General features: G+C 69.4%; 104 protein-coding genes, 3 rRNA genes and 1 pseudogene (2 of these 108 running past the window's edge). 57 read left to right on the forward strand and 51 right to left on the reverse strand.

The features are described from left to right. From K9S39_RS19635 to K9S39_RS19645, 3 genes are all read left to right on the forward strand, one after another. A protein-coding gene (locus K9S39_RS19635; protein ID WP_248864674.1) for an ABC transporter ATP-binding protein crosses the window boundary here: on the forward strand, positions 1–650 show its 3' portion. The gene continues 487 nt to the left of window position 1, outside the view; the window shows 650 of its 1137 coding nt (coding positions 488–1137); the start codon falls outside the window, past its left edge; the stop codon is at positions 648–650. Between the two features lie 470 nt (positions 651–1120). Then, entirely contained in the window at positions 1121–1576 is a 456-nt protein-coding gene (locus tag K9S39_RS19640; protein ID WP_248864675.1) for a hypothetical protein, read from the forward strand. Between the two features lie 30 nt (positions 1577–1606). Further along, positions 1607–2335, forward strand: coding sequence for a nucleotidyltransferase family protein (locus tag K9S39_RS19645; RefSeq protein ID WP_248864676.1), 729 nt, complete (start codon positions 1607–1609; stop codon positions 2333–2335). A 654-nt stretch (positions 2336–2989) separates the two neighbouring features. On the opposite strand, the gene K9S39_RS19650 is transcribed toward K9S39_RS19645, so the two are convergent. The 7 genes from K9S39_RS19650 to K9S39_RS19680 form a co-directional block, all read right to left on the reverse strand. Next, on the reverse strand, positions 2990–4648 hold the full coding sequence (locus tag K9S39_RS19650) for a DoxX family protein (RefSeq protein ID WP_248864677.1): 1659 nt from the start codon (positions 4646–4648) through the stop codon (positions 2990–2992). Positions 4649–5036: 388 nt separating this feature from the next. After that, a complete protein-coding gene (gene rlmB / locus K9S39_RS19655) occupies positions 5037–5996 on the reverse strand; it encodes a 23S rRNA (guanosine(2251)-2'-O)-methyltransferase RlmB (RefSeq protein ID WP_248864678.1) in 960 nt (319 codons plus the stop codon). Positions 5997–6155: 159 nt separating this feature from the next. Further along, complete coding sequence (gene cysS, locus K9S39_RS19660; protein ID WP_248864679.1) at positions 6156–7550, reverse strand: cysteine--tRNA ligase; 1395 nt, start codon at positions 7548–7550, stop codon at positions 6156–6158. Positions 7551–7663: 113 nt separating this feature from the next. Beyond that, positions 7664–8068 (reverse strand): PPOX class F420-dependent oxidoreductase, encoded by a 405-nt coding sequence (locus K9S39_RS19665; protein WP_248864680.1) that lies wholly within the window; start codon positions 8066–8068, stop codon positions 7664–7666. Between the two features lie 134 nt (positions 8069–8202). Continuing rightward, positions 8203–8718 (reverse strand): 2-C-methyl-D-erythritol 2,4-cyclodiphosphate synthase, encoded by a 516-nt coding sequence (ispF, locus tag K9S39_RS19670; RefSeq protein ID WP_248868862.1) that lies wholly within the window; start codon positions 8716–8718, stop codon positions 8203–8205. Next, on the reverse strand, positions 8711–9457 hold the full coding sequence (ispD, locus tag K9S39_RS19675; RefSeq protein WP_248864681.1) for a 2-C-methyl-D-erythritol 4-phosphate cytidylyltransferase: 747 nt from the start codon (positions 9455–9457) through the stop codon (positions 8711–8713). Before ispD ends, ispF begins: the two co-directional genes overlap by 8 nt. Before the next feature lie 389 nt (positions 9458–9846). Beyond that, a complete protein-coding gene (locus tag K9S39_RS19680) occupies positions 9847–10329 on the reverse strand; it encodes a CarD family transcriptional regulator (protein ID WP_003953493.1) in 483 nt (160 codons plus the stop codon). 882 nt (positions 10330–11211) lie between these two features. Between K9S39_RS19680 and K9S39_RS19685 the strand changes: the two genes are divergently transcribed. Beyond that, complete coding sequence (locus tag K9S39_RS19685) at positions 11212–11868, forward strand: copper chaperone PCu(A)C (RefSeq protein ID WP_248864682.1); 657 nt, start codon at positions 11212–11214, stop codon at positions 11866–11868. Between the two features lie 108 nt (positions 11869–11976). Here K9S39_RS19685 and K9S39_RS19690 read toward each other — a convergent pair whose 3' ends face one another. Both K9S39_RS19690 and K9S39_RS19695 read right to left on the reverse strand, forming a co-directional pair. Beyond that, entirely contained in the window at positions 11977–12657 is a 681-nt protein-coding gene (locus K9S39_RS19690; RefSeq protein WP_248864683.1) for a response regulator transcription factor, read from the reverse strand. After that, entirely contained in the window at positions 12654–13925 is a 1272-nt protein-coding gene (locus tag K9S39_RS19695) for a sensor histidine kinase (RefSeq protein WP_248864684.1), read from the reverse strand. Before K9S39_RS19695 ends, K9S39_RS19690 begins: the two co-directional genes overlap by 4 nt. A gap of 603 nt (positions 13926–14528) precedes the next feature. On the opposite strand from K9S39_RS19695, the gene phoU reads away from it, so the two are divergent. Continuing rightward, on the forward strand, positions 14529–15206 hold the full coding sequence (gene phoU, locus K9S39_RS19700; RefSeq protein WP_248864685.1) for a phosphate signaling complex protein PhoU: 678 nt from the start codon (positions 14529–14531) through the stop codon (positions 15204–15206). A gap of 153 nt (positions 15207–15359) precedes the next feature. After that, entirely contained in the window at positions 15360–15512 is a 153-nt protein-coding gene (locus tag K9S39_RS19705) for a hypothetical protein (protein WP_248869241.1), read from the forward strand. A gap of 549 nt (positions 15513–16061) precedes the next feature. Here the strand turns inward: K9S39_RS19705 and K9S39_RS19710 are convergent. After that, positions 16062–16820 carry a phosphoglyceromutase gene (locus K9S39_RS19710; protein ID WP_248864686.1) on the reverse strand — a complete coding sequence of 253 codons (759 nt, stop codon included), beginning with the start codon at positions 16818–16820 and terminating at the stop codon, positions 16062–16064. A gap of 211 nt (positions 16821–17031) precedes the next feature. Here K9S39_RS19710 and K9S39_RS19715 point away from each other — a divergent pair, with 211 nt between their 5' ends. Together K9S39_RS19715 and K9S39_RS19720 are read left to right on the forward strand one after the other, a co-directional pair. Beyond that, the gene (locus K9S39_RS19715; protein WP_248864687.1) at positions 17032–18459 is read left to right on the forward strand and encodes an MDR family MFS transporter; all 1428 of its coding nucleotides are present in this window, start codon (positions 17032–17034) and stop codon (positions 18457–18459) included. 405 nt (positions 18460–18864) lie between these two features. Next, a complete protein-coding gene (locus K9S39_RS19720; protein ID WP_248864688.1) occupies positions 18865–20283 on the forward strand; it encodes an alpha/beta hydrolase family protein in 1419 nt (472 codons plus the stop codon). A gap of 94 nt (positions 20284–20377) precedes the next feature. Here K9S39_RS19720 and K9S39_RS19725 read toward each other — a convergent pair whose 3' ends face one another. Then, positions 20378–20932 carry a type III secretion system chaperone family protein gene (locus K9S39_RS19725; RefSeq protein WP_248864689.1) on the reverse strand — a complete coding sequence of 185 codons (555 nt, stop codon included), beginning with the start codon at positions 20930–20932 and terminating at the stop codon, positions 20378–20380. Next, positions 20925–22397, reverse strand: a complete 1473-nt coding sequence (locus tag K9S39_RS19730; RefSeq protein ID WP_406707973.1) for a D-inositol-3-phosphate glycosyltransferase — start codon at positions 22395–22397, stop codon at positions 20925–20927. The genes K9S39_RS19725 and K9S39_RS19730 overlap by 8 nt, the downstream gene beginning before the upstream one ends. A gap of 377 nt (positions 22398–22774) precedes the next feature. Between K9S39_RS19730 and K9S39_RS19735 the strand changes: the two genes are divergently transcribed. Next, positions 22775–23506, forward strand: coding sequence for a class I SAM-dependent methyltransferase (locus K9S39_RS19735; protein ID WP_248868864.1), 732 nt, complete (start codon positions 22775–22777; stop codon positions 23504–23506). Between the two features lie 126 nt (positions 23507–23632). Here K9S39_RS19735 and K9S39_RS19740 read toward each other — a convergent pair whose 3' ends face one another. After that, positions 23633–24502, reverse strand: a complete 870-nt coding sequence (locus K9S39_RS19740) for a helix-turn-helix domain-containing protein (RefSeq protein WP_248864690.1) — start codon at positions 24500–24502, stop codon at positions 23633–23635. Positions 24503–24763: 261 nt separating this feature from the next. Here K9S39_RS19740 and K9S39_RS19745 point away from each other — a divergent pair, with 261 nt between their 5' ends. Next, positions 24764–25771 carry an aldo/keto reductase gene (locus K9S39_RS19745; RefSeq protein ID WP_248864691.1) on the forward strand — a complete coding sequence of 336 codons (1008 nt, stop codon included), beginning with the start codon at positions 24764–24766 and terminating at the stop codon, positions 25769–25771. Between the two features lie 863 nt (positions 25772–26634). On the opposite strand, the gene K9S39_RS19750 is transcribed toward K9S39_RS19745, so the two are convergent. The 6 genes and pseudogenes from K9S39_RS19750 to K9S39_RS19770 form a co-directional block, all read right to left on the reverse strand. After that, entirely contained in the window at positions 26635–27078 is a 444-nt protein-coding gene (locus K9S39_RS19750; protein WP_248864692.1) for a glycine-rich domain-containing protein, read from the reverse strand. A gap of 612 nt (positions 27079–27690) precedes the next feature. Beyond that, positions 27691–28527, reverse strand: a pseudogene (locus tag K9S39_RS19755) (Scr1 family TA system antitoxin-like transcriptional regulator). After that, positions 28511–29035, reverse strand: a complete 525-nt coding sequence (locus tag K9S39_RS19760) for a DUF6879 family protein (RefSeq protein ID WP_248864693.1) — start codon at positions 29033–29035, stop codon at positions 28511–28513. The pseudogene K9S39_RS19755 and the gene K9S39_RS19760 overlap by 17 nt, the downstream one beginning before the upstream one ends. Beyond that, positions 29019–29225 (reverse strand): hypothetical protein, encoded by a 207-nt coding sequence (locus K9S39_RS19765; RefSeq protein WP_248864694.1) that lies wholly within the window; start codon positions 29223–29225, stop codon positions 29019–29021. The genes K9S39_RS19760 and K9S39_RS19765 overlap by 17 nt, the downstream gene beginning before the upstream one ends. 401 nt (positions 29226–29626) lie before the next feature. After that, the gene (locus K9S39_RS42125) at positions 29627–29755 is read right to left on the reverse strand and encodes a hypothetical protein (protein ID WP_283112500.1); all 129 of its coding nucleotides are present in this window, start codon (positions 29753–29755) and stop codon (positions 29627–29629) included. A gap of 341 nt (positions 29756–30096) precedes the next feature. Beyond that, positions 30097–30588 (reverse strand): hypothetical protein, encoded by a 492-nt coding sequence (locus K9S39_RS19770; protein ID WP_248864695.1) that lies wholly within the window; start codon positions 30586–30588, stop codon positions 30097–30099. 111 nt (positions 30589–30699) lie between these two features. On the opposite strand from K9S39_RS19770, the gene K9S39_RS19775 reads away from it, so the two are divergent. Further along, positions 30700–31536: a helix-turn-helix domain-containing protein gene (locus K9S39_RS19775; RefSeq protein WP_248868865.1), complete on the forward strand. Its 837-nt coding sequence runs from the start codon at positions 30700–30702 to the stop codon at positions 31534–31536. Beyond that, positions 31533–31730 carry a DUF397 domain-containing protein gene (locus K9S39_RS19780; protein WP_248864696.1) on the forward strand — a complete coding sequence of 66 codons (198 nt, stop codon included), beginning with the start codon at positions 31533–31535 and terminating at the stop codon, positions 31728–31730. Before K9S39_RS19775 ends, K9S39_RS19780 begins: the two co-directional genes overlap by 4 nt. 432 nt (positions 31731–32162) lie before the next feature. On the opposite strand, the gene K9S39_RS19785 is transcribed toward K9S39_RS19780, so the two are convergent. The 4 genes from K9S39_RS19785 to mshD all read right to left on the reverse strand — a co-directional run bounded on the left by K9S39_RS19785 (position 32163) and on the right by mshD (position 37633). Next, positions 32163–32594 (reverse strand): NUDIX hydrolase, encoded by a 432-nt coding sequence (locus K9S39_RS19785; protein WP_248864697.1) that lies wholly within the window; start codon positions 32592–32594, stop codon positions 32163–32165. After that, positions 32591–33967, reverse strand: coding sequence for a CHAD domain-containing protein (locus K9S39_RS19790; RefSeq protein ID WP_248864698.1), 1377 nt, complete (start codon positions 33965–33967; stop codon positions 32591–32593). The genes K9S39_RS19785 and K9S39_RS19790 overlap by 4 nt, the downstream gene beginning before the upstream one ends. Beyond that, positions 33930–36227 carry an RNA degradosome polyphosphate kinase gene (locus K9S39_RS19795; protein ID WP_319949565.1) on the reverse strand — a complete coding sequence of 766 codons (2298 nt, stop codon included), beginning with the start codon at positions 36225–36227 and terminating at the stop codon, positions 33930–33932. Before K9S39_RS19795 ends, K9S39_RS19790 begins: the two co-directional genes overlap by 38 nt. 413 nt (positions 36228–36640) lie before the next feature. Next, a complete protein-coding gene (gene mshD / locus K9S39_RS19800; RefSeq protein WP_248864700.1) occupies positions 36641–37633 on the reverse strand; it encodes a mycothiol synthase in 993 nt (330 codons plus the stop codon). Between the two features lie 164 nt (positions 37634–37797). On the opposite strand from mshD, the gene K9S39_RS19805 reads away from it, so the two are divergent. Together K9S39_RS19805 and K9S39_RS19810 are read left to right on the forward strand one after the other, a co-directional pair. Continuing rightward, entirely contained in the window at positions 37798–39612 is a 1815-nt protein-coding gene (locus K9S39_RS19805; protein ID WP_248864701.1) for a bifunctional metallophosphatase/5'-nucleotidase, read from the forward strand. Positions 39613–40300: 688 nt separating this feature from the next. After that, positions 40301–41665, forward strand: a complete 1365-nt coding sequence (locus K9S39_RS19810; protein WP_248864702.1) for an LmeA family phospholipid-binding protein — start codon at positions 40301–40303, stop codon at positions 41663–41665. 97 nt (positions 41666–41762) lie between these two features. Here the strand turns inward: K9S39_RS19810 and K9S39_RS19815 are convergent, their stop codons facing one another. The 7 genes from K9S39_RS19815 to K9S39_RS19845 form a co-directional block, all read right to left on the reverse strand. Continuing rightward, positions 41763–43265, reverse strand: coding sequence for a HAMP domain-containing sensor histidine kinase (locus K9S39_RS19815; RefSeq protein WP_248864703.1), 1503 nt, complete (start codon positions 43263–43265; stop codon positions 41763–41765). After that, on the reverse strand, positions 43262–43999 hold the full coding sequence (locus tag K9S39_RS19820; RefSeq protein ID WP_248864704.1) for a response regulator transcription factor: 738 nt from the start codon (positions 43997–43999) through the stop codon (positions 43262–43264). Before K9S39_RS19820 ends, K9S39_RS19815 begins: the two co-directional genes overlap by 4 nt. A 190-nt stretch (positions 44000–44189) precedes the next feature. Beyond that, positions 44190–45233, reverse strand: a complete 1044-nt coding sequence (locus K9S39_RS19825; RefSeq protein WP_283112501.1) for a S1C family serine protease — start codon at positions 45231–45233, stop codon at positions 44190–44192. A 120-nt stretch (positions 45234–45353) separates the two neighbouring features. Beyond that, on the reverse strand, positions 45354–46379 hold the full coding sequence (locus tag K9S39_RS19830; protein ID WP_248864705.1) for a LacI family DNA-binding transcriptional regulator: 1026 nt from the start codon (positions 46377–46379) through the stop codon (positions 45354–45356). Positions 46380–46403: 24 nt separating this feature from the next. Next, positions 46404–47279, reverse strand: coding sequence for a response regulator transcription factor (locus tag K9S39_RS19835; RefSeq protein WP_248864706.1), 876 nt, complete (start codon positions 47277–47279; stop codon positions 46404–46406). A gap of 491 nt (positions 47280–47770) precedes the next feature. Continuing rightward, positions 47771–49753, reverse strand: a complete 1983-nt coding sequence (locus K9S39_RS19840; protein ID WP_283112503.1) for an ABC transporter ATP-binding protein — start codon at positions 49751–49753, stop codon at positions 47771–47773. After that, complete coding sequence (locus K9S39_RS19845) at positions 49750–51483, reverse strand: ABC transporter ATP-binding protein (protein ID WP_248864707.1); 1734 nt, start codon at positions 51481–51483, stop codon at positions 49750–49752. Before K9S39_RS19845 ends, K9S39_RS19840 begins: the two co-directional genes overlap by 4 nt. 220 nt (positions 51484–51703) lie before the next feature. On the opposite strand from K9S39_RS19845, the gene K9S39_RS19850 reads away from it, so the two are divergent. The 7 genes from K9S39_RS19850 (at position 51704) to K9S39_RS19875 (ending at position 56278) form a co-directional block, all read left to right on the forward strand. Next, a complete protein-coding gene (locus tag K9S39_RS19850; protein WP_283113511.1) occupies positions 51704–51949 on the forward strand; it encodes a MoaD/ThiS family protein in 246 nt (81 codons plus the stop codon). Between the two features lie 10 nt (positions 51950–51959). Next, positions 51960–53201 carry a hypothetical protein gene (locus K9S39_RS19855; protein ID WP_248864709.1) on the forward strand — a complete coding sequence of 414 codons (1242 nt, stop codon included), beginning with the start codon at positions 51960–51962 and terminating at the stop codon, positions 53199–53201. 193 nt (positions 53202–53394) lie between these two features. Continuing rightward, the gene (locus tag K9S39_RS19860) at positions 53395–54093 is read left to right on the forward strand and encodes an LmeA family phospholipid-binding protein (RefSeq protein ID WP_248864710.1); all 699 of its coding nucleotides are present in this window, start codon (positions 53395–53397) and stop codon (positions 54091–54093) included. Between the two features lie 261 nt (positions 54094–54354). Beyond that, a complete protein-coding gene (locus K9S39_RS43015) occupies positions 54355–54462 on the forward strand; it encodes an Ms5788A family Cys-rich leader peptide (RefSeq protein ID WP_406707974.1) in 108 nt (35 codons plus the stop codon). Between the two features lie 186 nt (positions 54463–54648). Then, positions 54649–55494, forward strand: coding sequence for a sulfurtransferase (locus K9S39_RS19865; RefSeq protein WP_248864711.1), 846 nt, complete (start codon positions 54649–54651; stop codon positions 55492–55494). 37 nt (positions 55495–55531) lie between these two features. Then, the gene (locus K9S39_RS19870) at positions 55532–55819 is read left to right on the forward strand and encodes a DUF1416 domain-containing protein (RefSeq protein WP_248864712.1); all 288 of its coding nucleotides are present in this window, start codon (positions 55532–55534) and stop codon (positions 55817–55819) included. Positions 55820–55993: 174 nt separating this feature from the next. Further along, positions 55994–56278, forward strand: a complete 285-nt coding sequence (locus K9S39_RS19875) for a DUF3099 domain-containing protein (protein ID WP_248864713.1) — start codon at positions 55994–55996, stop codon at positions 56276–56278. Between the two features lie 106 nt (positions 56279–56384). On the opposite strand, the gene K9S39_RS19880 is transcribed toward K9S39_RS19875, so the two are convergent. Beyond that, positions 56385–56753: a DsrE family protein gene (locus K9S39_RS19880; protein WP_248864714.1), complete on the reverse strand. Its 369-nt coding sequence runs from the start codon at positions 56751–56753 to the stop codon at positions 56385–56387. A gap of 312 nt (positions 56754–57065) precedes the next feature. Here K9S39_RS19880 and K9S39_RS19885 point away from each other — a divergent pair, with 312 nt between their 5' ends. From K9S39_RS19885 to ygfZ, 6 genes are all read left to right on the forward strand, one after another. Then, positions 57066–57653 (forward strand): FABP family protein, encoded by a 588-nt coding sequence (locus K9S39_RS19885; RefSeq protein WP_248864715.1) that lies wholly within the window; start codon positions 57066–57068, stop codon positions 57651–57653. Positions 57654–57896: 243 nt separating this feature from the next. Then, entirely contained in the window at positions 57897–58940 is a 1044-nt protein-coding gene (locus K9S39_RS19890) for a FecCD family ABC transporter permease (RefSeq protein ID WP_248864716.1), read from the forward strand. Beyond that, positions 58940–59722: an ABC transporter ATP-binding protein gene (locus K9S39_RS19895; RefSeq protein ID WP_248864717.1), complete on the forward strand. Its 783-nt coding sequence runs from the start codon at positions 58940–58942 to the stop codon at positions 59720–59722. The genes K9S39_RS19890 and K9S39_RS19895 overlap by 1 nt, the downstream gene beginning before the upstream one ends. Before the next feature lie 117 nt (positions 59723–59839). Next, on the forward strand, positions 59840–60862 hold the full coding sequence (locus K9S39_RS19900; protein WP_248864718.1) for an ABC transporter substrate-binding protein: 1023 nt from the start codon (positions 59840–59842) through the stop codon (positions 60860–60862). 21 nt (positions 60863–60883) lie between these two features. After that, the gene (locus K9S39_RS19905; RefSeq protein ID WP_248864719.1) at positions 60884–61333 is read left to right on the forward strand and encodes a Fur family transcriptional regulator; all 450 of its coding nucleotides are present in this window, start codon (positions 60884–60886) and stop codon (positions 61331–61333) included. A gap of 203 nt (positions 61334–61536) precedes the next feature. After that, positions 61537–62517 carry a CAF17-like 4Fe-4S cluster assembly/insertion protein YgfZ gene (ygfZ, locus tag K9S39_RS19910; RefSeq protein ID WP_248864720.1) on the forward strand — a complete coding sequence of 327 codons (981 nt, stop codon included), beginning with the start codon at positions 61537–61539 and terminating at the stop codon, positions 62515–62517. A gap of 243 nt (positions 62518–62760) precedes the next feature. Here ygfZ and dtd read toward each other — a convergent pair whose 3' ends face one another. Further along, positions 62761–63186 carry a D-aminoacyl-tRNA deacylase gene (dtd, locus tag K9S39_RS19915; protein ID WP_248864721.1) on the reverse strand — a complete coding sequence of 142 codons (426 nt, stop codon included), beginning with the start codon at positions 63184–63186 and terminating at the stop codon, positions 62761–62763. A 558-nt stretch (positions 63187–63744) separates the two neighbouring features. Here dtd and K9S39_RS19920 point away from each other — a divergent pair. From K9S39_RS19920 to K9S39_RS19935, 4 genes are all read left to right on the forward strand, one after another. Beyond that, positions 63745–64290: an RsiG family protein gene (locus tag K9S39_RS19920; protein WP_248864722.1), complete on the forward strand. Its 546-nt coding sequence runs from the start codon at positions 63745–63747 to the stop codon at positions 64288–64290. Between the two features lie 51 nt (positions 64291–64341). After that, on the forward strand, positions 64342–65505 hold the full coding sequence (locus K9S39_RS19925; protein WP_248864723.1) for an asparaginase: 1164 nt from the start codon (positions 64342–64344) through the stop codon (positions 65503–65505). A gap of 643 nt (positions 65506–66148) precedes the next feature. Next, positions 66149–66580: an ankyrin repeat domain-containing protein gene (locus tag K9S39_RS19930; protein WP_248864724.1), complete on the forward strand. Its 432-nt coding sequence runs from the start codon at positions 66149–66151 to the stop codon at positions 66578–66580. A gap of 230 nt (positions 66581–66810) precedes the next feature. Further along, positions 66811–67383, forward strand: a complete 573-nt coding sequence (locus K9S39_RS19935; protein WP_248864725.1) for an NADPH-dependent FMN reductase — start codon at positions 66811–66813, stop codon at positions 67381–67383. A gap of 45 nt (positions 67384–67428) precedes the next feature. Here the strand turns inward: K9S39_RS19935 and K9S39_RS19940 are convergent, their stop codons facing one another. Continuing rightward, positions 67429–68031, reverse strand: a complete 603-nt coding sequence (locus K9S39_RS19940; RefSeq protein ID WP_248864726.1) for a TetR/AcrR family transcriptional regulator — start codon at positions 68029–68031, stop codon at positions 67429–67431. A 306-nt stretch (positions 68032–68337) separates the two neighbouring features. Here K9S39_RS19940 and K9S39_RS19945 point away from each other — a divergent pair, with 306 nt between their 5' ends. Continuing rightward, positions 68338–68751 (forward strand): VOC family protein, encoded by a 414-nt coding sequence (locus K9S39_RS19945; RefSeq protein WP_248864727.1) that lies wholly within the window; start codon positions 68338–68340, stop codon positions 68749–68751. A gap of 274 nt (positions 68752–69025) precedes the next feature. Here K9S39_RS19945 and K9S39_RS19950 read toward each other — a convergent pair whose 3' ends face one another. Beyond that, positions 69026–69436: a VOC family protein gene (locus tag K9S39_RS19950; protein ID WP_248864728.1), complete on the reverse strand. Its 411-nt coding sequence runs from the start codon at positions 69434–69436 to the stop codon at positions 69026–69028. Positions 69437–69740: 304 nt separating this feature from the next. On the opposite strand from K9S39_RS19950, the gene K9S39_RS19955 reads away from it, so the two are divergent. Then, entirely contained in the window at positions 69741–69995 is a 255-nt protein-coding gene (locus K9S39_RS19955) for a hypothetical protein (protein ID WP_248864729.1), read from the forward strand. 83 nt (positions 69996–70078) lie between these two features. Here K9S39_RS19955 and K9S39_RS19960 read toward each other — a convergent pair whose 3' ends face one another. The 3 genes from K9S39_RS19960 to K9S39_RS19970 all read right to left on the reverse strand — a co-directional run bounded on the left by K9S39_RS19960 (position 70079) and on the right by K9S39_RS19970 (position 72158). Continuing rightward, complete coding sequence (locus K9S39_RS19960) at positions 70079–71065, reverse strand: aldo/keto reductase (protein ID WP_248864730.1); 987 nt, start codon at positions 71063–71065, stop codon at positions 70079–70081. A 308-nt stretch (positions 71066–71373) separates the two neighbouring features. Then, positions 71374–71742, reverse strand: coding sequence for a winged helix-turn-helix domain-containing protein (locus K9S39_RS19965; protein ID WP_248864731.1), 369 nt, complete (start codon positions 71740–71742; stop codon positions 71374–71376). Next, positions 71739–72158, reverse strand: coding sequence for a hypothetical protein (locus K9S39_RS19970; protein WP_248864732.1), 420 nt, complete (start codon positions 72156–72158; stop codon positions 71739–71741). The genes K9S39_RS19965 and K9S39_RS19970 overlap by 4 nt, the downstream gene beginning before the upstream one ends. A gap of 396 nt (positions 72159–72554) precedes the next feature. Here K9S39_RS19970 and K9S39_RS19975 point away from each other — a divergent pair, with 396 nt between their 5' ends. The 4 genes from K9S39_RS19975 to K9S39_RS19990 all read left to right on the forward strand — a co-directional run bounded on the left by K9S39_RS19975 (position 72555) and on the right by K9S39_RS19990 (position 75741). After that, a complete protein-coding gene (locus K9S39_RS19975; RefSeq protein WP_248864733.1) occupies positions 72555–73523 on the forward strand; it encodes a putative protein N(5)-glutamine methyltransferase in 969 nt (322 codons plus the stop codon). A 411-nt stretch (positions 73524–73934) separates the two neighbouring features. Next, positions 73935–74381, forward strand: coding sequence for a helix-turn-helix domain-containing protein (locus K9S39_RS19980; protein WP_248864734.1), 447 nt, complete (start codon positions 73935–73937; stop codon positions 74379–74381). Positions 74382–74413: 32 nt separating this feature from the next. Continuing rightward, positions 74414–75067 (forward strand): hypothetical protein, encoded by a 654-nt coding sequence (locus tag K9S39_RS19985; RefSeq protein WP_248864735.1) that lies wholly within the window; start codon positions 74414–74416, stop codon positions 75065–75067. A 335-nt stretch (positions 75068–75402) separates the two neighbouring features. Then, positions 75403–75741 carry a DUF2516 family protein gene (locus tag K9S39_RS19990; protein WP_248864736.1) on the forward strand — a complete coding sequence of 113 codons (339 nt, stop codon included), beginning with the start codon at positions 75403–75405 and terminating at the stop codon, positions 75739–75741. 126 nt (positions 75742–75867) lie between these two features. Here the strand turns inward: K9S39_RS19990 and K9S39_RS19995 are convergent, their stop codons facing one another. Together K9S39_RS19995 and K9S39_RS20000 are read right to left on the reverse strand one after the other, a co-directional pair. Then, the gene (locus K9S39_RS19995; RefSeq protein WP_248864737.1) at positions 75868–77400 is read right to left on the reverse strand and encodes a PP2C family protein-serine/threonine phosphatase; all 1533 of its coding nucleotides are present in this window, start codon (positions 77398–77400) and stop codon (positions 75868–75870) included. A gap of 419 nt (positions 77401–77819) precedes the next feature. Then, positions 77820–78974 carry a C40 family peptidase gene (locus K9S39_RS20000; RefSeq protein ID WP_248864738.1) on the reverse strand — a complete coding sequence of 385 codons (1155 nt, stop codon included), beginning with the start codon at positions 78972–78974 and terminating at the stop codon, positions 77820–77822. A gap of 704 nt (positions 78975–79678) precedes the next feature. Between K9S39_RS20000 and pstS the strand changes: the two genes are divergently transcribed. From pstS to pstB, 4 genes are all read left to right on the forward strand, one after another. Further along, positions 79679–80806, forward strand: coding sequence for a phosphate ABC transporter substrate-binding protein PstS (gene pstS / locus K9S39_RS20005; RefSeq protein ID WP_248864739.1), 1128 nt, complete (start codon positions 79679–79681; stop codon positions 80804–80806). A gap of 139 nt (positions 80807–80945) precedes the next feature. Further along, a complete protein-coding gene (pstC, locus tag K9S39_RS20010; RefSeq protein ID WP_248864740.1) occupies positions 80946–81941 on the forward strand; it encodes a phosphate ABC transporter permease subunit PstC in 996 nt (331 codons plus the stop codon). Continuing rightward, positions 81938–83011, forward strand: a complete 1074-nt coding sequence (pstA, locus tag K9S39_RS20015; RefSeq protein ID WP_248864741.1) for a phosphate ABC transporter permease PstA — start codon at positions 81938–81940, stop codon at positions 83009–83011. Before pstC ends, pstA begins: the two co-directional genes overlap by 4 nt. Positions 83012–83082: 71 nt before the next feature. Beyond that, positions 83083–83859, forward strand: coding sequence for a phosphate ABC transporter ATP-binding protein PstB (pstB, locus tag K9S39_RS20020; protein WP_248864742.1), 777 nt, complete (start codon positions 83083–83085; stop codon positions 83857–83859). Positions 83860–84055: 196 nt separating this feature from the next. Here the strand turns inward: pstB and K9S39_RS20025 are convergent, their stop codons facing one another. Both K9S39_RS20025 and K9S39_RS20030 read right to left on the reverse strand, forming a co-directional pair. Next, a complete protein-coding gene (locus K9S39_RS20025) occupies positions 84056–85054 on the reverse strand; it encodes an inorganic phosphate transporter (protein WP_248864743.1) in 999 nt (332 codons plus the stop codon). Positions 85055–85063: 9 nt separating this feature from the next. Next, positions 85064–85684 (reverse strand): DUF47 domain-containing protein, encoded by a 621-nt coding sequence (locus K9S39_RS20030; protein ID WP_248864744.1) that lies wholly within the window; start codon positions 85682–85684, stop codon positions 85064–85066. 193 nt (positions 85685–85877) lie between these two features. Here K9S39_RS20030 and K9S39_RS20035 point away from each other — a divergent pair, with 193 nt between their 5' ends. Then, entirely contained in the window at positions 85878–86306 is a 429-nt protein-coding gene (locus K9S39_RS20035; RefSeq protein WP_248864745.1) for a metal-sensitive transcriptional regulator, read from the forward strand. Positions 86307–86417: 111 nt separating this feature from the next. On the opposite strand, the gene K9S39_RS20040 is transcribed toward K9S39_RS20035, so the two are convergent. Together K9S39_RS20040 and K9S39_RS20045 are read right to left on the reverse strand one after the other, a co-directional pair. Further along, the gene (locus tag K9S39_RS20040) at positions 86418–86627 is read right to left on the reverse strand and encodes a hypothetical protein (RefSeq protein WP_248864746.1); all 210 of its coding nucleotides are present in this window, start codon (positions 86625–86627) and stop codon (positions 86418–86420) included. 255 nt (positions 86628–86882) lie between these two features. Further along, positions 86883–87821 (reverse strand): hypothetical protein, encoded by a 939-nt coding sequence (locus K9S39_RS20045; RefSeq protein ID WP_248864747.1) that lies wholly within the window; start codon positions 87819–87821, stop codon positions 86883–86885. 276 nt (positions 87822–88097) lie between these two features. On the opposite strand from K9S39_RS20045, the gene K9S39_RS20050 reads away from it, so the two are divergent. Further along, positions 88098–88265 (forward strand): hypothetical protein, encoded by a 168-nt coding sequence (locus K9S39_RS20050; RefSeq protein WP_248864748.1) that lies wholly within the window; start codon positions 88098–88100, stop codon positions 88263–88265. Positions 88266–88580: 315 nt separating this feature from the next. Beyond that, on the forward strand, positions 88581–90158 hold the full coding sequence (locus tag K9S39_RS20055; protein WP_248864749.1) for an FAD-binding oxidoreductase: 1578 nt from the start codon (positions 88581–88583) through the stop codon (positions 90156–90158). A 181-nt stretch (positions 90159–90339) separates the two neighbouring features. Here the strand turns inward: K9S39_RS20055 and K9S39_RS20060 are convergent, their stop codons facing one another. Together K9S39_RS20060 and K9S39_RS20065 are read right to left on the reverse strand one after the other, a co-directional pair. Continuing rightward, complete coding sequence (locus K9S39_RS20060; protein ID WP_248864750.1) at positions 90340–91116, reverse strand: phosphatase PAP2 family protein; 777 nt, start codon at positions 91114–91116, stop codon at positions 90340–90342. A gap of 290 nt (positions 91117–91406) precedes the next feature. Continuing rightward, positions 91407–92411, reverse strand: a complete 1005-nt coding sequence (locus tag K9S39_RS20065; protein ID WP_248864751.1) for a C40 family peptidase — start codon at positions 92409–92411, stop codon at positions 91407–91409. A gap of 180 nt (positions 92412–92591) precedes the next feature. Between K9S39_RS20065 and K9S39_RS42130 the strand changes: the two genes are divergently transcribed. Beyond that, on the forward strand, positions 92592–92714 hold the full coding sequence (locus tag K9S39_RS42130) for a hypothetical protein (protein ID WP_283112519.1): 123 nt from the start codon (positions 92592–92594) through the stop codon (positions 92712–92714). Between the two features lie 6 nt (positions 92715–92720). Here K9S39_RS42130 and K9S39_RS20070 read toward each other — a convergent pair whose 3' ends face one another. Continuing rightward, positions 92721–93158, reverse strand: coding sequence for an ATP-binding protein (locus tag K9S39_RS20070; protein WP_248864752.1), 438 nt, complete (start codon positions 93156–93158; stop codon positions 92721–92723). 181 nt (positions 93159–93339) lie between these two features. On the opposite strand from K9S39_RS20070, the gene K9S39_RS20075 reads away from it, so the two are divergent. The 11 genes from K9S39_RS20075 to K9S39_RS20125 all read left to right on the forward strand — a co-directional run bounded on the left by K9S39_RS20075 (position 93340) and on the right by K9S39_RS20125 (position 105263). Beyond that, on the forward strand, positions 93340–94230 hold the full coding sequence (locus K9S39_RS20075) for a helix-turn-helix domain-containing protein (RefSeq protein WP_248864753.1): 891 nt from the start codon (positions 93340–93342) through the stop codon (positions 94228–94230). Between the two features lie 8 nt (positions 94231–94238). Further along, positions 94239–94433, forward strand: a complete 195-nt coding sequence (locus K9S39_RS20080; protein WP_248864754.1) for a DUF397 domain-containing protein — start codon at positions 94239–94241, stop codon at positions 94431–94433. 9 nt (positions 94434–94442) lie between these two features. Further along, positions 94443–94649 (forward strand): DUF397 domain-containing protein, encoded by a 207-nt coding sequence (locus K9S39_RS20085; protein ID WP_248864755.1) that lies wholly within the window; start codon positions 94443–94445, stop codon positions 94647–94649. Between the two features lie 178 nt (positions 94650–94827). Then, positions 94828–95139, forward strand: coding sequence for a hypothetical protein (locus K9S39_RS20090; RefSeq protein WP_136740760.1), 312 nt, complete (start codon positions 94828–94830; stop codon positions 95137–95139). A gap of 479 nt (positions 95140–95618) precedes the next feature. Continuing rightward, complete coding sequence (locus K9S39_RS20095; protein WP_248864756.1) at positions 95619–96467, forward strand: hypothetical protein; 849 nt, start codon at positions 95619–95621, stop codon at positions 96465–96467. Continuing rightward, positions 96457–97770 (forward strand): hypothetical protein, encoded by a 1314-nt coding sequence (locus K9S39_RS20100; protein ID WP_248864757.1) that lies wholly within the window; start codon positions 96457–96459, stop codon positions 97768–97770. Before K9S39_RS20095 ends, K9S39_RS20100 begins: the two co-directional genes overlap by 11 nt. Then, entirely contained in the window at positions 97767–99332 is a 1566-nt protein-coding gene (locus K9S39_RS20105) for an SCO6880 family protein (protein WP_248864758.1), read from the forward strand. The genes K9S39_RS20100 and K9S39_RS20105 overlap by 4 nt, the downstream gene beginning before the upstream one ends. A 48-nt stretch (positions 99333–99380) precedes the next feature. After that, entirely contained in the window at positions 99381–100832 is a 1452-nt protein-coding gene (locus K9S39_RS20110) for an ATP-binding protein (protein WP_248868867.1), read from the forward strand. A 206-nt stretch (positions 100833–101038) separates the two neighbouring features. Next, complete coding sequence (locus tag K9S39_RS20115) at positions 101039–102712, forward strand: type VI secretion protein (RefSeq protein WP_454896432.1); 1674 nt, start codon at positions 101039–101041, stop codon at positions 102710–102712. A 388-nt stretch (positions 102713–103100) separates the two neighbouring features. After that, a complete protein-coding gene (locus K9S39_RS20120) occupies positions 103101–104336 on the forward strand; it encodes an ISL3 family transposase (RefSeq protein WP_248864760.1) in 1236 nt (411 codons plus the stop codon). 519 nt (positions 104337–104855) lie between these two features. Then, positions 104856–105263: a hypothetical protein gene (locus K9S39_RS20125; protein WP_248864761.1), complete on the forward strand. Its 408-nt coding sequence runs from the start codon at positions 104856–104858 to the stop codon at positions 105261–105263. A 1252-nt stretch (positions 105264–106515) separates the two neighbouring features. Here the strand turns inward: K9S39_RS20125 and K9S39_RS42135 are convergent. The 4 genes from K9S39_RS42135 to K9S39_RS20140 all read right to left on the reverse strand — a co-directional run bounded on the left by K9S39_RS42135 (position 106516) and on the right by K9S39_RS20140 (position 111853). Further along, positions 106516–106650 (reverse strand): hypothetical protein, encoded by a 135-nt coding sequence (locus tag K9S39_RS42135; RefSeq protein ID WP_283112525.1) that lies wholly within the window; start codon positions 106648–106650, stop codon positions 106516–106518. Between the two features lie 53 nt (positions 106651–106703). After that, positions 106704–106820: ribosomal RNA gene (rrf, locus tag K9S39_RS20130) — 5S ribosomal RNA — on the reverse strand. A gap of 77 nt (positions 106821–106897) precedes the next feature. Then, positions 106898–110018 (reverse strand): 23S ribosomal RNA (locus tag K9S39_RS20135). Positions 110019–110324: 306 nt separating this feature from the next. After that, positions 110325–111853 (reverse strand): 16S ribosomal RNA (locus K9S39_RS20140). Together the 16S, 23S and 5S rRNA genes form the textbook arrangement of a ribosomal RNA operon. 963 nt (positions 111854–112816) lie before the next feature. Here K9S39_RS20140 and trpS point away from each other — a divergent pair. After that, a complete protein-coding gene (trpS, locus tag K9S39_RS20145; RefSeq protein ID WP_248864762.1) occupies positions 112817–113812 on the forward strand; it encodes a tryptophan--tRNA ligase in 996 nt (331 codons plus the stop codon). Between the two features lie 242 nt (positions 113813–114054). Here the strand turns inward: trpS and proC are convergent, their stop codons facing one another. Beyond that, positions 114055–114588, reverse strand: partial view of a pyrroline-5-carboxylate reductase gene (gene proC, locus K9S39_RS20150; RefSeq protein ID WP_248864763.1) — the 3' portion only. 276 nt of this gene lie beyond the right edge of the window; the window shows 534 of its 810 coding nt (coding positions 277–810); its start codon lies off the right edge, out of view — the gene reads right to left on this strand; it ends in the stop codon at positions 114055–114057.

Consider the following 114588-nt stretch of genomic DNA (forward strand, 5'->3'; position numbering starts at 1 on the left):
TGTCCAACCTGGACGCCAAGCTCCGTGTGCAGACCCGTACGCAGATCGCGGGCCTGCAGCGCCGCCTGGGCATCACGACCGTCTACGTCACCCACGACCAGGTCGAAGCCATGACCATGGGGGACCGCGTCGCCGTCCTCAAGGACGGTCTGCTGCAGCAGATCGACTCACCGCGGAACATGTACGACCGCCCGGCGAACCTCTTCGTCGCCGGCTTCATCGGCTCGCCCGCGATGAATCTCATCGAGGTACCGATCACCGACGGCGGCGTGAAGTTCGGCAACAGCGTCGTCCCGGTGAACCGCGAGGCGCTGACCGCCGCGAGCGAGAAGGGCGACCGGACGGTGACCGTCGGCGTGCGCCCGGAGCACTTCGAGATCGTCGAGCAGGACGGCGCCGCCGTGAAGTCGCTGTCCAGGGAGACGGCGGACGCACCGGCCGGTCTGGCCGTGACCGTCAATGTCGTCGAGGAGCTCGGCGCCGACGGCTATGTCTACGGCACCGTCGAGGTCGGCGGCGAGCCGAAGGACCTGGTCGTCCGGGTCAGCGGCCGCCAGGTCCCGGAGAAGGGCACCCAGCTGCACGTCGTGCCGCGGCCGGGCGAGGCCCATGTGTTCTCGATGTCCACGGGCGAGCGGCTCTCGGACTGACGGGCCCTGAGGGGACCTGAGGGACTCAAGGGCTGAGGTTCAAGGGCTGAGGTTCAAAGGGCTGAGGTTCAAAGGGCTGAGGTTCAAAGGGTCGGCGGATCTACGAATTGGATCTACGGGCCGCCGACCCGACGGTAGGCAGGGGTGCGGGGCGCGCTGTACGTCGCTCCGCACCCCTGCCGCGTCCCCTGCCGCGCCCCCGAAGCCCCGACGGGTGGCCGGGGCACCCGGGCCCCGGAGTCTCGGCCGATCCCGGCCGGCGTCCCCCGGGCCCGCCAGAACCCCGTTCACGTCCGCAATCCACCCAAGTCTCCAAGAAATGCCCCATATCGGAACAATTCAGACCATTCACACATTTCCGACTATTCGCACCAGTGCGTCAACATCACAACCGCACCGACGGGCCATTCCGTCCCCCGATATGGTGACCAAATGTCGCCAAATCATCACCCCTCGCTACCATCGCGACCGTGAACTCCGCAGCCCGCCGCATCGGCCGAACTCTCGCCCTCGTACTCCCCGTCGTCCTCGTCCTCTCCGGGACTCTCGCGGTCACCCGCGTCCCGTGGGCATCGACGACCACGGACTCCCAGGCGCTGACCGCATCCGCGTCCTCGACCTCGACCTCGACCTCGACCTCGTCGTCCGGGAAGGCTTCCACCAAAGCCGCCCCCCGAACCCCCCAGGCCGAGCTCCGCCAGCACCTCCTCGCCGAACTCCAGGAGAAGAATCCCGGTGTTGCCCTGACCGCTCTCCAGACGGCCGTCACCGAGCGGCCCTCCCTGGCCAAGTACTGTGCCGCCATCGCCCGCGACCTCGGGCGCGCCGCGGTCCACAAGTACGGAGGGGCCGCCCACCGCGCCCAGAAATGGTCCCGCCCGGTGTGCGACACCTCCTTCGCCAGCGGCGTCGCCGCCGCCCAGTGAATCCGGCTCGCACCGCATAGGGTGCGAAACATGACCGATGCCCCGCATCCGCACCCCACGCAGGCCGTGGTCCTGGCCGGCGGCCAGGGCTCACGTCTCCGCCCCTATACCGATGACCGACCCAAGCCGATGGTCGAGATTCCCGGCACCGGAACCCCGATCATCGGCCATCAGCTGAACTGGCTGGCAGAGGAAGGCGTCACCGACGCCGTCGTCTCCTGCGGCCACCTCGCCGAGATCCTCCAGGACTGGCTGGGTCAGGCCCAACTACCTCTGCACGTCACGACAGTTGTCGAGACAGAACCGCTGGGCCGCGGCGGCGGCCTCAAGCACGCCGCCGCATCCCTCCCCCGCCCGGAAGAGCCCTGGTACGCCGCCAACGGTGACATCTGGACCCGCTTCCCGCTCCGCGAGATGGCCGCCTTCCACCATGAACGCGATGCCGCGGCCACCCTCGCGCTGGCCCGCCCGCGCATCCCGTGGGGCGCCGTCGAGACCGACGCGTTCGGGCACGTGCTGGACTTCATCGAGTCGCCGCCCTCGCCGTATCTCATCAACGCGGGCGTCTACGTCTTCTCCGCCGCCTTCACGGATCTGCTGCCCACCCGCGGCGACCATGAGCGCACGACCTTCCCCCGCCTCGCCCGGGAACGCCGACTCGCCGGCTATCCGCTCCCGCACGGGGCCTACTGGCGCGCCATCGACACGGCCAAGGACCTCACCGAGGCGGCGAAGGAGCTGGGGGCGGAGGGGCGTTGAGCCTCGCCGGTGGAGGGCATTGAGCCTCGCCGGTGGAGGGCATTGAGCCTCGCCGGTGGAGGGCATTGAGCCTCGCCGGTGGCAGGAGTGAGCGTCGCCGGTGGAGGGCATTGAGCCTCGCCGGTGGCAGGAGTGAGCGTCGCCGGTGGAGGGCGTTGAGCCGTCGCCGCTGGAAGGGCGTTGAGGCGTCACCAGCGGAGCGGGTGAGCCGTCGCCGCTGGAGAGGGGATTGGGGGCGCCGGCGGGATGGGGTTGAGCCTGCGGTCAGAGGGCGCTGAGACGCGCCCCAGGGGCGCGTTGGGCCGTCCAGAACCGGCCGTCCCCAGCGGGCCGTGGGCGCGGTCTTGAACCAGCGCGCCAGCGAGCATAGAGCCCGGTCTGGAACCGCCCCACCCCAGCAAGCACCGAGCCCGGCCTTAGCAAGCACCGAGCCCGGCCTTGAACCGGCGCCCCAACGGGCCTTGAACCGCCCCAGGGGCCTTGAACCGGTCGTGGTCCTGAACGGCCGCCCTGGGCACCGTCCTTCCGACTTGCCCCGTACCTCCCACGCCCGTCCCCCACACACCTGTCCCCGGCCACCAAAGGCGACCGGGGACAGGAAAAGGGGACAGGAAAGGGGCGGCAGCAGGCGCGGGCGGGTGCCCGCCGGACGTGTCAGCCCAGGAGCCCGCCCAGGGTGCCCCCGCGGCCGGAGTCGTCTCCGGGGCCGGTGCTGTCGCCCGTGCCTCCGGTGGTACCTCCGCCGGTGCCGCCGCCGGACGTGGGCTTGGCCTGGGTCGGCGCCGGGACCCGGGTCGGCGTCGACTGTGGCGCGCTGGTGGTCGCGCCGGGACGCTGTGCGGTACCGCTGGCGCTGCCGGACGGGGTGCCGGTCGCCGAGACGGACGGACGGCCCGTCGTGCCCGTCGTGTGCGAGGCGCCCGCGGACGGTGTCCCGGGGCGGTGCGAAGCGCTCCCGGAGTGGCTCTGTCCGGGCCGGGTGCGGCTCTTGGCGGGGCGGGGCAGCGGGGATCCGGGCAGGTTGTTGATCGCCGGTTCGCCGGGCCGCGGCACATGCGTGACCGTCGCGGACCGTACGGCGCCGCCGAGCAGCGAGCCGACCAGCAGGGTCAGCCCGGCCACCACCGTGGTCATCACGGCGCCGCGGCGCAGCACCCGGCGCCGCAGCTCGGCGACCTCGACCCGCGGGCCGAGCCGCCGCCATGCCTCGCCGGCCAGCCGGGCGTCCATGGAGTAGACCGGGGCGCCCGCGATGATCAGCGGGCTCCAGGCGGCGAGGTAGATGATGTCGGGGGCGTCGTAGGCGGGGACGGTGCGCCAGCTGACGGTCATCAGCAGCGCTGCGGAGAGCAGCGCGCCGAACCAGGCCGCGAGCCGCTGCCACAGGCCGCACATCGTCAGCACGCCGACCACGACCTGCAGGAACGCGACGGTCAGACCGGCGCCGACGGGGTGCGAGACGGCGAAGTCGCGCAGCGGCACGGCCAGTGCCCAGGGGTCGAGCGACTGCAGCCACTTGACCATGGAGCCCCGCTCGCCGCCGTCGAAGTAGACGGGGTCGCAGAGCTTGCCCATGCCGGCGTAGACGGAGATCAGACCGAGGAAGACGCGCAGCGGGAGGAGCACCACGCCGAGGTTCATCCGGCGGCCCGGGTAGTACGCGTGCCGGACGCTGTCGCCGCGCCGCTTGGACCCGGTGACGCCGCCGTCCCGCGTCTCGAACCGGTCGTTGTCGTACTCGTCTTCGTACTCGTCGTCGTAGACGTCGTCGTCGCCGTAGCCGTCCTCGCCGTAGCCGTCGTCGCCGTGGTCGCGGTCGCCGTAGCCGTTGTCGGCGTACGCGCGGCCCACGGGGCGTACGCCGCGCAGCAGGGTGTCCGGTTCGACGGGGCCGCGCTGGCCGATCACGGTCGTGGCGGGGGCGTCGTCGAGGCGGACCCGGGGCAGGACCTGGGTCGTGCCGACGTCGCTCTCCTCGGTGCGGCCGGCGTCGAGGCCGATGCCCGAGTCGCGTACCGCGTGCAGGAGTTGGGTGGTGGCGCCGGCCGTGCCGCCCGGTTCGGTGCGGCCGCTCCACACCACGGGTGCCCGGCGTCGGGGACGCGTGGAGCCCCGGATCACGGGGACGCGCCCGGTGTTCGCCATGGTGTGGCTCACGACGGGTTCGGCGAGCTGTACCCGGAAGCTGGCGTGGTTGACGACGACCTGAGCGGGATCGCACGGCACCTTGACCGAGCTCAAGACCGACTCGTCATCGAAGCCCGGCGAGCGTCCCCCCGTAGGTGTGCGGGGTGTTCTGGTGTCCACGCTCATCTAACCGAGTGACTCGCGGTTAAGACACTGCTTCGACCGGCTCGATCTGTCGGGGCACCGTCAAATGACGAAGTGGTCCCCAGACCGGTCACTCGGCATACGCAAACCGGTCATTTGACGTACGACACTGCACAACAATCGTCAATCGCCACGCACGGCAACCGTTCCTGCAACGCGCAGCAACCATCGCGGCCACGCATCGCAACCATGCATGTCACACACAGCTCCACACGCGGCGGTCATTCCCACCACGCACAGCAACCATCGATGGAGCGGGGCCGACGGCGCCCGGCCGCCTCCGCGAGAGCGGCGGAGGCCGAGCAGCACCACGGCCTGTCCGGTGGGTCAGGGCGGGAGAGGCCCTGGGGGTGTCGTCGGACTCCCCCTTCTAGCCCGCGCGGCGCCGCGCCGCCTCCCACAGGACCACACCGGCCGCGACCCCGGCGTTCAGCGACTCCGCGCCGCCCGGCATCGGGATCCGCACCCGTACGTCACAGGTCTCGCCGACCAGCCGCGACAGACCCTTGCCCTCGCTGCCGACCACCACGACGACCGGGCCGTCCAGCGCCTCGACGTCCTGCAGCTCCATCTCGCCGTCCGCGGCCAGGCCGACGACCATGAGACCGGCCTTCCGGTACGACTCCAGGGTCCGGGTCAGGTTCGTGGCGCGCGCGACCAGCGTACGGGCCGCGGTGCCTGCCGAGGTCTTCCACGCGCCGGCCGTCATCCCGGCCGCCCGGCGCTCCGGGACGACCACGCCATGGCCGCCGAAGGCGCACACGGAGCGGACGACGGCGCCGAGGTTGCGCGGGTCGGTGACCCCGTCGAGCGCCACGATCAGCGGGTCGTCACCGTCGTCGAAGGCGGCCGCGGCCAGGTCCTCGGGGTGCGCGTACTCGTACGGCGGCACCTGGAGGACCAGGCCCTGGTGGTTGAGGCCGTTGGTCATCCGGTCCAGCTCGGGGCGCGGCGCCTCCAGCAGGTTGACGTCGCCGCGCTCCGTGGCGAGCTGCAGCGCCTCGCGCACCCGCTCGTCGTTGTCGATGAACTGCTGGACGTAGAGAGTGGTCGCGGGCACGCCGTCGCGCAGCGCCTCGAAGACCGGGTTACGGCCGACGACGAGCTCCGCGGTGCCCTTCGCGCCGCCGCGCCGCGGGGCGGGCCGACGGGCGGCAGCCTGCTTCGCCTTGGCGTTGGCGATGCGGTTCTTGACATGCCCCTTGCGTACGGACGCGGGCGGGGTCGGCCCCTTGCCCTCCAGGCCCCGGCGCCGCTTACCGCCACTGCCGATCTGCGCGCCCTTCTTGCCGGACATGCGGCGGTTACTGCCTTGGCTTTTGCCGGCCATGGGTCACCTGTTTCCTCACTGCTCTCGACGTCTCGCGACGTGGAGTGGATACGTACACGGATCGGACGGAGTGCCCGTATGGACTGAGTGTCGCCCGAGCCCACCGGGAAGGGCGAATCCGGGTGGCGGCCGCGGCTCACGACGGTGTGACGGCGGCGGTCACGAGAGGGTCCAGCGGGGGCCGGAGGGGGTGTCCTCGATGACGAGGCCGGATTGCTGGAGCTGGTCGCGGATGGCGTCGGCGGTGGCGTAGTCCTTGCGGGCGCGGGCCGCCTGGCGCTGGTCCAGGACGAGCCGTACGAGCGAGTCCACCACGCCGTGCAGCTCGGCGCCGCGCTCCGCGTCGCCGTCGGCCCAGCGTTCGTCGAGCGGGTCGAGGCCGAGTACACCGAGCATCACGCGCAGCTCGGCGAGCCGGGCCACCGTCGACTCCTTGTCGTCGGCCGCCAGCGCGGCGTTGCCCTGGCGGACGGTGGTGTGCACGATCGCCAGGGCCTGCGGGACGCCCAGGTCGTCGTCCATGGCCTCGGCGAAGGCCGGCGGCACCTCGGGCGCGGGCTCGACGGCGCCGGCCTGCTCCACGGCCCGCTGGACGAAGCCCTCGATCCGCGCGAACGCGGCCTCGGCCTCGTGCAGCGCTTCCTCGCTGTACTCGATCGTCGAGCGGTAGTGCGGGGTGCCCAGGTAGTAGCGCAGCACGATCGGGCGCCGGCGCTTGACCATCTCGGAGACGAGCACCGAGTTGCCCAGCGACTTGGACATCTTCTCGCCGCTCATGGTCACCCAGGCGTTGTGCGACCAGTAGGCGGCGAAGTCGTCACCGAACGCCTTGGCCTGCGCGATCTCGTTCTCGTGGTGCGGGAAGACCAGGTCGACGCCGCCGCCGTGGATGTCGAAGGCCGAGCCCAGGTACTTGTGGGCCATCGCCGAGCACTCCAGGTGCCAGCCGGGCCGGCCGCGGCCCCAGGGGGTCTCCCAGCTGGGCTCGCCGTCCCGGGCGGCCTTCCACATGGCGAAGTCGCGCGGGTCCCGCTTGCCGGTCTCGCCCTCGCCGGACGGCTGCAGCAGGTTGTCCAGCTCCTGGTTGGACAGCTGGAGATACTCCGGGAAGGACTTCACGTCGAAGTAGACGTTGCCGTCGGCGGCGTAGGCGTGGCCCCGCTCGATCAGGCCGCGCATCATCGCGACCATCTCGGGGATGTGACCGGTGGCGCGCGGTTCGTAGGTCGGGCGGAGGCAGCCGAGGCGGTCGTAGGCCGTGTTGAAGGCGACCTCGTTCTCGTAGCCGATCGACCACCACGGTCGGCCCTGCTCGGCCGACTTCGCAATGATCTTGTCGTCGATGTCCGTCACGTTGCGCACGAACGTGACGTCATAGCCGCGGTAGTCGAACCAGCGGCGCATGATGTCGAAGTTCAGTCCCGACCTGATGTGCCCGATGTGCGGGGCGGCCTGCACGGTCGCGCCACACAGGTAGATCGAGACACAGCCCGGCGTCAGCGGGATGAAATCACGGATCTGCCGGGCGCTGGTGTCGTACAGGCGAATCGTCACGGAACCAGGGTAGTCGGAACGAGGCAGTGCCCCGTGCCCCCTGGGACCGGGGAGACGGAAGCGTGACACTCGCCCGGTCCGCCCGGGTATCGGAGGGGCCGGGCCCCGGACGGTCAGAGGCTGCCGACCACCTTGCGCGGGGTGATCCGGACGACCAGCCGCTCGGCGTCCTCCTTGGACGCCGGGTTGAATTCCGCGTACGGCCTGCCCGTGTACTTGTGGGACAGCTCGCCGATGAGGTCCTGGCCGCCCTCGGTGGTGAGCGAGGCGGAGCCGCGGACCTCGGCGTAGTGGTACGGGTCGTCGCAGGGCTGAACGACGACGCTCACGCGGGGGTCACGGCGCAGGTTGGCGACCTTGCGGCGGTCGGCCGTCGTCGAGATCAGCAGTTCGTCGCCGTCCCGCTTCACCCAGACCGGGGACACCTGGGGGCTGCCGTCGGGCTGGATCGTTGCCACCGTCACGAAGACGGGGGTGTCGAGGAGCTGCTTGAGGGCGTCGGAGAGCGTGGCGGTCACGGGGGTCCTTCCTGCACGTACCGGTGGATCACGAGTACTGCGATGCTTCCCCAACCGCCGTGCGGAAACCGGCATTCCCGGCCGTACGGGGGAATGCCGGGCGCCGCCGACGGCCCTTCACGGGCGTTACGGCCTCAGACCGTACGGACCACCAGCGCCGTGGCGACCGCGGCCAGCCCCTCGGCGCGGCCGGTCAGCCCCAGCCCGTCCGACGTCGTCCCGGACACCGAAACCGGCGCGCCGACCGCCGTCGACAGCGCCCGCTGCGCCTCGTCCCGCCGCTTGCCGACCTTCGGCCGTACGCCGATGACCTGCACCGCGACATTACCGATCGCGAAACCCTCGGCCCGCACGAGGCGCGCGGCCTCGGCCAGCAGCGTCACACCGGAGGCGCCGGACCACTCGGGGCGGCCGGTGCCGAAGTGCGCGCCGAGATCTCCGACGCCGGCCGCCGAGAACAGCGCGTCGCAGGCGGCGTGCGCGGCCACATCGCCGTCGCTGTGGCCGGCCAGGCCGTATCCGTCGCTGTCGGCGGTGTCCCACAGCAGCCCGGCGCACCACAGCTCCCGGCCGCGCTCGAAGGCGTGCACGTCCGTGCCGATGCCGACGAGCGGAACACCGGGCAGCCCCGGCGGCGTCGGCTCAGACATAGCCATCGATGGCCCTCCTGCGGACGAGTACGGCCTCGGCCAGGACCAGGTCCAGCGGCCGGGTCACCTTGAACGCTTCCTCATGCCCGGGAACGACCACGACGGGTGCCCCGAGCCGCTCGGCCAGTCCGGCGTCGTCGGTGGCGCCCTCGCCCTCGACGACCGTGTCATGTGCCTTGAGCAGCGTCTCCCGGTCGAAGCCCTGCGGGGTCTGTACGGCCCGCAGCCGGGCCCGCTCCGGGGTGCCGACCACCGGCTCCGGGGTGCCCTGCGGCTGCGGCTCGACCTGCTTGACGGTGTCGGCGAGCGGCAGCGCGGGGACGACCGCGGGGGCGCCGGCGCGTACCGCGGCGATCACCGAGTCCACCGTGTCGACGGGCACCAGCGGACGCGCCGCGTCATGCACCAGCACCACGTCGACGGCCTCCGGCAGCGCCGCCAGGCCGAGCCGTACGGACTCCTGGCGGGTCTCGCCACCGGGCACCACCACGAGGTCGGTGAGATCGGCGAGCGGATGCTCGTTGAGAAGGTGGCGGACCTCGGCGGCGCCGTCGGGCGGGGCGACCACGACGACGAGGGACACGGCGCGCGAGGCGGCCATCGCGCGGACGGCGTGCACCAGCATGGGGGTGCCGCCCAGTGCGCGCAGCGCCTTCGGGGCGCCGGGGCCGAGCCGGACACCCCGGCCGGCGGCGGGGATCACCGCGGCGGTGCGGATCGGGCGGGAGGGATCTGACATCGATGGCTCCGGAGTCCGGGGCGGGCCCGGATTTGGGCAGACAGGTTTGTTTCCTCGGCCGGGATGGGTATGGCCTGAGCGTGCCGGGCGCGACGCCTCGACCGGACCCTTCCGTGACATCGGTCCAGGCAGCTGCCCGAGCCCGGCACACCACAGGGCGACCGGCCGCAGATATGCCGCAGCGCCCGGCAACAGACGCCTCCGCCGGGGAAGACAGTCGTTACTCGGGCACCGCGGCAGTGCTGCGTTGCATCGGCTGCTGTGGTGAACACCACCCGTTCGATCACCGCTCGCTCGAACACTGCCGGCTCGAACACCGCGGCGCTCCACCACGGTCGCGTCGCCTCATGTGGTGTGCACAGCTTGGATCACACAGCGTTGTTGGAATGTCAGGACGCGAGGACCTCGTCAAGCAGCGCCTCGGCCTTGTCTTCGTTCGTGTTCTCCGCGAGGGCGAGCTCACTGACCAGAATCTGGCGCGCCTTGGCGAGCATCCTCTTCTCACCGGCGGAGAGTCCGCGCTCGCGTTCCCGGCGCCACAGGTCACGCACTACCTCGGCGACCTTGATCACGTCGCCGGAAGCGAGTTTCTCAAGATTTGCCTTGTAGCGACGGGACCAGTTCGTCGGCTCTTCGGCATAGGGTGCACGAAGCACCTCGAAGACCCGGTCGAGCCCGTCCTGACCGACCACGTCGCGTACGCCGACGAACTCCGCATTGTCCGCTGGAACACGAACAGTCAAGTCGCCCTGGGCGACCTTCAGCACCAAGTAGGTCTTGTCCACGCCTTTGATCTGGCGAGTTTCGATGGCCTCGATCAGCGCGGCCCCGTGATGGGGATAGACCACGGTGTCGCCAACCTTGAACGTCATGTGACAGGTACCCCTTCCGTGGCTATCCATGCTAACACGGGAACGGGCCGTTCTGAATGACGTTTTCGCAGGTCAGGGCATATCTCGGGGCTTGACAACAGCGCCCGGAACGTGCTGCGAGGGGGCGCCGAACGCAGGTATTCGCAGGTCGGAGGGGCTCCACGGGTGAGCTGAAACGTGCCCGCCACACACCGGGAACGCGATGATCAGCGTGACGAACGTCCCGTTTTGCACGGATCCGTATGAGCGACTTCCGCTGCTCCGTTCGGTTGGTCGCGGGCGGCTCCGGCTCGTTTTTCCGAATTGATCACCATCCGCCGACCGAGGGGATGATCAATTCCGCGGGGCACAAACATTCCCTGCGAATACCGCTTTTCCTCCGGGGGAAACCGACCGACCGTCACCCGAACAGCGACCCTTCGAATATTCATCCGCGTTCTCGGGGCGCATCGCTTGTCACATCACGGAAGACACCGGGAAGTCGGGAAGTCGGGAGGTGATGAGGAAAGCAGGGAGAGCGAGAAGAGCGGCCATCGGGGGTGATCGGGGCGGACGTGGTGAGCGCCGTCCTGGTGCGGGGGCACATGGCCGGCGGGCGGTCCGGCGGGTGGGGTGGTGACCGCGTCCCGGCGATGCATCGCTCGTCCCGGTCCGCCGGATATCGGGGGATGCGGCCGGGAGGTGACGGGGGTGTGATCGCTCTGGAGGCGGGTCGGGTGCGGAGGCCCGAGGGCGGCTCGGTAACCTAGCGGCGCTGACACACCCTTAGGGCGGCTTTACGCACCCGTCGACATGACGGGCCCGCGGCGGCCGCCCCAGCCGTCCATCCGCGACCGGGCACGAAGTTCGGCCGCCGTAGCTCGTCAAGGAGATGCCGCCGCCGTGAGCCGCAGCCTTCGACGCGGCGTCCTCGCCGCCACCGTCCTTTCGCTCTCGATCGCGTCGCTGTCCGCGTGCGGGGCCGGGAACAACGCCCAGACGCTGCAGGTGCATCCGGACAACGCCGCGACCGCCGTCGGCGACATCAAGATCCAGAACGTGAATGTGATCACCCAGCCCGACCCGAAGGCCAAGGGCCCGGCGGTGATCTCCGCGACGCTGTTCAACAACGGCACCAAGGACCAGCAGCTGACCGCCATCAGCCTCGACAGCAGCGGCAGGACCGCCAAGCTGGCCCCCGCCAAGGGCGGCCCGGGCGCGATCACCCTGCCGGCCGGCAGCTCCGTCGTGATCGGTGGCAAGGGCGACGCCTCCGCCGTCCTGGCGAGCGGCCGGGAGGCCGTCGAAGCCGGCGGCGTACAGCCCCTGACCTTCACCTTCAGCGCCTCGGGCAAGGTGAAGATCAGCGCGTTCGTGGTCCCGGCGCAGCAGCACTTCAAGGACTGGGGCCCCACGGAGGTGCCGCAGCGCACCGGCACGGCGACCCCCACCGGCACCGCCACGCCGTCGGAGCCGCACGCGCCGGGCGAGTCCGCGACCCCGGCCGGTACGGCCACGCCGACCGGTACGCCCGCCAACGCAGCGTACGAAGGCCACTGACCGGTCCACGGACATACGGTGAGGGGCGCCCGTCCGGGATCGGACGGGCGCCCCTCACACGTGCACCGGCCGACACGGCTCACGCCGCACGGCCTGCGCATCACCGGCCTACGGCTCGAACTTGTAGCCCAGGCCCCGGACCGTGACCAGATAGCGCGGCGCGCCCGGGTCCGGCTCGATCTTGGCGCGCAGCCGCTTGACGTGCACATCCAGGGTCTTGGTGTCGCCCACGTAGTCGGCGCCCCACACCCGGTCGATGAGCTGCATACGGGTCAGCACCCGGCCGGCGTTGCGCAGCAGCATCTCCAGGAGGTCGAACTCCTTGAGGGGCAGGTCGACCTTGCCGCCGGAGACGGTGACGACATGGCGGTCGACGTCCATCCGGACCGGGCCGGCCTCCAGGGCCTGCGGGGCGACCTCCTCCGGCTCACCGCGGCGGCGCAGCACCGCGCGGATACGGGCGACCAGTTCGCGGGAGGAGAAGGGTTTGGTGACGTAGTCGTCGGCTCCTATTTCCAGGCCGACCACCTTGTCGATCTCGCTGTCCTTGGCGGTCACCATGATGACCGGGACGTTGGAGCGGCCGCGCAGCTGCCGGCAGACCTCGGTGCCGGGCAGGCCGGGCAGCATCAGATCGAGCAGGACCAGGTCGGCGCCGTTGCGTTCGAACTCGTCCAGTCCGTCGGGGCCCGTAGTCGCGACGGCGACCTCGAAACCCTCCTTGCGGAGCATGTACGACAGTGCGTCGCTGAACGATTCCTCGTCCTCGACGACAAGCACTCGGGTCACGGAAGGACCTCCGGGGCAGGGTGAGCAGGGAGCGGTTCGTTGAAGGTCTCGTACGGGCGGTCCTCGTCGTCGAGGCCCTCCGCGGTATCGAGGTCGGCGGGCCGTTCGCGGTCGCGTACGGCACCGGCTTCGGGCAGACGCAGGGTGAAGGTGGAGCCCTGTCCCTCAGCGCTCCACACCGTGACCTCCCCGCCATGGGAGGCGGCCACGTGCTTGACGATGGCGAGGCCGAGGCCGGTCCCGCCGGTGGCGCGCGAGCGCGCCGGGTCCACGCGGTAGAACCGCTCGAAGATGCGGTCCCGCTCCCTCTCGGATATCCCGATGCCCTGGTCGGTCACCGCGATCTCGATCAGGTCGCCACCGGGCGCGGGGACGCGGCGGCCGGCGATCCCGACGCGGGTGCGCGCCGGGGAGTAGTTGACGGCGTTCTCGACGAGATTGCCGAGGGCCGCCGCGAGCTGGCCGCGGTTGCCCCATACGTGCAGGTCGGCGACGCCTCCGGTGGCCATGGTGATCTGTTTCGCGCCGGCCTGCTGGCGGCAGCGGTCGATGGCCTCGGCGACCAGCTCGTCGACCCGGACCGGCTCGGCGTCCTCCAGCGGGTCGTCGTTCTGCACCCGGGAGAGGTCGATGAGCTCCTGGACGAGGCTGGTCAGGCGGGTGGCCTCGTTCTGCATCCGGCCGGCGAAGCGGGTGACGGCCTCGGGGTCGTCGCTGGCGTCCATCACGGCCTCGGACAGCAGCGAGAGGGCACCGACCGGGGTCTTGAGCTCATGGCTGACGTTGGCGACGAAGTCACGGCGGACGGCCTCTATGCGGCGGGCCTCCGTGAGGTCCTCGACGAGCAGCAGGACGAGGCGGGAGCCGAGCGGGGCGACCCGGGCGGAGACCGCGAGCGCCTCCCCACGGCCGGTGCCGCGGCGCGGCAGATCCAGCTCGACCTGGCGTATCTCGCCGTCCCTGCGGGTGTCACGGGCCATCTGCATCATCGGCTCGACGGCGAGCTTGCCGCCCCGGACCAGCCCGAGGGCGTAGGCGGCGGAGCTGGCCTTGACGACGCCGTCGGCCTCGTCGAGGACGACGGCGGAGGAGCGCAGCACGGAGAGAACGGTGTCGACGCCGGGCGGCAGCACGGCGTCGGTGTGCAGGGAGGTGCGGGTGGGCTTGGCCTGGTCGCGCTCGCTCCAGCGGAACGCCAGCATGGCGAAGACGCCGGTGCACAGCCCGGCGATCGCTGCCACGGCGGCGACGGCCGCATCCACGTTCATGAGTCCAGGTTATGCGCCGGCTCGGACACTTCCCCAGCCGTTCGAGCCCCTCCCCGAACACACGTCGCCCAGAGTTCACCGCGAGGTCGGTGGTGGTTCACTCCGGAGAGCCGCAGGGGTCTCGCGGCCGCGGGCCAGGCGCCCCTTGGGCGACCGGTACGGCCGCCCGGAGCCGTCGGGCAGCGACCAGGTGAACCGTACGGCCGCCCTCGGGGCAGCGGCCACGTCGCTCAGAATTCACCTTCATGACGGCGACGGTTAACTCCCGGTGGGACCGGAGGTTGCGATCCCCCCGCACTGTGAGGGTGCGGGGGGAAATCGCCCCCGCACCGGCGCGCGGCCGCATCCCGGGGAGGACCTCAGCTTCCCGGTACCGGCCGCGCGGGCACGCCCCATGGGAGCGTAGGGACGAGCCATGGAAGCGTGGGAACGACCCATGGGAGCGTGGAAGCAGCGGGAACCAGAGCGGCCGCTCGCCCCTCGCTCCCACCTCCCACACCCCGGATCCGCCCACACCCACCGGATCCACGAGAGCCCCACGGATTCGACCCGGACTCGGTCCGCTCGGATCCGCCCACCACTCGATGCGAGAGAAGGTCACTGATGCGGGACGCGTACCACGAGGAGCTGGATTCGATCGGCGAGGGCCTGGTCGAGATGGCCCGGCTCGTCGGCTCCGCGATCGGGCGCGCCACCACGGCGATACTCGACGCGGACCTCAAGCTGGCCGAGAACGTGATCGCCGGTGACGAGAAGGTCGACGACCTCCAGCGCGATCTGGAGGCACGGGCGATCGCCCTGCTGGCGCGGCAGCAGCCGGTCGCCACCGACCTGCGGATCGTCGTCACCTCCCTCCGGATGAGCGCCGACCTGGAGCGTTCCGGCGACCTGGCCCAGCATGTGGCCAAACTGGCCCGGCTGCGCTTCCCGGAGACCGCCGTACCGCGCGATCTGCACGCCACCATCCTGGAGATGGGGCAGCTGGCGCAGCGCCTGATGGCCAAGGCCGCGGAGGTCATCATCACCAAGGACGTCGATCTGGCTCTCCAGCTGGAGCAGGACGACGACGCGATGGACCTGCTGCACCGCACGCTCTTCCAGCACCTCATGGACGACCGCTGGAAGCACGGCATCGAAACGGCCGTAGACGTGACGCTGCTGGGCCGCTATTACGAGCGGTTCGCGGATCACGCGGTCTCCGTGGCCAAGCGGGTGGTCTACCTGGTCACCGGTGAGCACGCCGACGAGATCACCCCGCCGGCGGCGGTCGACGGGGCCTGAGCACGGCGGGTGGTGAAGGGGTGCGGTAGCGAAGGGGCGCGATGCGCGCCCTCGCGCTCCCGTGCGCCGTTGACCCGTGCCTCCACGCGCCGTTGACGCGCCTCTCAGCCGGGGCTTGCAATGGGCACCAGGTGACCCCTAGGAGGCAATTTCATGGCACTCATGGCGGACTCCCCCACCCTCACGCCCCACGACGGCCCGTCAGTCGTCGAGCTCCCCCTGCTCAACGACTGCAACTGCGGCCCCGGCTGCGGCTGCGGCTGCCAGTCCGGCGGGCCGTGCCAGTGCGGCGGCGGCTGCGGGTAGCGCTGCGCGTGGCGGGCAGCCGACATGGTTGCTCGCCGTTTTCGACCGGCCCGCCGTGGGGTTCGCCTGCGGCGGGCCTGCTCCGTTTTCGGCTTCCCCGCCGTGGGGGTCGCCTGCGGCGGGCTTGAGCCCCACGCTTTTGGCTGTCCCGCCGTTGCACCTGCAGTGGGCGTCCGCTGCGCTTGCCTGAGCCGATGTTTTGGCTGTCCCGCCGTTGCACCTGCGGTGGGCCGTTGCCGCTGCGCGGGGCTGTTCGGCAGCGGTGCCGGCCCTCCGGACTCCGTCCTGCGGTCCAGCACCTCCCGAGGGGATGGGGAATAGACGGTGAGGGCGCACGTAGTCGGTCGTGTGCACCGTGTGGTCGTGACCACAGGCACCCGACAGATCACATGCGCCCCCACCCAACCCTCATCCACCCACCGTCGGGAGGGGACGGGCCGCAGGACGGAGTCCGGAGGCCCGTCACCGCACCCGAAAAACCCGCGCCCGCCGCAGGCGAACCCCTCACGGCGGGAAAGCCAAAAACGTCGGCTCACGCCGAGCGCAGCGTCACTTCTTGCCCTGGTTCTTCACGGCCTCGATCGCCGCCTTGGCCGCCTCCGGGTCGAGGTAGGTGCCGCCCGCCTTGACCGGGCGGAAGTCGGCGTCCAGCTCGTAGGCGAGGGGGATGCCGGTGGGGATGTTCAGGCCGGCGATGTCCGCGTCGGAGATGCCGTCGAGGTGCTTGACCAGGGCGCGCAGGCTGTTGCCGTGGGCGGCGATCAGGACCGTGCGGCCGGCGACGAGGTCCGGGACGATGCCGTCGTACCAGTACGGCAGCATGCGGGTGACGACGTCCTTGAGGCACTCGGTCTTCGGGCGGAGCTCCGGCGGGATGTCCGCGTAGCGCGGGTCGTCGCTCTGGGAGAACTCGGCGCCGTCCTCAAGGGCGGGCGGCGGGGTGTCGTACGAGCGGCGCCAGAGCATGAACTGCTCCTCGCCGAACTCGGCGAGCGTCTGCGCCTTGTCCTTGCCCTGCAGCGCGCCGTAGTGGCGCTCGTTCAGCCGCCAGCTGCGGTGGACCGGGATCCAGTGGCGGTCGGCGGCCTCCAGGGCCAGCTGCGCGGTGCGGATCGCGCGCTTCTGGAGGGAGGTGTGCACTACGTCGGGGAGCAGACCGGCGTCCTTGAGCAGCTCTCCGCCGCGGACCGCCTCCTTCTCGCCCTTCTCGTTGAGGTTGACGTCCACCCAGCCGGTGAACAGGTTCTTCGCGTTCCACTCGCTCTCGCCGTGGCGGAGGAGGATCAGCTTGTACGGTGCGTCGGCCATGCCGTCGAGCGTAATCGAAACCCGCAGGGGGCCTTGCGCCGGTCCAGTACCCGGGCGCCCCGGCGACGACCTGGGCTTCTCGGCGACGTTTGACGCTTCCCGTCAATTGGATGGCGATGGCATCCGGGCCGTAAGTAGGTTGTGATCACCGCATCCACCACTTACCCGCACCGCTGACGTGGGCACGCCGAACATCACGGGGGAAACTGTCATGTCCGCATCCATCGCCCGTCTGAGACGCGCCGCCGTGGAGAGCGTCTCCGGTCTTCCCCGGCAGTTCTGGTGGCTGTGGACCAGCACCTTGATCAACCGGCTCGGCGCATTCGTCGCCACGTTCCTGGCGCTCCACCTGACCGTCGAGCGCGGCTTCTCGGCGTCGTACGCGGGCCTGGTCGGCGCGCTCTACGGACTCGGCGGTGTGGTCTCGTCCGTGGGTGCGGGCGTGCTGACGGACCGGCTCGGCCGGCGGCCCACCATGCTGATCGCGCAGCTGTCGACGGCAGCTTCCGTAGCGCTGCTGGGTTTCATGGAACATCCGTTCGCCATCGCGGCGGTGGCGTGCGTGGTCGGCATGGCATCCAACGCGTCGCGGCCCGCCGTGCAGGCGATGATGGCGGACATCGTCGCCCCAGAGGACCGCGTACGGGCCTTCTCCCTCAACTACTGGGCGATCAACCTGGGCTTCGCGATCTCCTCGGCCGCCGCCGGACTCATCGCCGAACACGGCTACTTGGCCCTCTTCCTGGGCGAGTCGGCGCTGGTGCTGGCGTGCGCCCTCGTCGTCTTCCGGAAGCTGCCTGAGACGCGGCCGGCGGCCGCCGGTCCGAAGGGCGGCTCGCAGGACGCCGCCGAAGCGGGCCCCGCCACGGTCTCCATGCCGACCGTCCTGCGCGACGGCCGCTTCATGACCGTCGTCGGGCTCAACCTCCTCCTGGCGCTGCTCTTCCAGCAGGCCTATGTCTCGATGCCGGTGTCGATGGGTCAGGACGGCTTCACCAGCGCCGACTTCGGCATGGTGGCGGCGGTCAACGGCGTACTCATCGTGCTGCTGCAGATCCCCGTGACGCGCTTCATCGAGCACCGCAGCCCCGCGATGCTGCTGATCGGCTCGGCGCTGCTCACCGGCTACGGATTCGGTCTGACCGCGGTGGCCGGCTCGGTCGCGATGTACGCGGTCGCGGTCGCGGTCTGGACGCTCGGCGAGATCATCAACTCGCCGACACAGATGGGTCTGGTGGTTCGGCTGTCGCCGGTCCATGGCCGGGGCCGCTACCAGGGCATGTACGCCCTGTCCTGGTCGGTCGCCTCCCTGGCGGCCCCGCTGATCGGCGGCACGGTGATCGACCGCTACGGGTCGGACGCGCTGTGGGCCGGCTGCGCGGCCGTGGGGACGGTGGCCGCTCTGGGGTACGGGCTGCTGATGCGGAACGTGCCGGGCCAAGCGGTGCCGGAGCGGACGGAGGCGGGGAGGACGGAGCCGGGGAGGACGAAGGCGGGAGTGGCGTCGGGGGGCACGACGGGCACTTCGGAGACAGGGGCCGCTGCGGAGACGGGAGTTGCTGTGGAGACGGCGTCCCCAGCGGCGGCGCCGGTCAGCGCCGCAGCGCCCGTTGCGCCTCGTGGAGATTGCGCGGAGTGACGGCCTCCGGGCGGCCGCAGGACTCGATGCGGGTGGTGAGCGGGTCCGTGAATCGCGGAGTGGGTGAAGCGGAGCCGTAGAGGGGGCGGCACTCGCATCGCCGGCGTCGTCGGCGGGTTGGAAGAGTACGCGGTCGCCGGGGCGGAGGCGGCCGGCGACCTGGACGGTCAGGACGCGGTCACCCCGGTGGGCCGCGGCCGTGGCGTCGGTCAGGGATGCCATGTCACGGCCGGGCGCGGAAGGGGCGGCCCGACAGCGGGCCCTGGGGTTGGCTACACCTCAAGAGTGGGGTTTTTCCCCATGGTTTCGGCCGCTCGGCTACGGGACTCTGACGGTGCGGCAGGAGCGGTGGACGGCTGGGCCGGGTCGCCGCCGCGCACGGATCGAGCCGACGGGGGCTGTGTGATGGGCAAGGTGAAGGCGCGCGTGGTGCGGCGGAAAGGCTGGGCGATCGGTGCGCTGGCGGTCGCTGCGGCGCTGGTCGCGGTGCCGGTCGGGGCCCAGATGGCGGCCGGGACGGGGGAGCCCGCCGCCAGTCCCGGACGCGGGGCGGCCTCCGTGGGCACACCCGACGCAGACGCTCGCACAGCACCGTTGACGCTGCCCGCGCCCACCGGGGCACATCAAGTCGGCACGGTATCGCTCCACTTGCTCGACCGTCAGCGTGGCGATCCTTGGGTCGCCGGGCAGGCGCACCGGGAGCTGATGGTGAGCGTCCGGTATCCGGCGCGGGGTGTCGGACGGGAGGCCGAAGCAGACGCGGCGCGCGCCCCCGGCCAGTACCCCGTCGCTCCCCAGTTGCTCCCGCGCGAGGCGGCGGCGTTCGACGCGTGGAACAGCTTCTTTGAGCACATCCCGAAGGGGAAGGTCGACTGGGCGGCCACCCGCACCCATGCGCATCAGGGCGCGCCGGTGGCCCGGCATCGCGGGCGGCTGCCCGTGGTGCTCTACTCCCCCGGCGTCGGTGATCCCCGCTCGCTCGGGAGCAGCCTCTGCGACGAACTGGCCTCCCGTGGCTATGTGGTGGTGGCCGTTGATCACACCTACGAGCCGCCCGGGGTGCAGTTCCCCGACGGCCCGGTGGCACGAAGCGTCCTGCCGGCGGAGATGGCGCGGGCGCAGAAGACCGGGCGGATCACGGAGCTGCTGAAGAAGGTGACGGCGGTCCGGGTGGCGGACACCCGCTTCGTCCTGGACGAGTTGGAGAAGTGGGAGAAGTCGGAGAAGCGGGAGGTGCGGGGGAAGCAGGAGCAGCGGGTGCGGGGCGGGTTGCCCGCCCTCCCCGAGGGACTGCGCGGTGCGCTGGATCTGCGCTCCGTCGGGATGTTCGGGCAGTCGGCCGGCGGGTTCACGGCGGTACAGACGATGCACGACGACCGGCGGATCAAGGCGGCGGTGAACATGGACGGCGTCATGGGATACACCCAGCGCGACGACGGCCCCTCGAACCCGTCGACGGTGGGGCTGGACGGAGTGGACCGGCCGCTGCTGCTGATGGGGAAGGAGGGGAACACCCATCACACGGTCGCCTCGTGGGGTGCGGTGTGGGAGCACAGTAAGGGCTGGCACCGGGATCTGACGCTCCGCGGGAGCGGGCATGCCGGCTATACGGATGCCGCGAGCCTCATACCTCAGATTGCGCGGCGGCTGGGGCTGCCCCGGAAGGCCGTGACGGAGACGGTCGGCACCATCGACCCCGGCCGCGCGGTCGCCGCCGAGCGGGCGTATGTCTCGGCGTTCTTCGACCGGTGGCTCCGCGGGCGGGACGGCGGGCTGCTGGACGGGCCCTCGGCCCGCTACCCGGAGATTCGGTTCGTGCGCTGAGGGGTGCCGGAGGGGTGTCGCTGACCGGACCTCCTCTGCGAGGCCCGGCCCGCCTCCCCGAAGCCCGGCCCGTCCTCTCCGAGACGCGGCCCGCCTATCCCGAAGCCCGGCCCGTCCCCTCAGGAGCCCGGCCCGGCTCCTCCGCGGCCCGGCCCGTCAGATGCGCGAACGCGGCGAGATTGCGGGTGGACTCACCGCGCGACACCCGCCACTCGTACTCCTTGCGGATGGCGGTCGCGAAGCCCATCTCCAGGAGGGTGTTGAACGCGCCGTCGGCGTTCTCCAACACCGAGCCGAGGATCCGGTCCAGCGCCTCGGGGGTGACGGCGGCCAGCGGGAGCTTGCCGACGAGGTAGATGTCGCCGAGGGTGTCGATCGCGTAACCGACGCCGTAGAGGCGGGTGTTGCGCTCCAGCAGCCAACGGTGCACCGCCTCGTGGTTCTCGTCGGGGTGCCGTACGACAAAGGCGTTCACGGACAGCGAGTGCCGGCCGACCAGCAGCGAGCAGGTCGTGGAGAGCTTGCGGGTGCCCGGCAGCTTGACGACATACGAGCCGTCCGAGGGCGACTCCCACTCCAGCTCGGCGTCGTCCAGCGTCGCCTCGATCGTCCGCCGTGCGTCGTCCACGGTCTGCGCCACGTCAGCCATGCAGCGATCGTAGGCGACGCCGGTGCTCCTGCATCGCGGCGGTGTAGACCTCGCCGGTCGCGGAGGCGGCGGTGTCCCAGCCGAAGGACTGGGCGTGCCGGGCCGCGTCGGTGCCCATCCGGGTGGCCAGGGACGGGTCGGCGACGAAGCGGTGGAGGGCGCGGGCGTAGTCGGCCGGGTCGTGGCCCCGTATGAGGAAGCCGCTGACACCGTCGCGTACGGCCACCGGGAGACCGCCGACCGAGGCCGCGAGGACCGGGGTGCCGCATGCCTGGGCCTCTATCGCGACCAGCCCGAAGGATTCGCTGTAGGACGGCATGACCAGGACGGATGCCGCGCGGTACCAGTCGGCGAGCTGTTCCTGGCCGACTGGTGGGCGGAACTGCACGAGGTCCGCGATGCCGAGCCGCGCGGCCAGCTTCTGCAGGCCCTCCGGCTTGGCCAGGCCGCTGCCGCTGGGCCCGCCGACCACCGGGACGACCAGGCGGGAGCGCAGCGAGGGGTCCTCGGCCAGGAGGACGGCGACCGCGCGCAGCAGCACGTCCGGGGCCTTGAGCGGCTGGATGCGGCCGGCGAAGAGCGGGATCACCGCGTCCTGCGGGAGACCGAGGCGGTCGCGGGCGGCGGCCCGGCTCTCCACGACCCGGCCGTCGGAGGACCGTCCGGCGGCGGTGGCCGCGTCCCCGATGGCCGCGTCGCCGACAGCCGCGTAGCCACCTTTCCCGGTCGGCCGGAACCGGTCGAGATTGACGCCCGGGTGCACCACGGCGACCCTCCCCGGGTCCGCGTCGTAGTGCCGTACGAGCTCGTCCGCCTCCTCGGCGGTGTTCGCTATCAGACGGTCCGCTGCCCGGACGACCTGTGTCTCGCCGATCACGCGGGCGGCGGGCTCGGGGGTGTCGCCGACGGCGAGGGCGGCGTTCTTGACCTTGGCCATGGTGTGCATGGCGTGCACCAGCGGGACGCCCCAGCGCTCGGCGGCGAGCCAGCCGACGTGCCCGGAGAGCCAGTAGTGGGAGTGCACCAGGTCGTAGTAACCGGGTCGGTGGCCCGCCCAGGTCTGCATGACGCCGTGCGTGAAGGCGCACAGCTGGGCCGGCAGCTCTTCCTTGGCCAGGCCCTCGTACGGGCCGGCGTCGACATGCCGGACGAGGACGCCGGGTGCGAGTTCGACGGCGGGGGGCAGGGTGCCGGTGGTGGCGCGCGTGAAGATCTCCACCTCGATGTTGATCGAGGCGAGCTTCTTGGCCAGCTCGACGATATAGACGTTCATGCCGCCGGCGTCGCCGGTGCCGGGCTGATGCAGCGGGGAGGTGTGCACGCTGAGCATCGCGACACGGCGCGGACGTCGCGGGGCGCCGGGCAGCCGCAGTCTCGCCTGGCCCGGGAACTGGCCTCCCCCACGCCTGGACGGCGCGGGGGGACCCCCATGCCGGCTGCGGAGCCGGGACACATATGAGCTCACTGCGAGCTACCTCCTAGCCGGCGCGGGCTGCGCGCCTCCGAACCCCTCCAACAACAGAAATCGCCCATCCATTTCCGTCCGGCGCCATGTCTTCACACTTTGCCACAGCGTGACCTGCCGTGACCTGCGGCGACCGCGATGCCCCGGGCCGCCACCCCGCCCCCCGACCCCATACCCTCGATGCCATGGCCCGCCGCTCCTCCGTCCCCGTCGCCCTCGCCGCCGCGGCGTCCGCGCCAGCCCGCCCTGTCGGAAACATCACGCGGTCCCGCGCCATCGAAGACATCAGGCGGTCCCGCCCGATCGGCAACGTCACGCGGACCCGCCCCGTCGGAAACGTCACCCGCGGCACCACCAACCCCAACCGCCTGCGCCGTATGGACCGCTGGATCGCCGCCGAACACGGCGCCGAGCTGCGCCGCACCGCCGACCCCGTCGCCGTCGACCTCGGATACGGCGCCGCGCCCTGGACGGCCGTGGAGCTGCTGGGTCGGCTCCGTACGGTCCGGCCGGACGCGCATGTCGTCGGCATAGAGATAGAGCCGACGCGGGTCCAGGCCGCCCAGCGCTACGCGCGGGCGGGGCTGGACTTCCTACACGGCGGCTTCGAAGTGCCGCTGCCCGGCGGCCGGGAGCGCGCGCCGGTCCTGATACGGGCCGCGAACGTCCTGCGGCAGTACGACGAGGACGAGGTCGCCGCCGTATGGCAGCGGCTGTGCGCGCGGCTGCCCCCCGGCGGGCTGCTTGTCGAGGGCACCTGTGACGAGATAGGGCGGCGCCATGTCTGGGTGGCGCTGGGCCCCGAGGGGCCGCGTACGGTCACCTTCGCCACCCGGCTCGGCTCCCTCCGCACCCCTTCCGACCTGGCAGAACGCCTCCCGAAGGCGCTGATCCACCGCAATGTGCCGGGCGAGCCGGTGCACGCCTTCCTGCGCGATTTCGACCACGCCTGGGCGGCGGCGGCCCCGCTGGGCGCCCTGGGCGCGCGCCAGCGCTGGCTCGCCGCCGTAGGGAGTCTGGCGGCCGACTGGCCCCTGACGGGGGACCCGCGCCGCCGGCGACAGGGAGAGGTCACGGTGCGGTGGGAGGCGCTGGCGCCGCGGGGGTGAGGCCCGGGGGCAGACCATGCGGGCGCCCCTGGGGCGGGGCCGGCAGGCCACCGGGGCCCGGGGCGGGAACCAGGGCAGGCCCCGGGCCCTCGGGGCAACAGGCTTCCCGCCCCCGGACCCGCTTCCCTAAACGACCACAGCCACCCCCGCCATCCCCACCCTCCCCGCCAGCTCCCGCAGCCGCGCCTCCGTCACCGAGCCGGCCGGTGCGCTGTACGTCACCAGCGACTGGTCGGCGTCGGTCGGCAGCCGGAAGCTCTCGAAGGTGAGCCGGAGCTCGCCGACCAGCGGGTTCACGATCCGCTTGGCGCCCCGCAGGCACTCGTGCACCGCCTGTGCCTGCCACAGCCGCCGGAAGTCCGCGCTGTTGTCGAGGAGTTCCTTGACGACCTCGCAGACGCGGGGGTCTTCGGGGTGACGACCGCTCTCGGCCCGCAGATTGCCGACGACCTCCTCGGCGATACGGTCCCAGTCCGGGTGCAGGTCGCGCGCCTCGGGATGGCGGAAGACCAACAGCGCAGAATTCCGCCGGGCGGGGTCGAGCGCTTCGAGGTCGAAGGCGATCCGGGCGCCGAGCGCGTTCCAGGCGAGGATGTCCATGCCCCGGCCCATCACCGTGGCGGGAACGTTCTCCATCGCGTCCAGCAGCTGCTGGATCTCGGGCCGTACGGTCTGCCCCCGGCCGTCGCCAGCCGGCCGGTGATCGGCCGCGCGCCGCCGAACCGCGACATTCCGTAGATACGTCACCTCACCGCCGGTCAGCCGCAGCGCCCGCGCGATGGCGTCCAGGACGGCATCGGAGATCGCGTGCGCGCGGCCCTGCTCGATCCGGGTGTAGTAGTCGACGCTGATACCGGCGAGCTGGGCGACCTCCTCACGCCGCAGCCCCCGCACCCGACGACGGCCGAGACCGCCGGGCAGCCCCAGGTCCGCCGGGTCGAGCGCCGCACGGCGCGCCTTGAGGAACGAGCTGATCTCGACTTCAGCATGCAGCATCCGTCCAGTATGCGGCGGACGGGTTCGTTGGGTGGTTCCGCCGGACCCAGGCTGAGACGGGCCTGGTCCGCTCCGTAGGCGGGGCGCATGCTGGTGCGGGCACGGGGCAACTGGACGACGCCCCGGATCACATGACGACCTCAGGGCACCGGCCCCGCACGCCGCGCTGCCCCCTGGCGCCATCCGGACCACCGGCACTCCGCACCAGTCCCCCACTGACCACTCCCACTCCCCACTCCCTCCCACCTCACGGAGCACCTCATGAAGCGCAGGATCCTCGGCGGCACCGGCATCTCCGTCAGCGAGTACGCGCTGGGCGCGATGATGCTCGGCGCCTGGGGCAACACCGACCACGACGACGGCGTACGGATCATCCACCGCGCGCTGGACGCCGGTATCAACTTCATCGACACCGCCGACATGTACGCCGGCGGCGAGTCCGAGGAGATCGTCGGCAAGGCCCTCAAGGGGCGGCGCGACGACGTCGTCCTGGCCACGAAGTTCTTCAACCCCATGGGCCCGGACGCCAACCACGGCGGCAGTTCCCGCCGTTGGATCGTCCGCGCGGTGGAGGACAGCCTCCGCCGGCTCGGCACCGACCACATCGACCTCTACCAGGCGCACCGTCCCGACCCGGCCACCGATATCGACGAGACCCTCGCCGCCCTCTCGGACCTCGTACGGTCCGGCAAGGTACGGGCGGTCGGCAGCTCGACCTTCCCCGCCGAGCAGATCGTCGAGGCACAGTGGGCCGCCGAACGCCGTGGCCATGTCCGCTTCCGCAGTGAACAGCCGCCGTACTCGATGCTGGCGCGCGGCGTGGAGAACGCGGTGCTGCCGACCACCCGGAAGTACGGCATGGGCGTGCTGTCCTGGGGCCCGCTCAGCGCCGGATGGCTCTCCGGCCGCGATCTGTCGGCCAGCTCACGGGCCGGTCTCGAATCCCACAAGTTCGACCTCGCGATCCCCGAGAACGCCCGCAAGGCGGAGGCGGTCACCGCCCTGTCGAAGGTCGCCGCCGAGGCCGGACTACCCCTCCCGCACCTGGCGACCGCTTTCGTCCGCGCCCACCCGGCGGTCACCTCGGTCATCATCGGCCCCCGCACCCTCGACCAGCTCAACAGCCTCCTGAACGGCTCGGAGGTGACGCTGAGCGCCGACATCCTGGACCGCATCGACGCCATCGTCCCCCCGGGCACCGACCTCAACCGCGCCGACAGCTACTACGTCCCGCCGGCCATCGCGGACGCGTCGCTGCGGCGGCGCTGATCCCCGCAACGCGCGGACCGGCGTCAGGCCAGATGCACGGTGGAGACAGGTGCTGCCCGCACCCTGAAGGCGCCGGCGGCCGGGACGGCGCCCAGGGCTACGCTGGCGGGTCTATCTTTCTGCTGCACATTACAGCTCGGTGTGTCCTACTCGATCAGTCAACGACGTACGATAGGAACGCCATCGCCCCAGCCCACAGGCCGAACACGACCAGGCAAGCAAGTGCGGCCACCAGGACGAGGCTGGCTGAGGGGGCGCGCTCTTCTCGCTGGTGATTCTCGCGCTCTTGCACTGCCTTGTCATGGGCCGCGGCATCGCATCCGGGGCACCCTGTGATCTCGTGTTCTATGTGATTGTGGCTCATGCGGCAGCGCCCTCATTCCGCGAAATATTGAGGGTAGTAGGTGTGCTTTATTAAGATCTGCTCGGGCGTGAGAGCGCTGACGGTCATGTTCCCCACCACCAGCGCGTGATGGTTTGACCAATCGTCAACGTTAATCCGTCGTTCTCCGGGCCCTACGGACCACTCGGCACTGGGAAGCTTCGCAACAACGTCCGCGCTCATGATGAAGGCGCGAGTTGCTTGCGTAATGATCCATTGCGCCTTTTCCCGGTCCTGCGCTGTTGGGCGACAGCATCGCTCTGCCACTTGCCACAGCTTTGGCCACCGAACGCCCGGGGTCAGCGGACCGACGTACGCAGTCTGACAGCCGTCAACGAATTTGGACGCGTAACCGAATACCGGCCCGAACATCGAGAACGCCGTCACTCTGCCAGTGCCGCGATGGGATGCCGGCATGAAGCTCCTCTCTGGGAAATGACTAGCGCCCGGACCGACTAGCCCGGACGCCAGCGTGGAATGCCTAGCAGCAGGGGCCGTCACTGCAACACGTCGGAGCGTTGCAGTCAGATGCGGTAACCCACAGCCGCTCGTCGACCGCGAAACCCTGCTTCTTGATGCGCCCGACTACATCGGTCATCAAGCCCTGGGTTCGAAGCTTGCTGTTCGGCCTGTGGTGCAGGAAATGTCCGAAGTTCTTCCGGCACCAGGCGGCATATTCCTCGGTGTGGAGCATGAAGGTGTGCCATCCGGGGTCCACCTGCTTGCTCGGCGCCATTTCGTCACCCGCCTTGGTGATACCCATGACGTAGCACATGGCGATAGCCTCGTTCTGGATGCGCTCTGCAACACAACGTTCGAGGCCGTATTCATCGGCACAGAAGTCCACCAGGCGCTCAAACAGCGCCGGATCAACGAGTTCGCGGCCCTGCCTGACCTTGGCCGGTTGCTCTAAGGCAACTGTCATTTCACCCTCCTCTTTCGCGAGGGGGCCACGCCGCTGCACCGTGGCATGGCCCGTGGGGCCGCAGGAGTTTCCCTGCGGTGGTCACCCGCCCCGGCTGCTCGTCTGTCCAGGTTTCCGCCGCCGGGGCGGGAGTCTCTACTGCCGTCCCTTGTCCTTGCAGATCAAGCACGGGAAGCGGCACGGGGGCACCATCGCTCCACGGGGAATAGCCACGGTGCCGGACCCACCCACCAGGGGAGCGGCCAACGGAGTTGGGTCGGCTCAGGCGTCGTCAGCTGCCAGCGAGACCCACTTGGGGCCTGGGCCGCTTACGGCGGCCTCACTGTGACCGCGGTCGTGGTTCCGGATGCCCTGGGCTGTCTCGCATGCGGCCTTCCAGGCGCCGGCCTTCAGCGCCTGGTCCAGCAAGGCTCTCCGCGCAGCGCACACATCACAGTTCGGTGCCGGAGTGCCCTCCAGTAGCCAGTGTTCCAGGGGTAGTTCAACAGGTCTCGGTGAGTACCTGACTGGATTGGACATGGCTGGTGCTACCTCCCGGACTGAAATCCTCAGACCCCATAATGCTCGGAAGTTCAGACCGTTCCCAGCTTTATTCGCGTTGATGACTAAAGATCACCGGCGGAATGACCACGCCCACTCACTCAGCAACTCCCGTGCCTCATCGCTGAATACGGCATGCTCCTCATAGCTGGCGAAACGGTCGAGGAGTGATCGAACGTCTTTCGGGTCTCGGAACACGGCTGCTCCGAGGTCCGTCTCAATGGTTGCTAGGCGGTCGTCGTAGATGGTGAACGTACTCAGCGGAGTGTTGCTGAACTTGACGCTCCTCGGAAGCAAGCCGACTCGAATGTTCGCCTGTCGGGCAAGTGAGGCTAGCCGGTCAACTTGCATCGCCATGGCATCCGAGGACACCAGCGGATATCTGACTGCTTGCTCAGTGAGGAGGAAAGTGAAGCTCTTGGAACGATCGAGTAGTACCGCCTGGCGTTCGAGCTTCATGCCGACAGCCTTGGCCTGTTGTGTCGGTGGGGCGTTGGCGATACTAACCCTCATGTAGTCCGGCGTTGCAAGAAGGCCCGTGGTCATGGATAGCAGGAATTAGCGGAAGTCCGTGGTGACTGACTCCAACCCGGCAAGTTCCAGCTGCTTCTTGTCGAGCCCCTTGCGATGGAGGGCTTTGCGGTCCTGCCACTCCGTCTGTGCTATTCGCGCTACGGCCATCACTTCGGCGGCGAGGGCAGAAGAGGCACCCAGTCCTCTTAGGATCTGCTCAACATCCACCAAGGACGGACGGAGCTTGTTGCCCTCGATACGACTGATCTTGGACTGAGACATTTTGCAACGCGCAGCAAGCCGGACTCCGGAGAGCCCGGCTTGCCTGCGAAGACGCCTGAGCATGGCCGCCAGCTCCAGACCAGACTGGTCGAGCTGGTCAGGCTCGATGGCCACCGTTAACGTACTCCTCGAAGGGGACCGACTCAGATACCGCGATCCGCTGGTATTCGATGAACGGAGACACGTCGCCTTCGAAAACCTCGCGATTGATCTGCCGGCCGTCCGCCTCGTAGTTCATGAGCACGACTTCTTCGCGGTCGAACATCCAGAAGTCTTGTACACCCTCAAGGGGGTTGTGCCGATTGGTCACGTCGAGGATGCGGATGTCGTCCCCGGCCCGAACGTGCAGCTCGTAGTAGCGGGTGAACTCAAATTGCAGGTAGTCAGAGAGCGGCTGCGTGACGATGTGCACCCGTCCGTTGCGCTTTCCCTCGGCGTGCTGACGCGAGACGCGTTCTGTGTACGAGGAGGCCGTGTACGGGGTCGTGGGTCGTCCCTCACGGAAGGCCGCGAACTCTTCCGCCTCCTGTGGCACGAGGTACTGCGGCAGTGCCTCAAGCCGCCATGCCTCTCGCTTGATGCCCGCGAACCGACGACGCCACTCCTCACCATCCAAGAGCACGTACGGCCTCCCTGAGTACTTCTTCCGGGATCTCCACCAGGGCCTCACCCGGCGGCGGCGTAAACGCCTCAGACGCGCTCCCCTGGACGACGAGTGAGCCGCTCGCTGTGCGGTAGACGTTTGGGCAGTCCTCATCACCACAGGTCCCGTTGCCGTTGCCGGTGAGTCGGGTCAGTTCCTCGCGCGCCATGCTGAAACCCCCTTGCGTATGCCCCTGGTTGGGCCTGTCGGTCATGACCATACGAGGCGCCGAGAGCGGCGTCTATGCAGGAACGCGGCTATGCGCGTTGTCGCATAAACCCAGGTGAGCAGCTACCTAGGCAAGCCGCTGGAGGCGCACACGTGCCCAATGCGGTTTGGGGTTGTGGGTGGACCCCCGCCCCTGCCAACCGACGCTTGCGGGCTGGCAGGGGCGGGAACTTATGGCGGTCGCCCGGCCCGCTCGCACCCGCATCAACCGGGCGACCGCTTCGCGTTCCCACGCCTCTGTACTCGGGGGTAGAGACGGAACGCGCCCGGCCCGACCAGACCGGGGGTAATGCCCCGCTCCCTGGACCGGCGTCAACTCGGAAGGACCAGGAGAGCGGGAGTTCATGAGAGATTGCCCGCAGCGATGAGGGCGACGAGGAGCACCACCGTGCCCCAACCGCACAGAAGGAGAATTCCGCCGACGAACACGCCGTCCACGTTGATCCGGCGGCGTCGCCGTCGCCCAGTCATCTACGGGCCTCCGTCTGGACGCAGTGGCCGCACGGTTTCCGGCCGTCGCGCTCAGCTTTGCTGCGGGATGTGACAGCTATGACCGGCACGGGGCACTTGTCGACGGTGTAGCAGCTCGGTACGGCGTGGTATCGGGCTCCGCTGTTCTTGGCGATGTACACCGGGTCATCTGGACCCACCCCGCGAAGGGGGGAGCCTCGCTCAACCGTCCGGGAACGGGATGAGGGTTCTAGCCGGGCCAGGAGCGTGGAACACGAGCGTCACGCCATGCGTCTCGCAGCGGTAGGTCCATTGACTCAGTCGCTGGATATCGTGAACCGACTCCACAGGGCAGCGCATGGCTACCACTTCCGGCCGGTGTTCTTGCCCGAATCGGAGCCGCCAGACGACTCTTTGTTCTTGTCGCGGTTCTTCTTGGACAGGTCGTCGGTGGTGCCGCTCATCGCTGCTTCCCTGATGGTCTTTACGAGTAGCTCAGACTGGGCGTGATCCATCGACGGAGGGATGATTCGGGTAGCCGTCCAGGTATTCCACAGGACCGCCGAGGGCGTCTCCGTGTCGATTCCGGCCGTGTGCAGTGCGGCGTCCAGTGCCTTGGCTACCTCGCGCGCCAGGGTCCCGGGTACCCGTCCGCCGATAGCCTGAACAAGGCTGATGGCCCGAGGGATTGACAGCGTGGCGAGGCGGATTCGGTTGGTGACGATCCCCTCGACCATGTTTTGGGTGATCACGGAGGGTCCGGCATCGAGCCCCACGAGGTCCAGCGCATCGTCCAGGCGCTGGCGTACGTCCCTCACGGCCTGATGCGGCGTTCTGATCATGGGGGCAGACATGATCACGCACTCCTCTCCGTAGCGCTTCCACTACCTGGGAGGTTCAGCGTGACGCTGTCCTGGGAACGAATCAACTTCCTGGCTGCGGAGGCTAAGTTGGTGGAGGAGTCGATGAATCAGAACGAGTTAAACCCGGGTGCGTCGCCACAAGCGGCCTACGGAGCGCGTCTACGCAGGCTGCGCAAGGAACGTGGCTGGACTCAAGTGGACCTAGCTGGACGCATGGGCTACTCGGCTGTGCACATCTCGGGCGTTGAAAATGGCAACAAGTTTCCAACTTCCCGCTTCTCGCGTAGCGCTGACCGCACATTTGGTCTTGAGGGCACGGAAGATTCGTTCGAGCGTGAGTGGCGCAACGTCAAGTTCGGCGGCCTGCTGGAGGGCTTTCCGGAATACGTCAAGTACGAGGCCAGAGCCGTAGAGATCAGGCTCTACAACATTGGGATCATCCCCGGCTTGTTGCAGACGCCGGAATACGCACGGGTGTTGGCGGATAGCGCCGTGCGGCGGGGCGCCATCACGCCCGAACAGGCGGATGAACGCGTCGCGTTTCTGGCGGAACGTCAAGCGGCGCTCGTACGGGCTCGGCCACCCATGGTGTTTGTGACCATGGACGAAAGCTGTATCCGGCGGCCGGTCGGCGGCTCCACTGTCATGGACGCACAGTTGGCGCGGCTGGTCGAGTTTGCCGAGCTGCCGAACACGCTGTTGCAGGTGGCACCGTACGAGATAGGGGAGCGCCGTACGTTTGACCTGCCCGTCAACCTCCTGACGCTGCCGGACCGGTCCCTGATCTGCTACGCCGAATCCCAAGCTCAAGGAAACCTGGACCGAGAGAGTACGTCCGTGGCGCCCGTGCTGACGGCTTACCATCAGCTACAGGCCGTAGCTATGTCCCAAGCGGCATCCATGGCCATGATCGAGCAGGTACGAAAGGGCACCCCGTGACAACCGACTCCCCCCGCTGGGTCAAGTCCTCCTACAGCAACAACGGCGGCGATTGCGTTGAGGTTGCCGCCAATCTCCCCGACATCGTCCCCGTCCGCGACAGCAAGGACCCGTACGGCCCGCAGCTTGCCTTCGAGCCGTCCGCCTGGTCGTCATTCGTGTCGGCCGCGAAAGCCGGCGAGTTTGACGCGTGACCTCCACCCCCGAAGCCCCGCCACTCCCAGCGCGAGAGTAGCGGGGCTTCGTGTGCCCTCTGTGGTGCAGCCGGCCATATGGGGTGAGGGAGGTCAGGCAATCTTCACGCTGGATTGCCATGAGCGTGACAGTCGGCGCGCGCGAACCGCTAGCCATGCTCAGTGTTGCGGCAGGCGCCTGACTTTACTGATCTTTCCCTACCCCTCGGGTCGCCCCATAGGAAAGAGCCCGTACAAGGCGATCAATCCTCCTCGTACGGGCTCCTGAATGGGTTCAGGCGACTTCTGCCATCTGGACGCCATCGAACAGAGCCGCAAGGGTGCCTCTCTGCTCCGAAGTAGGCTCCGGTGCATTCTCCAGTTCAGCGGCTATCCAGTCATCCACGCTTACCTTGGCCCGCCCGCTCCAGCCGGTAGCCTCCTGCGCTGCCATCACAGCCCCTCCCCGGTCACGTGAAGGGTGCTGAGCAGGGCGGCGACCAGCTCCTTGTCCTGCTCCTGCGTGAGGTAGCTGCATGCCGTGGCGGGAGGTAGCCACAGCAGGTAGTCAACCTCCCTGTTCGGCTCGAACGAGCCGCCAGTAGCCTCGGCCGCCCAGTAGCGGACCTCCTTCGGGCGGTTGTCGACCAGGTATCGGACGGTCGGCAGCTCGGGCCCGAGTTTGCACGTCATGCCGGTCTCTTCCAGCGTTTCGCGGATCGCTCCCTGCAGGGCGTCCTCCCCGGGCTTCAGCTTGCCTTTCGGGTGGGACCAGTCTGCCCACTTCGGTCGCCTGATCAGGGCAAGTTCGATGCCGTCGCCGGAAGGTGACCGGCGCCACAGGACGCATCCCGCCGCCCTGACCGGTTCCTGAGGTGCCGTCACATCCGACCCCCGCTCCACTCGCCCGGCAGCCACACCCGTCCGAACGCGAAGCGGGCCGCCTCCACCTCATGGCGCTGGTCGGCGTGCAGGACTCCCAGGGCGTACGCCGTGGCCGGGGCGATTCGGGGGGTGCGGGCCGCGGCGGCGGCCGCGGCGGCGGCCTCCGCGGCGTCGCGGTGGCGCTCCAGCGCGTGGCCGGCCTCCAGCAGGCGGGGGTCTGCGTGGTCGGGGGCGACGACCTCCTGGGCGTAGCGGCTGAGCCGCACCAGCGCCCGGACCTGGTGCCAGGGCGCGTCCTGGCGGTGGTCGGCGGCCAGCGCGTCGGCGTTGTACGGATGGCCGGCGCGGGACAGCGGCAGGGCGGCGACCGCGTCCGCGAGCCGCCGGTGGGCCTGCTCGGCGAGGGGCGGCAGCGCCTCGGCCGCCGGCACCTCGGCGGCCGCCCGGTCCAGTGGCGCCTCCGAGGCGAGCACCGCCACGGAGTCGGCGACGGCGTGGAAGCGGGAGGAGCCGAGGGCCTGGAGCGCGGCGGAGTGCGCGCGGGTGCGGGCCAGTGTGAGCTGGCGGTCCAGGAGCGCCCCGGCCCGCGCCGCGCCGGCCGACAGCGCGCCCTCGGCCTCCGGCTCGGCGGCCCGGGCGGCGGCCGTCCGCGTGCCCGCCGCCGTACCGGCTCCGGCGTGGTCACCCCGGCCACCCCGGCCACCCCGGCCACCGCGGCCGCCCCGGCCGCCCCGATCACCGCGGCCGCCGCGTTCGGCCCGCTCTCCCCGTCCGGTCAGCCGCTGCAGCGCCGCCATCAGCCGGTCGCGGCGGGCCGCACACGCCTGTTCGCGGGCCAGGGTGCCGGACAACCAGCCCAGTTCCGCCTGGAGTTGGTCGGCCCAGGTCTCGTCGGTCAGCGGACGGAAGGTGTGCAGGGTGGCGCTGATCCGGCGTGCGGCGCTGCACAGCTGCCGGGCCGCCTCGCCCGCGCCCTCCGCGTCCGAGCCGCTCTCGCGGTGCAGCCGCAGGCTGCGCAGGAAGTCCGCGGACTGCCGGTGCAGGTAGTCGGCGAGCAGTTCCCCGGCGGTCCGCCCGGCGAGCGGCGAGCCGGGAGAGGGAGAAGGGGCGGAGGAGGCCGGGTGCCCGTCGGGCGCGCTCGGCGGGGGCTGCGGTCCGTACGTCCGGTGCTCACCGGTCCCCGAGGACTGCTGTCCGTGCAACCGGGCCTCTCCGGTCCCCGGGGCCTCGCCCACGCGCGCCTGTGGCCCGTCCACCACCGCGGCGCGAGCCCCGGGCGCGCCGCCGGGCTCGTATCCGATGCCGAGGAGACCGGCCGGTCCCCCGGTCGGCTGGTCAGGTCGCTGAGCCACGCCGGCGCCTCCGGGCGTCAATGAGCATTTCCTGTACGTTGCGCAGCGGCACACCGTCCGCGTCCACCGCGTGCCGGGTCCAGTCGCCGTCCGGGCCCAGGTGCCAGGACGAGGTGGCGTCCGAAGTGCCGGTCTCCAGCAGCCTGTTGAGGGCGACGCGGTGCGCCGGGTCGGTGACCCGCACCAGGGCCTCGATCCGCCGGTCCAGATTCCGGTGCATCATGTCGGCGCTGCCCAGCCACACCTCGGGCTCGCCGCCGTTGCCGAAGGCGAATATCCGGGAGTGCTCCAGGAAGCGGCCGAGGACGCTGCGGACGCGGATGTTCTCGCTCAGGCCCGCGACCCCCGGGCGCAGCGCGCAGATGCCGCGCACCCAGATGTCGACCGGCACACCGGCCTGCGAGGCGCGGTAGAGCGCGTCGATGACGGCCTCGTCGACCATCGAGTTGACCTTGATACGGATGAAGGCGGGCCGCCCGGCCCGGTGGTGCGCGGTCTCCTTGGTGATGCGCTGGATCAGGCCGTCGCGCAGGGACTTGGGGGCGACGAGGAGACGCCGGTAGGTCTCCCGGCGGGAGTATCCGCTGAGCCGGTTGAAGAGGTCGGAGAGGTCGGCGCCGACCTGCGGGTCCGCGGTCAGCAGCCCCAGGTCCTCGTACATCCGGGCCGTCTTCGGATGGTAGTTGCCGGTCCCCACATGGGAGTAGCGGCGCAGCATCTCGCCTTCCTGGCGGACGACGAGCGACAGCTTGCAGTGCGTCTTGAGCCCCACCAGGCCGTAGACCACATGGCAGCCGGACTCCTCCAGCTTCCTCGCCCACTTGATGTTGGCCTGTTCGTCGAAGCGCGCCTTGATCTCGACGAGGACCAGCACCTGCTTGCCCGACTCGGCGGCGTCTATCAGGGCGTCGACGATCGGGGAGTCCTCACCGGAGGTCCGGTACAGGGTCTGCTTGATCGCGAGGACGTCCGGGTCGGCGGCGGCCTGCTCCAGGAACGCCTGCACGGAGGTGGAGAAGGAGTCGTACGGGTGGTGCAGCAGGACGTCACGGGCGCGCAGCGCGGCGAAGATGTCGGGCGCGGTCGCGGACTCCACCTCGGCCAGATCACGGTGGGTGCCGGCGACGAACTTGGGGTACTTGTGCTCGGGCCGGTCCAGCGCCCCGATACCGAACAGACCGGTCAGGTCCAGCGGGCCGGGCAGCGGATAGACCTCGGCCTCCGAGACCTTCAGCTCCTGGACGAGCAGGTCCAGGACTCCCGGGTCGATGGACTCCTCGACCTCCAGGCGGACCGGCGGGCCGAACCGCCGCCGCATCAGCTCCTTCTCCAGCGCCTGGAGCAGATTCTCCGCGTCGTCCTCCTCCACCTCCAGGTCCTCGTTACGGGTGACCCGGAACATGTGGTGCGCCCGCACCTCCATCCCCGGGAACAGCTCCTCCAGGTGGGCGGCGATGACGTCCTCGATGGGGACGTAGCGCTGCGGGGACGCCTCCAGGAAGCGGGAGAGCAGCGGCGGCACCTTGACCCGCGCGAAGTGGTCGTGGCCGCTGACCGGGTTGCGTACGACGACGGCCAGGTTCAGCGACAGGCCGGAGATGTACGGGAAGGGGTGCGCGGGGTCCACGGCCAGCGGGGTGAGGACCGGGAAGATCTGCTGGCGGAAGAGGGTGAACAGGCGGGCCTGTTCCTTCTCGGTCAGGTCGGGCCAGCGGATCAGGTGGATGCCCTCGTCGGCCAGGGCGGGGGCGACGTCCTGCTGGTAGCAGGCGGCATGCCGGGCCATGAGCTCGCGCGAGCGCGTCCAGATCAGCTCCAGCACCTCACGGGGCTGCAGCCCGGACGCGGAGCGGGTGGCGACACCGGTGGCTATCCGGCGCTTGAGGCCGGCCACCCGGACCATGAAGAACTCGTCCAGGTTGCTGGCGAAGATCGCCAGGAAGTTCGCCCGTTCGAGCAGCGGGGTCGCCGGGTCCTCGGCCAGCTCCAGCACCCGCTCGTTGAACCCCAGCCAGCTGCGCTCCCGGTCCAGGAAGCGGCCTCTGGGCAGCTCCACGCCGTTCGCGCCCGGGACGCCGTGCTCCTCGTACGAATCCAGATCGGCGTCCAGATCCGGCTCCAGCTCGGGCAACGGCACACCGACGGCATGCGGCCGGTGGGCGGCGATGGAGCCGACCGACGGCTGGGCAGCGGGGCCCGCGGCCTCGGCACGGGCGTTCTCCGGCTTCGCGACGGGAGTCCCGGGCCGGTCCTGGGCCTGAGCACTGGACTGCTGGTTCATGAACCCATTCTTCCGCGCTCCGGGCGTTCCGGGCGCGTCAGGAGGAGGCGAAGCGACGCGGAGCCCTGATTTCAGGGCCTTCGGCACAGCGGGCTGCATTCGGTGATGCTCGCAAGCGATATTGAATCGCTGGTAACGCGGACATGGCTGACAGGCAAGCGGGGCGCTACTCCCAGGGGGTTTGCCGGGTTTTTCCCGGGCGTGCGGGGTGCGTCGGGGGCGCAGGGCACCGGGGGCGGCGAGGGCGCGCATTCCGCCGCACAGGGAGCGCATGGGGAGCGCGTTCATCGCGTGGGAGCGCGTCCCACCGCGCGGCTGGTGGAAGGGTGAGCAGCCCGGCCCGCGTGAGCAGCCCCGCCCCATCACCGTCCCCTGTTCCCCCTGCTCCCCCTACGCCCTCTGCTCCCCGCCCCTCACGTCTCCGAGCGGTACATCAGGTCCGTCTCATGCGTGACGAACCCCAGCCGCTCGTACACGCTCACCGCCGCCATGTTGTCCGCGTCCACATACAGCATCGCCGTCGGCAGCCCCTGCGCCGCCAGATGCCGCAGCCCGATCGCGGTCAGCGCCTTGCCCAGGCCGCCGCCCTGGGCCCCCGGCGCGATCCCGAGGACATACACCTCGCCGAGCCCCTCCTCGGCATGCACCTTGGTCCAGTGGAAGCCGACCAGCCGCCCCTCCCGCTCCGCGAGGAAGAAGCCCTTGGGGTCGAACCACGGCTCGGCCATCCGCGCGTCCAGGTCACGCTGGGTCAGCGTGCCCTGCTCCGGGTGGTGGGCGAAGGCCGCCGCGTTCACCTCCAGCCAGGCCGCGTCGTCGGCACCCGGCTGGAAGGTCCGTACGGACACCCCCTCGGGGAGCACCGGATCCGCCAGTTCCAGGTCGGCCAGCGAGCGCCGCATCTGCCGCAGCTCGCGGAACATCGTCAGACCGAGGGTCTGGGCGAGGTGCCGGGCGGCCGGATGCCCGCCGTGCGCCCACACCCGCAGCCGCCGCCCGGACTGCGCCAGCAGCTCGGTGCCCAGCGCCCGGCCGTGCCCGCGGCCACGGTGCCCGGGGTGGACGACCAGCTCGGCGGCCGGCGCCTCCACCGGGTCGGTGTCCTCCAGCTGCGCGTACCCGACCAGCTCCTCCGTGTCCTCCACGGGCACATACACCGACAGATGGCGCACGCCCTCCCGTCGCCCGCCACCGCCCCAGCCGGAATCGCTGCGCGATGATTCCTCTTGATTGCGCCGGCCCCCGCGCAGCTGCAAGCGCCCCTGCTCGGACACGGCCGGCTGCCCGTCCGTCCGCGTGGCCCGCTCGATCAGCTCAAGGACGGCCGCGGCCTCTTCCGGCGCCAGCTCGTCGGCCACCTGGATCCTGCGGCCGGGCCGGCCCATCTCGTGTAGCGCGTCAGTCATGCCTGAAGCGTACGTCTCCGCCGAGGTCTGAGCCGGGACGCCGACGCTCCCCGGCAACCAGCTCGTAACCCGTCTCCCCCTGTTGCGCTACGCGCGTCGACAATAAGCTGCCGTCCGCTCGGACACCTCTGACCGTTGTCCGTCCAGTAACCGAGGGGGATCCCATGTCAGCGACGCCTCAACAGCGCCGTATCGCACGCAGATTGACGGCCGCGGCCACCGTACTGGCCGCGGCCGCCGGTGTCACCGCCGGCGCCCTGCCGGCCGGCGCGCACGACGAACCGGCCCGCCATCCGGGCCGCACGGTCGACGTGCAGCTGCTGTCCTTCAACGACTTCCACGGCAATCTCGAACCGCCGCAGGGCTCCTCCGGCACGGTCGAGGAGATCCAGCCGGACGGCAGCAAGAAGACCGTCGAGGCGGGCGGCGTCGAGTATCTCGCCCAGTCGCTCCGCACCGCCCGCAAGGGCCACCCGTACTCCGTCACCGCCGCGGCCGGCGACATGGTCGGCGCCAGCCCGCTGCTCTCCGGCCTCTTCCACGACGAACCGACCATCGAGGCCATGAACAGGCTGGGCCTGGACGTCACCTCCGTCGGCAACCATGAATTCGACGAGGGCCGGAAGGAGTTGACGCGGCTCCAGAAGGGCGGCTGCCACCCGGAAGACGGCTGTTACGCGGACGGCAGGACGTTCGAGGGCGCCCGCTTCCCGTACCTCACGGCCAATGTCACGGACGAGAAGACCGGCAAGCCGATGCTCAGGCCGTACACCGTCTGGCAGCACCGCGGCGTCAAGATCGGCTTCATCGGGGTGACGCTGGAGGGCACCCCCGACATCGTCAACGCCGAAGGCATCAAGGGCCTGAAGTTCCACGACGAGGTCGAGACGATCAACAAGTACGCCAAGGAACTCGACAAGCAGGGCGTGAAGTCCGTCGTCGCCCTGATCCACGAAGGCGGCCTGCCGGCCTCCACCTCCTACAACTACAACTGCGACAGCCCGGGCCCGGGCGACGGGATCTCGGGCCCGATCACCGAAATCGCCGAGAAGGTGACCCCGGCCGTCGACGCGCTGGTCACCGGCCACACCCACCAGGCGTACGCCTGCACCATCCCGGACCCGTCCGGCACCCCGCGCACCGTCACCTCCGCCGCGTCGTACGGCAAGCTCTACACGGACACCACACTGACGTACGACCGCCGCACCAAGGACATCGTGCGGACCAGCGTCAAGGCATCCGGCGCGGTCAACCACGTCGTGGACCGCATCCAGCCCAAGGCCGCGGACATGACCGCCCTGATCAAGCGCTGGAACAAGCTCGCCGCGCCGATCGCCAACCGCCCCGTCGGCCATATCTCCGCGGACATCGCGGGCCGCGGCGCCAACGCCCCCGAATCCCCGCTCGGCGATCTCATCGCGGACGCCCAGCTGGAGGCCACCGGGCCGGACGGCAAGGGCGGCGCCCAGCTCGCGCTGATGAACCCCGGCGGCATCCGCTCCGACCTCGCGTTCAAGGCGTCCGGCGGGGAGGGCGACGGCGTCGTCACCTACGGGGAGGCCTTCACCGTCCAGCCCTTCACGAACATGATGAACGTCATCGACCTCACCGGGGAGCAGCTGATCACCGGTCTCCAGCAGCAGGTCAGCGGTCCGAACGCGGCGTCACCGAAGATCCTCCAGGTCTCCGAGGGCCTGACGTACACACTGGACCTGACCAAGTCGGGCGCCGACCGCGTGGTCAGGAACTCGGTCAAGCTGAACGGCGTCGCCATCGACCCGGCCAAGACCTACCGCGTCGCCATGAACGAGTTCCTGTCGGGCGGCGGTGACGGCTTCCCGGCCTTCAAGGACGGCAGGAACAAGTACGTCGGCCAGTCGGATCTTGAGGCGTTCACGGCTTATCTGAAGGCCCACTCGTCGGCGGACGGGCCGATCGATCCGCCTGAGGCGGAGCGGATCACGGTGGTGAAGAAGTAGTGGCGTTGGGATGGAGCAGCGTCGTGACGTAGCGGCGCTTCAGTGAGATGTGATCAGTCAGATGTGGCGACGGCCCGGCGGGGGATCTCCCACCGGGCCGTCGTCGCGTCTGTGTGCGGTGTCTGCGTGTAGGACACTCAGGCGCCGTGCATGCTCGGCCGCCGTGCATGCTCGGCCGCCGTGCGCGCTCGGCCGCCGTGCGCGCTCAGCCGCCGTAGGGGTTGCCCTGCTGGGGTGCTCCCTGCTGCGGGGCTTGCCTGTACCGCCCGCCCGGACGGCGGCCCGCCCCGGCCGCTGAAGCGGCAACGGAATTTCCCGTTGCGGGGATTGCGGGGATCGCCGTGGTTCCCGGTGCCGGGATGGCGAATCCATAACGGCGGCGGGATAGCTGACGGTGAGACAGCGGGCACGGAGAAAGCCGCGACGGGCGCTACTACGGCGGTAAGTGAAGTGCAATCAGCCGGTTTGCGGCGCAGCGTACCGTGACGGCGATTCAGGTCACCATTACCCTGGCGCGACAGTGGGCGACATCACCTCGCGCGCGACGGCAGTTCGGTCCATCCACGACTGCGACAATTTTTCGCCAAGCCTGACAGGACAAGCCGCACCTATCTCCCATACCTTCGGCAAGACTTGCGTTCAAGGGTCCTGGGCATGGTGGGATATGCGGATGCGAACCCCCATACGCATGGCTTCATCCTCACCGTCAGGCTCCGCTCAGCCTGACATCGATTCCCGCACAGCGGGTGCTCGGTACGACGCGCACGGCGACACCAGACAGCTCGAAAAGGTCAATCCCTATGCGGACCTGGCCGCCCTCGCCGACCCCGAACCGGAGCCGGAACCCGAGCCGGAATACGGCACGGAACACGGCGGCGCGCCCCGCCGCCGCAGCTACCTCAACGAGCGCGACGACAGCGGCGATCCCCTGGGCCTGGGGCTGCGCCCGGACGAGGAGGACGAGGAGTGGACGGCGCCGAACCACCGGCGCCGGAAGCGTGGGGTCGGCCGCTTCGCCGCCGTTCCGCGCATCCTGAAACTGCTGGTCGCCGTCCTGGTGTGCACGGCATTCCTTACCGTGCTCGACCGTTTCGCCGTGCTGTACGCGCAGGACAAGACCGAGGAAATACTGCAGGAATCACTGAAGCTCACGGCCGAGCCGGAAGTCGACATCCAGGGTTTTCCCTTCCTGACCCAGGTCCTCGACAAGCGCCTCGACCAGGTGAGCGTCACCATTCCCGACCTGGCGGCCGACCGGGTCTCGCTGGCGAAAATCGAGGCGACCGCGAACGAGGTGCGGCTCGACGGCGATCTTCCCGCCTCCATCAAGGGCGCCACGATCGGCAAAATGCAGGGCAGTGTGCTGCTCGCCTTCGACGACATGAATCGCGAGCTGGGCGCCTCGCAGGTGAAATTCAGCGACCTGGGCCCCAATACGGTCCGGGCGGCCGGCCGGCTGCCGATCGCCGGGCATGAATTGCGCGTACGGGCGGAGGCGCGCATTCAACGGGCGGGCGACCGGGGCATTTCCACCGACATCAGCCGTATGCGGCTGGACATCGGCGATGTCGCCGTCTACCGCCCCGGCACCGGCGAGGAGGAGGGCCTGCGGCTGACCCGCAAGGCCGCCGCCGAGGTCAGCCGGCAGGCCGCCAAGGTCAAGGCGATGCTGAGCATTCCGGCGATCGCGGACCGGATCGGCTTTCCCGAGGAGTACATCGACCAGGCGCTGCACAACGAGGAGAAGCTGCACGAGCTGACCGGGTCACCGCGCTTCGTCCAGCAGCTGATGAAGGTCAATCTGGTCGATGTGGTGATCGACCACCCGTGGCTGCTGCAGAAGGTCGGCATCGACCCGAAGGTGTTGGGCGCGCTGACCGGGCTGACCAAGCCACAGCTCGCGGACCGGCTGTCGCTCTCCTTCCAACTGCCCAGGACACCCGGCGACATACGGCTGCGCGATATTTCCGTCGAGCAGGACGGCATCCGCGTCAAGCTGTCCGGGGCGGAGCTGCCGATCGGCGACGCGGCCAAGAAGCGGAAGACGGACTGAGCCGCAGAAGGCGGAGGACGGACCGAGCGAGAGAGGACGGGCCGCGCAGCGGAGGACGGACCGAGCACACAGCGGGCCGGACTGCCCCGGCGCCCGTCTACCCCAACGCCCCCGGCCCCGGTCCCCCCGGCCCCGGTCCCGCCGTCCCTGGTTCCGCCGTCCCCCGCCCCGGCACCTCCGGCGGCGGCGTCGCGGCCCCCGGCAGCGTCAGTACCGCCTCGGTGCCGCCGCCCTCCGCGGCCCGCAGCCGGACGTCACCGCCCGCCTGCTCCGCCGTACGGGCCACGATCGACAGGCCCAGCCCGCTGCCCGGCAGGCTGCGTGCGGACGGTGAGCGCCAGAACCGCTCGAAGACATGCGGCAGTTCGTCCTGCGGGATGCCGGGGCCCTGGTCGCGGACGGTCAGCTCGCCGACCGCCAGCCGGACCCGGACGGTGCCGTCGGCCGGGCTGAACTTCACCGCGTTGTCGAGCAGATTGACCACCGCGCGTTCCAGCCCGGCCGGTTCGGCCCGTACGTACCAGGGGTCGAGGTCGGCAATGAAGCTCAGCGACGGGCCGCGCAGCCGGACCCGCCCCAGCGCGGCGCCGACGATGTCGTGCAGCGCCACGACCTCGACGGCACCGTGTCCGGGCGCCGCCGGCCGGGACAGCTCCTGGAGGTCGCCGATCAGCGCCGCCAGCTCCCCCATCTGCGCCTTCACCGACGCCAGCAGCGCCGCCTTGTCGGCGGCCGGGAGCTCACGGCCGGACTGCTCGCTGCGCACCAGCAGGTCGAAGTTCGTACGGAGCGAGGTCAGCGGGGTGCGCAACTCGTGGCCGGCGTCGGCGATGAGCTGCTGCTGGAGGTCGCGGGAAGCGGCCAGGGCCGCCGTCATGGAGTTGAAGGAGCGGGAGAGGCGGGCGATCTCGTCCTCACCGTCCGCCGGGATGCGGATGGTCAAGTCCTCGGTGCGGGCGACGTGTTCGACGGCTTCGGTGAGGCGGTCGACGGGCTTGAGGCCGGAGCGGGCGATGGCCAGACCGGCCGTGCCCGCGCCGATGACGCCCAGCCCCGCGACGGCGGCCAGCAGCAGCGCGAGGGTGTTCAGCGCGCTGTTGACCTCGGTCAGCGGACGCGAGAGGGACACCGCGAACGGCACGCCCTGGACACGGATGTGCTTGGTCAGCACCCGTACGTTCGCGCCGCCTGTGGTGACGGCATCATGCAGGGCATCGCGTTCCAGGCCCTGCGCCACCGCAAGATCCGCGCCCTGCACCCGTACGGGCTGGGAGTTGGGCCCCACACAGCGCGATCCGTCGATCCGGACGATCTGGACGTTGTAGGACGACGGCGGGGCGTTCGTGTTCTCGGTCGGGTCGGTGGGCTGGCAGTCGTTGTAGGTGCGCAGCAGATAGTCCGCCGCGACCTCGACGCTCTGCAGCGAGTTGTCCACCTCGTCGCGCAGCTGGGTGCGGGTGAGCAGCCAGCAGGCCAGCGCGGAGACGGCGACCGCCACCGCCACCGCGGCGGCGGTGAGCAGGGTCAGCCGCGAGCGCAGCGGCAGCCGTCCGAAGCGTGCCCCGAGCCCGGCGCCCGCGTCCCTTCCCGTCCCGCTCACTCCGCGCCGCCGTCCGCCCGCAGGACGTAGCCGACCCCCCGGACGGTGTGCACCAGCCGTGGCTCGCCGCCCGCTTCCGTCTTGCGGCGCAGATACATCACATACACATCGAGGGAGTTGGAGGTGGGCTCGAAGTCGAAGCCCCACACGGCCTTCAGGATCTGCTCACGGGTGAGGACCTGCCGCGGGTGCGCCAGGAACATCTCCAGCAGCGTGAACTCGGTACGGGTCAGCTCGACCCGCCGCGTGCCCCGGGTCACCTCGCGGGTCGCCAGGTCCATCCGCAGATCGGCGAAGGCCAGCGTCTCGCCCTCCTCGGGCTGCGCACCGGCCGCCGCCGCGTACGAGCTGCGGCGCAGCAGCGCCCGGATCCGGGCCAGCAGTTCGTCCAGCTCGAAGGGCTTGACGAGGTAGTCGTCGGCGCCGGCGTCCAGCCCGGTGACCCGGTCGCCGACCGTGTCGCGCGCGGTCAGCATCAGGATCGGCACTCTCACCCCGCTCGCCCGCAGCCGGCGGGCGGCCGTCAGCCCGTCCATCCGCGGCATCAGCACATCCAGCACGATCAGCTCGGGGTCGTACGAGGCGACCTTCGTCACCGCGTCCAGACCGTCGACGGCCTGCTCGGTGCCGTAGCCCTCGAACGCCAGCGAACGCTGCAGGGCCTCCCGGACCGCGGGCTCATCGTCGACGATCAGGATGCGGGCGGGCTGATCACCGTGCTCGGCGGGACTCATCTGCGTGACTACCTCGGGGTGGGATACGGAACGGCCGACAGCTCCAGGATCGTCCATCGATCACGACGTCGGCTCACGGAGTGTCCCTGAGCACTCAAGGAATGTCCTGAGCGCTCAAGGAGCGTCCCTCACGCCCCAAGGAACGTCCCTGAGGACCCAAGCATCGCACCGGCCTCGCACGACCGCATGGTCACACACCGCTGCTGCCGCCGTCGCTCCCCCCGCCGCGCAGCGAGTCGAGATCGGCCTTGACGGTGTTGATCGGGATGGCGAAGCCCAGGCCGACGCTGCCCGCCGCGCCGCTCGATGCCGAACTCGGCGCGTACATCGCGGAGTTGATGCCGATGATCTGGCCCTGCATGTTTATCAGCGCACCGCCGGAGTTGCCCGGGTTGAGCGAGGCGTCGGTCTGGATGGCCTTGTAGGACGTCTTCGACGAGCCGGTGTCGCCGTTGTACTGGTTACCGCCGAACTCGAACGGCCAGCCGCCGCCCGGACCGTCCGGCCCCGGCAGGCCCCGGCCCTCGTCCTTGGGGACGGTGACATCGCGGTTGAGCGCGGAGACGATACCGCTGGTCACGGACCCGGTGAGGCCCTCGGGCGAGCCGATCGCGACGACCTGGTCGCCGACCGCGATCCGGTCGGAGTCACCGAGGGTGGCCGCGGTCAGGCCCTTGGCGCCGTTGACCTTGACCAACGCCAGGTCCTTGTCGGCGTCGGTCCCGACGACCTTGGCCGTCCCGGTGCCGCCGTCGCCGAAGGTGACGGTCACGGTGTCCGCGCCGGCCACCACATGGTTGTTGGTGATGATCTCGCCGTCCTGGGTGATCACCACGCCGGAGCCGGTGGACTCGCCGCCGGCCGTCCGCGCCTTGATCTCCACGATGGCCGGGCTGACCGCCTTGGCCACCCCCGCGACGCCGCTGCCGCCGTTCTTGCCGGCGTTGACGACCGGGGTGGAGGTACCACTCTGCGGCGTCTGGGTGGAACCGGCGATCAGCGCCGCGCTGCCGCCGCCGATGAGCCCCGAGGCGAGCGCCACCGCCGCGATCAGCGCGACGGGGCGACGCGCCCTGCGACGCGGCTCATGCGGCGTGGAGCCCACCGCGGCATCCGGGGCGTACGGGGGCGGCGGCGGAACCGCGCGCCCGTAGTAGTCGCCGTATGCGCCCCCGTATGCGTACGGCCGGTCCTGGGACGTTTCCTCGCCGCTTCGGCGGTAGCTCTCGGTCATGACTCCGACTGTGCGACCGGAGCATGAGAATCGCCTGAGAACGCCCTGAGAGGCCCGACAGAAGTCGGTATGCCCGGCATAAGGGCGGTGGGGCCCAGGGTGCGGGCCCCGGGGAAGAACCTACCCCTCACACCCGCACGACCGCCGCACCACCAGCCGCGACGGAAACTGCCGCAGTCGTTCGCGGCGCGAGCCCACCACACGCAGCCCGTCGTCCAGCACCAGATCGACCGCGGCGCGCGCCATCGCCTCACGGTCCGAGGCCACCGTCGTCAGCGGCGGGTCGGTCAGCGCCGCCTCCTTCACATCGTCGAAGCCCGCGACCGCCAGCTCGCCCGGCACATCGATGCGCAGCTCGCGGGCGGCCCGCAGCACACCGATCGCCTGGTCGTCCGTCGCGCACATGATGGCCGGCGGCCGCTCCGGACCCGCCAGCAGCTTCAGCGCGACCTCGTACGCGTCATAGCGGTTGTACAGCGCCTGGAAATAGCGCCCCTCCGGCGGCTTCCCGGACTCCTGCATCGCCCGGCGCCAGCCCTCGACGTGGTCGGTGACCGGGTCGCCGGACTTCGGGGTCTCCTCCGTACCACCGAGGAAGGCGACATACGGGTGGCCGTGCTCCAGCAGATGCCGGGTCGCCAGCTGCGCGCCCCAGATGTCGTCCGTCATCACCGCGACATCGTCGATGGCGTCCGGCCGTCGGTGCAGCAGCACCACCCGGGCGTCCCAGGCGTCGATCTCGGCGGCGGCGTGCTCACTGGGCCCCTGGCTGATCAGGATCAGCCCGGATACCCGCATCCCGAGGAAGGCGCGCAGATAGTGCGCCTCACGCTCGTCCTCGTAGTTGGCGTTGCCGACCAGGACCATTTTCCCGCGCTCGGAGGCGGCCCGTTCGACGGCATGGGCCATCTCCGCGAAGAACGGCTGCCGGGTGTCCGGCACGATCAGACCTATGAGATCGGTACGGCGGGACGCCATCGCCTGGGCGACCCGGTCCGGCCGGTAACCGAGCTCCTTGATCGCGGCGAGCACCCGCTCGCGCGTGGCCGGGGCGACCGGCCTCGGCCCGTTGTTGATGACGTAACTGACGACGGCGGTGGATGTTCCCGCCAGTTTTGCCACATCATCCCGCGTCACCTTGGCCACGCGCGGCAGTCTACGCGGGTGGCTCTATCGCTGGGCAGGACCTTGCGGCAGCGGATTCCGCACCACCGCCACGGCCTTCGCGGAGCCGCCACCAGCACCGGAGCCGCCTTCGGCGGCCTTCGCGGCATTTTTCGCGTTTACTGCGTTCGCCGCGTTTGCGGCGTTCGCGGCCCTCGCCGCCTTCGCGGCGTCCTCCTTCGCCTGCGCCTCGGCCGCCGCCCGCTCCACCTTCTCCGGCGTCACAAAGCGGTAGCCGACGTTACGGACCGTGCCGATCAGCGACTCGTGCTCGGGACCGAGCTTCGCCCGCAGCCGCCGGACGTGCACATCGACCGTCCGCGTACCGCCGAAGTAGTCATAGCCCCACACTTCCTGCAGAAGCTGGGCACGGGTGAACACCCGGCCCGGGTGCTGCGCCAGATACTTCAGCAGCTCGAACTCCTTGAAGGTCAGGTCCAGGATCCGGCCCTTGAGCTTGGCGCTGTAGGTCGCCTCGTCAACGGAGAGATCACCGTTACGGATCTCCATGGGGCTGTCATCGGTGGTGACCTGCTGGCGGCCCATCGCCAGCCGCAGCCGCGCCTCCACCTCGGCGGGTCCCGCCGTGTCCAGCAGCACATCGTCGATGCCCCAGTCCGCGGTGACGGCGGCGAGCCCGCCCTCGGTCACCACCAGCACCAGCGGACAGCCCGGCCCGGTGGACCGCAGCAGCTGGCACAGCGACCGCACCTGGGGAAGGTCACGGCGGCCGTCGATCAGTATGACGTCGGCCCCTGGGGTGTCGATGAGGGCCGGGCCCTCGGCGGGGGCCACCCGCACGCTGTGCAGCAGCAGCCCGAGCGCGGGGAGCACCTCCGTCGACGGCTGGAGTGCGTTGGTCAGCAGCAGGAGGGAACTCACTTACGACCACCTACCCGGTTCTCGGCGCGTGCGGTGTCGGCGGTGTGCTTCGTCCTGTGCGGCTCGCTGTCCGGCTTTCTTCTCTGGCCCATGACGTCTGGTTCCTCCTCGGTCCCTGCGACGGGGGCACCTCCCGGCCGTGGCCGGGGGAGTCTTCTGCGGCCCTGCTTCGTACTGTGCTCCCGGCCACGCAGCAAGCGCGTAAGAAAGCACGAAAGGACCCGGGGGCTACGCTGCCCGGATCCTTCTCTGTCCAGCAGGATAGCCCACATGCGTTCGGAGCCCGAGGGCGATTTTGCACGATCTTGTGTTCCGCTGGTCACTTCGGGTGACGCTGCGCTTTGCCTGGGCCGACGTTTTTTGGCCCTCCCGCCGTTGCTCCCCCACGGCGGGACAGCCGACCACGTGGGGCGCACACCCGCCGCAGGCGCCCCCCCCACGGCCGGACGGCCGAAGACGGCGGGAACCATGTGGGCCCAGGCAAGCGCAAGCTACGCCACAGGCTCCGCGAATTGGGCGGCGTAAAGCCCCGCATACGCCCCATGACGCGCCAGCAGCTCGTCATGGGCCCCCTGCTCGACGATCGAACCGTTCTCCATGACGAGGATGGTGTCCGCATCCCGGATCGTGGACAGCCGGTGCGCGATGACAAAACTCGTGCGGCCCGCACGAAGCCGCCCCATCGCGTGCTGGATCAGCACCTCGGTGCGGGTGTCGACGGAGCTGGTGGCCTCGTCGAGGACGAGGATCGCGGGCTCGGCGAGGAATGCGCGGGCGATGGTGATCAGCTGTTTCTCGCCGACGGAGACATTGGCGCCCTCCTCGTCGATGACGGTGTCGTAGCCGTCGGGCAGGGTGCGTACGAAGCGGTCGACATGGGTGGCCTTGGCGGCGGCGACGATCTGCTCCATGGACGCGCCCCCGGGGACGCCGTAGGCGATGTTCTCGGCGATGGTGCCGCCGAAGAGCCAGGTGTCCTGGAGGACCATGCCGATGCTGGAGCGGAGCTCCTCGCGCGACATGGTGGCGATGTCGACGCCGTCGAGGGTGATCCGGCCGCCGCGCACCTCGTAGAACCGCATCAGCAGGTTGACCAGGGTGGTCTTGCCGGCGCCGGTCGGGCCGACGATGGCGATGGTCTGGCCGGGGTCGACGGCCAGCGAGAGGCCGTCGATGAGCGGCTTGTCCTCGTCGTAGCGGAACGAGACGTTCTCGAAGGCGACCCGGCCGGTGACGCGCTCGGGGCGGGCCGGGCGCGCGGGGTCGGGGTCCTGCTCCTCGGCGTCGAGCAGTTCGAAGACCCGCTCGGCGGAGGCGACGCCGGACTGGACCAGGTTGGCCATCGAGGCGACCTGGGTGAGCGGCTGGCTGAACTGCCGGCTGTACTGGATGAACGCCTGGACGTCGCCGATCGAGAGGGCGCCGGTGGCCACGCGGAGGCCGCCGACCACGGCCACCAGGACGTAGTTGAGGTTGCCTATGAACATCATCGCGGGCTGGATGACGCCGGAGATGAACTGCGCCTTGAATCCGGCGGTGTAGAGCGCCTCGTTCTGCTCGCGGAACAGCTCGGCGGACTCCTTCTGGCGGCCGAAGACCTTCACCAGGGCGTGGCCGGTATACATCTCCTCGATGTGGGCGTTGAGCTTGCCGGTGGTCTTCCACTGCTGGACGAACTGCGGCTGGGCACGCTTGCCGATCTTGGCGGCGACGAGGACCGAGACCGGGACGGTGAGCAGCGCGACCAGCGCCAGCAGCGGCGAGATCCAGAACATCATCGTGAGCACGCCGACGATGGTCAGCAGCGACATCATGATCTGGCTGAGGGTCTGCTGGAGCGTCTGCTGGATGTTGTCGATGTCGTTGGTGGCGCGGGAGAGCACCTCGCCGCGCTGCTGTCGGTCGAAGTAGCTGAGGGGGAGCCGGGCCAGTTTCTCCTCGACCTGCTCGCGGAGGCGGAAGACGGCGCGTTGGACGACCTGGGTGGCGATCCTGGCCTGGACGAAGCCGAAGAGCGAGGCGGCGGCGTAGATGACGGTGACCCAGACGAGGACCGTGCCGACGGCGCCGAAGTCGATGCCGTGGCCGGGGACGACCGGCATCGTGCCGAGCATGTCGGCGAGTCCGTCCTGCCCGTGCGCCCGGAGTTGGGCTGCCGCCTGTTCCGTGGTGAGGCCCTCGGGGAGACGGCGGCCGACGATTCCGGCCATGATCAGGTCGGTGGCGTGGCCGAGGACCTTGGGCGCCACGACGGTCAGCGCCACGCTCAGGACGCCCAGAAGCAGTGCGACGGAGATGATGCCGCGCTCGGGGCGCATCTGGGCGAGCAGGCGCTTGCCGGAGCCCTTGAAGTCGAGGGATTTCTCGGTGGGCTGCCCGCCCATGAAGCGGGCGGGACCGGAGGCCGGGGCCGGTCCTCGTCTCGGGGCCGCGGGGGTCTCCTCGGCGGCCGCCGTCTTGTCCGTGGTGGTCATGCCGCCTCCTGCTCGGTGAGCTGGGAGAGCACGATCTCCCGGTAGGTCTCGTTGTCGGCCATCAGCGCGGTGTGCGTACCGGTGCCGACGACCCGGCCCTCGTCCAGGACGACGATGCGGTCGGCGCCACGGATGGTGGACACCCGCTGGGCGACGATCACGACGGTGGCCCGGTCCGTCTCACGGGCGAGCGCGGCGCGCAGTGCGGCGTCCGTCGCGTAGTCCAGGGCGGAGAAGGAGTCGTCGAAGAGATAGATCTCCGGCTTGCGGACCAGCGCGCGGGCGATGGCCAGCCGCTGGCGCTGGCCGCCGGAGACATTGGAGCCGCCCTGGGCGATGGGGGCGTCCAGGCCGCCCTCCATCCGCTCGACGAACTCCCGCGCCTGGGCGGTCTCCAGGGCGTGCCACAGCTCGTCGTCGGTGGCGTCGGGATTGCCGTAGCGGAGGTTGGTGGCGACCGTGCCGGAGAAGAGGTAGGGCTTCTGCGGGACCAGGCCGATGGCCTGGGCCAGCGTCTCCTGGTCGAGGGTGCGGACGTCCTCGCCGTCCACCAGGACCGTGCCGCCGGTGGCGTCGAAGAGGCGGGGGACGAGGCCGAGGAGGGTGGACTTGCCGGAGCCGGTGGAGCCGATGACGGCGGTGGTCTCGCCGGGGCGGGCGACCAGGGAGACGTCCGTGAGGACCGGCTGCTCGGCGCCCGGGAAGCGGAACTCGACATCACGGAGCTCCAGCTCGCCGCGGCGGCGCAGCTCGGTGACGGGGTTCCGGGGTGGGGTGACGCTGGAGTCGGTGGCCAGTACCTCGGCGATGCGCTCGGCGCAGACCTCGGCGCGCGGCAGCATCATCACCATGAACGTCGCCATCATGATCGACATGAGGATGTACATCAGATAGCTGAGGAAGGCCGTCAGCGCGCCGATCTGCATCCCGCCGCTGTCGATCCGCAGCCCGCCGAACCAGACGACGGCCACACTGGCGAGGTTCACGATCAGCATGACCAGCGGGAACATCATCGACATCAGCCGGCCGGCGCGCACCGACACGTCGTACAGCGCGGTGTTGGAGCCGGCGAACCGCTCCCGCTCGTGCCGGTCGCGGACGAAGGCGCGGATGACGCGGATGCCGGCGATCTGTTCGCGCAGCACGCGGTTGACGGTGTCGATGCGTTCCTGCACGCCGCGGAAGAGCGGCCGCATCCGGCGCACGATCAGTGAGACGAGGATCCCGAGGACCGGGACGATGACCAGGAGCAGGCCCGACAGCGGCACATCCTGGTTGAGCGCCATGACGACGCCGCCGCCCATCATGATGGGCGCCGCCACCATCATCGTGAACGTCATCAGGACCAGCATCTGGACCTGCTGGACGTCATTGGTGGTGCGGGTGATCAGCGAGGGCGCGCCGAACGTGCCCATTTCCCGGGCGGAGAAGGACTGCACCCGGTCGAAGACGGCGGCGCGGATGTCCCGGCCCAGCGCCATGGCCGTCCGGGCGCCGTAGTAGACGGCGCCGATGGCGCAGACGATCTGCAGCAGGGTGACGGCGGTCATGAAACCGCCGATGCGGAGGATGTAGCCGAGGTCTCCCTGCACCACACCGTTGTCGATGAGGTCGGCGTTGAGGGAGGGGAGGTAGAGGGTGGCCAGCGTCTGGATCAGCTGGAGAAGGACGATCAGGGATATCGAGCGCTTGTGGGGCCGCAGATGCGCCCGCGCCAGTCGGACCAACACCCGCAAAGGGTATGCGAACACTTGCCTGCGGCAATCGAATTTTCGATAGGACGCCCGTCCGGGCGATGCGACACCGACGGTGGTCGCCCGGCGCCGGGACGTCCGGCGCGTACGCCATCATGGAGGCGGCAACGACGGGGCGTCCCGCACCGCGGGCGGCCCCGGGCCGACCGCCCCGCACCGACACGACGAAGAGGCCGCCGTGACAACAACTGGCACCGTGCGCTACTGGGCCGCGGCCAAAGCCGCCGCCGGCACGGCTGAGGAGCCGTATACGGCGGCGACGCTCGCCGAGGCGCTGGACGCGGCGCGCGCCGCGCATGCCGCCGATCCCGAGTTCGCGCGCGTCCTGATGCGCTGCTCCTTCCTGGTGGACGGCGATCCGGTCGGCACCCGTGACCATGCGTCGGTGACGCTGGCCGAGGGCGGCACCGTCGAGGTCCTGCCGCCGTTCGCGGGAGGGTGAGCAAGCGATCATGAACGACAACCAGCGCCGGCACCACAATCCGTACGAGCCGTACGACCCCTACGAGCCGCATACACCGCACCCGCCGCAGGGGGTGTACGACGTACACGCGTCGTACGGCCAGCAGCAGGGACAGCAGCACTACGACAGCTACGCGCAGGAGCCGACGGTGTGGCCGGCGTCCGGCGGGCTTGGCCGCCACGGCGGCGACCAGTACGGGTACGAGGGTTACGCGCAGCAGCAGCCGGAGCGTCCCGACACCCAGACCTGGAACACCACGACCTGGGACACCGGCGTCCAGCCGCTGCCCGGCGCCGCCGCGGACCCGGGGCGCCTGACGTCCCACCACCAGACCGCGCTGCCACCCGAGGAACCGCACACCCGGCAACACCCCCCGCAGGCCCGGCCCGCCGCCGCACCGGCCACCGCCCGGGGAGCCGCCGCACCGGCCACCGCCCGGGGAGCCGCCGCACCGGCCGCCGCCCGGATCGCACCGCTCGCGCCCAACCAGCGCGCCCGCGCCGAGGGCCGCTCGCCGATCATCCCGCCGGGCCGGAAGCCCGCCGTGCTGACCGCCGGGCTCGCCCTGCTGCTCGCGGTGACCGCTCCGCTCGGCCGTCCGGCGCTTGCGGTGCCGGTGCTGCTGCTGCAGGCCGTCACCGCCGCCGGCTGGTTCCGGCTGAACGGCATGTGGCCCGCCCGTCAGGGCATCGCGCTCGCTTTTCTGGCCGGTCTGACCACCGATGCCGCGCTCCTGGCCACGGACCGCGAGGACGCGCCCGTGGTGGCCATCGGCACGCTCGGCGTCTGGTGTCTGTTCGTCCTCGTCCTCCAGCTGCGCAACCGCAGCAGCGCCGACGAGCGGATGTACGCGCTGACCGCGGGCCTGGCCTCGACCGCGCTGGCGGTGCTCGCCTCCGGCCATCTCTCGGCCGACCGGCACGCGGTGACCGTCGCCGCCGCGGCGGTGGGTGTGGCAACGCTCGCCCGCGCGCTGCCGCTGCCCTCCGCGGTCTCGGCGGCCGTCGCCCTGCTGGCCGCCGCGGGCGCCGGTATCGGGGCCGGCCAGCTGACCGGGCTGGGGGCCTCCGGCGCGCTGCTGGGCGTGGCGGCCGGCGGCTGCGCCCTGATCGGCCTCCGGGTGGCCAGCTACGACTACCCGTCCCGCTTCGTCCACATGACGGCCGGGGTGGCGCTGCCGCTGACCCTCGCCGCACCCGCGGTGTACGTCCTGGGCCGCGCGCTGGGCTAGGCAGGGTCTCTGTAGAGACTCAGGCACCGCGCCACCCCCACTGATGCTGCCCGCTTCCGGAACAGATCGCTGTCTCCCGCAGGCGGGCAGCGGCGTTCGCGGGGTTCCTCGTTTAGGGTCTCCCGAAGCGCAGGCAGGGGCCTGCACCGATCCGGTGGCCGGGGTCCGGCCCATGTGTGGGGGTAGTGGTTCGATGCGTGCACTACGGGTACTGCTGTTCATCGTCGTGATAGTCGCGGTGCTGCTGGTCGTCGGCGACCGGGTGGCGGTGAATCTCGCCGAGGACAAGGCCGCGGAGAAGATCCGCAGCAGTCAGGGGCTGGCGGGCACGCCGGACGTCACGATCAAGGGCTTCCCGTTCCTGACCCAGGTCATCGGCCGCAATCTGACCGAGGTGGACGCCGACCTCGACGGCATCGAGGCCAGCGCCGACGGCCGCACGCTGCGGGTGGAGAAGCTGACCGCGCAGTTCCACGACGTCGAACTGGGCAGCGACTACACCTCCGTCAAGAGCGCCGCCTCGGCCACCGGCAACGCCCGGATCTCGTACGCGGACCTGACCAAGGCCGCGGGCGGCGGCGTCAGGATCAGCTACGCCGGCGAGAAGAACGGCCGCAGCCAGGTCAAGATCTCGCCGAACATCCCGGTGCTGGCCTCACTGGAGGTGACCGGCTCGCTCAGCGTCGAGGGCGACACCGTCCGGTTGCGCGCCGACAGCGTCCCGATGATGTGCAAGGCCGTCCCGGGCTGCGAGGACAAGGTGCGCACCCAGACGGACCACGAGTGGAAGCTGGACCAGCTGCCCGGCAACCTCAAGCTGGAGCGGGTGGTCACGATGCGGGAGGGCATCTCGATCGCCGCCTCCGGCAAGAACGTCCGGATGCCCGGCTGACGGGGACCGCACGGCGGGCCGCCCCACCGATCCGCCCGCCCCGTCCGCACTCCGTCTCTGCCGTCTCTGCCGTCCGTGCCACCCACCGTCCACGTTCTGAGACACGGCAGTCCGTAAACCAGACCCCTGATCGACACACCGCCGTCCCGCGGTGACGCACACCCTCCGCCACCCCATACCGATCCCATTACCCGGACAGACACGTCTCGCCATTTGACACACCGGTGACACGCCCCGCCGTCCGTCCCTACGATCGGGGCCATGCAGAGCTCATTGAGCGGTCTCCGCCATCGGGGACAGGCGGTTCTTACGAAGCGGCGGGCAGTCGACCTGTGCCGCGTCGCCGCCATGCTCTGTCGCCCTGCCTGACGGGCCCTTCCCCCGTCGTCTCCGGCCGGCCCGCTCGGGCCGCGCCCCCGCATGTACCCCGGCGCCGCGCCGCGCGCATACCCCCGACACCGTCCGGGAAGTGCCTGAGCGCGCACTCGGCGTACCCGCGTGCACCCGCAACACCCCTCAATCGCCCCCCCGCAACTGCCCCGGAGGAGAAGAAACATGAGCCGTAGCGACGTCCTGGTGGACGCCGACTGGGTCGAGGCCCACATCGATGACCCCAAGGTGGTCCTCGTCGAGGTCGACGAGGACACCTCGGCCTACGACAAGAACCACATCAAGAACGCGGTCCGCATCGACTGGAAGAAGGACCTCCAGGACCCGGTGCGCCGCGACTTCGTCGACCAGGCGGGCTTCGAGAAGCTGCTCTCGGCCAAGGGCATCGCCAACGACGACACCGTCATTCTCTACGGCGGCAACAACAACTGGTTCGCGTCGTACGCCTACTGGTACTTCAAGCTCTACGGCCACGACAGCGTCAAGCTCCTCGACGGCGGCCGCAAGAAGTGGGAACTGGACTCCCGCGACCTGGTCGACGGCTCCGAGGTGCCCAAGCGCCCGGCCACCGAGTACCAGGCCAAGGCCCAGGACACCGCCATCCGCGCCTTCCGTGACGACGTCGTCGCCGCCATCGGCAACCAGAACCTGGTCGACGTCCGCTCCCCCGACGAGTTCAGCGGCAAGCTGCTCGCGCCGGCGCACCTCCCGCAGGAGCAGTCGCAGCGCCCCGGCCACGTGCCCAGCGCCCGCAACATCCCGTGGTCCAAGAACGCCAACGACGACGGCACCTTCAAGTCGGACGACGAGCTCAAGGCCCTCTACCAGGAGGAGTCCGTCGACCTGTCGAAGGACACCATCGCCTACTGCCGTATCGGCGAGCGTTCCGCGCTCACCTGGTTCGTGCTGCACGAGCTGCTCGGCCAGACCAACGTCAAGAACTACGACGGTTCCTGGACCGAGTACGGCTCGCTGGTCGGCGTTCCGATCGAGCTCGGCGCCAACAAGTAAGCCCGGCGAAAGCCCCAACCCCTCAAGGAAGTCACCCATGTGTGGAGCACAGGCCGGCGGCCCCGACGCCTCGACCATCAAACCCGGTGAGACCACCATCCAGGGCAGTGTGACCCGCGACGGCGAGCCCGTCACCGGCTATGTCCGACTCCTGGACAGCACCGGCGAGTTCACCGCCGAGGTCCCCACCTCGGCGACCGGACAGTTCCGCTTCTACGCGGCCGAGGGCACCTGGACCGTGCGTGCGCTCATCCCGGGCGGCACCGCGGACCGCACCGTCGTCGCCCAGCAGGGCGGCCTGGCGGATGTCAGCATCGCCGTCTGACGACACCTGACGGCGGGTCGTCCGCACCCCGTGGACGACCCGCCCCCAGCTGACGCTGGGAGGTCCCCCCATGCCGGAGGGCCGCGTCCCTGGGGTTTGGACGCCTTGGCAGGAGGGCGGCCCTCCGCGCGTTCCGGGCTTTCTCCCCGACCCGCCCGGATCTACCGTGGACATATGTACGCGCACAGTCGGCTGTCCGCACCGCAACGCCGTCATCGCAAGTACTTCGTCTTGATGGGCGTGTGCATCGCGCTGTTCGTGCTGGCCTGGAGCGTGGTGCGGCTCTGGTCGGTCCCGGCGGCCGTGGGCATGTGCGTCGTCGCCATGGTCATCCCGCCGATCGCCGCGATCATCGGCAACCGCAGGGAACCCGGCGAACGCTGGTGGGACGAGAGCGGCGACCCGGAGTCCGACCGCTGGTGGCGGGAACTGGACGACCGGAACGGGCACCCGCGGTAGCCGCGCCCGCCCGGCACGCCGGCCCCGGCCGATCGGCGGCAGCACATCGACTCAGCCGATCGGCCTCCGCACACGGACGTCAGTACACCGGCATCAGCGGTCGGCGTCAGTACACCAGCGCCTGGGCACCGTCCGCCATCGTCTCGCTGACGAAGACCTGGGCCCCGGCGATCCGCGCGCCCTCGATCAGGTCCTTCTCCTCGATGCCGCGCCGCGCCGCGCACTGCGTACACACCGTGACGGTGCCGCCGCCCGCCGTGATCCCCTCGATCAGGTCCGGCAGCGGCGCCGCATGCGGCAGCTCGAACTCCGCCGCCCGCCCCGGCAGCGCGAACCACGTCGACTCCCCGGTCAGCCACAGCGACACCTCGACGCCGCTGGCCACCGCCACCGCCGCCACCGTGAACGCCTGCGAGCACCGCTCGGGCGCGTCCGCCCCTGCCGTCGCCTTGATCACCAGCTTCTTCTGCGCCATGGGGCCAGACTAGAGGCGTACGGACGCATGTGGTGCGCGGCAGACCTCACAGCGCCGCTGTCCGTGGCGCCGACTAGACTCGCAGGCGGTCCGTAACACCTCACTCCGTCCAAGGAGCGCGCTCGTGCTTGAGGCATTCTTCACCACCCTGCTGGTTCTGGTCGGCATCGGCGTGATCGCCTTCGCCGGGCTGACCTGGAAGAAGCTGTACCAGGGCCAGCGCTGACCTGCCCGCCCGTCGTCCACCACCACCCTGCACACGAGCGCTTCGCGCGCCCCTTCCTTCGCCCTCTATAGATCGTCTGAGCCCTCATGATCGAGATCCCGTCCGACCTGAACCCGGCCCTGGTGCCGCTCGCCTTCCTCCTCGGCAACTGGGAAGGCGCGGGTGTCTATGACTTCCCCGGCACCGAGAAGTGCAACTTCGGGCAGGAGGTCAGCTTCACCCACGACGGTCGTGACTTCCTCGCCTACACCTCGCACAGCTGGGTGCTCGACGGCGAGGGCAAGAAGGTCCGCCCGCTGGAGACCGAGAGCGGCTACTGGCGCATCGACGCCGACCGCAAGGTCGAGGTCGTGATGATCCGCGACCAGGGCGTGGCCGAGGTCTGGTACGGCGAGCTCGCCGACCAGAAGCCGCAGATCGAGCTGGCCACCGACGCCGTCGCCCGCACCCCGTCCGCCGGTCCGTACAGCGGCGGCAAGCGGCTCTACGGCTATGTCAACGGCGACCTGATGTGGGTCGGCGAGAAGACCACCCCCGAGGTGCCGCTGCGCCCGTACATGTCGGCGCAGCTGAAGAAGGTCGCCGATCTGCAGCAGTGGGCCGAGAGCCTGCCGGACGACATGCCGGACGGGGTCTCCTTCTTCAACCCGGACGGCACGCCCTACAAGGGCTGACCCGCACCACCACTGCACCACTGCACCACCCAGCGTTACGCGCCCCGTGGGGGAAGTCCGGTGAGAATCCGGCGCTGACCCGCAACGGTGAACGGAAGCCCCTTCCGCAAGCCCGATCGCCCGCGGCGGCGCCGGATCCTGACAACTCGCCGTGGACTGCGAGGGGACGCCACCGTTGCCGCCGTCGGCTCCGGGCCGCTCCTTCCCGTACGGACACGGCCCGAGCCGAAGGCGCACGCCCCCTTGGCACGCCCCGCCCGCACCACCCCCCTGGTGGCCGCGCTCTCCCTCGCCCTCCTCGCCTCCCTGCTCTGCGGGGTCGGCCTCGGCGCCGCCGGGGTGAGCTGGGCACAGGTCCTGCGCTACCTCGGCGCCGGACTCACCGGCGGCACCCTCACCCCCGACGAGGTCCCGGCCTACACCATCGTGTGGGAGCTGCGCTTCCCCCGGGCCGTGCTGGCCGCCGTCGTCGGCGCCGGGCTCTCCGCCATCGGTGTGGCCGTCCAGGCGCTGGTCCGCAACGCCCTCGCCGACCCCTTCGTCCTCGGCATCTCCTCCGGCGCCGCCGTCGGCGCCAACGCCGTCCTCCTCTTCGGGGCGCTCGGCGCGCTCGGCGTCTGGGCGCTGTCGGTGTCCGCGTTCGTCTCCGCGCTGATCGCGATGACCCTGGTGTACGCGGCGGCCCGCACCGCCCACGGCCTCACCCCGCTGCGCCTGGTCCTGACCGGCACGGCCATGTATTACGGCTTCTCCGCCATCACCACCCTCATGGTGTTCACCGCCGACCGCGGCGAAGCGGCCCGCTCCGCGATGATGTGGCTGCTGGGCAGCCTGAGCGGGGCCGGCTGGGGCTCGGTGCCGATCGCCGCGGTCGCGGTGGCCGCCGCCCTGGCCCATCTGCGGTTCTCCGCGGGCCGCCTGAACGCGCTGGCCATGGGCGACGAGACCGCCGCCGCCCTCGGGGTCGACGGGAGCCGGCTGCGCCGTGAGCTGTTCGTCGTCGCCGCGGCGGTCACCGGCGCGGTGGTCGCCGTCAGCGGCGCGATCGGCTTCGTGGGGCTGATGGTGCCGCATGTGACCCGGATGCTGGTCGGCGCCGATCACCGCCGGGTACTGGCCGTCGCCCCACTGCTGGGCGCGATCCTGCTGGTGTGGGTGGATCTGCTGTCCCGGGTGCTGCTGGCGCCCGTGGAACTCCCCGTGGGGGCGCTCACCGCCGTGATCGGCGTGCCCTGCTTCGTCCTGCTGATGCGACGGCGCGGCTACACCTTCGGAGGCGGCGCCTGATGCGGATCGACATCGACGACCTGTCCGTGGAGGTGGCCGGAAACCGGCTGGTCCACGACATCGCCCTACGGGCCGGCAGCGGACGGCTCGTCGGACTGGTCGGGCCCAACGGCAGCGGCAAATCCACCCTGCTGCGCTGCGTCTACCGCGCCCTGCGCCCGGCCGCCGGGACGGTGCGGCTGGAGGGCGCGGACCTGCACGCCATGGACGCGCGCGAGGGCGCCCGGCTGCTGGCCGCGCTCCCCCAGGAGGCGAGCACCGAATTCGACTTCACGGTGGCCGAGGTCGTCGCGATGGGACGGCTGCCGCATCAGCGCGGCTCGGGCCGGGCGAACGCTGCCGACCAGGAGATATGCCGGCGCGCTCTGGCCCGGGTCGGCGCGGACCAGCTGGCCGCACGCGGCTTCCTCAGTCTGTCCGGCGGCGAGAAGCAGCGAGTGCTGATCGCCCGCGCGCTGGCCCAGGAGCCCCAGGTGCTGGTGCTCGACGAGCCCACCAACCACCTGGACATCTCCCAGCAGTTGGAGGTCCTGGCGCTGGTCCGCGACAGCCGGCTGACCGTGCTCACCGCCCTCCACGACCTCAATCTGGCCGCCGTGCACTGCGATGAGCTGTACGTCATCGCGCACGGCCGGATCGTCGCCTCCGGCCCGCCGCACGACGTCCTGACGCCCGAGCTGCTCGGCAAGGTCTTCGGCGTCCGCGCCCACCGCGTACGACATCCCGAATCGGGCGCCGTACAGCTGCTGTTCGACCGCCTCCCCCCGTCCGCCGCCTCATGACCACCGCTTCATGACCACCGCCGGGACGATGCGGACCACCAGGACCACAGGAACGACCGGGACCACCGGGACCTCCCGGATCACCAGGACCGACAGCACAACCAGGAGAAGCACACCATGCGCATCCGCCGCCCCGCCGCCCCGCTCACCGCCCTCGCGCTCACCGTCGCCCTCACCGGCTGCGGCGCCCAGGTAGCCACCGACGACGACTCGGCCGAGGCCGCCTCCGGCCACTACCCCGTCACCATCGAGAACTGCGGCGTCCCCACCACGTACGACAAGGCCCCGCAGCGCGTCGTCACCAACGACGTCGGCATCGCCGACATCATGTTCGCGCTCGGCCTCGAAGACCACATGGCCGGATACGTCATGCCCGAATACCGCGGCAAGATCGAGAAGGTGGCCTGGAAGGACGCCTACGACACGGTCCCCTGGCTGTCCAAAAAGGCCATCACCAAGGAAATCGCCCTGGACGCCAAGGCCGACCTGGTCTTCGCGGGCTGGCACTACGGCTTCGGCGAGGAGAGCGGCGTCACCCCGGCCTCCCTGAAGAAGCTCGGCATCGGCAGCTATGTGCTCACCGAGTCCTGCCGCAACGGCACCTCCGGCAGCTCCCGCGGCGTGATGCCGCCCCTGGAGGCCCTCTACACCGACCTGGAAAACCTCGGGAAGATCTTCCACGTCGAGGACCGGGCCGCCGCACTGGTGAAGAAGTACCGGAAACAGGTCACCGCAGCCGCCGCCAAGGCCCCCGCACAGGCCGACCGCCCCTCCGTCTTCCTCTACGACGGCGGCCAGGACAAGCCCATGACCTCGGGCACATACGCCGGCCCGCACGACATCATCACCAAGGCCGGCGGCGACCACGCCATGAAGGACCTCAAGGACTCCTGGACCACGGTCGGCTGGGAAACCGTCGTCGAACGCGACCCCGACGTCATCCTCATCAACGACTACGGCACCCCCACCGCCGAACAGAAGAAGAAGTTCCTCACCTCCTACGCACCGCTCGCGAACGTCTCCGCCATCAAGAACAACCGCATCTACGTCCTCGACTACGCCGACCTCGTCGAAAGCCCCCGCAACCCCGCGGCCGTCACCAACCTGGCCGCCTACCTGCGGAACGTTCACGGCGGCTGACCGCCCTCCTAGACTGGGGGCGTGGTAACCACCGACTGGCAGAGTGACCTCCGCAGGCGCGGATACCGCCTGACTCCGCAGCGCCAGCTCGTACTGGAGGCTGTCGACAGGCTGGAACACGCCACGCCCGACGACATCCTCACCGAGGTACGCAAAACGGCCGGCGGCGTGAACATCTCCACCGTCTACCGCACCCTGGAGCTCCTGGAGGAACTGGAGCTGGTCAGCCACGCCCACCTCGGCCACGGCGCGCCGACCTACCACCTGGCCGACCGCCACCACCACATCCACCTGGTGTGCCGGGACTGCACGGACGTCATCGAGGCGGATCTGTCGGTGGCCGCGCCCTTCACGGCGAAACTGCGCGAACAGTTCGGCTTCGACACGGACATGAAGCACTTCGCGATCTTCGGCCGCTGCGCGGGGTGCACGGCCAAGGCCGGATCGAACGCCGCGCGGGACGAGGGCTAGGGGCCAGGGGCCTGGGGTCTGCCGCGGAAATGTCTCCCTCGGCTCCCGCCACGGGAAACCGCCCCGGATCCGTCGCGTTGCGGCCTGCAAGGGGTGCGCACAACCCTTAAGGGTTCTGTTCGATCATCCCCTGGCTAGGGGACCGCGGCCGATAACCCTTAGGGGCCCCTGGCGGCCCCGCCGTCGAGTCGTAGGCTGGCTCCATGCTGCGAGATGTGAAATCCAGCCCCCTGCTGTCGCTGCCCGGTGCCGTCCCCGCCGAGGCTCCCGACGAAGGCGTGGCCGCGCACTACGGCGATCTCTTCCGGGAGCAACGCACCCTCGCCGACGGCTCCGGCTTCGTCGACCTCTCGCACCGCGGCGTGGTCACCGTCACCGGCGTCGAGCGGCTGGGCTGGCTGCATCTGCTGATCACCCAGCACGTCAGCGATCTGCCGACCGGCCAGGCCACGGAGGCGCTGATCCTTTCCGCGCACGGCCACATCGAGCACGCGCTCTACCTCGTCGACGACGGCGAGACCACCTGGATGCACACCGAGCCCGGCACCCAGGAGGCGCTGATCGCCTACCTGGAGAGCATGAAGTTCTTCTACCGCGTCGAGGTCGCCGACCGCACCGACGAGTTCGCCGTGCTCCATCTCCCGGCCGGCAGCATCACCGAGGTGCCGGACGGCGTCGTCGTACGGGAGACCGCGCACGGCCGCGACCTCTTCCTCCCCCGCGCCGACCTGGAGTCCTTCGCCGCCGAGCACGGCCCGGCCATCGGCGTCCTGGCCATGGAGGCACTCCGCGTCGAGGCCCATCGCCCGCGCCTCGGCCTGGAGACCGACCACCGCACCATCCCGCACGAGCTCGGCTGGATCGGCACCGCCGTCCACCTCCACAAGGGCTGCTACCGCGGCCAGGAGACCGTCGCCCGGGTCCACAACCTGGGGAAGCCGCCGCGCCGGCTGGTGTTTCTGCACCTGGACGGCAGTGAGGTGCATCTGCCGCCGCACGGCACACCGGTCCGGCTGGCCTCGGAGGGCGACGAGGGCCGGCAGCTCGGCTTCATCACGACGTCGGCCCGCCACCACGAGCTGGGCCCGATCGCCCTCGCCCTGGTCAAGCGCAATGTGCCGATCGACGCACAGCTGAGTGCGGGCGGGACGGCGGCGGCGCAGGAGGTCGTGGTCGAGCCGTAGGGGCGGTCCGGTGGGGCCGTTCGGCGAGCCGGCGTAGACGGTTCCGGGGCCGTCTACGCCGCCGGCCCATGAGCCGACCCGGCCTCGTAGGCCCGTACGCCCGTGGGGCCCGGCCCCGTACACCCCGCACACCGGGGTCCCGGCCCCCTACGCCCACGGCCCCGGCCTCGTAGACCCCGTACACCGCTGGGCCCTACCCCATACACCGCTCACTCACCGCTCACTCGGCGCTCGTTCGGCCCACTACACCTCGACGAGCACCGTGAACGGCCCGTCGTTCGTCAGCGACACTTTCATCTGGGCGCCGAACCGGCCGGTCTCGACCCGCGCACCGAGCGCCTCCAGCTGTGCGACGACCTCATCGACCAGTGGTTCCGCGACCGTACCGGGAGCCGCCGCGTTCCAGGTGGGACGGCGGCCCTTGCGGGCGTCACCGTAGAGAGTGAACTGGCTGATCACCAGCAGCGGCGCCCCGGTGTCCGAACAGGACTTCTCGCCCTGCAGGATCCGCAGCGACCACAGCTTCCTGGCGAGCTGTGCCGCCTTCTGGGCGGTGTCCTCGTGGGTGACCCCCACCAGCACGCACAGCCCTTCGCCGATGATCTCCCCGACCGTCTCCCCTGCCACGTCGACACATGCCCCGTCAACTCTCTGCACCACAGCTCGCATATCCGCCATGATGCCTGGGGACCACCAGGCTCCCGACGGCCGCCCCGCAGCGGCCGTTCGGGTGCCATGGCCCTGCGCGCGGACCACGCGGAGTGGCACGATGCGTGCACGTGGTGCCTTCCACGGACAACATGCCCTGGATGCCGCACCGGACGAGGGGACGGAACGTTCATGACCACTGCCGGCTCCGGGCAGCCACCCGGTCCCGTACCGACCGCGCGTACGGCACCGCCCGCCCAGACGACACCACCACCCGCTCCGACGCCGCCGACCGCCGGAACGACGACCACGACCGCGGCACCGGGCCTCGCCACAGCCGCCTCAGCGGCCCCGGGGCCCGCCGCTGCCGCCGCAGACCCCACCACACCCGCCTCAGGCCCCGCCACACCTGCCTCAGGCCTTGCCACACCCGCCTCAGCGGCCCCGGGACCCACCGCACCCACTTCAGCGACCCCAGGCCCCACCGCGCACACGACCATGGCGACGGCTCGCGTCGAGTCCACCCGCACCGATGGGGGTACCTCCCGCGCGAGCGAAGCCGAGCGTGGGGGAGGCTCCATGCCCCAGGCAGGCCAGACGCAGCACCCCCGCCCGCCACAGCAGCGTGACCGGTATCACCCGGTCGACACCCCGGACCTGTCCGGCCTGGGGCTGCCCGAGCTGCGGGTGGTACGCCGTGATTCGCAGCAGGAGGAGGCCGATCTGAGCTATCTGCGGCGGCTGTTGCAGGGCCGGATCGACATTCTGCGGGCCGAGATCGCCCGCCGGACGGCGCAGCATTCGCCGCTGCTGGACCGCCTCCCGGAGATCCTCACGGACCTGCCGTCGCGGCACCGCTCCTCCGCCCGGCATGTGACGCTGCGGACACCGCACAGCGAGGAGTACCGGCGGATGGCAGAGGAGATGCTCGGCGAGGTCGAGCTGTCCGATCTCACGGCCCGTACGGACCAGGAGCTGCACGACGCGATGGGGCGGCTGATCCGCTACGAGCGGCAGGTCTCGCGGCGCCGTCAGTCGCTGCAGCGGACAGCCGATGATTGCAGCGCCGAGATCGCCCGCAGGTACCGTGAGGGCGAAGCACAAGTAGACGACCTGCTGTCCTGACACCGGCCACAAGCCTCCGGGGCCGCAGGTCACATCCCCGGAAGGCCGCCGATGACCCCGCCCACCCCGATATCCGAGCCGTCCCCGGCCGCGCCGTCGTCCCTGGGTACGCCTGCGGCCCCGGCTGCGCCGTCGTCCTTGCGTGCGCCAGCGGCCCCCGATGCGCCAGCGACCCCGGATGCGTCGTCGGCCCTGGGTACGGCCTCGCCCGCGGCCGCGCCGGCGTCCCAGGGTGCGCCTGCGGCCCCGGGTGCGCCGATATCCGCGGAGGTCCCCCTGGCGCCCGTCCTCGCCGAGGTCGTGCGGTCCGGCTTCGTCGAGGGGCGGCACCGCGGTTCGCTGGTGGTCCTCGCGGCGGACGGCAGCGTGGAGCGGGCGCTCGGCGATGTCACCGCCCCGGTCTTCCCCCGCTCGACGAACAAGCCGATGCAGGCCGCGGCCGTGCTGCGGGCGGGCCTGGAGCTGTCCGGCGAGCGGCTGGCGCTGGCTGCCGCGAGCCACTCCGGAGAAACGTTTCACCTCGACCTCGTCCGCACCATGCTGGCCGAGCACGGCCTGACACCCGACCAGCTGCAGACCCCGCCCGATCTGCCGCTGGACCCGGCGGAGACGGAGCACTACCTGGCGTCGGGCCTGGTGCGCGACCGGCTCACCATGAACTGCTCCGGCAAGCACACCGCGATGCTGGCCGCCTGCGCAGTCAACGGCTGGCCGCTCGGCTCGTATCTCGACCAGGACCACCCGCTCCAGCAGCTGGTGCTCGACGGCGTCCACGCGGCGAGCGGCGAAGAGGTCGCCCACATCGGCACGGACGGCTGCGGCGCGCCCCTGATGTCGCTCTCGCTGACCGGTCTGGCTCGCGCGTTCCGGTACTTCGTGCTGGCCGACCCCGGCACACCGGAGCGCCGCGTCGCGGACGCGATGCGCGCCCATCCCGAGTACGTCGCCGGCACCCGCCGCCCCGACACCTGGCTGATGCAGGGGCTGCCCGGCACCCTGTCGAAGATGGGCGCGGAGGCCGTCCAGGCGCTGGCCCTCCCCGACGGCCGGGCCCTCGCCTTCAAGATCGACGACGGCGCCACCCGCACCCTCGGGCCGATCCTGGCCCGCGCCCTGCGGCAGATGGGCCTGGACGCCCCCGTCCTCGCCCGCATCGAGGACGCCCCGCTGCTCGGCGGCGGCGAGCGGGTGGGGGAAATCCGAGCGACGTTCTGACGGTCGGCGGAGGTCCGGGCGACACTCTGACGACCGACCCCGGTGGTGCCCGACGTCGGCTTCGCGCCTGACGCATGTTCAGCACGCGCGTTCAGCACGCGCGTTCACGCTTCGCCTCGCGCCCGCTTCGCCTCGCGCCCGCTTGGCCTGTGACCGCGTCCTTGGCTTTGCGTGATGTCTCGTCCGCTGTGCGTCATGACACGTCCTTGTGCGTCATGTCGGCTCCGCTGTGCGTGATGGCTCCTGCTGTGCGTGATGGCGCCTTCGCCTTGTTGACTGCGCCTCCTTGACGCCTCCTTCCCTGTCGTGCGTCACCTTCTGCGATATCAGGGATGCATCAGGGATGCGTCGGGGGAGAGTCAGGGGCGAAGTCAGGGAACCAGTGGGGAATCCGGGCGACGGTTGTGCGTCACGACACCCCGCTGTGCGTCATGTCCGCTCCGCTGTGCGTGATGGTGAGCCTCCCGTGGGGTCCTCGCGGGAGCCGGGGCGCGGGGCGCTGCCGCAACGGCGATGGCCTGCATAAAGTGGCGAGAGAGCACCGGACGACGACCGGTGCGCGCAGGACACACACAGTGCACCTGAGGACACAGTGCGCCTGAGGACACCGGGCAGCACCCACCACAGCAGGAGGCCGGCGACCATGAGCGACGCGAATTCCGAGCCGGAGGGCCCCGAGGCGATCGAACACGCCCACGACCCCGAAGTACTGCAGCTCGCGGCCAAGGTGTTCGACCTGGCGCGGCACGGTGACACGGACACGGTCGCCGCGTATGTGGACGCGGGCGTGCCCGCCAACCTGACGAACGACAAGGGTGACTCCCTGGTGATGCTGGCCGCGTACCACGGCCACGGGTCCACCGTGGAGGCCCTGCTCCAGCGCGGCGGCGATCCCGACCGCACCAATGACCGGGGCCAGTCCCCGCTGGCCGGCGCGGTCTTCAAGGGCGAGGACGAGGTCGTCAAGGTGTTGCTGGCGCATGGCGCGGACCCGTCGAAGGGGACGCCGTCGGCGATCGAGACGGCGCGGATGTTCCAGAAGACGGAGCTGCTGAGGCAGTTCGGCGTGGAGTGAGGGGACGGACGGTCAGAAGGGACGGACGGGACGGAAGAGACGGGGGATGGAGCGGATGGACGGGGCCCTGGGAGAGCTGGGGCGGACGTGAGCGCGGTGTGCCAGGGAAGGTTTGACCTGAAGTTTGGTTGAGGTCCTAGCGTCGGGGCCCGACGGCGACACCGCCGCTCACCCACCACGCGAGCGGGCGCCCACGCGCTCCCGCTCCCCCGCCACGAAGGGCCTCCGCCATGTCCGAGCACCGCTACACCCTCGCAGTGATCGTCGGCAGCACCCGGGAGGGCCGGTTCGCCCCGGTCGTCGCGAACTGGTTCGCCCGGCACGCCGCGGATCACCCGGACTTCGAGGTCGACGTCGACGTCATCGACCTGGACACCGTCCGCCCGTACGAACTCCGTCACGGCAGCGAGGAATACGCCTCCTTCGCCAAACGCGTCGACCAGGCGGACGCGTTCGTCGTGATCACCCCGGAGTACAACCACTCCTTCCCCGCGCCCCTCAAGCACGCCATTGACCTGCTGAACACGGAGTGGCAGGCCAAGCCGGTGGGCTTCATCTCGTACGGCGGGATCTCGGGCGGCCTCCGCGCCGTCGAACAACTGCGGCTGGTCTTCGCCGAATTGCACGCCGTGACGGTGCGCGAAACGGTCAGCTTCGCGCTCGCCTGGAACCTTTTCGACGACGAAGGCCGACTGCGCGACCCCGCCCCGGCGACCACGGCCGCCGACACTCTGCTCAAGCAGCTGACATGGTGGGCGGTGGCGCTGCGGGAAGCGCGGAATGTGCGGGCTTATGGGGCGTAGGGGCGGGGTCGGGCGGCGAAAGCTTGGGGCGCTCTCCTCCGGCCGCTACTCTTCCGGATTCCCGTCAGGATTCCCGTCCGGGCCGATGGTGCGGTCGACGAGTGCGGAGATCAGGCCGTCGGCCTCCTCGGCCGGCACCACCCCCGGCAACGTGAGCTGTTCCAGCATCAGCCCGGTCATCGCGAGATAGATCAGCACCACGGCGGTACGGTCTCCCGGCAGCCCGCCCTCCAGGTGGAAGCGGATGTCCTCGTCGAGCGTCTCGCGGATGACGCGGGTCAGCGCCGCCCGCAGTTCGGGGCGCCGGGTCGCCTCCAGACGCAGCTCCAGCATCGCCAGATAACCGGTCCGGTTCTCGGCCACCCGTCGGTTGATCCACCGCATCAGCTCGGCCACCAGTGCCCGGCTCGGCGGCGCCGCCATCACCGCGGTCACCGCGTCCGGGTCGGGCGCGATGCGTTGGTGGATCTGCCCGGTGACCTGGGCCAGCAGATCGTCCCGGCTGGTGAAGTAGTTGGACGCCGTGCCGATGGGCACCGCCGCGGCCGCGTCGACGGCACGGAAGGTCAGCCCGCGGGCGCCGTCCCGCGCCAGCACCTCGACAGCGGCGTCGACCAGCGCCGTACGCCGCTCAGGGTTACGCACCATGGCGCCTCTTCCTTCCGTCCGGGCCGACACGAATCCGACACCGGTTCCGTCACCGGTTCCGGACGCGATCCCGGCATCGATTCCGAAATTCGCCGGCAACCACTACAAGTAGAGTACTACAACTGAAGCACTGCAGTTGGAGTCATTGCCTCCCCAGGCAGCGGCCCCAGCTGCAACGCCCGGTCACAGCGCCCGTTTGCAACGCCCGGTCACAGCGTCCAGTTGCAACGCCCGGTCACAGCGCACGATGACAGCGCCCGATTACAGCGATGACGCGGCGAACGGCCGCGCACGGAGAGGACATTCATGCGCTTCGCCAAGCTCGGCACCGCCCTGCTCACCGACGACGTACCCGCCAGCACCCGCTTCTACGTCGACCACTTCGGCTTCCAGCCCCTCGCCGAACTCGGCTGGTACGCCAGCCTGCAGCACCCCCAACACCCCGGCTACACCCTCGACTTCGTCCAGCGCGGACACGAGGCCATGCCCGAGAGCTTCCGCACCCAGCAGACCGGGGGCGCGCTCCTCGGCTTCCTCGTGACGGACGCCGCCGCCGAGGAGGCCGTCCTGCGCGCCAAGGGTGTCGCCATCGCCGAGCCGCTACGGGACGAGCCCTGGGGCCAGCGCCGCTTCAACGTGTGGGGGCCCGAGGGCACCCTGATCGAGGTGCTCCAGACCATCGACCCCGACCCGGAATGGATGGCCGCACAGGGGCTGTGAGCCCTATGGCGCTGCCCGAGGTCTACGACCGGGGCCCGCCGAAGGCCGAAGTAGCCCCTCACCGGCCTCGGCACCTCACTCAACGAGGCACCGGCCCCGCTAGTCGCTTGGGTCCGGGCGCATACGGCATACGGCATACGGCATACGGCATACGGCATACGGCATACGGCAGATATGGCACATCTGGAGGCCGCCTACCGCAACATCACCGGCGGACGTCTGACCACGGCCGTCACCCATGTCCCGATGTATTGCTCATGTCCCGGTGTATTGCTCACCCCTCGGCTGGGCGCTCCTGCAGCGCCCAGCCGTTCCCATCCGGGTCGCTGAAGTAGACGAACGAGTTCCACGGTTCGCCGGGCCCCTCGGCCATCGCCCCGTTCTCGACATGCTGCACCGGGCCGGCCGCCACTCCGCGCTCCAGCAGTTGGGCACGGGCCGCCGCGATATCGGACACCACCAACTGCAGCCCCCGCACCGAACCGGGCTCCGGCGTATCGACGCCCGCGCCCGCGGCGATGACGATCGAGCAGTCCGACCCGGGTGGCGTCATCTGTACAATCCGCACATCCTTGCCGATACGGGTGTCGTGATCGACGACAAACCCCACCTGCTCGCTGTAAAAGCGCTTCGCACGGTCCACGTCGGACACCGGAACCGGCACCAGTTCGAGCTTCCAGTCCATGGTGCGCCGTCCTTCCGTACGGGCCACGGGCGGGGTTGCGGACGGCGGCGGCTGCCGCCGGCCTTCTCGCGCCCGGAAAGAGTCTAGGCAGGGGGCGGCAGCCGCGCCGCACGGAGCGTCGGCCGGCGCAGTGCCGCTCCGCCTCCGCCCGCCGCGCCCTGGCCTGCCGCGTGCGCAGCATTGACGGAGTGAGGCCGAGTGAGCACTCACTCCGTACCTTCGATGCCATGACGCCCACAGGCACCCCGAACGCCCCCGGATCTCACGCGTCCCCTGCGTCCTTCGCGGCGCCCGCGTCTCCTGCGTGATCGGCACCGACCGCATCCTGCGCGACGTCGCCTCGATCTCGCTGGACGAACCGCTCGACGTACGGCTGGCCGAAGCGGCCGAGGCGCTGCACGCCCACATGGAGCGGATGGGCACCGTCCTCGGCGCCCTGCACGCTTCCGGTCACCGCCGCGGCCCCGACCGCACGCCGGACGCCCACTCGGGTGATCAGCCGCGCCAGGACCACCGCGCGCGGTCCGTCACCGCCCCCGCGACGGCGTCACCGAACTGATCGCACCCGACCGGGACGCCCTGCCTCTGAGCCTCCGCCTTCTCCCGGCCCTCTCGCCCGTCCCCCTCACCTGTTGTGTCCCCTCACCTGTTCACGAACGTCATGCTCACCTCGTCGTAGCGCGTCCCGGCGATCTGGGCGGCCGGTGCGGCGGCGTCGATCTCGGCGAGTTCCTCGGCGGTCAGCCGTACGGAGAGCGCGCCGAGGTTCTCCTCCAGGTACCTCTCCCGGCGGGTACCCGGAATCGGCACCACGTCGTCCCCGCGGTACTGCACCCAGGCCAGGGCCAGTTGCCCGGCGGTGACGCCCTTGTCGGCGGCCAGTTTGTTCAGCCGCTCCACGACGGCGAGGTTCTGCTCCAGGTTGCCGTCGGCGAACCGCGGCTGGGCCCGGCGGAGATCGGACTCCGGCAGCCCGGCCACCGAGGTGTACCGCCCGGTCAGGAAGCCGCGCCCGAGCGGCGAGAACGGCACCAGGCCGATGCCGAGTTCACGGCACACCGGCGCGATCTCCTGCTCCAGATCGCGAGTCCACAGTGACCACTCACTCTGCAGCGCGGATATCGGATGCACCGCGTGGGCCCGCCGGATGGTCGACGCGCTCGCCTCGGACAGCCCGAGGTACCGCACCTTGCCGGCCTCGACGAGTTCCGCCATCGCCCCGACGGTCTCCTCGATCGGCACATCGGGGTCGACGCGGTGCTGGTAGTAGAGATCGATGTGGTCGGCCCCGAGCCGGCGCAGCGACGCCTCACACGCCTGCCGTACGTACGCGGCGTCGCCCCGGATCACAACCGGCTCGCCGAGCCGGTTGGCGAAACCGAACTTCGTGGCCAGTACCACCCGGTCCCGGTGGCCGGCGATGGCCCGTCCGATCAGTTCCTCGTTGTGGCCCGCACCGTAGAAATCGGAGGTGTCCAGCAGGTCGACTCCGAGGTCGAGCGCCCGGTGGATGGTCGCGATCGACTGCTCCTCGTCCGCATCCCCGTATCCATGGCTCATCCCCATACAACCGAGCCCCTGCGACGAAACCGCCAGCTCACCAAGGTGACGCGTGGGAATGCCGGTCATGCTGCTACCTCCTGGCGCTGTACCGCGATCGGATCCGGTTCCGTTCCCGAATCACACGTGGGACGTTAGGAGTTCGAGCACTCTCGAAGTCAACGACGCTTCGAGTGCCGCTGCTCAGCGTCACCCGCCGGTCCCGCGCCGCCGGGGGACCGCTCCTCCGCCGGGACTCCGGGCGCGCCACCAGCCACCTTCGGGACGCCACCGGCGACAGGTCAGGGGGCAGGGTCAGAGGCCACAGGCATCGGCATCCAGTCAACTCGCCCCCAGCTTCCATCAGCCGGCTCGGCCACCCCTCTGCCGGCGGTGAGTCAGCTGTCGTCGCGAGAGTCGTCGCCTCCCGCGATCGCCCGCAGGGCCCGGCAGTGGGCGGCGAAGGCGGCCCGGCCGTCCTCGGTGAGGGCGAGCCACGTACGCGGACGCTTCCCGACGTATCCCTTCGTGACCGCGACATAGCCCGCCTTCTCCAAGGTGGTGACCTGCCGTGAGAGCACGGAGTCACTCACCTCGACCGTGTCCCGGACGAACGCGAACTCGGCTTTGTCGGCGGCCGCCAGGGTCGCCACGATGGAGAAGCGAACCGGCGCGTGTATCACCTCGTCGAGCCCATGACGCGGATGGGCTCCGGCGCAAGTACGTCTTCCGGGGCTCGGATGGGCTCCAGAGCGCGGATCACTCACCGTCGGGCCTCCAAGTAACCCCCTATTACGCCGGGAAGCGCCACCACCATCGCGCCGGGGACCCACCACGCCGCGACGCCCTCGAACCAGACGGCACCCGGAATCAGCACGGCGGGGTAGAGCAGCGCCCACGCGATGATCATGCCGACGTGCCAACGGGCGAATCCTCGCCGCGCAACGGGCTGCCGAGCCGCGTACACCGACAATCCCGTGATGGCGAGACCCAAGAAACCCATGCCGGCCGCCAACCCGTACGGATGCCTCACCAGCCCGATCGCGAGCACCGCGACGGCAGCCGCGCACCCGAAGATCACTTGATAGCGGACATACCACTTGGATCCATTCCGAACGGTGGATCCCAACCGCTGCGCGCGGGCCAGTGCGGCCGCCGCATCCTTCGAGGCGTACTCGGACACGCCAACCCCCCCTTGTCGACTCTTCCTTGCTCCTTCAAGCATGACAAATACTTTCCACATTGACAAGTATTTTCCAGTAACACCTCGACCAGGCGGTCGGACTGACGTCCAGCCAGCCCGGACGAGCCGGACGAGCCGAACGAGCGGAACGAGGGGAACGGGCTGAGCGGTCCCGCCCCGCCCGGCCCCGAAGCCCGGCACAAGCCTCACCTGCACGCATCCCCCAAGATCAGGTACTGTTGGCGCCCCAACAGTGGACCCGACCGAGGAGGTGAGACCGATTCCCCGCCAGACCAGGCAGGTGCTCCCGTCTCACGTCCGTACGGCCCGCACGACGCAGGTGACCGTCCGGCACACGTGACCCGGGGAGCGCGCACGGCGTCCCGAAAGGCTCACATGTCGACCATCCCGTCACCGCAGTCCCCGCTTCACCTCTCAACTCCCTCCGCTCCCCCAGCCCTCCCAGCCGTCCCCCGCTCCACCGTCATCACCAGGCTCCGCGCCGCCGGCTGCGTCTTCGCCGAGGACGAGGCGGAACTGCTCCTCTCCACGGCACGTACACCGGCGGAACTCGCCGCCATGGTGGAACGGCGCGTCATCGGCCTGCCTCTCGAACACGTCGTGGGCTGGGCCGAGTTCGCCGGCCTGCGGGTGGCCGTGGATCCCGGGGTCTTCGTGCCCCGCCGCCGCACCGAATTCCTCGTCGAGCGGGCCGTCGGCCTCGCCGGTGCCCTCGGCCGGCCGCGGCCCGTCGTCGTCGACCTGTGCTGCGGCTCGGGCGCGGTGGGCGCCGCGCTGGCCGCGGCCCTGGACCGGGTCGAGTTGCACTCCGCGGACATCGAACCCGCCGCGGTGCGCTGCGCCCGCCGCAACACCGCCACCGCCGGTGGCGAGGTGTACGAGGGCGATCTCTTCGGCCCGCTGCCCGCCGGCCTCCGGGGGCGTATCGACATCCTCGTCGCCAACGTGCCGTACGTACCGACCGAGGAGGTCGGGCTGCTGCCCGCGGAGGCGCGCGAGTACGAGCCCTTGGTGGCGCTGGACGGGGGCGCGGACGGACTCGACGTGATGCGACGCGTGAGCGCGGCGGCGCCGGCATGGCTGGCGCCCGGTGGCCATCTGCTCGTCGAGACGAGCGAGCGCCAGGCGCCGCAGGCCGTCGAGACCTTCGCCCGCAACGGGCTGCTCCCGCGGGTGACCAACGACGACGAGCGCTACGCCACGGTCGTCACCGGCACCCGACCGGCCCGGAAACCGATACCCGAACCGTCCCGGGACCCGGCAGCGGCCCCACCACCCCCATCAAGGCCATCGCCGTCCCCTGGATGCGGCCCCTGCTGTGGGCCGACATCCCCCTGGCAATGAACTTTCCCGCACGCCGACATGACCGGCACCGGAAGCCTCGGCCCGCCTGTGACTGAGCGCCGTAGTCGGCCGCTGAGCGCCTCAGGTGCCAGTGCGCTGCCAGACGGCCGGCAGGGCGCGGGCGGCCCGGCCCGGATCGCGGCGGCGGCTACCGCTCTCCAGTGGCCCGGCCTCGCCAGCCTGTCCAGATGGTGTGCAGCGAGCGTGCGCCCCACCCCGGCCGCCTCGGCGGCCTCGTTGCGGCCGACCTCGCGGCCCTGCGCCGCCACGTACTCGTACAGGCGGCGCCGCACCGCCCGGCGGGGCCAACTACCTCGCTCAGCGGCCACCTATCGCTCAGTCACCGCCCCCACCCGCCACTCCTGCTAGCGCTTGCTTGCAAAAGTTAGCACTCGGGTGCACCATCGACACATGGCATCACTCAACGTCGGCAACCTCGGTGAGTTCCTGCGGGAGCAGCGGCGCACGGCGCAGCTCAGCCTGCGGCAGCTCGCGGATGCCGCCGGGGTGTCCAACCCGTATCTCAGCCAGATCGAGCGCGGCTTGCGCAAGCCGAGTGCGGAGATCCTGCAGCAACTCGCCAAGGCTCTGCGGATATCCGCCGAGACGCTGTACGTCCAGGCCGGGATCCTCGACGAGCGGCATGGGCTCGAAGGCGTCGAGGTGCAGACCGCGATCCTCACCGATCCGTCTCTGAACGAGCGGCAGAAGCAGGTCCTGCTGCAGATCTACGAGTCCTTCCGCAAGGAGAACGGACTCGGGGGCGGCGGCGAGGAGAGCGCCCCGCGCGGGCACGAGGACGAGCGCGTTACGGACTCCCACGAGGCAGAGGCCGACGGCGGCCCGCACGCCACCTGAGCAATCGATTTCGTTTCCAGGAGGAATTACGCATGGCCATCACCACCGAGGACCTCCGCAAGGTCTTCACGGACCCGACCCCGCTGTACGCCGTGGCCGGCGCCACCGACCTGGCCGCCCAGAAGGCCGCCGAGGCGTTCGGCGAGGTGCCGCAGCTGGTCGAGAAGATCCGGACCGAGGCGCCCAAGCGCTTCGAGTCCGTGCGGGCCACCGACCCCAAGGACGTCCAGGAGCGCGTCACCCAGCAGGCCAAGGACACCCAGGAGCGCGTCGCCCACCAGGCCAAGGACGCCCAGGACAAGCTGACCGAGGCGCTGGGCTCGCTCGACGGCGACCTGAAGAAGCTGCTCGATCAGGCACAGGAGCTGGCACTGCGGGGCGTGGGCCGGGCCGCCGAGGTGGCCGTGCAGGCACGCGAGACGTATGACGAGCTGGCCGAGCGCGGCCGGGGCGCCGTGCAGACCTGGCGTGGCCAGGCCGACGGGCAGGCCGAGGAACTGACGGTCGCGATCGAGCCGGAGCCGGCGGCGAAGGACGCGGAGAAGGACGAGGGCGAGGACGAGGCCAACGCCGTGCCGGCGCCCGCGAACGGGGTCAAGACGGAGAACAAGGCCGTCCCGGCGAAGAAGACCACCACGGCGCGCAAGCCGGCGGCGAAGAAGACCCCGCCGCAGTCCGCGAAGTGACCTCGGTCACCATGCGCTGAGCGGACGGGCCGACGGGCGGGGGAAGCGGCAGGCAGCGGGCGGGCCGGGCACATTTCAGGTGTCCGGCCCGTTCTCCGGTCACAGCCCGTTCTCGATTACGGTCGGTTCCTCCGGGTACGGTCCACCTCCGGGTACGGTGGGCCGCTGAGGAGCACTACGGCCGGGCGGCCCGTACGGACACACCGGGGGACGCAGCGCCGGCAGGAGGCCGGGAAGAAGCGGCGGGAATTCCGAGCAGGCCGAGCAGGCCAGACAATCCGAGCAGTCCAGGGCAATCAGGAAAACAGGGCAACGGGGAAACAGGCGGTGGCAGGGTGCTGATCTACGAGTTCCAGAACTTTCTGAGCTATGTGCAGCTCGCTCTGGGCGTGTTCTCCGCCGTGATGCTGATCGACGCGGCCGTGCGCCGCGAAGACGCCTATCGCGCCGCGAGCAAACAGTCCAAGGGCATGTGGCTGATCTTCCTCGGTATCGCCACGGCGCTGCTCTTCCTGCTCCCGCTGATGTCGTTCCTGCCGATCATCGGCCTGATCGCGGTGATCGTCTACACCGTCGACGTCCGGCCGGCGCTCAAGCAGATCACCGGCAAGGGTCCGCGCCGCGGCGGCTCCAGCTCGGACGGCCCTTACGGCCCCTACAACGGCGGCCGGTAAGCGGAAGAGACGGATCCGGAAACGACCGGATCGGAAGAGGCGGACGCGGAAGACAAAGACGGGGCGGACGCGGAACACGAAGGACGGACGGGAAGGACGGACGCGACAGGCGCGCGGGCGCCGGCGTTATCTCCGGTCCAGCAGCAGCACCGCGACATCGTCTGTCAGCTCGCCGCCGTTGAGGTCGCGTACCTCCCTGACCGACGCGTCCAGAAGCTCTTCGCCGCGCAGTCCGGACGCCATCTGACGGCCGACCAGTTCGGCCATGCCCTCCTGGCCGAGGCGCTGGTTGCCCTCGCCGACGCGGCCCTCGATCAGGCCGTCCGTATACATCATCAGGCTCCAGGAGCCGCCCAGTTCGACCTGTCGGCGCGGCCAGCGGGCGTGCGGCAGCAGGCCGAGCGCAGGGCCGCCGGACTCGTACGGCAGCAGGCGCGGCGTCCGCCCGGCGTGGGCCAGCAGCGGCGCGGGGTGGCCGGCCAGGCACAGGCCGGCGCGCCGGCCGTCCGGGGAGATGTCGACGGTGCACAGCGTCGCGAAGATCTCGTCGTCGGCGCGCTCGTGTTCCAGCACCTTCTGGAGGGTGGAGAGGAGTTCGTCGCCGCACAGTCCGGCGAAGGTCAGCGCGCGCCAGGCGATGCGCAGCTCGACGCCCAGTGCGGCCTCGTCGGGGCCGTGGCCGCAGACGTCGCCGATCATTGCGTGGACGGTGCCGTCCGGGGTGCGGACGGTGTCGTAGAAGTCGCCGCCGAGCAGTGCGCGGCTGCGGCCGGGCCGGTAGCAGGCGGCGAAGCGCAGGTCGGAGCCGTCGAGCAGCGGTGTGGGCAGCAGCCCGCGCTCCAGGCGGGCGTTCTCCTGCGCGAGCATCCGTGACTCGGTGAGCTGGCGCTGGGCGAGATCGGCGCGTTTGCGTTCGACGGCGTAGCGGACGGCGCGGCTGAGGACGGCGCCGTCCAGTTCGTCGCGGAACAGGTAGTCCTGGGCGCCGACGCGTACGGCATCGGCGGCGCGCTCGGCGTCCGTCTCGGACGTCAGCACCAGGACCGCCTGCGCCGGCGCCATCCGCAGCACCCCGCGCAGCATGTCCAGTTCGTCGCCGGGGCAGTCGCCGCCTGCCGCCTCCCGTTCCGCGCGCTCCGGCGGGGCCAGGTCGAGCAGGATGCAGTGGACGTCGTCGGTGAGCAGCCGCTCGGCCTCGGTGAGGTTCCGGGCGGTCCGCAGCCGGACCCTGCGGCCCGACCAGTCCCACATCTCGGGGACCGGGCTGTTGGGGTCCTCGCCGATGAGGAGCAGGGTCAGGCCCTGATCGTGCGGCCCGTGGCCGGAGTGGTGGGCGTGGTCGGCCGAAAACGGCCGGGTCGCCGCCCGGGGACGCGCTTCCCGGCAGTCCGCGCCGTACTGCACGAGACCGGTCGCGGGCTCCGCCGGGGCCCTCCCTTCCCCCGTCTCGGCTGGGCTCGAACGGGAGACACCCCCACGGTCGGACGCCGCCTGGGCGCTGCCCCGGCCGGCCTGCTCCCAGGCGCTCGCGGCCCGGACCGCCGGCTCCCCCTGCGTCGGCGCACCGGCCGCCCACGCGGCATCCGCGCGGGCGTGCTCCGCCACGGCCGCCTGCTGCGACAGCACGGCGGACCGCTGGTGCGGTACGGGTACGGGCATTGCTCTGCTTCCTTCCCTCCCCCCGAGGGCGGGCGACGCGCCGACGGCGCACCACCGTGCCCGGTTCCCCGCCGTCGGTCGGTCATATGAGCGAAGGTCCGGGCTCTGAGAGGCGACCATAGCGTCAGTACCGAGCGGTACGGAATGGCCGACGGTAATCGGCCATTGTCATATGCCGCACCCCATCTGCGATTTCACCTGGGGCGACAGGAAAGCGGAATGACGAACATCACCCCGCTTGACCGCATTCGGCTACGCCGCGACAACCGTCTGATAGCAATCGATCGAGTCATTTATCGGGCCGAGGGGTTCCCTCGGCCCGATCACCGGTACTGGACCTTTCTCCGACCTTCTCCGCCTTCTCGGCCTTTCTCCGACTTATCCGATCTATCCGGCCCCTCCGGCCTCGCCTCTCCGGCCTATTCGCCCTCGTTCATGCGGTCGTCGCGCATATCCGGCCGGACGACACCCAGGATCGGCATCGAGCCCGCGCCGGCGACGGTGATCTTCCGACCCGGCCGCGGGGCATGCACCATCGCGCCGTCACCGACATAGATCCCGACATGACTGGCATCGGTGAAATAGATGATCAGGTCGCCCGGCCGCATCCGTTTGACGCCGACCCGGGGCAGCTGCCGCCACTGCTCCTGTGAGGTCCGCGGAATCGTCCGGTCGGCGGCCTGCCACGCCCGGAGGGTCAGCCCGGAACAGTCGAAGGTGTCCGGCCCCTCCGCGCCCCAGACATAGTCCTTGCCGATCTGTGCCGTGGCGTACGCAATCGCCTTCATACCTCCGGCGGACGCTTTGTTGCTGATTTCCCTCAGCACACCGGAGTCGAGCCATTTCTGCTGTTCCTTGTACGCCTGCTCGTTCTCCAGCTTCCGCAGCCGGGCCTTTTCCTTCGCGGCGAGCCGGGATTCCAGCTTCTTTGCGGCGTCGATCTTTTTCTTGATGTCCCGCCGCGCGCTTTCCTTCTTCTTGCGGTTCGCCTCCAGTCGCTCCCAGCGGTCCGTGGCGGCCTGCGAATAGCCCTCCAAGTCGACCTTCAGAAGGGAGAGTTGACTGATCACACCCTTGGCGGCCTGCTGCCCCTTACGGGCGAGGACGACATTGTCGAGAAAGAGCTCCGGGTCGCCGTTGAGCACCAGCTTGGCCTCGGGGGGAATCCCGCCGCCCCGGTACTGGGCACTGGCCAGCACACCGGCCTGCCGCTTGAGGGCCTTCAACTCCCGCTGCGTCTTGTCGATGCTGCGGGCCAGCCTGACGATCTCTTTCTGCTGGATCTCGACCTGCTCCTCGGCGGCGTTGTACGCGTCGGTGGCTTTCTCCGCCTTGCGGTAGAGGCTCTCGATCTTCTTGCGTACGTCCTCAAGGCGCTTGCCGGACCCCTTGCCCGCCCCCTCGCCGGACGCCTCGCCCGACCCGTTGCCGGGCTCCGCGGCCGCCCCCTTGGCCGCACCCCGCTTCGTCCCCTTGCCACTTCCGGACCCCGGCTCCGGATCCGCCGCGTACGCCGCCGTCTCCGCCCCACCCAGCAGCCCCATCACGCACAGGACCACGGCAGTACCCACCATGATCCGGCCACCCCGTACGCCCCATACACCCCGAACGCCCTGCTGTGCGCCCTGGCTCCCCACCAGCCACCTCCGGTCGTTTAGCACCGATTCGCGCGTTCTCTTCTCTTCAGCCGCGGATGCTGCCATACCGCCCGGTAATTCGACAGAGCGACAAGGTCGTTTCTCATGCACGTCTCATGTGCGCCGGGGCGTTCGCCATGAACGACGCCCCGTTTCCCGCGCCCACGGTGCTCATCCCACCCCGCCTCGAAACCGAAACGAGCCCCGCCCCCGCCCCCAAGCCGCAGCTGCCCACACACGCACGCCCCATCGCCCCTCAACCACCCCCCTCGGGAGGTGCCGGACCGCGGGCCGGAGGCCGGAGGTCCGGCACCTCCGCCGAACAGCCCCGCGCAGCGGCAACAGCCCGCACCAGGCACAACGGCGGGAAAACCGAAAACGGTGAGAACCAAGCCGGCCCAGGACCAGCGCGGCGCACCCACCCGACGGCCGAGGTTCACCTTGCGTTCACTCTCCTCCATCGGCCACTTCACCTGGTCTGCCTAATTTCGGCCGTACCGAGTGCGCGCCATGCCCGCGGGGCGAGCGCGGCACGGCTAGCTGACACCGCGCCCCCAGGCGGTCACCAAAGAAGAGTCATCACCCCCGTCCCCACCCGCACGCCGAACGAAGCGGCGCGCCCCAGGAAGGAACTCTCGACTGTGAAGCTTCAGCGCAAGCCCCGGGTTCGCGCCCTCGCCGTTGGCGCTCTCGCCGTCTCCGGTGCCCTGGCCCTGACCGCGTGTGGCACCGACGACACCAGCGGCGGTGCCGGCGGCGCCGGCAAGCCCGCCAAGGCCGCCGACATCAAGTGCGAGGGCAAGGGCAAGCTGCTCGCGTCCGGCTCGTCGGCGCAGAAGAACGCCATGGACGTCTGGGTCCAGAACTACTCGGGCGCCTGCAAGGACACCGAGATCAACTACCAGCCCACCGGCTCCGGTGCCGGCATCACCACCTTCCTGCAGGGCCAGACCGCGTTCGCGGGCTCCGACTCGGCGCTGAAGCCCGAAGAGGTCGCGAAGTCGAAGAAGGTCTGCAAGGGCGGTCAGGCGATCGACCTGCCGATGGTCGGCGGCCCGATCGCGGTCGGCTACAACGTTCCCGGTGTGGACAGCCTCGTGCTGGACGCCGAGACCCTCGCCAAGATCTTCGACTCGGAGATCACCAACTGGAACGACGCCGCGATCAAGAAGCTGAACCCGGACGCCAAGCTGCCGGACCTCAAGATCCAGGCGTTCCACCGCTCCGACGACTCGGGCACCACGGACAACTTCACCAAGTACCTGAAGGCCGCCGCCCCGTCCGCCTGGAAGCACGAACCGGCGAAGAAGTGGGAGGGCAAGGGCGGCCAGGCGGCCTCCGGCTCGTCCGGTGTCTCCTCGCAGGTCAAGCAGGTCAGCGGCGCCATCTCGTACTTCGAGCTGTCGTACGCGACCTCCGGCAAGATCCCGACGGTCAAGCTGGACACCGGCGCCAAGGCCCCGGTCGAGGCCACCACCGCCAACGCCTCCAAGGCGATCGCCGAGGCCAAGCCGGCCAGCGAGGGCGACGACCTGGCGCTGGAGCTCAACTACGCCACCAAGGCCGAGGGCGCCTACCCGATCACCCTGGTGACGTACGAGATCGTCTGCGACAAGGGCAACAAGGCGGAGACGCTGCCCGCCACGAAGTCCTTCCTGACCTACGTCGCGAGCAAGGACGGCCAGGCCGCCCTTGAGGCCCTGGGGTACGCCCCGCTGCCCCCCGAGACCGCCGACAAGGTCCGCAAGACCGTCGCGACGCTCTCCTGAGCAACCCGGGTGGCGGGTCGCGTCCCGCCGCTGGCCCTGAGGGGCCCACCACAGGGGCCAAGGCCACCAGGCCCGGCCCGCCACCCGTCCGGTGCACCGCCGCCAGGAGCCCTCACCGGCTCCGCAGACCGGAGAAACCATGACTTCACCTGTCCTCACCGAAACGCCACCGCCGCCCGGTAACGACGCGCACCCCAGCGTCTCCGGGAAGGCCGTCCGCCCCGGCGACCGGATCTTCCTCGGGCTCTCCCGCGGCTCCGGTATCGCCCTCCTGGTGATCATGGCCGCCATCGCGGCCTTCCTCACCTACCGGTCCGTGCTCGCCATCTCCGGCGACAAAGCCAACTTCTTCACCACACTCGAATGGAACGCCACCGGCACCGAGCCGAAGTTCGGCATCGCGGTGCTCGCCTTCGGCACCGTCGTCAGCTCGGTGATCGCGATGCTCATCGCGGTCCCGGTCGCCGTCGGCATCGCGCTGTTCATCTCGCACTACGCCCCGCGCAAGCTGGCCTCGCCGCTCGGCTACGTCATCGACCTGCTCGCCGCGGTGCCCAGCATCATCTACGGCCTGTGGGGCGCGCTCTTCCTCGTCCCGCATCTGTCCGGTCTCTACAGCTGGCTGGACGACTACCTCGGCTGGACCGGCATTTTCGCGTACGGCGACGGAGCCGCCCGCTCCCTGTTCACCGTCGGCATCCTGCTCGCGATCATGATTCTGCCGATCGTGACCAGCGTCAGCCGTGAGGTCTTCCTGCAGGTCCCGAAGATGCACGAGGAAGCCGCGCTGGCGCTCGGCGCCACCCGCTGGGAGGTCGTCCGGATGTCGGTGCTCCCCTTCGGCCGCTCCGGCGTGATCAGCGCCTCCATGCTGGGCCTGGGCCGCGCGCTCGGCGAGACGATGGCCGTCGCCACCGTCCTCTCCCCCAGCTTCCTCATCAACACCAGCCTGCTGAACCCGGGCGGCGGCACCTTCGCCCAGAACATCGCCAGCAAGTTCAGCGAGGCGAACCAGTTCGGGCAGGACGCCCTGATCGCGTCCGGCCTGGTCCTCTTCGTGATCACGCTGCTCGTCAACGGCGCGGCCCGCATGATCATCGCCCGCCGCAAGGAGTACTCGGGAGCCGCAGCATGACCGACGTGATGACCGAGCGGCCCGTCGCCACCGGCGGCCACCCCGTCTCCCTGCAGCACGCCCGGCTGCCCCGCTGGACCCCGCCGGTCCTCGCGCTCGTCGCGGCCGCCGCGGGCAGCGGCATCGGCCTCGCCGCCGGCCTGGACAGCCGGGTCCAGTGGGGCCTGATAGCCGCCCTGCTCTTCGTCCTCGGCACGTTCACGCTGGCCGTGGGCGTCGAGGGCGCCCGGCAGGCCAAGGACCGGCTGGCCACCAGCCTGGTCTGGATGGCCTTCCTGCTCGCCGTCGTCCCGCTCGCCTCCCTCCTGTGGGAGACCATCGCCCGCGGCGTCAAGGTCCTGGACGGCTACTTCCTGTCCACCTCGATGGGCACCCTCCCGGACGCGCTGCCCGGCGGCGGTATCTACCACGCGATCGTCGGCACCCTGGAGCAGGTGGGCCTGGCGACCCTGATCGCCGCGCCGATCGGTCTGCTCACCGCGATCTACCTCGTCGAATACGGACGCGGCAAGCTCGCCAAGGCCGTCACCTTCTTCGTCGACGTGATGACCGGCATCCCGTCCATCGTGGCCGGCCTGTTCGTCCTCTCCGTCTGGATCCTGATCCTCGGCTTCGGCCCGTCCGGCTTCGCCGGATCGATGGCGCTGGCGATCCTGATGATGCCGGTCGTCGTCCGCTCCACCGAGGAGATGCTCAAGCTCGTCCCGAACGAGCTGCGCGAGGCGTCCCTGGCCCTCGGTGTCCCCAAGTGGCGCACCATCCTCAAGGTCGTTCTGCCGACGTCGGTCGGCGGCATCACCACCGGCGTGATGCTGGCCATCGCCCGTATCACCGGTGAGACCGCCCCGGTGCTGCTGCTGGTGTGGGGCGCCAAGACGATCAACAACAACCCCTTCGAAGGTGCTCAGCAGTCGCTTCCGCTGTACGTCTACCAGCAGTGGCAGATCGGCTCCGAGGCCGCGTACGACCGCGCCTGGGCGGCGGCTCTCGTCCTCATCGCCTTCGTCATGATCCTCAATCTGGCGGCCCGCGGCATCGCCCGCTGGAAGGCCCCCAAGACCGGTCGCTAAGGCGACACTTCGGCTCCGCCGAGTGGGGCCAGACAGCGACCCTCCGAAGCACCGAAAGAAGCAGTGATCCCATGGCCAAGCGAATCGACGTCAGCGGCCTCTCCGCCTACTACGGCGGCCACAAGGCCATCGACGACATCTCGATGACCGTCGAGCCGCGCTCCGTGACCGCCTTCATCGGCCCCTCCGGCTGCGGCAAGTCGACGTTCCTGCGCACCCTGAACCGTATGCACGAGGTCACCCCCGGCGGCCGCGTCGAGGGCAAGGTGATGCTGGACGACGAGAACCTCTACGGCTCCGGGGTCGACCCGGTCGCCGTCCGCCGCACCGTCGGCATGGTCTTCCAGCGCCCCAACCCGTTCCCCACCATGTCGATCTTCGACAATGTCGCGGCCGGTCTGCGGCTGAACGGCTCGCACAAGAAGAGCGAGCTGAAGGACGTCGTGGAGAAGTCCCTCAAGGGTGCCAACCTCTGGAAAGAGGTCAAGGACCGCCTCAACAAGCCCGGCTCCGGCCTCTCCGGAGGCCAGCAGCAGCGGCTGTGCATCGCCCGCGCCATCGCGGTCGAGCCGCAGGTCCTGCTGATGGACGAGCCGTGCTCGGCGCTCGACCCGATCTCCACCCTCGCCATCGAGGACCTCATCGGGGAGCTGAAGGAGCGCTTCACGATCGTCATCGTGACGCACAACATGCAGCAGGCCGCCCGTGTCTCGGACCGTACGGCGTTCTTCAACCTGGCCGCCGTCGGCGAGCCCGGCAAGCTGATCGAAATCGACGAGACCGAGCGGATCTTCTCCAACCCGTCGGTCCCGGCCACGGAGGACTACATCTCCGGCCGTTTCGGCTGAGCCGCGCTCCGGCCCGGCCGACGCCCCCTGAGCGTCCTGCGGTGCTGCATGGCGGTGCCACCGCAAGGACGATGGGCCCGCCCCCCTGTACCGGGGGCGGGCCCATTCACCTTTCGGCTCGCTGGGGACCGGTGCCGACAGGCCTGTCGGCACGCCGACGACGACCGGCCCTTCGGCTCGCCGGGGACAACAGGCCCTAGCCGAAGGCCAGCTGCACGATCCAGTACGACAGCGCCGCGACCGCGGCCGCCGCCGGCATCGTGATGAACCAGCCCATCACGATGTTCTTGGCGACGCCCCAGCGCACCGCGCGCGTCCCCTTCGTCGAGCCCACGCCCATGATCCCGGACGTGATGACATGCGTCGTGGAGATCGGTGCGTGGAACATGAACGACGCCGTATACATGACCGAGGCGGCCGTGGTCTCCGCGGCGAAGCCCTGCGGCGGGTCCAGCTCGATGATGCGCCGGCCCAGCGTGCGCATGATGCGCCAGCCGCCCGCGTACGTACCGAGCGAGAGCATGATCGCGCTGGCCAGCTTGACCCAGATCGGGATGGCCGCGCTCTGCTCCTCGACATCGGCGATGACCAGGGCCATCACCACGATGCCCATGGTCTTCTGCGCGTCCTGCAGACCGTGGCCGAGGGCCATGCCCGCCGCCGAGACCGTCTGCGCTATACGGAAACCGCGCTTCGCCTTGTGCGGATTGGCCTTACGGAACATCCACAGGATCAGGACCATCACCAGGTAGCCGACCACCAGGCCGACGATCGGCGAGAGGAACATCGGCAGGACGACCTTCTCGATCACCCCGGACCAGATCACCTCGGTGCCGCCCGCGAGCGCCGCACCGACCATGCCGCCGAACAGCGCGTGCGAGGACGACGACGGCAGCCCGAAGTACCAGGTGACGAGATTCCAGGCGATCGCGCCGATCAGGGCCGCGAAGAGGATGCCCATCCCCTTGCTGCCCACCGGTGTGGCGATCAGCCCCTCACTGACGGTCTTGGCGACCCCGCTGCCCAGGAAGGCACCGGCGAGGTTCATCACCGCGGCCATCAGCAGCGCCGCCCGCGGGGTCAGCGCCCGCGTCGAGACCGAGGTCGCGATGGCGTTCGCGGAGTCGTGGAAGCCATTCGTATACGTGAAACCGAGCGCGACCGCAATGGTCACGACAAGCGCGAAGGTATCCATGGCCGGGGCTCAGGATTCCTTTACCGCGATGGTCTCGACAGTGTTGGCGACGTGCTCGAAAGCGTCCGCCGCCTCCTCCAGGATGTCCACGACCTGCTTGAGCTTGAGCACCTCGATGGCGTCGTACTTGCCGTTGAAGAGGTGCGCGAGCAGCTTGCGGTGGATCTGGTCGGCCTGGTTCTCCAGGCGGTTGACCTCGATCCAGTACTCGGTGAGGTTGGCCATCGTGCGCAGATTCGGCATCGCCTCGGCGGTCAGCTCGGCCGCCCGCGCCAGCACCTCGATCTGCTGCTCGACGCCCTTCGGCAGTTCCTCGATCTTGTAGAGGACGACCAGATCGACGGCCTCCTCCATGAAGTCCATGATGTCGTCGAGCGACGAGGCCAGCTTGTAGATGTCCTCGCGGTCGAACGGCGTGATGAACGAGGAGTTCAGCTGGTGGAAGATCGCGTGCGTCGCGTCGTCACCCGCGTGCTCGGCCGCGCGCATCCGCTCGGAGATCTCTGCCCGTCCGGAGGCGTCCGCCCCGAGCAGTTCCATCAGGAGCTTGGAGCCCGTGACGATGTTGTCCGCGGAGGCGGCGAACATGTCGTAGAAGCTCGTCTCCCTGGGGGTCAGACGAAAGCGCACGTGAAATCCTCGGGGTGCATCGGATTCGGTCGGGTTGATGCTAGGCGCATCATCCGGCCACTGCTAACCGGCATTCCCTCAGTGTCGCCCATCGGGCAGCATGCTCTGCACGGGGTACCGGCGGTGCCCGCAAAATTCGGTAGTATATACCCGCCAGGGGTATATGGACGCCTAGATTCCAGGGGAGACGGCCATGACGACCACGGACGCCGACACCACCGGCGGCACCGGCTCCGCCGCACCCTGCCACACCCCGCAGCCGAAAACCGACCCCCACGACGACACCCGAACTGTGACCGGAACCGCGGCCGACCACCCGGCGGCCGCCCCCGCGCGCGGCGTCCACGGCTACGCAAAGCAGAAGGACGCTCACCTCAAGCGACTGCGTCGCATCGAGGGTCAGATCCGCGGCCTCCAGCGGATGCTCGAAGAGGACGTCTACTGCATCGACATCCTCACCCAGGTCTCGGCGAGCACAAAGGGCCTGCAGTCCTTCGGCCTTCAGCTCCTGGAGGAGCATCTGCGGCACTGCGTCGCCGACGCCGCGTCCCAGGGCCCCGAGGCCATCGACGCCAAGGTCCAGGAGGCGACCAAGGCGATCGAGCGGATGCTGCGGACCTGACGGCCGAGCGGATACCGCGGAAGCGATTGCCGCAGAAGCGATTGCCCCGGACCTGATGCCGAGCGGATACCGCGGAAGCGGATACCGCGGACCTGAACTCCGGCCGTCCGGCTATCCGCGCTCGCCGACCGGCGCGCACTGCTCACCGGCCGGGGAACCGTGCTCCCCGGCCACATGCAGCACCTCGTCGATACGGTCCGGGCTGAGCCGATCCTCACTCGCGGCGGCGGCCGCGATCATCAACTCACCAGTCAGGTCGATCTCGACGAGGGCTACGTGGTCCTGAACCGTCCCATGCCGGTGCGCGGCCACGTACAACACCTCCTCCTTCGAGCGCCTTGCCACACCTCTGGCGGTCAGTGCCAATCTGGTGGTCAGTGCCAATCTGGTGGTCAGTGCCAATCTGGTGGTCAGTGCCAAGGGTAGGGATGGGCACACACTCCACGCATGGCACGTATGGACCATTTCCGCCATCCGGCAAGCACCTGCGTCAGGTGTCCGGCCACCCCCGCTGCCGCCCCGTTATGCCCCGTGATGCCCCCCTGCTACGGCCCCGTGACGACCGGCTCTACCGCGTCACTGCTTCGCGGAGGCGATCTTCCCGGTGTAGATGTCCGGTTCGTCCGGCACCCGCACCACGGTCTCGGCCCCGAACCCCGACAGCTCCGTCGTGGACGTCACCGACGTCCCTTTCGGCACGCCGTTGGCGAAGTGGAACCGCTGCCGCACCTTGCGCAGCCGCCCCTTCTCGTCGAGATACGCGTCGAACGGCACGGCATCGGTGGTGAACCCTTTCTCCGCCGCCGCCAACGCGGACCGAGTACGCCCCGACGCGTGTCCGGCCGCCCTCCCGATGTCCGTCACCCCCCGGTAGTGCCGCACCGGGACCCCGTCCAGCCGCTCCTTCCCCTCGTACGTCACATCCCGCGCCCCCCGCAGCAGTTCGGCGGCGGCCAGTGGATCGGTCGCGCCACCGGTGACCAGATTCCCGTCGGCCAGCGAACCGGTGTCCACCCGCACCCACTTGTCGGCCGGCACCCCCGCCCCGCGGTTCTTCATGTAGAGGGCGCCCGGCGCGAGGATCTCGGTGATCGGCCGATGCCCGCCGCTGGACGTACCCGCCGGGTCGGGCAGGACCAGCACCAGCTCCCCGGTGCCCGAGCGGAAGTCGTAGCGGCCGGTACCGCGGATGGCGACGCGGGTGCCGCCGCTCGCCGTCTCCATCGCCGTACGCACCGTGGCGGAGCCCGCCCGGACCAGTGCGTCGGCGCTGTGGCGGACCTCGTCGGCGGCGTCCCGGCCGGGCGACGCGGACGACGCGTGGCCGGAGGTGGCACCGTCCCGGCCCGGCGACGCGTGTGCGGAGGCGGTGGCGACCCGGGCGGGCGACGCCTGGTCGTTGGCGGCGGCGCCGACCGTGGAACAGCCCGTGGTCAGCAGCCCGACCGCCAGACCCGTCCCGCACGCCACACCCACGGCAGCCGCGGCACCGCCTCGCCTGTCCTGCACCACCATCGCGTACGAGCCCCCTCGGCCGCTGTGTTCAAGACGGCCACTGCCGGCCGGTCTGTTCCGGACGGTCGGACGTTCCGCCAACGGCTCGTCAGAGGCTCCGCCATCGCAGGCTCCGTCGTCGGATCCGCTGGTTCGGCCGACCGATCCGTTCAACGATGATTTCGGGGGGCCGTCACGCTAGGCGAGGAAGTCCGGAGTGCCGTCATCCGGCCGCGGGGCGGGCGGAGAGGACCCCGGACTTGCTCACCCGGGCCCCAGGGCGCGTAGCGTGGTCGGGTGCCCGAGCGAGCCCTCCGAGACCCGTCAGCAGGTCACCGCACCTCGACCACCGAGCGCGGCTCCTTCTGCCTGGCCCGCTGCGACTGCGGCTGGACAGGCCCGGCCCGGCGCGCCCGCTCCCAGGCGCGTACGGACGCCGAGCGTCATCTGCGGGGCAACCCCTGACACCGTCCGGGGCGCCTCCCTGCCCCCGGGGCACCCCCTCTCCCCCTTCCTGGAATCACTCCCTCTCCTCCTGGAATCGCTCCCTCCGTTACGGAACCCCCCACACCCGCACCGCATCTGGGTAATCAGAGAAACAAGAGTGCTCAGCGGCAGCGGACTTCGCGGCCAATAACGGAGAAGACCGGATGGCTGCCCGCAGCACCGGGCCGGCGCCAGACACCACGGAGCACCGGCCAGCCCAGCGGCACACAGGGGAAGCGCGCTGTCACATCGGACCGTTGGCGCGCTCGTACGACAACGAGGGGGACTCACCCAGTGAACCGGCGCACACTCCTGCAAACCGGCGGTGCACTCGCCGCGATCTCGGCCGCCTGGGCCACCGGCTGCAACAAGGCCAGCGGCGGAGCGGGCGCGTCGTCCTCCGGCACCACCACGGGGACCGGCAACGCCGCCACCAAGGCCACCGCCCCCAAAGCCTCCTGGAGCGCGCTGGGCAAGAGCCTGGACGGCAAGCTGGTGCGCGCTTCCGACGCCGCGTACGCGAAGGCCCGCCGCCTCTACAACACCCGTTACGACTCGCTGAAGCCTTCGGCCATCGCGTACGTCGAGCACCCGGCCGACATAACCGAGTGCCTCGCCTTCGCCCGCCGCCACGACACCCCCGTGGCGATCCGCAGCGGCGGCCACTCCTACGCGGGCTGGTCCAGTGGCAACGGCAAGCTCATCATCGACGTCTCCTCCCTCGCCGAGGTCTCCGCCCCGTCCGGCGGCGCGACCCGCATAGGCGCCGGCGCCAAGCTCATCGACGTCTACGAGGGCCTGACGTCGCACGGCGTGACGATCCCCGGCGGCTCCTGCCCCACGGTCGGGATATCCGGCCTCACCCTCGGCGGCGGCCATGGCGTGGTCTCCCGCGCCTACGGCCTGACCTGCGACAGCCTCGTCGGCGCCACCCTGGTCACCGCAGACGGCAAAACCCTCAACTGCGACAAATCCCAGCATTCCGACCTCTTCTGGGCACTTCGCGGCGCCGGCAACGGCAACTTCGGCGTGGTCACCGAACTCCGCTTCCGTACGCACCCGGCGCCTCCCGCCGTGATGGCCTACCTGACCTGGCCGTGGTCCAAGGTCGCGGCGGTGCTGGGCTCCTGGCAGAAGTGGGGCCCGGCGCAGGCCGACGAGATCTGGTCCGCCTGCCATCTCGACACCCGGCCCGGCGGTACCCCCACCGTCTCCGTCGCCGTCTTCACCCTCGGGACGAAGGGCGACCTCCAGAACGCCGTCGACAAGCTGGCCGACCAGCCGGGCGGCCCCGGCCCCGCGTCCACCGTGCGACTCACCCCGATCAGCTACCGGGAGGCCATGCGGGCGTACGCGGGCTGTTCCTCCAAGACCACCGCGCAGTGCCACACGCCGGGTTCGTTGCCCGGCCAGACGGGCGCCGGCCGGCTGGGCCGCGAGACGTACGCAGCCCGCTCGCACTTCTTCGACCGCCCGCTGTCCACGGCCGGCATCCGCACCCTGATGGACCAGATCGAGACCGGCACCCGCAAGGGCGTCACCGGCAATGTCGCGCTGACCGCGCTCGGCGGCGCGATCAACCGCGTAGGCCGCACCGACACCGCGTTCGTCCACCGCGGATCCCGCTTCCTCGCCCAGTACTTGGCCTCCTGGCCCGCCAACGGTTCGCCGGACACGCGCACCGCCTGGCTGGATGCCTTCCACTCCGCGATGCGCCGCTACTCCTCGGGCGCCGCCTACCAGAACTACACGGACCCCGGCCTCAAGGACTGGAGGACCGCGTACTACGGCACCGCCGCCGGCCGCCTCGCGAAGGTCAAGCAGTCGTACGACCCGCAGCGGCTGTTCAGCACCTTCCCGCAAGCGCTGTGAGATTCCTGGACCACCTCGTGTGACGCCTCCTTGCCTTCTGCGACGCCGCCTTGACGCCTCCTCATGTTCCGGCAACGTTTACGGAGAGTGATTCGTTCCCTGTCCTGCGTCACCTTCTGCAATATCAGGGGAGAGTCAGGGGACAGCGGGGGAGAAGTCAGGGGGGCGTCGGGGTTTGTCGTCAGGCAGCCAGGTCCTTGTCCCGCTCGTCGTGCCCCTGGGGCGTCCCCGACCCCGCGGCCACGTCCGAGTCACCGTCGGCGCCCTGCCCCGCACGGCCATCCGCCCCCATGGCCGCACCTGCACCCGCGCCTTCACCCGCGGCCGTGGAATCCCCCGCACCTCCCGGCGCCACCACCAGCCACCGGATCGGCGACCGCCCGACGGCCGTCATCAGCGGTACGAGCATCGCCTGCGCCAGCGGCGCCAGCAGCAGCGCGATAGCGGTGCCCAGCGCGAACCCGCCCACCACATCGGTCGGGTAGTGCACGCCCATGTAGACCCGGCAGAAGCCCTCCGCCAACGCCAGCGCGATCCCGACCAGCCCGTACTTCCGGCTGGCGACGAACAGTCCGACCCCCACCGCCATCGTCAGCGTCGCGTGATCACTCACGAACGAGAAGTCGCTCTTCCCGGGGATGAGCACTTCCATCCCGGCGTGATCCTTGAACGGCCGCGGCCGCTCGACGAACGCCCGGATCGGGATATTGGCCAGCAGCGCGATACCGGCGGCCAGCGGCGCCCACACCAGACCCGCGACCGCGGCCGGCGCGTCCGGCTTGCGGCGCGCCCCCCACCACGCGATCAGACACAGCACCGCGAGCCCGGCGATGATGCCGTACTCGCCGATGAACTCCATGGCGCGGTTGACCCAATGCGGAGCGCCCTTCGCCAGACCGTTGATGCCGTCGAGCACGTCAAGGTCGGGGTTCGGCCCCTCCATTGCGAGTCCAGCCATCTGCCGTGGCCCCTTATCTGTCGCGCGCGCGAGCGCCTACGTGTGCTGCCAACCCCCCGTGGTCGTCGAGCGTCTGCTGCCTGAAGCCATTGATCAAGCGAGTCGAGCAAGTCGAGCAAGTCGAACAGGTCGGGCAAGGAGAACGAGTCGCTCACTTCACTCACTTCGCGGGATCACTACGCCCCACATCAGGGAAACGTGCTCCCGCCCCCCGGCGTTCCACCCGCTACCGGAAGATCACCAGGACGTTATCGAAGCTTGACTCATCGCCGCAGTTCAGGGCCACATATTCACGCGGGGTTCGCGCGGGGGAGCGCTTTTGCGCCATCCGACGTGACCCGGGTGGCCCCGATGTAGTCCGGCGTATCGATCTTGTCGAACCGGATCACCGCCCCCGTATACGGCGCGTTGATCATGTACCCGCCCCCCACATACAGCCCCACGTGGTGGATCGACCGCGGATCGTTCAGGTCGTACGCGAAGAACACCAGATCACCGGGGAGCAGCTCGTCCCTCTTGGGGTGCGGCCCGGCGTTCCACTGGTCGTTCGCCACCCGCGGCAGCTCGATGCCCACCGAGTGGTACGCGGCCTTGGTCAGCCCGGAACAGTCGAACCGCCCGCCCTGCTCGGGCGTCCCGTTCCCGCCCCACAGGTACTTCGTCCCCAGCTTCTCCTGCGCGAAGTAGATCGCCGCGGCGGCCTGCCTGGACGGCGCCACCCGCCCCACCGGCGCCGCGAAGCTCTTCGCCAGCGTCGTGATCGTCTTCACATAGTTCTGTGTCTCACGGAACGGCGGCACCCCGTTGTGCTGGATCACCCGGTACGCCCCCGCGTTGTACGCCGCAAGCATGTTGTGGGTGTCGTCGCCCGGCGCGTCCTTCACATAGCGCGCCAGCTCACAGTCGTACGAGGCAGCAGACGGAATCGCGTCCTCCGGGTCCCAGACGTCCCGCTTGCCGTCCCCGTTCCCGTCGATCCCGTGCGTCTGCCACGTCCCGGGGATGAACTGCGCGATCCCCTGCGCGTCCGCCGGGCTCTGCGCCTTCGCGTTCCAGCCGCTCTCCTGGTAGAGCTGGGCGGCGAGCAGCGCGGGGTTGATCGCCGGACAGAGCGTGCCCCATTTCTGCACCAATGACTGATATGCGGCCGGCACGGCCCCCTTCGCCAGCCCCACGGCCCGTCCGCCGGCCCCGCCCAGACTCGCCGCGACCGTGTACGTACCGATCACAAGCAGCCCCAGCAGGCCGAGCATCAGCCCGGCGCCTATCCCACCGGCAACCCAGTATTTCCGCACGTTCCCAACCCTCCCCCATTCAGGCGCCGTTCACTGCCGTTTCGACGTCCCGGGCACGACTTCCGGCCGCACGACGGCGCATGGAGCGGCGCGGGGGCGGTGGCCCCATGCCCCACCGGCGCACAAGATCACCCACCCCTGCGCGACACTGGCGGCAGACACCTACGACAGGACGCGCCCATGGACCCGAACAACCCGAAGCAGATGAACCGGCACCTGTGGTGGCGCGTGGCGTATTTCCTGTTCGCGATTCACCTGGTCGCGCTCGTCATGATCTGGGCCATGTCGCACGCCTCGAAGTAGCCCATGTCACACGCGCCCGAGTAAGCGCGGCGCCGCCTCCCCCAGCCCTCCGAGCTCGAACCACACCGATTTCCCGGACTCCGGCCCATACCGGCATACGCCCCACCCGGCGGCACACTCCGCGATCAGCAGCAGGCCCCGTCCGTTCTCCGCGTCTCCCGAGAGGCAGTGGACGGCCGGCAGCCCGGGTGCCGCGTCGTGTACGAGCACCCGCAGCGTGTCCGGCCCCTGCCACTCCACATACGGCGTCACCGGCTCCGCGCACCCGCTGCCCCGGCACGCGTTGACGGCCTCGGTGACCGCTTCGGACGTCAACAGCAGCGCGGTATCGGCCAGATCGTCACGCCGGGCGGTTTTCAGCGACGTCCGGACCGCCTCTCTGGCCGTACGGACCCATCCCGGGTGGGGCGGGAAGACGAGGGAGAAGTCGGCGGTCGTGGTCATGGGAGCGGGCATGACTGGCCTCACTTCCGCGCGAGGGCGCACTAGCGGTTCGGCTCGCTGATGCCGTCGACGGTAGAGTTATGAGTTTCCAAATGGCAACTCGATTGGGGAAATTGCCCCCAACGAGTGGCACACCGCCCCCGAAAGCGGGCAGACTGCTTCCGATCACGAGGAGGCACCCATGGGGCTTCGGGCCAACCCGACGCAACGGCAACGCCGTTTGGGGGTGGAACTGCGCAGGCTGCGCGAGGCCGCCGGCATGTCAGCCACCGAGGCAGCGACGTTCGCGGGCCTCAGCTCGCCGCACCTGGGCCACATCGAGGCCGCGAGAACGGCCATCCCGGAGGGGAAGCTGCGCGCCTTGGCGACGGCCTACGGTTGCCAGAATGAGCCTCTGATTGAAGCGCTGGTCGAGATGAGCGCTGCCACCGGAAAGGGCTGGTGGTCGGATTACCGCGCCCCCGTACACAACCAGAACGCCCGCGACCTCGCAGAAATCGAGTCCTCCTCCGTCGCAGTGCGCTCGTTCCAGTGGGTGCACATGCCTGGTCTGCTTCAGACCACGGAGTACATGCGGTCCCTGTTCGCAGGCTCGAACCAGGACGCCTCACCGGAGGAGATCGACAAATACGTCGACTTCCGGAAGCGCCGCCAGCAGATCCTGACGGATGACGCCCCACCGACCATCCACGCCGTCATCCACGAAGCCGCACTGCACATGCAGTTCGTGGGTGTTGACGTCATGAGCCGGCAGATTGAGCATCTCGTCGAGCTGTCCCGCCTACCGCATGTGTGCATCCAGATCCTGCCGTTCAAGGCCGCCTACCCGGCGACGTTCGGCACGCCGTTCGTCCTCTTCGAGGGCGCGGTGCCCGAGCTGAACACCGTCTACATCGAGCACCCGGTCTCGTCGCCGTTCATCCACGAGCCGGCCCACCTCGACGGGTTCGCCGCCACCTTCAGCCAACTCGGCGCGGCCGCTCTGCCACCCGTTGACCTCGGTATCGAACCCGAGTTCCATGCCAAGAAGGATTCGCTGGGACTCATCCAGCACGTGCTCTACGCGATGTAAGGAACCCGATGTCCGAGTTGAGTTGGCAGAAGTCGAGCTTCAGCGGAAGCAATGGCAACGGTGAGTGCGTCGAAGTGACCACACCGGCGAACGGCCCGGTCCACTACCGCGAGAGCGATCAGCCCGAAACAATCGCCTTGGCCACTGGACCCACCTGGGCCCACTTCCTCGCCCACATAAAGCACAACCCCACCCACCCGTAAGGAACCCCCATGCCCCTCGACTGGATCAAGGCCACCGACGACCCCGACGCCCCCGAATACATCGAGATCGCGTTCGACGGGGAGGGGCCCGAGGACCCCGTCTACCTCCGCACGAACACCGAGCCCGACAACATCGTCACCACGAACCGCAGGAAGTGGGACGCGTTCGTACTCGGCGTGAAGGCAGGGGAGTTCGACCACTTCGTCGGACTCTGAGCGTCTGAGCGGCGTCCGAGCGATCATTGCTCGGTGTAACCGGGCGTGATACACACGGTGAAAAGAAAAGAAAGCCGCCAAGTCGACATCTCATGGTGTCTTCGTCGGCGAAGATAGAGGGTGACCTGTGCCGTCCGGCGCGGGGCGCAACTACCCGTAAAAGGCGGTGAGTTCACACATGTTCCTCGCAGCACCCGACAAAGGCGATATCACCACCATCATCGGTGGGATCGCCCCGAGCTGGGGGCCGTTCGGGAGCCTGGGCACGGAAGCCCGCGTGATGATCGAAGTGGTCATGGCGATCGCGATCCTGCTGTGCCTCGGCATCGCGATCTGGGGCGCGGCCAAACAACGGATCGGCGCCACCGCGCTGCGCGACACGTTCAGCGCCGAACAGGGCAAGGGCCTGATCGTGGCCGGCCTGACCGGCGTCTTCATCATCGGTTCCCTGGGGACGCTGTTCACGATCGTCTACGGGATGGCGGTCTAGCCACCGCCGACCACCGGACCCGCCAGGGCCACCGGGCCGCGCACCCCTGCACGCGCCCGTCCCGGCGCCGCCCGCCATGCGCCCCCGCCCGACACCTCTCCGCCCGCCCGTGCCTCCACTCACCCCCCACCGGCTCCACCTCCCCGCCGAGGCCCCAATGCTGACGCCCCCTCATCCCGGCCCGACAGTCCCTGCGCCGTGCCGTCGTCATGCCCGCCACCAGCGCACCGATTGGGCTGGTCGCCGCGTGGGGACAGGAGGCTCCGGAGGGAAGACGGCGACGGCGGACGCGGGAGCAGGCGATGGATGCAATTGCCGCAAAGCCCCCCATTCGCCGCGCCGTTCAGCATGTGAGGAACCGTCACCGTGACATGTACCCGTACCACCTTGCCCGTGCCGCCGCCCGCGCGGCTACCGTCGTATGAGGGCGGCACAACAACGGCAGGGGCGGCGATGCCGGCAGAGGGGGCACAGGCGCGATGAGTCTCAGCGACGATGGCGGCTACGGCGGCGAGGGCCACCTCGGTCAGGGGACGGGGCAGACGCGTACCAGATTTCCCGATGGTGAGGGTGATGTCTACGGGCAGGGGCGGCGGTCCCGGGCCGGTGTGTCGAGCCGGAACCTCGTGACGATCGTGGGTGTGGTGGTGCTGCTGATAGCGGCCATCGCGTTCGCCAACCGTGGCGGGGGCGGGGCCGGCGAGTCGGCGTCGAACGATTCCGCCAAGGGCGCTGGGACCCAGCCGACCGCTCCTACGGGCATCACGCCCGTCGAGGCCAAGACGGGCGGGATCGCATCGGGCTTCGCGAAGACGGAGCAGGGGACGCAGTCGGCGGCGGCTAATTATGCGGTGGCGTTGGTTTCCGCCAACATCCTCAAGCCCGAAGAGCGCCATGCGATCGTCGAGAAGGTCTTCGTGCCCGCCAAGGTCGACGAGATGCAGGGCAAGCTCGACGCCGCGTACTCGACGGCCTTCCTCAAGAAGCTCGGGCTCGACGCGAACGGCGACGCAGCTCAGGGTATGACCTACATCTCGCGCACCGTGCCCGTCGGCACCAGGCTCGTGAAGCTCTCGGGCGACACCGCGAACCTCGAAGTGTGGTGCACCGGCCTCTTCGGCACGGCCGGCGCGAAGTCGACCACGCCGGTGACAAGTGACTGGTTCACCATGCGCCTCCAACTGAAGTGGGCAGAGGGCGACTGGAAAGTGGACGGCTTCTCACAGCAGGACGGCCCCGCCCCGGTCAACGGGGACAACAAGACGTCCGGCGCAGACCAGATCGCCGAAGCGGTTGAACAGTACGGAGGGTTCACGTATGCGCGGTAACCAGCGAAGGCGCGCCCTTACAATCACAGGCGCGCTGACGGCCGCACAGACCGCCCTGTTCCTGCTGGCCACCCGCGCGATGGCCGCCCCGAGCCCCAGTCCGTCCCCCAAGGACAACTGCGACCTGATCGTCGGCCCCGCCAAGGACTACTGCCAATCCGACAAAGGCTCCGGCGCCCCCAAGCCCCCCTCCACCAACCCCCTGGACAACAACCCCCTAGACCCCCTCGAATCCCTGGCCAAAGGCTGCGCCAAAGCCGCCGCCTGGATCGTCGACAAGCTTTCCGACATCGTCAAGGACACCTCCCAGGTCGACTTCACCAACGCCGCATTCCTCCGTCAGTACGCCGTCGTCTTCGCGGCCTCGACGGTCCTGACGCTCGTCCTGTGGCTGCTCGCCGTCGCCAAGCGTGCCGTACGGGGCGTGCGGCTCACCGAGGCGATCGGTGAGGCCGTCGGGTTCCTCTGGCTCACCGTCCTCGCGTCCGCGTTCACGCCGCTGATCCTCTACACCATCGTCTCGGCGACCGACGGCGTCACCGAGGTCATCGCGAAGGGGACGGGCACGCAGACCGACACGTTCTTCGGGGCGTTCTCGGAGGCGCTCACGAAGGGCACGGACATCGGCGGCGGGCCGATCATGCTGATCGTGGTGTCCCTGGTCTCCATCGCCGCCGCCGGTGTGCTGTGCCTGGAGCTGGTGATCCGGGCCGCGCTGCTGTACGTCGGCGCGCTGCTCGGGACCGTCGTCTACGCGGGGCTGGTCGACAAGAACCTGTGGGGGCACGTCCGCCGCTGGGCCGGCATCATGATCGCGGTGATCATGGTGAAACCGGTCATCGTGATCGTGCTGGGCATCGCCGGCGCGCTTTCCGCGGGCGAGGGCCCCAGCGCCCTCTCCGCCGTCGTCTCCGGGCTCGCGATCATCATCCTCGCCATCTTCGCCAGTGCCGTGATCTACCGTTTCGTCCCGGGATTCGGGGACGACATGGCCAACGCCCGCAACAACCGGATCATGCAGGGTGCCGAGGGCAAGGCCGCCGCCGTCATCAGCTCCCCCGCCGCCCTCGTGTCCCAGGGCATCAAGACCCACAGTTCCCGTACCTCCGGCGGCGGGGACGGCGGCGGAGGTGCGCAGGGCGGGCAGTCCCGGCCCGCCGATTCCGTGTCCGGCGGCGTCGCCGCGCACAGTTCCCGTACGAGCGGCGGCCGTACCGGCATCACCGCGCCCGCTCCCCGTACCAGCCCCGACACCGGCCGCGGCGCCCGCACCGGCAAGACAGCAGGAGATGATGGGCGTTGAGCACGCAGTCCCACCCGATCGCGCCCCGGCGCACCTATCTGATCGGCCGCGCCCGGCCCAACGCGATCGTCGGCAAGAACCGTGAGACCGGCGAAATCGCGTTGATCATCGCGGGCGCGTTCCTCGGCATGATGTGCGGGCTGCTGGTGCCCGTCCTCCCGCTGCGGATCGTGACGCTCACCGGCTTCCCGCTGCTGGGGCTGGCCGCCGTCTATGTGCCGTACAAGGGCCGGACGTTCTACAAGTGGTTCGAGATCAACCGCAGTTTCCGCCGTACGGTCCGGCGCGGCGGCGCCGTCTACCGGTCCGGCGCGGTCGAGGCGGGCACCCGGTTCGACGGCCGGGAGGTCGAGATCGGGCCGCCGCCCGGTATCGGCCGGATCAACTGGCTGTCCGCGCCGTTCGGGCCGGACGAGATCGCCGTCCTGCTGCACGCCGACCGCAAAACCGTCACTGCGGCCATCGAGGTCGAGGGCCCCGGCGTCGGCCTGCGCGACAGCGAGGACCAAGAGGCGCTGGTCGACCGCTTCGGGACGCTGCTCAAGCATGTGGCCAACGGGGACGGTTTCGTGACGCGGCTGCAGATGCTGGCGCGTACGCTCCCGGCCGACCCGGACGCGCATGCCAAGGACGTCGCCCAGCGCGGCGATGCCCAGGCCCCCCGCTGGCTCAAGGACTCCTACGACCAGCTGCAGTCCATGGTCTCCACCTCCTCCGAGCAGCACCGCGCCTACCTCGTCGCGTGTATGCACTACACCCGCGAACTGGCCGCCGAGGCGCTGACGATGGCGCGCGCCGCCCGCCCTCAGGGCACCGGCCTGCTGCGTCAGCGGCTCGACCGCGACGCGGGCCTCGCCGTCGTGATGGCCCGCGAGCTGACCGACATCTGCGCCCGGCTCGCGGAGGCCGACATCCGGGTCCGCCAACCCCTCGGCCAGGCCCGGCTCGCCTCCCTCGTGCACTCCATGTACGACCCGGACCACCCCATCGACCACATCCAGGCGATGAGCAGGCGCAACGCCTGGCCGGCCGAGCTGGACGCGACGGAGCCGACCTACCTCCAGGCCAAGACCCGTGAGTCGTCGACCCGCGCGCCCTGGTGCCACGCCACCGCCTGGGTCAAGGAATGGCCGCTGACCCCGGTGGGCGTCAATTTCCTCGCGCCGCTCCTGGTGCACACCCCGGACGTGATCCGTACGGTCGCCGTCTGCATGGACCTGGAGCCCACCGAGGTCGCCATCGAGCGGATGCTGACGGAGAAGACGAACGATGACGCGGAGGCGAGCCGCGCGGTGAAGATGAACCGGGTCGTCGACCCGCGGGACGTCGCCCACCACGGGCGCGTCGACCAGCGGGGCGAGGACCTGGCGTCCGGCGCCGCCGGCGTCAACCTCGTCGGCTACCTCACCGTCTCCGCCCGTTCGCCCGAGGCGCTCGCCCGCGACAAGCGGACCATCCGGGCCTCGGCCGGCAAGTCCTACCTCAAACTGGAGTGGTGCGACCGCGAGCACCACCGGGCCTTCGTCAACACCCTGCCGTTCGCGACCGGGATCCGCCGCTAACGCCGCTGAACGCCGCTAAAGCCCCTGGGAGGCGCGTACGTCATGGCCATGTTCGACCCGCTCGGTGCCCTGACCGACGCGTTCACCAGCTTCCTGTTCGGGAAGGTGGAGACGACACGGCTGCCCGTACGCACCTCCACCGGCCAGGCCCAGGCGGTCTATCTGCCCACCGCCGCCCCCGGCCTCGGCGACTCCGGCGTGATCATCGGCCGCGAGGTCTACAGCGGCAAGGGCTATATCTACGACCCCTTCCAGCTCTACGGGCAGCAGCTCCCCGCCCCGCACTGGCTGGTCCTCGGCGAGTCCGGCAACGGCAAGTCCGCGCTGGAGAAGACGTATGTGCTGCGGCAGTTGAGGTTCCGTGACCGGCAGGTCGTCGTCCTGGACGCCCAGGGCGAGGACGGCGTCGGCGAGTGGAACCTCATCGCGCAGGAGCTGGGTATCACCCCCATCCGCCTGGACCCGACCGCCGCCCTCAACGGCGGCATCCGTCTCAACCCCCTCGACCCGTCGATCACCACCACCGGGCAGCTGGCCCTGCTCCGCACGATCATCGAGGTCGCCATGGGCCATGGGCTGGACGAACGCTCCGGCTTCGCCCTCAAGGTCGCGCACGCGACAGTGCTCAATGAATTCGGCTCCGCCGAGGGCACCGACACCCTCCCCCACCGGCAGCCCGTCCTGACCGATATCGTCGAGCAACTGCGCCACCCGGAGGCGGAGTCGGCGGAGGCCATGAACGTCGACATAGACGACGTACGGGCCTGGGGCCTGGACGTGGCGCTGGTGCTGGACCGGCTCGTCGACGGCGACCTCCGCGGTATGTTCGACGGCCCGACGACGGCCGGCATCGACCTGGACGCCCCCCTGATCGTCTTCGACCTCTCGCACATCGACCGCAACTCCATCGCGATGCCGATCCTGATGGCGATCGTCGGTGTCTGGCTGGAACACACCTGGATCCGCCCCGACCGCAAAAAACGCATCTTCCTGGTGGAAGAGGCGTGGCACATCATCAACTCCCCCTTCGTGGCCCAGCTCTTCCAGCGGCTGCTCAAGTTCGGCCGCCGCCTGGGCCTGTCCTTCGTGGCGGTCGTCCACCACCTCAGCGATGTGGTCGACGGCGCGGCCGCACGCGAGGCCGCGGCGATCCTCAAGATGGCGTCGACGCGGACGATCTACGCCCAGAAGGCCGACGAAGCGCGCTCCACAGGCCAGGTGCTGGGACTCCCCCGCTGGGCGGTCGAGATCATCCCGACGCTGACACCCGGCATCGCGGTCTGGGACGTCAACGGCAACGTCCAGGTCGTCAAACACCTCATCACCGAGGCCGAACGTCCCCTCGTCTACACGGACCGGGCGATGACCGAGGCCTCCTCGCCGCTCTCGGACGAGGCCCTCGCCGTCCAACGGGCGGCGGACGCCGAGGCCGAGGCGCGCGCCGAAGCCCTGGCGATGGAACGGCGGTTGAGAGACGAGTCGAGCGAGACGGTTGCGTGAGTCACGGATATGGACGGGGCCCGGGGAACGGCCGGGACGGGTATGGCACGTATGGCGGTGGGAATGGGTACGACCGCCGCGATGGGTACGCCGCGTACGGCGGCCGGGATGGCCGGGGCGGGCGCGGTGCGTACGGCGGCCGGAGCGGCCGGGGTGGCGGTGACGAGCGGGACGGTGGGGGTGGGCGCGGCGGCCGGGAGCGCGGCATCCCGGACGCCCTGCTCGTCGGGCTGCTCGCCTTCCTCCTCGGACTGACCCTGCTGGTATGGACGGCGACCGGCCTGGCCGGCCTCGTCGCGCACGGCGCCTGGCCCGACCACGTCACCTACACCCGCACGCCCATGGCCCTGCGCCATCTCGTCTCCGCCCCGCACAACCTGACCGCCGCCTGGCCCGACACCCCAGCGGAACAGCTCTCCGGTTACGGCCTGTTCTGGGGAATACTCATCGGCGAGCTGATGGTGCTGCTGGTCCTGACGATCTTCACGCTGGGGACGATCACACGCTATCGGGCGGTACGCGCGGCCCGGCGCGAGGCCGAACGTGAGGCCCGGCGCGAGGCGGCTCGCGAGGCGCGCGAAGGGCCTCGGGAGACGGGCCGGGACGCGAGTGAGGAGCCGGCCCGGGACGCGGCGCCGGGCGCGGGCCAGGAGGTGGCTCGGGAGATGTCTCGTGAGCCAGCTCAGGGCGCCCGCGAAACGGCTGGTGAGGCCACAGGGGCCGGCGCTGCGGCAGCTGCCTCCCCGGCCCCTGCCTCCCCTGCTCCCGCCCCGGCACCACCATCCGATACGGCCGCGCCAACTCCCCCTCCGGCCACGGGCCCCACCCCGGCCTCGCTCCACAAACCCGAGACCGCACAACCCCCGTCCCCCGGCGACACCGCGCTCCCCGAACAGCGCACCGAACCCCCGGCCGCAGCCACCACCTCCCTGGGGCTTCAACTCACCCTCCCCCGACTCCAGTTCTCCTCTCACCGCACTACCGCCCGCGCCGCCGCTCTCGCCGCCGCGACCGCCGCCGAGGGCCCGCTGATCGTCGCCACCACCGACCCCGCCCTCTGGTCCGAGACCAAGGACTCCCGCGCCAAACTCGGCCCGATGCTGACCTACGACCCCACCCACCGGCTCGACACCCCGGCCCGGCTGCGCTGGTCGCCGACCTCCGGCTGCGAGGACACCGCCACCGCCACCGCCCGTGCCGCCGCCCTGCTGGCCCCCGTACGACCGGCCAGCGCCCTGGACTCGGCCGTCGCGGACGCCGCCCAGACCCTGCTCCGCTGCTGGCTGCACGCCGCCGCGGTGGACGGCCGCCCGTTCCGCCAGCTCCACCGCTGGGCCCACGCCACCGGCGCCGCCCAAGAGCCCGTACGCATCCTGCGCACCGACACCAAGGCGTCGGCCGGCCAAGCGGGCGAGCTGGAGTCCGTCCTGACCGCACACCCCGAACGCCGCGAAATCGCCACGGAGTTGGTGAACCGCGCCCTCAGCTCCCTCTCCTCGATCCATATCCGCGACGCCTGCACCCCGCTCCGGGCGGATTCCCTCCTCCTCGAATCTTTCGTGAACGAGGGGGGAACTCTCTACGTGGTAGGGGAATCCATCGAGGATCCGCGTACCGATCCGGGTGCGATGCCCTTGCTCACCGCACTCCTGTCCAGCGTGGTCGAGCACGGCCGCCGCATGGCCGAACGGTCATCCGACGGTCGGCTCGACCCACCACTCACCCTCGTCCTGGACGACATCGCGGCCCTCGCCCCGCTGCCCGCACTCCCCGCCCTCCTCGAAACGGACGGCACACGGGGCCTGTTGACCCTCGCCACCATGCGCTCCCAGGAACAGGCCCGCGCCCGTTGGCCCCATCACCCCCTGCCGATGCCTTGATCCCCCCATGAATCGCCCCACACAGCACCAGGCCGGCCCCGCCTGCTCACGGTTGGCGACGAGGAGTTCGTCATCCAGACGGCCACCACCCGCCCCACGAAGCTCGGCAAGCCCTTCAGTCGCTGGTCGATCCGTAAGCGGGTCTTCGAACTTGAGCGGTGTGTCGTCCCGACTGGACTGACTGGCTGTCACGTTGCGTGAGGATCACGGGTGGTGGGGGGGTTGCCCTGGCAGCAGGATGCCCGTGGCCATGAGTGATCATTTCTGTTCTCGACGCAGAACGATCACCCAGAAACCACGGGCTTGGACAACGATACGACGTCGCTGCTCGACCTGGACGGCCTGGCCGTCGCGCGGGTGGAGCGGCTGGAGGACGGCACCCCGCCGGGTGCACCTGATCACCGCCGATGAGCAGGCACGGGCCTGCCCCGAGTGCGGGGTGTTCGCCACCCGGGTGAAGGGCTCCGCGACGACCCGGCCCCGCGATCTGCCGTACGGCGGGAGCGGGCTGGAGTTCCGCTGGCACAAACGCCGCTGGTGGTGCCGGGAGCCCGACTGCCCGCGCCGGTCCTTCACCGAGCAGATCCCGCAGCTACCGGCTGGCGCGCGGATCACCATGCGGCTGCGCGGTGCCGCCGGGCGGCGGATACGCGACGCCGCCTCCACCGTCATCCAGGCCGCCCGTGACCTGCACCTGTCCTGGCCCACCGTGATGGACGCCTTCCGCACCGCCGCACACGAGGTCACCCAGGCGCCGCTGCCCGAGGTGAAGGTGCTGGGCATCGACGAGACCCGGCGCGGACGGCCGCGCTGGGAACAGGACCCCGCCACGGGCAAATGGATGCTGACGCGCGATCGGTGGCACACGGGGTTCGTCGACGCGCTCGGCGCCGGCGGCCTGCTCAGCCAGGTCGAGGGCCGCACCGTCGCCGATGTGCTCGCCTGGCTCGCAACCACCCCGCTGGCCTGGAGAAATAACATCGAGTACGTGGCCATCGACATGTCCACCACCTACCGCGCCGCCGTCCGCACCGGTCTCCCGCACGCCACCGTCGTGGTCGATCACTTCCACGTCGTCCAGCTCGCCAACAAGATGCTGTCCACGGTCAGGCGCCGCACCACCGCCGAGACCCGCGGCCGGCGCGGACGCGCCAGTGACCCGGAGTGGAAAGCCAGACGGCGCCTGCTGCGCAACCGAGAGGATCTCACCGACGAGCAGTTCGCCACGATGTGGAACGCACTGCTGGGCGAGGGAAGGATCGGCCAGATCCTGCTGACGGCGTGGATCGCCAAGGAGAACCTCCGCAACCTCCTCGCGCTCGCCCGCACTGGCGCCGACCGCCATCAAGTCGGCCACGCTCGCTGGAAGTTCCTCACCTGGTGCGCGGACTCCGACATCCCCGAGGTGAGGCAGCTCGCCGTCACCGTCGACCGCTGGTGGCCGGAGATCGAAGCGTTCATCGACACCGGGCACAGCAACGCCAAGAGCGAGGGCATCAACCGCGTGATCAAGCTCGTCGCCCGCAACGCGTTCGGCTTCCGCAATGCCGACAACCAACGACTACGGACACACTGCGTCACCACACGCCGAGCCCGCGGACACCTCCGCACCACTCAACTTTGAAGACCCAGTTTACTGAGGTCGAACTCGTGGTGTCGTAGGGGCTGACGGTCCGTAGTCCCCTGCGGCACCGACGCCGCAACTGCCCTTCCCGTCGCCGCCCAATCCCGCGACCGGAGCAAACCCCGTGCACGTTTCCTGGACGCAACCCGTCCCGTGGTGTCCCGTAGCGACATCATGGGACGGCGCATCTCAGCAGGTCAGAGGCGTGATCGTCCCACAATCTCCCATATCTCTCAATGCCTCTTGGTGGGCCCAACCTGGAGTGGAATGATCTTAGTCGCGCTCGCGTCTCGACGTCGGTTCCGAGTCGTGGACGTCAGGCAAGTTCCTTAGACAGGAACAGCAGAGGTGCTCAAGTCGTGACCCACCTTTGAGACCGCAATTGGAAACCCGGAATGGGGAGCAAGCATGAGAAGCTTTTGGCACCGACAGGGCCAGGCGCGTATGGCGACGGGCGCAGGGCGTCGCGTGAAGCGGACTGTCGCAGCGGGGACGGCGGGCCTCATACTCGCAACCGGCATGACCACCCTGGCCACGCCCGCCCAGGCAGCCTCCAAGATCACTTTCACTGTCTCGTACAAGTCGGACGGCTCGGCGAAGATCCTGGTGCGGAACAATGGCGCCGTAGCCGGCGTGGTCGTCTGGGCGGCCGACCCCGACTCTTACCCCGCCTCGTCCAGCAACAAGGGTGACACCCTCTACGTCCGTGACCAGTACCGCGACGGCTATGCCATCTCCGGCACCGTCGTCCAGGCCTCCGGAGCGCCCAAGCACTACCGCTCTGCCAGCACTTCCGGTCACACCGCGGGCTACAGCGTCCGCAAAACCGAGAACCTCGCCGAAGGCCACAAGCTCCAGCTCCGGGCCCAGGTCCTCCAGGGGGCCAAGGTCATCAGGTCCAGCATCTACTACAAGATCCGCGCGTAGCACGCCCGGCTCGCTCGGGCCGTCAGCCGCCGAGCGGCCGGTGTTCGACCGCCTCGTAACGCGGCCGTTCCCGGCCGTTCCGGTGACCGACAGTCGGCTGTGGACGAGGGTGAGTTCACCCCCGTCCACAGGTGGCTCTCGAAGCCGTCGGGCACGGTGACGAAGGGGCGCAAGTCGACGAGGTCGGTGCGGCCCGAGCTGGCCAGCGTGAGAGATGCGCGCGGAACGCACGGTCCTCCATGGGCAGTCCCACGCGCCGTGCGCCCGCCATCCTCGCCCCGCCCGGTGCCCGCCCGCGCTGTTCATCGCGGCCCGGCACGGCGCGGCGCCGAAGTACCCGCACCCGGACCTCAGGGCGAGGGCGGGGATGAGGACGATGTCCGGGATCGCGCCGAGAAGGAGCCCGCCGAGGACGGCGCTGGCGACGGAGCCGACGGCGAGGACGAGGGTGAAGCAGAGGTTTTCCCGGTAGCCGGGCCTCGGTGTCAGCCGTCTTCGGCGAACCCGTCACCAGTGGCGGAATCACTGTCATTCCGGTCGCCGAAAATCGCCTTCGGATTCGCCGGGGGCACGAGCCCCGAAGCCGGAGCTGCCAACACCGGCGAAGGAGGGGGCGGAGCCGACGCCCGCCCCCGCGGCTACATCGAAATCAAAGACGGCACTGCCACCTACAAACCCCTCCGAGCCCCCTGGGTGAATGTAGCCGTACCGCTCGCCGCCCTCCTGGCAGGAACCGTCGTCCCTCTGCTCGTTCGCCGCCTCGCCAAGCGCCGCCCTCGCTGAACAACTGCAACGACGAACCAGACATCAACTTACGTACCGCCCCTCTCAATGCCGAGGGCGGTCTCGATCGTGTCTGCGTGAAAGTAGAGGACTGCGCTGAGAGCCACTTTCGATCACATCGCACTCAAGATCGATAGAACTACAGCCTCCAACGCATAGAGCCTCACGCTCCGGGATCCACCGATCCCGGAGCGGTTCACTCATGGCCACGGGCATCCTGCTGTCAGGGCACCCCCCCCCCACCACCCGTGATCCTCACGCAACGTGACAGCCAGTCAGTCCACTCGGGACGACACACCGCTCAAGTTCGAAGACCCCCGTAAGCTCGCCGATCATCTGCGGCGCAACGTCGCGCATCCGATACGGATCGCGCGCGAGTCCCTGCCCGAGTCCGCAGCGAGAAGGGGCTCTGCTGGGGCGGACGACCACTCGTCGCTGCTGCGTGACCGTCAACGACGCGGCGCAAAAGTCAGGGGCGGGCGGCTACCAGCAGATCAACGACGTAGGTCTCTTCCACCACCTCGGCAGGGAATGCCTCGCGCAGCCGTCGGCTCAGCATCGCGGCGCCCGAAGCGACCGGGCACGAGAACTTCTGGAAACGCAAAAAAGCTCCGGTTCCTGAACCACAAAGGATTCAGGAACCGGAGCCCAAAAATAGTTCGGCGGCGTCCTACTCTCCCACAGGGTCCCCCCTGCAGTACCATCGGCGCTGAAAGGCTTAGCTTCCGGGTTCGAAATGTAACCGGGCGTTTCCCTAACGCAATAACCACCGAAACACTATGAAAATAACAACTCCAGCCGGCAACGGCGAGTTCATTACTTCAGAACCAACACAGTGGACGCGAGCAACTGAGGACAAGCCCTCGGCCTATTAGTACCAGTCAACTCCACACCTTACGATGCTTCCATATCTGGCCTATCAACCCAGTCATCTACTGGGAGCCTTAACCCATCAAGTGGGTGGGAGCCCTCATCTCGAAGCAGGCTTCCCGCTTAGATGCTTTCAGCGGTTATCCCTCCCGAACGTAGCCAACCAGCCATGCCCTTGGCAGAACAACTGGCACACCAGAGGTTCGTCCGTCCCGGTCCTCTCGTACTAGGGACAGCCCTTCTCAAGACTCCTACGCGCACAGCGGATAGGGACCGAACTGTCTCACGACGTTCTAAACCCAGCTCGCGTACCGCTTTAATGGGCGAACAGCCCAACCCTTGGGACCGACTCCAGCCCCAGGATGCGACGAGCCGACATCGAGGTGCCAAACCATCCCGTCGATATGGACTCTTGGGGAAGATCAGCCTGTTATCCCCGGGGTACCTTTTATCCGTTGAGCGACGGCGCTTCCACAAGCCACCGCCGGATCACTAGTCCCTACTTTCGTACCTGCTCGACCCGTCAGTCTCACAGTCAAGCTCCCTTGTGCACTTACACTCAACACCTGATTACCAACCAGGCTGAGGGAACCTTTGGGCGCCTCCGTTACCCTTTAGGAGGCAACCGCCCCAGTTAAACTACCCACCAGACACTGTCCCTGATCCGGATCACGGACCCAGGTTAGACATCCAGCACGACCAGAGTGGTATTTCAACAATGACTCCCCCTGAACTGGCGTCCAGAGATCACAGTCTCCCACCTATCCTACACAAGCCGAACCGAACACCAATATCAAGCTATAGTAAAGGTCCCGGGGTCTTTCCGTCCTGCTGCGCGAAACGAGCATCTTTACTCGTAATGCAATTTCACCGGGCCTATGGTTGAGACAGTCGAGAAGTCGTTACGCCATTCGTGCAGGTCGGAACTTACCCGACAAGGAATTTCGCTACCTTAGGATGGTTATAGTTACCACCGCCGTTTACTGGCGCTTAAGTTCTCAGCTTCGCCAACCCGAAGATTGACTAACCGGTCCCCTTAACGTTCCAGCACCGGGCAGGCGTCAGTCCGTATACATCGCCTTACGGCTTCGCACGGACCTGTGTTTTTAGTAAACAGTCGCTTCTCGCTGGTCTCTGCGGCCACCCCCAGCTCAGAGCGCAAAACTCATCACCAGAAATGGCCCCCCTTCTCCCGAAGTTACGGGGGCATTTTGCCGAGTTCCTTAACCATAGTTCACCCGAACGCCTCGGTATTCTCTACCTGACCACCTGAGTCGGTTTAGGGTACGGGCCGCCACAAAACTCGCTAGAGGCTTTTCTCGACAGCATAGGATCATCCACTTCACCACAATCGGCTCGGCATCAGGTCTCAGCCATAAATGTGCAGCGGATTTACCTACCACACGACCTACACCCTTACCCCGGGACAACCACCGCCCGGGATGGACTACCTTCCTGCGTCACCCCATCACTCACCTACTACTGGCTCGGTTCACCGGCTCCACCACTCCGCTTCACCCGAAGGATCCACGGCGGCTTCACGGGCTTAGCATCACCAGCCTCAGCGCTGACGCTTCATAGCGGGTACCGGAATATCAACCGGTTATCCATCGACTACGCCTGTCGGCCTCGCCTTAGGTCCCGACTTACCCTGGGCAGATCAGCTTGACCCAGGAACCCTTAGTCAATCGGCGCAAGAGTTTCCCACTCTTGTATCGCTACTCATGCCTGCATTCTCACTCGCGAACCGTCCACAACTCGCTTCCACGGCTGCTTCACCCGGCACACGACGCTCCCCTACCCATCCACACACCCGTTAGGGCTCCTGTATGAATGACACGACTTCGGCGGTGTACTTGAGCCCCGCTACATTGTCGGCGCGGAATCACTTGACCAGTGAGCTATTACGCACTCTTTCAAGGATGGCTGCTTCTAAGCCAACCTCCTGGTTGTCTCTGCGACTCCACATCCTTTCCCACTTAGCACACGCTTAGGGGCCTTAGTCGATGCTCTGGGCTGTTTCCCTCTCGACCATGGAGCTTATCCCCCACAGTCTCACTGCCGCGCTCTCACTTACCGGCATTCGGAGTTTGGCTAAGGTCAGTAACCCGGTAGGGCCCATCGCCTATCCAGTGCTCTACCTCCGGCAAGAAACACACGACGCTGCACCTAAATGCATTTCGGGGAGAACCAGCTATCACGGAGTTTGATTGGCCTTTCACCCCTAACCACAGGTCATCCCCCAGGTTTTCAACCCTGGTGGGTTCGGCCCTCCACACGGTCTTACCCGCGCTTCAGCCTGCCCATGGCTAGATCACTCCGCTTCGGGTCTTGGGCACGCTACTCAACGCCCTCTTAGGACTCGCTTTCGCTACGGCTCCCCCACACGGGTTAACCTCGCAACATACCGCAAACTCGCAGGCTCATTCTTCAAAAGGCACGCAGTCACGACACAAGGAACAAGTCCCTGTGCGACGCTCCCACGGCTTGTAGGCACACGGTTTCAGGTACTATTTCACTCCGCTCCCGCGGTACTTTTCACCATTCCCTCACGGTACTATCCGCTATCGGTCACCAGGGAATATTTAGGCTTAACGGGTGGTCCCGCCAGATTCACACGGGATTTCACGGGCCCCGTGCTACTTGGGTGATTCTCAAACGAGCCGTACAGATTTCAGCTACGGGGGTCTTACCCTCTACGCCGGACCTTTCGCATGTCCTTCGCCTACCCATACGGTTTCTGACTCGCCGACCGGCCGGCAGACCGATCAAGAAAACTCCCACAACCCCACATGCGCAACCCCTGCCGGGTATCACACGCACATGGTTTGGCCTCATCCGGTTTCGCTCGCCACTACTCCCGGAATCACAATTGTTTTCTCTTCCTGCGGGTACTGAGATGTTTCACTTCCCCGCGTTCCCTCCACACTGCCTATGTGTTCAGCAGCGGGTGACAGCCCATGACGACTGCCGGGTTTCCCCATTCGGACACCCCCGGATCACAGCTCGGTTGACAGCTCCCCGGGGCCTATCGCGGCCTCCCACGTCCTTCATCGGTTCCTGGTACCAAGGCATCCACCGTGCGCCCTTAAAAACTTGGCCACAGATGCTCGCGTCCACTGTGCAGTTCTCAAGCAACGACCAGCCACCCACCACCCCGCCACACAAGACGAGTTCACTGGGGCCGGCATCCCGAAGGCCAGACATCAAGTCCGCACCCTCAGACACCCAACAGCGTGCCCGACCCACCTCATCAATCCCCACGTTCCACGCCGAAGCAGTACTAGTGACAACCAACCAAGTGCGCCGAATAGTCAACGTTCCACCCATGAGCAACCAGCATCAGACACTCGCTGATGCACTGGCCTCTGACCAAGCCCCGAAAGACCCGGTAGAAGTGCTCCTTAGAAAGGAGGTGATCCAGCCGCACCTTCCGGTACGGCTACCTTGTTACGACTTCGTCCCAATCGCCAGTCCCACCTTCGACGATTCCCTCCCACAAGGGGTTGGGCCACCGGCTTCGGGTGTTACCGACTTTCGTGACGTGACGGGCGGTGTGTACAAGGCCCGGGAACGTATTCACCGCAGCAATGCTGATCTGCGATTACTAGCAACTCCGACTTCATGGGGTCGAGTTGCAGACCCCAATCCGAACTGAGACCGGCTTTTTGAGATTCGCTCCACCTCACGGCATCGCAGCTCATTGTACCGGCCATTGTAGCACGTGTGCAGCCCAAGACATAAGGGGCATGATGACTTGACGTCGTCCCCACCTTCCTCCGAGTTGACCCCGGCAGTCTCCTGTGAGTCCCCATCACCCCGAAAGGCATGCTGGCAACACAGAACAAGGGTTGCGCTCGTTGCGGGACTTAACCCAACATCTCACGACACGAGCTGACGACAGCCATGCACCACCTGTACACCGACCACAAGGGGGACCCTGTCTCCAGGGTTTTCCGGTGTATGTCAAGCCTTGGTAAGGTTCTTCGCGTTGCGTCGAATTAAGCCACATGCTCCGCTGCTTGTGCGGGCCCCCGTCAATTCCTTTGAGTTTTAGCCTTGCGGCCGTACTCCCCAGGCGGGGAACTTAATGCGTTAGCTGCGGCACGGACGACGTGGAATGTCGCCCACACCTAGTTCCCAACGTTTACGGCGTGGACTACCAGGGTATCTAATCCTGTTCGCTCCCCACGCTTTCGCTCCTCAGCGTCAGTATCGGCCCAGAGATCCGCCTTCGCCACCGGTGTTCCTCCTGATATCTGCGCATTTCACCGCTACACCAGGAATTCCGATCTCCCCTACCGAACTCTAGCCTGCCCGTATCGAATGCAGACCCGGAGTTAAGCCCCGGGCTTTCACATCCGACGCGACAAGCCGCCTACGAGCTCTTTACGCCCAATAATTCCGGACAACGCTTGCGCCCTACGTATTACCGCGGCTGCTGGCACGTAGTTAGCCGGCGCTTCTTCTGCAGGTACCGTCACTTGCGCTTCTTCCCTGCTGAAAGAGGTTTACAACCCGAAGGCCGTCATCCCTCACGCGGCGTCGCTGCATCAGGCTTGCGCCCATTGTGCAATATTCCCCACTGCTGCCTCCCGTAGGAGTCTGGGCCGTGTCTCAGTCCCAGTGTGGCCGGTCGCCCTCTCAGGCCGGCTACCCGTCGTCGCCTTGGTAGGCCATCACCCCACCAACAAGCTGATAGGCCGCGGGCTCATCCTTCACCGCCGGAGCTTTCCACACACAGACCATGCGGCCGTGTGTCATATCCGGTATTAGACCCCGTTTCCAGGGCTTGTCCCAGAGTGAAGGGCAGATTGCCCACGTGTTACTCACCCGTTCGCCACTAATCCACCACCGAAGCGGCTTCATCGTTCGACTTGCATGTGTTAAGCACGCCGCCAGCGTTCGTCCTGAGCCAGGATCAAACTCTCCGTGAATGTGTACCGGATATCCGGTCGAACACTCGCGTTGAGCGGAACCACCAGAGGAATAATCCGGTGGTTCACAGCATCCTCGCTGTGTGTGCCACCCCGACAAAAGCGGAGTGGGCTTTCAAAGGAACCTCATCTCCACAAGAGGAGACGGGGTATCAACATATCTGGCGTTGACTTTTGGCACGCTGTTGAGTTCTCAAGGAACGGACGCTTCCTTCGCGCCTGTTTCACCAGGCCCTCCGGGCGCTTCCCTTCGGTCTTGCGTTTCCGACTCTACCAGATCCTCGCGGTCCTGATTTCCGCCGGTGCGATTCCGCCTCTCGGCTTCCTCACGGTTTCCAACCTACCAGATCCGTTTCCGTATCCGGCCCCTGTTGGAGCGGGGTCGACCGTCCGGCTTTCGCCTTTCGATCTTGCTCCGACTGTATCAGAGCTGATTTCGGCCGGTGCTTCTCGAAAGTCGCACGGTTCGAATTCAGTTCCGATCCCGTCGGGCTGCCGTGGAGCGGCTTTTTACTGCCGCGCCTTTCGGCGTGGTCACTACTTTAGCGGAATTCCTCGGTGATTCAAATCGAGTCGATCGAGCGATTGATTCGATTTGAGTCAGTGGAATCGAATTTCGGCATGCGAAAACGATCCCGATGAGGGGCCGTGCAGTAGTGGTGTGCCGCTGTTGCGGCGGGATGGTTGTCCGAAGCCTGTCGGCTCCGCGGCAACTCGGAGAACCCTACACGAGGGGGTGAGACGCTTCAAACCGCTGTCGTGCGGGCGTTCTACAGGTACTTTGGGCACATGACTACGCATGCGCCCGTACAGCAGTGGTGGCCCGCCTGACGGCGGCCGACCACCAGCGCATGCATGACCACGGCCGCCGCTTCGGCGGCCGTTCGCGTTTCTCCTCTGCGTAACCGGCCGTCGGGGTCGGCGGTCTCCTCGTACGTACACACGTAAAGGAGACGAAGAGGGATGACGCGGGTCTTCAGTGGGGTGAAGCCGACCGGGCATCTGACGTTGGGGAACTACCTGGGGGCCATGCGGCGCTGGCCGAGGTGGATCAGCACCGGGCGGACGCACTGTTCTGTGTGGTCGACCTGCATGACCGTGGAGCACGATCCGGCGCGGGTGCGGCGGCTGAGCCGGCAGGCCGCGACGCTGTTGCTGGCAATGGGGCTGGATCCGGAGCGGTGCACCGTGTTCGTGCAGAGCCAGGTGGATGAGCATGCGCGGCTGGCGTATCTGATGGAGTGCACGGCCTCGGACGGCGAGATGCGGCGGATGATCCAGTACAAGGAGAAGGCCGCGAGCGAGGCGGCACGAGGCCGGGGTGTGCGGCTGTCGCTGCTGACGTATCCGGCGCTGATGGCGGCGGACATCCTGGCGTACGGGACGCATGAGGTGCCGGTCGGGGAGGACCAGGCGCAGCATCTGGAGCTGACGCGGGATCTGGCGGTGCGGTTCAACCAGCGGTACGGGCCGACGTTCGTGGTGCCGAAGGCGACGCATCCGGAGGTGGCGGCGCGGGTGATGGATCTGCAGCGGCCGACTTCAAAGATGGGGAAATCGGAGCGGGGGAGCACGGCGGGGATCGTCTATGTGCTGGATGAGCCGGAGGTGGTGCGGAGGAAGGTGATGCGGGCGGTGACGGATACGCATTCCGATGTCGTGTACGACCGGGAGGCGCGGCCGGGGGTCGCCAATTTGCTGGATGTGCTGGCGGCGTGTGTCGGGGGTGAGCCGGAGCGGTTGGCGGTGGAGTACGGGTCGTATGGGGCGTTGAAGAGGGATGTGGGGGAGGCGGTGGTGGAGTTGTTGCGGCCGGTGCGGGGGCGGCATGCGGAGTTGGCTGCGGATCCGGCGTATGTGGATGGGGTGTTGGTTGCCGGGGCGGAGCGGGCTCGGGTGATGGCTCGGGGGCGGGTGGATGCGGCTTATCGGGCGGTGGGGTTGATGTCGAGGGGGTAGGGGTGGGAGTGGCTGGTGCGGGTGGGTGGGTGCCCCGGCTGCGTGGGCTTCTTGGGGCGGCTGCCCCGCCGGTGGGGGGCCGCTCGGGATTCGGCTACCCGCCGGTGGGGTGCCTCTGCGCCCGCCCTCCCCCAAGCTCTGAAGGAGCAAGGGGGGGACCCCCATCGCCCCAGCGGCACGATTGCCCACAGCTGTGGGGGGGGGGAGGGCCTGGCAGCACGCCCACAGTTGGAGAGGAAGAGTCAGCCGTTGCCTGTTGCTAGTTCTTGGCTGCGGTTTCGGGCGGCTTCCAGGGCGGCGATGAGGGCGGCTCGTACGCCGTGGTTTTCCAGTTCGCGGATGGCGGAGATGGTGGTGCCGGCCGGGGAGGTGACGTTCTCGCGGAGGGTGACGGGGTGTTCGCCGCTGTCGCGGAGCATCACGGCGGCGCCGATGGCGGCCTGGACGATCAGGTCGTGGGCCTTGTCACGGGGCAGGCCCAGGAGGATGCCGGCGTCGGTCATCGCCTCGACGAGGTAGTAGAAGTACGCCGGGCCGGAGCCGGAGAGTGCGGTGGCGGCGTCCTGCTGGGACTCCGGGACGCGGAGGGTCTTGCCGACGGTGGAGAAGATCTCCTCGGCGAGGGTGAGGTGCGCGGCGGTGGCGTGGCTGCCGGCCGAGATGACGGACATGGCCTCGTCGACCAGGGCCGGGGTGTTGGTCATCACGCGGACGACGGGGGTGTTGGCGGCCAGCCGTTCTTCGAAGTAGGAGGTGGGGATGCCGGCGGCGCCGCT

Source organism: Streptomyces halobius, assembly GCF_023277745.1.
Classification (GTDB): domain Bacteria; phylum Actinomycetota; class Actinomycetes; order Streptomycetales; family Streptomycetaceae; genus Streptomyces; species Streptomyces halobius.

Bases quoted from the DNA above. Each gene is read 5' to 3' on its own strand.
- K9S39_RS20075 (WP_248864753.1), top strand. From the start codon at position 93,340: ATGGGGCTTCGGGCCAACCCGACGCAACGGCAACGCCGTTTGGGGGTG.
- K9S39_RS20095 (WP_248864756.1), top strand. From the start codon at position 95,619: ATGAGTCTCAGCGACGATGGCGGCTACGGCGGCGAGGGCCACCTCGGT.
- K9S39_RS19725 (WP_248864689.1), bottom strand. From the start codon at position 20,932: ATGGCTGACGTGGCGCAGACCGTGGACGACGCACGGCGGACGATCGAG.
- K9S39_RS19825 (WP_283112501.1), bottom strand. From the start codon at position 45,233: ATGACCGAGAGCTACCGCCGAAGCGGCGAGGAAACGTCCCAGGACCGG.
- K9S39_RS19875 (WP_248864713.1), top strand. From the start codon at position 55,994: ATGTACGCGCACAGTCGGCTGTCCGCACCGCAACGCCGTCATCGCAAG.
- K9S39_RS19810 (WP_248864702.1), top strand. From the start codon at position 40,301: ATGGCTTCATCCTCACCGTCAGGCTCCGCTCAGCCTGACATCGATTCC.
- K9S39_RS19750 (WP_248864692.1), bottom strand. From the start codon at position 27,078: ATGACAGTTGCCTTAGAGCAACCGGCCAAGGTCAGGCAGGGCCGCGAA.
- K9S39_RS20080 (WP_248864754.1), top strand. From the start codon at position 94,239: ATGTCCGAGTTGAGTTGGCAGAAGTCGAGCTTCAGCGGAAGCAATGGC.
- K9S39_RS20110 (WP_248868867.1), top strand. From the start codon at position 99,381: ATGTTCGACCCGCTCGGTGCCCTGACCGACGCGTTCACCAGCTTCCTG.
- K9S39_RS20085 (WP_248864755.1), top strand. From the start codon at position 94,443: ATGCCCCTCGACTGGATCAAGGCCACCGACGACCCCGACGCCCCCGAA.
- K9S39_RS19840 (WP_283112503.1), bottom strand. From the start codon at position 49,753: ATGACCACCACGGACAAGACGGCGGCCGCCGAGGAGACCCCCGCGGCC.
- K9S39_RS19795 (WP_319949565.1), bottom strand. From the start codon at position 36,227: ATGAACCAGCAGTCCAGTGCTCAGGCCCAGGACCGGCCCGGGACTCCC.
- K9S39_RS19775 (WP_248868865.1), top strand. From the start codon at position 30,700: ATGAATCAGAACGAGTTAAACCCGGGTGCGTCGCCACAAGCGGCCTAC.
- K9S39_RS19925 (WP_248864723.1), top strand. From the start codon at position 64,342: ATGACCCCGCCCACCCCGATATCCGAGCCGTCCCCGGCCGCGCCGTCG.
- K9S39_RS20035 (WP_248864745.1), top strand. From the start codon at position 85,878: ATGACGACCACGGACGCCGACACCACCGGCGGCACCGGCTCCGCCGCA.
- K9S39_RS19865 (WP_248864711.1), top strand. From the start codon at position 54,649: ATGAGCCGTAGCGACGTCCTGGTGGACGCCGACTGGGTCGAGGCCCAC.
- K9S39_RS19715 (WP_248864687.1), top strand. From the start codon at position 17,032: ATGTCCGCATCCATCGCCCGTCTGAGACGCGCCGCCGTGGAGAGCGTC.
- K9S39_RS19920 (WP_248864722.1), top strand. From the start codon at position 63,745: ATGCCCCAGGCAGGCCAGACGCAGCACCCCCGCCCGCCACAGCAGCGT.
- K9S39_RS19770 (WP_248864695.1), bottom strand. From the start codon at position 30,588: ATGTCTGCCCCCATGATCAGAACGCCGCATCAGGCCGTGAGGGACGTA.
- dtd (WP_248864721.1), bottom strand. From the start codon at position 63,186: ATGCGAGCTGTGGTGCAGAGAGTTGACGGGGCATGTGTCGACGTGGCA.
- K9S39_RS19740 (WP_248864690.1), bottom strand. From the start codon at position 24,502: ATGCTGCATGCTGAAGTCGAGATCAGCTCGTTCCTCAAGGCGCGCCGT.
- K9S39_RS19895 (WP_248864717.1), top strand. From the start codon at position 58,940: ATGCGGATCGACATCGACGACCTGTCCGTGGAGGTGGCCGGAAACCGG.
- K9S39_RS19650 (WP_248864677.1), bottom strand. From the start codon at position 4,648: ATGAGCGTGGACACCAGAACACCCCGCACACCTACGGGGGGACGCTCG.
- K9S39_RS19695 (WP_248864684.1), bottom strand. From the start codon at position 13,925: ATGAACGTGGATGCGGCCGTCGCCGCCGTGGCAGCGATCGCCGGGCTG.
- K9S39_RS19980 (WP_248864734.1), top strand. From the start codon at position 73,935: ATGGCATCACTCAACGTCGGCAACCTCGGTGAGTTCCTGCGGGAGCAG.
- rlmB (WP_248864678.1), bottom strand. From the start codon at position 5,996: ATGGCCGGCAAAAGCCAAGGCAGTAACCGCCGCATGTCCGGCAAGAAG.
- K9S39_RS20090 (WP_136740760.1), top strand. From the start codon at position 94,828: ATGTTCCTCGCAGCACCCGACAAAGGCGATATCACCACCATCATCGGT.
- K9S39_RS19900 (WP_248864718.1), top strand. From the start codon at position 59,840: ATGCGCATCCGCCGCCCCGCCGCCCCGCTCACCGCCCTCGCGCTCACC.
- K9S39_RS19720 (WP_248864688.1), top strand. From the start codon at position 18,865: ATGGGCAAGGTGAAGGCGCGCGTGGTGCGGCGGAAAGGCTGGGCGATC.
- K9S39_RS19930 (WP_248864724.1), top strand. From the start codon at position 66,149: ATGAGCGACGCGAATTCCGAGCCGGAGGGCCCCGAGGCGATCGAACAC.
- K9S39_RS19935 (WP_248864725.1), top strand. From the start codon at position 66,811: ATGTCCGAGCACCGCTACACCCTCGCAGTGATCGTCGGCAGCACCCGG.
- K9S39_RS19960 (WP_248864730.1), bottom strand. From the start codon at position 71,065: ATGACCGGCATTCCCACGCGTCACCTTGGTGAGCTGGCGGTTTCGTCG.
- ispD (WP_248864681.1), bottom strand. From the start codon at position 9,457: ATGTCAGATCCCTCCCGCCCGATCCGCACCGCCGCGGTGATCCCCGCC.
- K9S39_RS19880 (WP_248864714.1), bottom strand. From the start codon at position 56,753: ATGGCGCAGAAGAAGCTGGTGATCAAGGCGACGGCAGGGGCGGACGCG.
- K9S39_RS19950 (WP_248864728.1), bottom strand. From the start codon at position 69,436: ATGGACTGGAAGCTCGAACTGGTGCCGGTTCCGGTGTCCGACGTGGAC.
- K9S39_RS20025 (WP_248864743.1), bottom strand. From the start codon at position 85,054: ATGGATACCTTCGCGCTTGTCGTGACCATTGCGGTCGCGCTCGGTTTC.
- K9S39_RS20125 (WP_248864761.1), top strand. From the start codon at position 104,856: ATGACCACCCTGGCCACGCCCGCCCAGGCAGCCTCCAAGATCACTTTC.
- pstB (WP_248864742.1), top strand. From the start codon at position 83,083: ATGGCCAAGCGAATCGACGTCAGCGGCCTCTCCGCCTACTACGGCGGC.
- K9S39_RS19680 (WP_003953493.1), bottom strand. From the start codon at position 10,329: ATGACGTTCAAGGTTGGCGACACCGTGGTCTATCCCCATCACGGGGCC.
- K9S39_RS20060 (WP_248864750.1), bottom strand. From the start codon at position 91,116: ATGGCTGGACTCGCAATGGAGGGGCCGAACCCCGACCTTGACGTGCTC.
- K9S39_RS19995 (WP_248864737.1), bottom strand. From the start codon at position 77,400: ATGCCCGTACCCGTACCGCACCAGCGGTCCGCCGTGCTGTCGCAGCAG.
- K9S39_RS19860 (WP_248864710.1), top strand. From the start codon at position 53,395: ATGCGTGCACTACGGGTACTGCTGTTCATCGTCGTGATAGTCGCGGTG.
- K9S39_RS19940 (WP_248864726.1), bottom strand. From the start codon at position 68,031: ATGGTGCGTAACCCTGAGCGGCGTACGGCGCTGGTCGACGCCGCTGTC.
- K9S39_RS42130 (WP_283112519.1), top strand. From the start codon at position 92,592: ATGGACCCGAACAACCCGAAGCAGATGAACCGGCACCTGTGGTGGCGC.
- K9S39_RS19805 (WP_248864701.1), top strand. From the start codon at position 37,798: ATGTCAGCGACGCCTCAACAGCGCCGTATCGCACGCAGATTGACGGCC.
- mshD (WP_248864700.1), bottom strand. From the start codon at position 37,633: ATGACTGACGCGCTACACGAGATGGGCCGGCCCGGCCGCAGGATCCAG.
- K9S39_RS19745 (WP_248864691.1), top strand. From the start codon at position 24,764: ATGAAGCGCAGGATCCTCGGCGGCACCGGCATCTCCGTCAGCGAGTAC.
- K9S39_RS19975 (WP_248864733.1), top strand. From the start codon at position 72,555: ATGTCGACCATCCCGTCACCGCAGTCCCCGCTTCACCTCTCAACTCCC.
- trpS (WP_248864762.1), top strand. From the start codon at position 112,817: ATGACGCGGGTCTTCAGTGGGGTGAAGCCGACCGGGCATCTGACGTTG.
- K9S39_RS19705 (WP_248869241.1), top strand. From the start codon at position 15,360: ATGGCACTCATGGCGGACTCCCCCACCCTCACGCCCCACGACGGCCCG.
- K9S39_RS19855 (WP_248864709.1), top strand. From the start codon at position 51,960: ATGAACGACAACCAGCGCCGGCACCACAATCCGTACGAGCCGTACGAC.
- K9S39_RS42125 (WP_283112500.1), bottom strand. From the start codon at position 29,755: ATGACTGGGCGACGGCGACGCCGCCGGATCAACGTGGACGGCGTGTTC.
- ispF (WP_248868862.1), bottom strand. From the start codon at position 8,718: ATGTCTGAGCCGACGCCGCCGGGGCTGCCCGGTGTTCCGCTCGTCGGC.
- K9S39_RS20000 (WP_248864738.1), bottom strand. From the start codon at position 78,974: ATGGTGGGTACTGCCGTGGTCCTGTGCGTGATGGGGCTGCTGGGTGGG.
- K9S39_RS19735 (WP_248868864.1), top strand. From the start codon at position 22,775: ATGGACCGCTGGATCGCCGCCGAACACGGCGCCGAGCTGCGCCGCACC.
- K9S39_RS20070 (WP_248864752.1), bottom strand. From the start codon at position 93,158: ATGACCACGACCGCCGACTTCTCCCTCGTCTTCCCGCCCCACCCGGGA.
- K9S39_RS19710 (WP_248864686.1), bottom strand. From the start codon at position 16,820: ATGGCCGACGCACCGTACAAGCTGATCCTCCTCCGCCACGGCGAGAGC.
- K9S39_RS20100 (WP_248864757.1), top strand. From the start codon at position 96,457: ATGCGCGGTAACCAGCGAAGGCGCGCCCTTACAATCACAGGCGCGCTG.
- K9S39_RS43015 (WP_406707974.1), top strand. From the start codon at position 54,355: ATGCAGAGCTCATTGAGCGGTCTCCGCCATCGGGGACAGGCGGTTCTT.
- pstC (WP_248864740.1), top strand. From the start codon at position 80,946: ATGACTTCACCTGTCCTCACCGAAACGCCACCGCCGCCCGGTAACGAC.
- K9S39_RS19820 (WP_248864704.1), bottom strand. From the start codon at position 43,999: ATGAGTCCCGCCGAGCACGGTGATCAGCCCGCCCGCATCCTGATCGTC.
- K9S39_RS19945 (WP_248864727.1), top strand. From the start codon at position 68,338: ATGCGCTTCGCCAAGCTCGGCACCGCCCTGCTCACCGACGACGTACCC.
- K9S39_RS19870 (WP_248864712.1), top strand. From the start codon at position 55,532: ATGTGTGGAGCACAGGCCGGCGGCCCCGACGCCTCGACCATCAAACCC.
- K9S39_RS19645 (WP_248864676.1), top strand. From the start codon at position 1,607: ATGACCGATGCCCCGCATCCGCACCCCACGCAGGCCGTGGTCCTGGCC.
- phoU (WP_248864685.1), top strand. From the start codon at position 14,529: ATGCGGGACGCGTACCACGAGGAGCTGGATTCGATCGGCGAGGGCCTG.
- K9S39_RS19765 (WP_248864694.1), bottom strand. From the start codon at position 29,225: ATGGCGCGCGAGGAACTGACCCGACTCACCGGCAACGGCAACGGGACC.
- K9S39_RS19985 (WP_248864735.1), top strand. From the start codon at position 74,414: ATGGCCATCACCACCGAGGACCTCCGCAAGGTCTTCACGGACCCGACC.
- K9S39_RS19885 (WP_248864715.1), top strand. From the start codon at position 57,066: ATGATCGAGATCCCGTCCGACCTGAACCCGGCCCTGGTGCCGCTCGCC.
- ygfZ (WP_248864720.1), top strand. From the start codon at position 61,537: ATGCTGCGAGATGTGAAATCCAGCCCCCTGCTGTCGCTGCCCGGTGCC.
- K9S39_RS20045 (WP_248864747.1), bottom strand. From the start codon at position 87,821: ATGGTGGTGCAGGACAGGCGAGGCGGTGCCGCGGCTGCCGTGGGTGTG.
- pstA (WP_248864741.1), top strand. From the start codon at position 81,938: ATGACCGACGTGATGACCGAGCGGCCCGTCGCCACCGGCGGCCACCCC.